Origin of the sequence: Bradyrhizobium sp. R2.2-H, from assembly GCF_004346455.1 — a bacterium.
Classification (GTDB): Bacteria; Pseudomonadota; Alphaproteobacteria; order Rhizobiales; family Xanthobacteraceae; genus Bradyrhizobium; species Bradyrhizobium diversitatis.
Genome location: NZ_SMBR01000012.1, coordinates 171,607 through 275,469, shown reverse-complemented (window position 1 = coordinate 275,469; position 103,863 = coordinate 171,607). Strand labels below are relative to the sequence as shown.

The window sequence follows — 103,863 nt, the reverse complement described above, 5'->3', positions numbered from 1 at the left end:
GGCGCTGCGCTAGCGCAGCGCCGCAGCGGACCGAACCATGAACGACTGTTACCTATCCATCCGGTCTGGTTTGTTACCCATCCATCCGCTGGACAGCGAAGCGCCGGATGAGGGGTATCCATCCGCGAGTTCGCTGTCATTGAATGCGCGGAGAGAGACCCCTCACCCGTCTCGCCGCTTTGCGGCGAGCCACCCTCTCCCACAAGACCCACAAGGGGAGAGGGTGAAAGAGCACCGCTTGTAAAATTCTAGAACGGATCGCTGCCCAGCCCCGGCACATCGGCCGGCCGCGGGCCCGGCGCCGGCCAGTGAAAGCGGCGATCCTTCTCAGCGATCGCGACGTCGTTGATCGAGGCCTCGCGCCGCTTCATCAGCCCGTGCTCATCGAACTCCCACTGCTCGTTGCCGTAGGAGCGATACCACTGGCCGCCGGCATCGTGCCACTCATACTGGAAGCGCACCGCGATGCGATTGCCATCGAAGGCCCAGAGGTCCTTGATCAGCCGGTAGTCCAGTTCCTTCTCCCACTTGCGGGTGAGGAACGCGACGATGGCCTCGCGGCCCTGAAACACTTCGGAACGATTGCGCCAGCGGCTGTCCTCGGTATAGGCGAGCGACACGCGGACCGGATCGCGTGAATTCCAGGCGTCCTCGGCCATGCGGGCCTTTTGCGCAGCGGTCTCGCGGGTGAAAGGTGGAAGCGGCGGGCGCGACATGATGGCCTCATCGGTTGATCGGGCCGTGAATTTATCGCCCCGATTGGCGGAGTCGATAGGCCACCACAAATCAGGCGATCACTTATCGGGCGATCACGAAATCAGATCGGCCTTCATCAGCGTGCGTATCGACTTCGGAATCGGCTGGGCGCGACCGCCGCTGATGAAGGCAACGCGGACCTCGGCCTTCACCAGCACGTCGTGGCCGCGCCGCACCTCCTGCGCCAGCATGATGGACGCACCCTTCACCGCGACCGGCCAGGTCACGACGTCGAGCACGTCGTCCATTCGTGCGGGCTTGAGGAAATCCAGATGCATCGAGCGGACGACGAAGGCAAAGCCTGCGCCCTCCGTCTCGACCTGCTCGAACAGCGCCTGCTGCTCGGCGCCCATCAGCCTGAGATGATTGGTGCGTCCGCGCTCCATGTAGCGCAGATAGTTGGCGTGATAGACGATCCCCGAGAAATCCGTGTCCTCGTAATAGACGCGGACCTGCATGTGGTGGCGGCCGTCGCGGATCTCGCCGTCCAGATGGGCAGTCACGTCGTGAGCCTCTTCGCTTGTCGCTGTCGGCCCGTTTTGCGCAAAAACCGCGGTCCGCGCAAGCGTGTTAGGACACAACCGGCGCGGCCCGCCCCAGCCTCACCTCGACGATCTCCGGCGGCACCCCGACGCGCAGCGGCATGATGCTGCACCCGAGGCCACCGGAGATGATGACGTCGCATTTCAGCCTGACATGACCATAGGCGAGGCGGACGCCATGCTGCGGCGGCACAGCGGGGGACCAGCCGAGCAGGCGGACCTGGCCGCCATGGGTGTGGCCGGACAGTTGCAGCGCGACACGCGCCGGCACGCGCGGCGCGATGTTGGGCTCATGCGCGAGCAGGATGACGGGCGCATCGTCCGTGACCTTGGCGAGCGTCGCATTGAGATCGTCGGCACCGAAGCGCACTATGCTCCGGAAGCGGCGCGCCGGCAGAAAGGCCAATTGATCGCCGAGACCGGCGAGCCAGAACGGTCGGCCGTCCTTGGTGAGGCGCACGACGTCGTTCTCGTAGACGGGGATGCCGGCCGCTTCCAGCGCGCGATGCGCGACGGTCACTCCCTGCCCGGCCCGCTGCACCGTCCTGTCATCCCAATAGTCGTGGTTGCCCATGACGGCGTGGACGCCGAGCGGCGCCTTGAGGCCGGCCAGCACGCGCGCCCATTCGCTGCACGGAATGATGCGCGTGACCTGATGCAGGCCGGCGACATAGTCACCGAGCAGAACGATAAGGTCGGCGTTCAGCGCGTTGGTGCGGTCGACGATGGCCGCGACCCGGTCGAGCGGCATCCAGGGATCGCAGGCATGGAGGTCGGCGATGACGGCGATCTTCAACGGAAGATCCGCCGGCCACTGCCGCGGCGTGGGATGATAGCGGGTGACGCGGAGCCGCAGCATCGGCTCGACGCCGACGCCGTAGGCGGCCGTCGAGACGCCGAGGGCGGACAGACCGCCGATGGAACGGATGAGATGACGGCGCGTGATCATGGAAGCCCGTTTCCGATGCAGCTTCTCGATGCGATGCGATTGAAGCAGAATTGGGATGGGCTCGTGCAGATAATCTGCATCCCCGTGCAGACGCCTGCACGGGGATCACCAACGGCTTTCGCCAACCAGCGCATCCAGCCGCGTCTTCAATTCGTCCGACGCCCGGTAGTACCAGACACCGCCGAGCAGATCGCGAAAACGTTCATTGACACGCGCCTCACGCTCGATGCGGTCGATCGTGCCGGCGCTGATCACATCTTCGAGCGGACCTGCGGCCAGCAGCGACAGCAATACCGGATTGGCTTCGATCTTCAGGATCTCCAGGATCAGGTCGATCATCCGGTCGGGATCATCCTCGCGCAGGTCTCGCTCGAAATCCATGATCGCGAACAGATTGTCGTCCTGGTCGCGCTCGGATTTGGAATATTGCTCGACCCAGGCGCGCGCGAGCCTGGCGGTCGACATGTTGGCGAAATCGAGCGGCTCGCGCGGCGTGCGCTGCGCCAGATGATCGGCCTGCCAGGCCTTGCTGTCGGCAAGTCCTGCAATACGCGACATCAAGGGGTCGTCGGGATCGACATGCACGCCACCGAGCAGCCAGCGCAACCGGTCATTGTGCCCGGCCTCGTGCTCGATGCGCGCGATCACCTCCTCGCCGTGTGCGTAGAGCAGCGACAGCAGGAACTTGTCGTTGAGCTGCATCACGGTCGGCTTGTCGGCCTCGGACTTGAGCACTTCCAGCACGAGTTCGAGCGCCTGTTGCGGCCGGCGGTGCGGCAGACGGTCGAAATAGAGTTTCAGGGCCCAGATGCTGCCGACCTGGTCGCGCCGGCTGACGCGTTGAAGCGCGCACCACATCGACGCCAGCTCGCCGAGCGGCATCGGGTCCAGGAACGCCTCCGTCTCATCAGGCGTCTGCAGCTGCGGCGCAGCCGCGATGACCTCGAGCAATCCAGCGTCGCCCGTCAGCCCCATTCTTCCCACTCCAATCCGTATGCGAGAGCGGCGATGCCGTGCGCCGCACATCGGATTAGTAATGGGATTGAACCGGCGGGTTCACCGGTTGCGGCAGTCAGTCGTCCTCGGACTGCTCGGTGCCGAACAGGCCGAATTGGGCTGGATCGCGATTGGGCTCGGCGAGACCGAGATGGCGGAAGGCGTGCGAGGTGAGCAGCCGGCCGCGCGGAGTGCGCTGCAGATAGCCGCACTGGATCAGATAGGGCTCGATGATGTCCTCGATCGCATCGCGCGGCTCGGACAGCGCGGCGGCCATGGTCTCGACACCGACCGGGCCGCCGCCATAGTTGAGCGCGATGGTCGTGAGATAGCGGCGGTCCATGGCGTCGAGCCCGGCGGCGTCGACCTCGAGCGCGCTCAGCGCGTGATCGGCGATCTTGCGGTCGATCGTGGCGGCATCCGCCGCCGAGGCGAAATCGCGGACGCGCCGCAGTAGCCGGCCGGCGATGCGGGGCGTGCCGCGGGCGCGGCGCGCGATCTCGTTGGCGCCGTCCGCGCTCATGCCGACATTGAGCACGCGCGCGCCACGGCTGACGATGCTTTCCAGTTCCTCGATGGTGTAGAAATTGAGCCGCACCGGGATGCCGAAGCGGTCGCGCAGGGGATTGGTGAGAAGGCCCGCGCGCGTCGTGGCCCCGACGAGCGTGAATTTCGACAGCTCGATCTTCACCGAGCGCGCCGCCGGGCCCTCGCCGATGATGAGGTCGAGCTGAAAATCCTCCATCGCGGGATAGAGCACCTCTTCCACCGCCGGGCTGAGGCGATGGATCTCGTCGATGAAGAGCACGTCGCGCTCTTCGAGATTGGTCAGCAGCGCCGCGAGATCGCCGGCCTTGGCGATGACAGGCCCCGATGTGGCGCGAAAGCCGACGCCGAGCTCCTTGGCCACGATCTGCGCCAGCGTGGTCTTGCCGAGGCCGGGCGGCCCGACGAACAGCACGTGATCCAGCGCCTCGCCGCGCTTGCGCGCCGCCTCGATGAAGATCGAGAGATTCTTGCGCGCCTGCTGCTGGCCGACGAAATCGGACAGCGATTGCGGACGGAGCGCGGTGTCGCCGACATCATCGCTGCGGCGCTCGGGCGAGACCATGCGCGGAGGAGTAGTCATGCTCGGGCTCTGTGGGCCATTCTACCCACGAAAAGGGACAGCTGCACAAGAACAAACAAGACAGCGCTTTGTAGCAGGAGTTCAGACCATATGTATTGATCGATCTGTCCGATAAACACCAAAGCGAGAACGAGGTACGAGGCCGGAGCGATCAGCAAGACGTTCCACCATGTTACGTGGCCGCGAAATAGTATGATCGCAGCGACAAGAACACCGGCGATCAGGCCCGGCAAAGACCACATTTTGAAACCAATGAGCGCAACATACGGCGCATCGCGCGAGATCGAAAAACAACGGATGACGCGGGTCAGCAGACACCCCGACGCCGAGAATGCAGCCGTGGCAAGAATGCCGATTAGCACTGTCCCCGCGAACACGACACCAAAGAAATATATCGCACGCTGTATGCTCGGGAGCTTTGGACCCTCCGCGCGATCGAGGCCGTGATCGGAATTCACTTCGCGAGCTCCTTCAGGCCAAGACGAATGAGCTGCGCGGTCTCGGCATTCTCGCCTGCGCTGCGCGAGGCCGAGGCAATCGCAGCAGCCGCCTGCGGCTGGCCGTAGCCGAGATTGACGAGCGCGGAGATCGCATCCGCCACTGGACGCGGGGCCCGCTGGTCGTCGACGGCGCCGGCGAGATGCACGACCGCCGGATCGACATTGGCGAAGGCCGGCGCCTTGTCCTTCAATTCGGTGACGATGCGCTCGGCCACCTTGGGGCCGACACCGGGCGTGCGCGCCACCGCGGCCTTGTCGCGCAGCGCGATCGCATTGGCGAGATCGGCCGGCGCGAGCGTGCCGAGCACGGCGAGCGCGACCTTGGCGCCGACGCCCTGCACGGTCTGGAGCAGGCGAAACCATTCGCGCTCCTGGTCGGTGCGGAAGCCGAACAGCTTGATCTGGTCCTCGCGGACATAGGTCTCGATCGACAGCACGGCGGCCTCACCCGGCGACGGCAGATGCTGCAGCGTGCGCGAGGAGCAATGCACCTGGTAGCCGACGCCGCCGACGTCGAGGATGACGAAATCCTCGCCGTAGGAATCGATCAGGCCCTTGAGCTTGCCGATCATCGCTGCGCACCCATCGCTTGAAGGACGCACGGCATCGTCTGTCCGTTCCCTCCCCCCTTGTGGGGGAGGGACAGGGAGGGGGGTGCCACACGGGGATTGTCTCGAAGGCGTGAGGACTGCGCGCCAGGCTCGTCAATGACGGCGGCACCACCGCTGCGGCTACCCCTCTCCCCAACCCTCCCCCACAAGGGGGGAGGGAGCACACCGTCCATGCGGCTCATCTGTGCCTCACAACGCGCATTAGAGACCCGCCACCTTCAGCCGCAGCGCCGTGCTCTGGCGATGATGAGCGTGGGTGATGGCGATGGCGAGCGCGTCGGCGGCGTCCGCCGACGGCGGCTCGGCCTTGGGCAGCAATATCTTCAGCATTATCGCGATCTGTTGCTTGTCGGCGTGGCCGGCGCCGACCACGGTCTTCTTGACCTGGTTCGGCGCATATTCGGCGACAGAGATGCCGAACATTGCGGGCGCGAGCATGGCGACGCCGCGGGCTTGGCCGAGCTTCAGCGTGGCAACGCCGTCCTTGTTGACGAAGGTCTGCTCGACCGCCGCTTCCATCGGCTGGTGATTGGAGAGAACGGCCGCGAGCCCTTCATGGATCGCGAGCAGGCGGCTCGACAGCGGCAAATCGTCCGGCGGCTCCACCGAACCGCAGGCGACGTAGATCAGCCGGTTGCCCTCGGCCTCGATCACGCCCCAACCCGTGCGGCGCAGGCCGGGGTCGATGCCGATGATGCGAACGGGGCCACGAATCGGGAGCGCAGTCATGGGCCAGTGATAGCGGCTGGCCGCGGGATGCGAAACAGAAACAGAACGGAAGTAACAGGGGAAAGGAGGTCTCGGATGAGCCGCGCTGCGCGGTACAAACCCGGGCGTCATACCCCGCGAAGGCGGAGTATCCATTACGCCGCGGCTTATCCGTATCCCTCTTGCGTCTCTGGAATACTGGATCGCCCGCCTTCGCGGGCGATGACAGCAGAGTGTGGAACTGACGCGCGCGCTCCTACCCGCCCATCTTCGTCATCAGCGCGTCCGATATCTCGAAATTGGCATAGACCTGCTGCACGTCGTCATGCTCGTTGAGCAGGTCCATCAGCTTGAGAAGCTTCTCGCCGGTCTCGTCGTCGACGGCGACCGTGTTTTGCGGCTTCCAGATCAGCGCGGCCTTGCGCGGCTCGCCGAACTTGGCTTCCAGCGCCTTGGCGACGTCGCGGTAACCTTCGGTCGAGGCGTAGATCTCGTGGCCGTTCTCGCCCGAGACCACGTCGTCCGCGCCGGCCTCGATCGCGGCATCCAGCATCGCGTCGTCGGAGGCGACGCTGCGGTCATATTCGATGACGCCCGTGCGGTCGAACATGAACGAGACCGAGCCGGTTTCGCCGAGATTGCCGCCGGACTTGGTGAAGAAGGAACGGATGTCGGAAGCGGCGCGGTTGCGGTTGTCGGTCAGCGCCTCGACGATGACGGCGACGCCGCCGGGACCGTAGCCCTCGTAGCGGATCTCGTCATAGTTCTCGCCATCGCTGCCGAGCGCCTTCTTGATGGCGCGCTCGATGTTGTCCTTCGGCATGTTCTCCTGGCGCGCGGCGATCACGGCGGCGCGCAGGCGCGGGTTCATGGCGGGGTCGGGCGTGCCGAGCTTGGCCGCGACGGTGATTTCCCGCGCCAGCTTGCCGAACAGTTTCGACTTCTGGGCATCCTGCCGCCCCTTGCGGTGCATGATGTTCTTGAATTGGGAATGTCCGGCCATGCGTGGTCTCGTAAAGGAATCGTGCGCCAAGGTGAACGTGGGAAGCGCGGCCTTATAGGCCGCCAACCCACCGGAATGAAAGAGGCTCTACGACTTTAAGGTAACACCGTACTCGCCCGTGCCTAGAGGTCAGGCACCGTTAACCCTGATTTCATTCCGGGCTGCGAAAATAGCGCCCGACCGTTCTCCGACAAGAGAGGCCCGATGGCGTTCGGATTATTTCGGAAGCGTCTGCCGGACCCGGCTGCGCCTGCGACAGCCCTGGAGGCTCGGCAGCCGGCGACCGATTCCGCGACCGCCCCGGCCGCCGAAAGTGATTCGGCCCGGGAAATCCTGGAACTGCTGGAACTCGAGCTGGGCGCCATGATCCGCCAGCTCGAGCGCGCCGCCAATTCGGTGGCCGGCGGCGCCGAGGCGACCGCCACGACGCTTGCCGCCATTCGCGACCGCACGGATGCCCTGACCGGCCGGACCAACGCGGCGCAGTCGACCGCCTCCACCTTCGCCCATGCCGCCGACAAGTTCACCCAGTCCGCGCAGGGAATCGGCGCGCAGGTCCGCAATGCCGGCAAGCTCGCCGACGAGGCCAGTGCCGCGGCGCAGGAAGCCCGCGCCAATGTCGAGCGCCTGCGCGAATCCTCCGCCGCCATCGGCAATGTCGTCAATCTGATCGCGCAGATCGCGCGGCAGACGACGCTGCTCGCGCTCAACTCCACCATCGAGGCCGCACGCGCCGGCGATGCGGGCAGAGGCTTTGCGGTCGTCGCCACCGAGGTCAAGGCGCTCGCGGTGCAGACGCAAGGAGCGACGGAAGAGATCACAAGGAAGATCGACGCGCTCCAGCGCGACGCCGCCGGCTCTGCCGATGCCGTGCACCGCATTTCGCAGGCGATCGAGGCGATCCGCCCGGTGTTCGACACCGTCAACGGCGCGGTCGCCGAGCAGAACACCACGACCAGCGAAGTTTCCGGAAATGCCGCCAGCGCGTCGGAGTTCATCATCTCGGTCGGCGAGAGCGCGGCCGAGATCGATGCCGCGACCAAGGCGGCCGAGACCCATGGCAAGAGCGTCGCCAGCGCCGGCAAGGCCGTCACCACGTTTGCTCAAAAGCTGAAATCGCGCTGCGCCGTGCTGCTCGGCCAGCGCGAGCACGCCGACCGCCGCAAGACCGAGCGGCTGCCCTGCCATCTCAGGTTCGAGACCGCGCGCGGGGTGATGCCGGTCTATGAAATCGCGATGGACGGCGTGCTGATCGGCGGCGCGGACGCAGGCCGGCTTGCGCCGCAAGCGATGATCGAAGGTACCCTCGAAGACATCGGCGCCTGCCGCCTGCGCGTTGTCGAGCAGTCCAAGGCCGGCGCCCGCGCGCAATTCGTTGGTGCCGGCGCCGCGCTCGGCGAGAAGATCGAGGACAAGCTCTGGTCGATCCACGAGGAGAACACGGAACTGGTCACCCGTGCCATGGAGGCGGGCAATGCGCTGACGAAGATATTCGAGCAGGCGGTCGCGCGCGGCGAGGTCAAGCCGGAGGACCTGTTCGACACGGACTATTTCGAAATCGCGGGCACCAATCCGCAGCAATTCCGCACGAAATATCTGGACTGGGCCGACCGCGCCCTGCCGCCGTTCCAGGAAGCCTTCCTGGCGCGGGAGCCGCGGATGGCGTTCTGCGCCATGGTCGACCGCAACGGCTTCCTGCCGGTGCACAACAAGATCTATTCGCATCCGCAGCGGCCGGGCGACGTCGCCTGGAACACGGCCAACAGCCGCAACCGGCGGATGTTCAACGATCCGGCGGGGCTCGCCGCCGCGCGCAACCTGCGCTCGTACCTGGTCCAGAGCTATGCGCGGGACATGGGCAACGGCAACACGGTGATGATGCGCGAGATCGACGTCCCGATCCGCGTGCAGGGCCGTCACTGGGGTGGCTTCCGCACGGCCTACAAGCTGTAGTGCTGTCCCGAGTGCACTCTTGGGCAAGACACCGGCCGCGAATCATCCTCTAAGCCGAAACTGGAATGGGAATGCCGCCGAGAGCCGATCAACGGCCCTGACTGGAGAGAGCCCGTACATGTCCCAGGCACAGCTTGCAGTATTGGACACCGCATCCAACAGGTCGCTCGCCGAGCGGCTGATCGATCAGCTCGCCGACCGCATCGGCGGCCTCGGCGTGGAACTCGCCGACATCGCCGGCAACGTCCAGGAGGTCGCAAACCGCGTCGCGAACCAGTCGGAACGGTTCCACCACCTGCAGGAGACGGCCGAGACGATGGTGTCGGCCAACCACGACATCGCCAACGCTTCGCAGGCCGTGCAGACCACGACGTCCGCGGCAGTCGGCGAGATCGCGCAATCGCGCAGCGCCGTCGACACCGCGGTCAGCCATATCTCCGAGTTGGTCGCAGCCGTGGAGCGGATCGAGGCGCGCCTCAGCGCCGTCGGCTCGGCACTGGCGCAGGTGGCGAAGGTCTCCGGCTCGATCGAGGCGATCGCGAAGCAGACCAATCTGCTGGCGCTGAATGCGACCATCGAAGCGGCGCGCGCCGGCAATGCCGGCCGCGGCTTCGCGGTGGTCGCGAGCGAGGTCAAGAATCTCGCGGAAGCCACCCGCCAGGCCACGCATGAGATCTCCGACACCGTGCGCGATCTCGACGGCCAGATCGAAGGTCTGATCGGCGAGAGCAGCGATGCGTCGCAGCGCGCCAAGACCGCCGGCGAAGGCGCGCAAGCGATCTCCGGCATCATCACACGGGTGCAGCAGGGCTTCGCCTCCGTGGAGGCGGAGATCGGCAGCGTCACGCGCGCGGCGACCTCCAACCTCGGGCATTGCGACACCGTCATCAGCGAGCTCAACGAGCTCGCCAGGGGCGTCGACCTGTCCTCGCGCGATCTCAAGAACGCCGACGAGCGGGTGGCGAAGCTGCTCGACGCCTCCGAAGGCCTGATAGCGCTGATCGCCGACAGCGGCGTGGAGACGTCGGACGCGCCGCTGATCCGCGTCGTCGTCGACACCGCGAAGCGGATTTCGATGGAGTTCGAGGCTGCGATCGACCGCGGCGAGATCACGCTCGACCAGCTGATGGACGAGAACTACCGCGAGATCCCTGGCACCGATCCAAGACAGTACCTCACCGACTACGTCGAGTTCACCGATCGCGTGCTGCCCGCGATCCAGGACCCGATCCAGAAATCCGATCCCCGCATCGTGTTCTGCGTCGCCTGGGCCAGGGGCGGCTATCTGCCGACCCACAATCCGAACTACCGGCTGCCGCAGGGTAAGGACCCGGTCTGGAACAACGCCAATTGCCGCAACCGCCGCCTGTTCGCCGACCGCACGGTGAAGAAGGTCGCAGGCAACACGAAGCCGTTCCTGCTGCAGACCTACCGCCGCGACATGGGCGGCGGGCAGTTCGTGCTGATGAAGGATCTGTCCTCGCCGATCGTGGTCCGCGGCAAACATTGGGGCGCCTTCCGGATGGGCTTTCGTCAGGGCTGACGGGCGCTCCTGCGGCCCTTGAATCAAAAACCTGAAAAACAACCCCATGCACAGTAGCCGGGGTGTGCGAAATCAATGGCTTATGCCGGCATGCCATGGCGCGCGTTGACTCGTCGGGCAAAACAAGGGTATAATGCTATTATTCCGAAATTGCGCATTTGAGCTTGGCGGGCCCTGAGCGCGCGCCTCGTCCTTCGAGACGACCGCTTCGCGGTCTCCTCAGGATGAGGCTAAGCCGTATCGGTGCTCATCAAAACTACGGCCGCACACTCGGTCCTCATCCTGAGGGCCCGCCAACGGCGGGCGTCTCGAAGGATGGCCGCAAGCAAGGACGTGCCGCCGTCCCCGACTTTCTCAATCGCACGAATTTCGTCTTCGCATGATTTTGCGGATTTGCACGATCGTCTGCGGCGGCCGATGTCGCACGCGACGAAAATGGGTCAAAACATGACGATTATCATATCAATTGGCCCAAAACCTTTGCAGCGATCGCCGCACAAATTCGTGAATGTCATGGCCTCACGCCTCGTTCGCGCAAATATGCATTGCCGGAAATTTCGACGCTTCATCGTTTCGCATCGGTATGATTATGGTCGCGCAAAATTCGTCGACGTGATCGCCGCACGCGATCGCCGAGCAGGGGAATGCATATGGCAACTGTTCTTACCATCAACGGCGAAACGAAATCCTTCGACGCGCCACCGGAAATGCCGCTGCTCTGGGTACTGCGCGACATCCTCGGAATGACCGGCACCAAGTTCGGCTGCGGCATCGCGCAGTGCGGCGCCTGCACGGTGCATGTCGACGGCAAGGCGGTGCGCTCCTGCGTGCTGCCGGTCAGCGCGGTCGAGAACCGCGCCGTCACCACCATCGAGCACGTCGGCAGCACGCCTGCGGGCGCGAAGGTGCAGAAGGCCTGGCTCGATGCCGAAGTGATCCAGTGCGGTTACTGCCAGTCCGGCCAGATCATGTCGGCCGCCGCGCTGCTGGCGGCAACGCCGAACCCCGACGATTCCGACATCGACGCCGCCATGGCCGGCAACATCTGCCGCTGCGGCACCTATGTGCGCATCCGCGAGGCCATCAAGCAGGCCGCCAACGGCCGTCAGTCCTGAGGTTCGCCATGAACGCACATCACAGCATCTCCCGCCGCGCAGCTCTGACCGGCGGTCTCGCCACCGGCTTCCTGCTCGCCTTCCATCTGCCGCTGCGCGCCGCCGTCAACGAGCCGGTGCAGCCGCGCGACACGACCGACGGAAAGTTCGCGCCCAATGCCTTCATCCGCGTCGACGAGAGCGGCCATACCGTCCTTATCATGCCGCAAGTCGAGATGGGCCAGGGCACCTATACTTCGATCTCCGCGGTGCTCGCCGAAGAGCTGGATGCCGACTGGAGCAAGGTCGAGGTCCAGCACGCGCCGCCTGACGACAAGCTCTACGGCAATCCGACCTTCGGCCTGCAAGTCACCGGCAATTCCAACTCGATCCGCGCCTGGTGGCTGCCGCTGCGCAAGGCCGGCGCCACCGCGCGCGCGATGCTGGTGCAGGCGGCGGCCGCGGAATGGGGCGTCGATCCGGCAAGCTGCACGACCGCCAAGGGCGAGGTCGCGCATGCAGCGAGCGGCCGCAGGCTCGCCTACGGCACGCTGGCGCTCGCAGCCCAAGGCCAGACGCCGCCGAAGGACGCTGCGCTGAAGGACCCCAAGGACTTCGTCCTCATCGGCCAGCCCTTGAAGCGGCTCGACACGCCGGACAAGGTCAACGGCAAGGCCATCTACGGCATCGACGCCATCCTGCCCGGCATGAAGTTCGCGACCGTCGCCGCCTGCCCGGTGTTCGGCGGCAAGGTCGGCAAGGTCGACGACAGCGCCGCGGTGAAGCTTCCCGGCGTGCGCAAGGTCGTCGTGCTCGAGGACATGGTCGCCGTGATCGGCGATCACATGTGGGCGGCCAAGAAGGGGCTCGAAGCGCTCGAGATCGAGTGGGACGAGGGGCCGAACGCCGAGATCACAACCAAGGACGTCTGGGACGACCTGCGCAAGGCCAGCCGGAAGGACGGCGCCGTCGCCAAATCCGACGGCGACATCGCCAAGGCGCTCGCCAGCGGCGACAAGTTCGAGGCGGTCTACGAGCTGCCGTTCCTGGCGCACGCCTCGATGGAGCCGATCAACGCCACGGTGCATGTGAAGCCCGATTCCTGCGAGATCTGGACCGGCACGCAGATCATGACGCGCGTGCAGTCGGAGGCGGCGAAGGCCGCGGGCCTGCCGATCGACAAGGTGATCGTCAACAATCACCTGCTCGGCGGCGGCTTCGGCCGCAAGCTCGAGCCCGACATGGTGGTCGCGGCGGTGAAGATCGCCAAGCAGGTCGACTATCCCGTGAAGGTGGTGTGGACCCGCGAGGAGGACATCCAGCACGACGTCTACCGCCCGGTCTATCGCGACGAGATCACCGCGTCGCTGGTCGACGGCAAGGTCGCGGGGTGGAAGTACAAGGTCGCCGGCTCCGCCGTGCTGGCGCGCTGGCTGCCGCCGGCGTTCCAGAAGGGTATCGACATCGACGCGATCGACGCCGCGGTGGATGCTCCCTACGACTTCGCCAACTTCCATGTCGAATATGTCCGCGCCGAGCCGCTGTCGGTGCCGACGGGTTTCTGGCGCGGCGTCGGTCCGAATAACAACGTGTTCGCGGTCGAATGCGCGATGGACGAGCTCGCGCGCAAGGCGGGCAAGGACCCGATCGCGTTCCGAAAGTCCATGCTGACGAAGAATCCGCGGATGCTCGCGGTGCTCGACCAGGTCGCGGAGAAATCCGGCTGGGGGCAAAAGCTGCCGCCGCGCGTCGGCCGCGGCGTCTGCGTGCAGCCGTCATTCGCGAGCTTCATCGCGACGGTGGTGGAGGCGGAGATCGACGACATCGGCGCGATCACGCTCCGCCGCATCACCTCGGTGGTCGACACCGGCATTGCCGTCAACCCCGACACCGTAAAGGCGCAGATCGAGGGCGGGCTGATCTTCGGCCTGACCGCGGCGCTCTATGGCGAGATCACCATCGACAAGGGCCGCGTGCAGCAGTCGAACTTCCACGACTACCGCATGATGCGCATCAACGAGACGCCGAAGATCGAGGTCATCGTCGTCAAGAGCGGCGAAGCGCCCGGCGGCATCGGTGAGGCCGGCGTCAATGCCGGACCGCCCGCGCTGCGCAATGCGATCTATGCCGCAACCGGCGTGGCGCTGCGGCGCCTGCCGATCGACCGGAAACTGCTGGCTGCGGGGAAGAAGGCATGAGCGGCAAGATGCGTATCCTCACAAGCGTCGTCGCGATCGCCATCGTCGCGGCAGCGGTCGGCGTCTTCATCATCCGCGGGCCCGGCCCGCTCGACTTCGCGGGCGGCACGAAAGTGGCGCTGGCGGACTACCGCGCGGGCAAGCCGACCGGCGTGCCGGCGAAGCTGGAGAAAGCCGGCATCGTCGAGCGCGGCGAATATCTCACCAAGGCCGCCGACTGCATGGTCTGCCACACCAGGCCGGGCGAGAAGGAGTATTCCGGCGGGCTCGCCTTCAAGCTGCCGTTCGGCACGCTCTATTCCACCAACATCACGCCGGACAAGGACACCGGCATCGGCAATTACAGCGACCAGGATTTCCTGAACGCGGTCCAGCACGGCAAGCGCCGTGACGGCGCGCGGCTGTATCCGGCGATGCCCTACACGTCCTACACCTTCATGACCGACGAGGACGTGCTGGCGGTGAAAGCCTATCTGTTCAGCCTGCCGGCGGTGCGCGCCAAGGCGCCCGACAACACGCTGTCGTTCCCGTTCAACCAGCGCTGGGCGATGATGTTCTGGTCGGCCGTGTTCAATCCGGACACGCGCTTTGCGCCCGACACCTCGAAGAGCCCCGAATGGAACAGGGGCGCGTATCTTGCGGAGGCGCTGGCGCATTGCGGCGAGTGCCACACCCCGCGCAATCTCGGCTTCGCGCTGGACAACCGCAGGAAGTTCGCCGGCGCCATCACGGCGGGCTGGCGCGCCTTCAACATCTCCTCCGACAAGGCGACAGGTCTCGGCAACTGGAGCGACCAGGATCTGATCTCGTATCTGTCGCTCGGCCATGCGCCGGGTCATGGCTCGGCCTCGGGTCCGATGGGTGAGGCGGTCGACCACAGCTTGAGCAAGCTCGTCCCCGAAGACATCAGCAGCATCGTTGCTTACCTGCGCAGCGTGCCGCCGCAGCCCTCGCCCGACCTGCCCGCCACCACGGCGCCGGTCGCCCCCGCCTCGCACCGCGAGGGCGTCACGGCGGACGCCCGCGGCAAGCAGGTGTTCGCCAGCGCCTGCGCCAGCTGCCACGGCTGGAGCGGCGAGAGCCCGGTCTCGCCGATGGCAACGCTCACCGGCACCTGGGCCGTTAACGACCCCGCCGCCACCAACGTCGCGCAGATCGTGCTCTCGGGCACCAAGCGGCATACACCCGACGGCGCGCTGTCGATGCCGGCGTTCGGCCATGCCTATACCGACGACGAGATCGCGGCGGTGGCGAACTACGTCACGGCGCGGTTCGGCACGAAGGGCTCGAAGCTGACGGCGAAGGATGTGGCGGAGTTGAGGGAGCAGACGGCGGAGTAGCGTATGGCGAGATTGATGCGTGATCGCGCGTCAATCTCCGTTGTCGTCCCGGACAAGCGTAGCGAAGCGGAGCGCAGATCCGGGACCCATAACCACAGGATGTGGTTCGGCGAAGACTCGCAGTTACCAGCTTCGCGCAACAACTTCTCCCTTGGGTTATGGGTCCCCGCCTTCGCGGGGACGACACCTAGCGTGGAGCGTGGTTCTTCAGCTCAACCAGAACTTCGGCGTCGCCGGCTCCAGCCGGCCGCCGACACGCACCGGCGCAATCTTCAGGGCGAGCCCCGTCGCATCGTCGGTCTCCACGGCGACGCCGCTGAGCGTCGCGGCACCGGCTGCCGGCTCGAAGCGGCCCGACGGAATCCCCGACGTGAACCGGCGCAGCGGTTCTTCCTTCTGCATGCCGATGATGGAATCGTAATCGCCGGTCATGCCGGCATCGGTCATGTAGGCGGTGCCGCCTGACAGGATCTGGTGGTCGGCGGTCGGCACATGGGTGTGGGTGCCGACGACGAGGCTGGCGCGGCCGTCGCAGAAGAAGCCGATGCCCTGCTTCTCGCTGCTCGCCTCGCAATGGAAATCGACGACAATGGCGTCGGCGGCAACGCCGAGCGGGCAGGCCCCTAACTCGCGCTCGAGCGCCGCGAAGGGATCGTCGAACGGGGTCATGAAGACGCGGCCCAAGGCGTTGACGACGAGGGCATGCTTGCCGTTCTTGGTCTCGACCAGTGCGGCGCCGCGGCCGGGCGTGCCGCGCGGATAGTTTGCGGGGCGCACCAGGCGGTCGGCGCGCTCGATGAACACCAGCGCCTCGCGCTGGTCCCAGGAATGATTGCCGAGCGTCACCGCGTCGGCGCCGGCCTCGAGGAATTCCTGGTAGATCGCTTCCGTGATGCCGAAGCCGCCGGCGGAATTCTCGCCGTTGACGACGACGAAATCGAGCGACCAGTCCTTGACCATGCCGGGCAGATATTCGGCGATGGCCTCGCGCCCGCTACGGCCGACGACATCACCCACGAAGAGAATGCGCAACTTCAGAACTCCGGAAATCGAACACGTCCGATTCCGTTAGCACATAATCCAGCGCGACGTCGTGGGATAGTGCCGGAACCGCCTCGATCTCCTGCGCCGCAAAGGCGAGCCCGATGCCGATGATGTGCTTGGTCTTGCGCAAATGCGCGAAGGTGAAATCGTAATGCCCGGCGCCATAGCCGATGCGATGGCCGAGACGGTCGAAAGCCGCAAGCGGCGTCAGCATGATGTCGGGGATCACTTCGCTTGCCGCCGGCGACGGCTCGGGAATGCCGAGCGGGCCGAGCATCAGGCGGTCGTTCGGATGGAAGATGCGGAAGATCAGCGACTGGCCGCGCGCGGTGACGCAAGGCAGCGCCAGCTTCGCGCCCTGCTCGGCGAGCTTCCGCATCAACGGCATCGGATCGATCTCGTTGCGGATCGGCGAATAGCCGGAGACGATGCTGCCGGGCAGCAGCTCGAACGGCAACCCGCGCTTGGCGAGCTTTGCGGCCGCAGCGATGCGCTTCTTGTCGCTCAGCGCGTCACGCCTGGCGAGGGCTTTGGCACGGAGCTCGGCTTTGGAGTTGGGCATGTGCGCTTGCTCCGAACGCGGAGCCTTGCTCCGCTGTCATCACCCGCGAAGGCGGGTGATCCAGTATCCCAGAGACGCCAGTGATCAAACATCGACGCCGCGGCGTACTGGATGCCCCGCCTACGCGGGGCATGACACCGCCGGTTTGTCGTAGATGGCCATTCGACAAGAACGCATTGTCAGCAAACAAAAGTACGAAGCCGCGAACGCCGTTGAAGCACTCGATCCCGGAGTTCCCTACGAAAGTAGGTGGGCACCATATGTCCGGGCCCACGGGCCCGGCCAGGGACAGTTCCCTAAAGGATCGATAAGGCCCCGGGGATATATGGCTCCTGACGCACGTCGCAGCCTCGCTCGAGCAATGTAACAACGATAGTGAGGAAGTGCCAGTGCGGCGGGTGCGGCTGGTGCCCACCTCTCCCCAGCGGGGAGAGGTCGGATTGCGCCGGGCGATGCGAAGCAGCGTCCGGAGCAATCCGGGTGAGGGGCCGCGGCACACAGAGGGACCTGAAGCCCTCACCCGGATCGCATCTTACGATGCGATCCGACCTCTCCCTTCGGGAGAGGTGGACACCGCCCCCAGTGGCAACGGATCGTTCCGATCACTCTCACCCGATCGCGATCCCGCCTCCGACCGTCCGGTTCAGCACCTGCGTCGACTTCTCGATGCGTTCGGCTGCGGCATTCAGCGCATTCACCACCGCGGTCTGCGTCATCCGGGCGCGTTCGACGGCGGCGTTGCGGAAGTCCCGGAGCTCGACCAGCTCCTGCTCCATGGTGCGAATGCGGTTGCCGGCGTCGATCAACTCGTCGCACACCGTCAGCGCCGCCATCACCGTGAGGCGCGCATCGCCGATCTCGCCGAATTTTCCGCGCAGCGACTGGATGCGTGTCTCCAGGCTCTCGGCGAGCTTGAGCAGCCGCACCTCCTGGCCCTCCTCGCAGGCCATGCGGTATTGCCGGCCGTTGATAGTGACGTTGATGTGGCTCATCCGTCCTCTCCGGTATCGAGCACCGAGCGTATCGTGACGATTGCGGAATCCAGCCGGTCGGAAATCTCGCGATTGGTGCGCTCGAGCTTGCGCGCCTTCACCAGCGCGCCGTCGAGCTCGTCGGCGAGTCGCGAGCGATCAGCGCCGAGCGCCTGGATCCGCGCCGCGAGCTCGTTCTCGTCGCGATCGGCATCGCGTCGCCGCTCGACCGCACTTTCGAGTGCGTCGAGCGCCGCCGTGAGCCTGCGGGTCGCAATCTCGATCTCGACGGCGGATGATTCCGTCATGGCGGAGCTATTGGACACGCGATCGTTCATGCAGTCAGCGGCGGAACCTGGCGGCCTTTGCCCAGTGGCCTTTCCCTGGAGCTTGCCGTCCGGCAAAAGACTCGGTTCGGCAAGCGGTTAGAAGCAGAAATTTACGTGGCAAGCTAGCCCAGCGCAACGCCGCCGCAAAACTATGCACCGATCAATCGGAACGCGGTTGCGATCGATCGATTCCTTCCGGCGCGATCCCGGCGGAAAACTGATCTCGACCGGCAACTTTTACGGCCAAACCGGCGTTTGACCGCCTTGGACTCCCGGAACCGAGGTGCTATCCCAGCGCCAACCTTCAGTGGCCGCCAGGCTTCTCCCCGCGCGGGCAACCATCGCCAAGCGCCTCATTTCAGACGGATTTCAGACATGACGCAGGTCGATCACACCCGTATGGCCAACGCGATCCGCGGCCTTTCGATGGACGCTGTCGAGAAGGCGAAATCGGGCCATCCCGGCCTGCCGATGGGCGCCGCCGACATCGCCACCGTGCTGTTCACGCAGTTCCTGAAATTCGATGCCTCAGCGCCCGCCTGGCCGGACCGCGACCGCTTCGTGCTCTCGGCCGGCCACGGCTCGATGCTGCTCTATTCGCTGCTGTATTTGACCGGCAATGCCGAGATGACGCTGGACCAGATCAAGCAGTTCCGCCAGGTCGACTCGCTCACCCCCGGCCACCCCGAGAATTTCCGCACCAAGGGCATCGAGACCACCACCGGCCCGCTCGGCCAGGGCATCTCGACCGCGGTCGGCATGGCGCTCGCCGAGAAGATGCTGGCCGCCGAGTTCGGCAAGAAGATCGTCGACCACCACACCTATGTGCTCGCCTCCGACGGCGACCTGATGGAAGGCGTGTCGCAGGAAGCGATCGCGATGGCCGGGCACTGGAAGCTCAACAAGCTGATCGTGCTCTACGACGACAACGGCATCTCGATCGACGGCCCGACCTCGATCTCCGATTCCGTCGACCAGGTGAAGCGCTTCAAGTCGGCGGGCTGGGCCGCCGAGAAGATCGACGGCCAGGATCAGGCCGCCATTGCCGCCGCCATCACCCGCGCGCAAAAATCCAACAAGCCGACGCTGATCGCCTGCCGCACCACCATCGGCTTCGGCGCGCCGCACAAGGCCGGCACCTCGAAGGTGCATGGCGAGGCGTTAGGGGCCGACGAGCTCAAGGCCGCCAAGGAAAATCTCGGCATCTCGCTCGAGCCGTTCTCGGTGCCCGACGACGTGCTGAAGGCATGGCGCGCGGCCGGCAGCCGCGGTGCTACGGCACGCCAGGAATGGGAAGCACGGCTCGGTGAGCTCGGCAGCCGCAAGCGCGCCGAGTTCGAACGCCGCCTGCGCCACGAGCGTCCGGCATCGCTGGCCAAGGCGCTGAAGGCGCACAAGAAGGAGCTGCTGGAGAAGCCGCTGACGGCGGCGACGCGCAAATCGTCGGAGGCTGCGATCGAGGTGATCGCTGCCGCGATGCCGATGGAATTCCTGGCCGGCTCGGCCGATCTCACCGGCTCCAACAACAACAAGGCGAAGTCGGCGACCGCGTTCTCGGCCAAGACGCCGAAGGGCCGCTTCATCCATTACGGCATCCGCGAGCACGGCATGTGCGCCGCGATGAACGGCATTTTCCTGCACGGCGGCTTCGCGCCGAACGGCGCGACCTTCCTGGTGTTCACCGACTACGCACGTCCCGCGATGCGCCTCGCCGCGCTGATGGGCACCGGTGTCGTCTATGTGATGACGCACGACTCCATCGGCCTCGGCGAAGACGGGCCGACGCATCAACCGGTCGAGCATCTCGCCGCGCTTCGCGCCATTCCGAACATGCGCGTGTTCCGCCCCTGCGATTCCATCGAGGTCGCCGAATGCTGGGAGCTCGCGCTCAACCGGGTCGACGGTCCGACCGTGCTGGCGCTGACGCGGCAGAACCTGCCGCAGCTGCGGACCACCGCACCGAACGACAATCCCTGCGCAGCCGGCGCCTATGAGCTGGTCGCGGCCCAGGGCGAAGCCAAGGCAACGCTGTTCGCCTCCGGCTCCGAGGTCGAGATCGCGGTCGCGGCCCAGAAGCAGCTCGCGGAACGCGGCGTCGCGTCACGCGTTGTCTCCGTTCCCTCGCTCGAGCTGTTGCTAGCGCAACCAGAGGCCAAGCGTGCCGCAATCATCGGCAATGCGCCGGTCAAGATTGCGATCGAGGCCGCCGTGCGCTGGGGCTGGGACGCCGTGATCGGCCAGGACGGCGAATTCATCGGCATGCATTCCTTCGGCGAAAGCGGTCCCGCCAAGGAGCTTTACAAGCATTTCGGGATTACCGCCGAGGCCGCGGTTAACGCTGTGCTGAAGCGCATTTCCTGAGAGTTGAGCTTGCCCCAAAAAAGGACTACCTAGTCTTCCATATGATCAAGCACCGCCCGGCCGAACCGGGCGCCCGCCCCTAAAAAACCCTCGCAGGCGCACGAAAGCGCGTTGTGCGGGATGACGACGGTCATTGAAGGAGACGAAACATGGCAGTCCGCGTCGGAATCAACGGTTTTGGCCGCATCGGCCGCAACGTCCTGCGGGCTATCGCGGAGTCAGGCCGCAAGGACATCGAGGTCGTGGGCATCAACGATCTCGGCCCGGTCGAGACCAACGCCCATCTGCTCCGTTTCGACAGCGTCCATGGCCGCTTCCCCGGCACCGTCACCGTCGATGGCGACTCGATCAACCTCGGCGGCGGCAAGATCAAGGTGACCGCCGAGCGCGATCCCGCGAAGCTGCCCTGGAAGGATCTCGGCGTCGACATCGCGCTGGAATGCACCGGCATCTTCACCTCGAAGGACAAGGCCTCCGCGCATCTGACCGCCGGCGCCAAGCGCGTGCTGGTGTCCGCGCCGGCCGACGGCGCCGATGCCACCATCGTCTACGGCGTCAACCACGACACCCTGACCAAGGATCACCTGGTCGTCTCCAACGGCTCCTGCACGACGAACTGCCTCGCGCCCGTCGCCAAGGTGCTGAACGATCTCGTCGGCATCGAGACCGGCTTCATGACCACGATCCACGCCTATACCGGCGACCAGCCGACGCTGGACACGCTGCACAAGGATCTCTACCGCGGCCGCGCCGCTGCGATGTCGATGATCCCGACCTCGACCGGCGCCGCGAAAGCGATCGGCCTCGTGCTGCCCGAGCTGAAGGGCAAGCTCGACGGCGTCGCGATCCGCGTGCCGACCCCGAACGTCTCGGTGGTCGACCTCAAGATCGTCGCCAAGCGCGCCACCGACGCCAAGGAGATCAACGCGGCGATGAAGCGCGCCAGCGAGCAGCAGCTCAAGGGCATCCTCGGCTACACCAGTGCGCCGAACGTCTCGATCGACTTCAACCACGATCCGCACTCCTCGACCTTCCACGAGGACCAGACCAAGGTGCAGAACGGCACGCTGGTGCGCGTGATGTCCTGGTACGACAACGAGTGGGGCTTCTCGAACCGCATGGCCGACACCGCCGTCGCGATGGCGAAGGTGATCTAAGAACAGGTCTCGTGTCCCGGACGCGGTGCGGCGCGTAAGCGCTGCTCCGCAGAGCCGGGACCCCATCTAGCCGCGGGACTCGCCGTGATGTGGGTCCCGGTTCTGCAGCGCACCGCTTCGCGCTGCGCAGCGCCCGGGACAAGGAAGCGTCCGATGACCAACAAATTCCGCACCCTCGACGACGTCGACGTGAAGGGCAAGCGCGTGTTGCTGCGCGTCGACCTCAACGTGCCCATGGAGAACGGGCGCGTCACCGACGCGACCCGGCTCGAGCGCGTGGCGCCGACCATCACCGAACTCGCCGACAAGGGCGGCAAGGTCATCCTGCTCGCGCATTTCGGCCGGCCGAAGGGACGCGATGCCAAGGAGTCGCTCAAGCCCGTCGCCGAGGCACTGTCGAAGGTGGTGAAGAAGCCGGTCGGCTTCGCCGATGATTGCATCGGCGAGCCTGCGGCCAAGGCCGTGGCGGCGCTCAAGGACGGCGACATCCTGTGTCTGGAAAACACCCGCTTCCACAAAGAGGAAGAAAAGAACGATCCCGCCTTCGTCGCGGAATTGGCCAAGCTCGGCGACATCTGGGTCAATGACGGCTTCTCGGCGGCGCACCGCGCCCACGCCTCGACCGAAGGACTCGGCCACAAGCTGCCGGCCTATGCCGGCCGCACCATGCAGGCCGAGCTCGATGCGCTGGAGAAGGCGCTGGGGTCGCCGACCAAGCCGGTGATCGCGATCATCGGCGGCGCCAAGGTCTCGACCAAGATCGACCTGCTCGAAAATCTCGTAACCAAGGTCGACGCGCTCGTGATCGGCGGCGGCATGGCCAACACCTTCCTGCACGCTCAGGGCGTCGCGATCGGCAAGTCGCTGGCCGAGAAAGACCTCGCGCCGACCGCGCTGCGCATCATGGAGAAGGCGGACGCCGCCAACTGCGCCATCATCCTCCCCGTGGATGCGACCGTCGCCTATCATTTCGCGGCCAACGCGCCGTCGCATGCCTATGGGCTCGATGCGATCCCGGCCGACGGCATGATCCTCGACGTCGGCCCGCAATCGGTCGCCCGCGTCCACGCCGCGATCGACGATGCGGCAACCCTGGTCTGGAACGGACCGCTGGGCGCCTTCGAGATGCAGCCGTTCGACCGCGGCACGGTCGCGGCCGCCAAGCATGCGGCCGAGCGCACCAAGGCGAAGAAGCTGGTCTCGATCGCGGGCGGCGGCGACACTGTCGCTGCACTCAACCAGGCCCATGTGGCCGGTGACTTCACCTATGTGTCGACTGCCGGTGGCGCGTTCCTCGAATGGATGGAAGGCAAGCCGCTGCCCGGCGTCGAAGTTCTGCGCATCAAGTAAGCAAGCGGCCTTTCAAATCAGCCTTGCAGGCCCCAACGGGAGAAAAGACAGATGGCTCGGATCACGTTACGTCAATTGCTCGACCACGCGGCGGAGAACGATTACGGCGTACCGGCCTTCAACATCAACAACATGGAGCAGGCGCTGGCGATCATGGACGCGGCCAACCAGGTCGACGCGCCCGTCATCATCCAGGCCTCGCGCGGCGCACGCTCCTACGCCAACGACGTCATGCTCAAGCACATGATGGACGCGGTGACCGAGATCTATCCGCACATTCCGGTCTGCGTGCATCTGGACCACGGCAACGAGCCGGCGACCTGCATGACCGCGATCCAGGCCGGCTTCACCTCGGTCATGATGGACGGCTCGCTCAAGGCCGACGGCAAGACCCCCGGCGACTGGGGCTACAATGTCGGCGTCACCAAGACCGTGACCGACATGGCCCATCTCGGCGGCATCTCGGTGGAAGGCGAGCTCGGGGTGCTCGGCTCGCTCGAGACCGGCATGGGCGACAAGGAAGACGGCCACGGCGCCGAAGGCAAGCTCAGCCACGACCAGCTCCTGACCGATCCGGACGAGGCGGTGAAGTTCGTCCAGGAGACCAAGGTCGACGCGCTCGCGATCGCGATGGGGACTTCTCACGGCGCTTACAAATTTACCCGCAAGCCCGATGGCGACATCCTCGCCATGAACGTGATCGAGGAGATCCACCGCAAGCTGCCGAACACCCATCTCGTCATGCACGGCTCCTCGTCGGTGCCTCAGGATCTCCAGGACATCATCAACGCCTATGGCGGCAAGATGAAGCCGACCTGGGGCGTGCCTGTGTCCGAGATCCAGCGCGGCATCAAGAACGGCGTGCGCAAGATCAACATCGACACCGACAACCGCATGGCGATGACCGGCCAGATCCGCAAGGTGCTCAAGGACAATCCGGAAGAGTTCGATCCGCGCAAATATTTGAAGCCGGCGATGGAGGCGATGACCAAGCTGTGCAAGCAGCGGCTTCAGGAGTTCAATACCGCCGGACAGGCCTCCAAGATCAAGAAGGTGCTGACCACCGCCGAGATGGCCAAGCGCTACGCCAAGGGCGAGCTCGATCCCAAGGTGGCGTAAGCGATCGCGAAGGTGGCGTAAGGCAGCCACCGCCCTATCTTCCCCCTCGCCCCGCTTGCGGGGAGAGGGTTGGGGTGAGGGGGAGTCTCCCCGGGCACGGTGGCAGTTGGACTCGCGGAGAGTCCCCCTCACCCGGATTTTACGCTGCGCGCAAAATCCGACCTCTCCCCGCAGGCGGGGAGAGGTGAAGTCCCTCCCCTTTACCCTGCGACGAACGTTAACTCGGCAATTGCCCGAGAACGGTCTATTTTTGCGGGCAAGGGCAGAATCGATTTGGGAGGACCTCTCGATGAATCTGACTGAGCTCAACAGGATCGCCACCGCCATGGTCGTAACAGGCAAGGGCATCCTTGCCGCCGACGAATCCTCCGGCACCATCAAGAAGCGCTTTGACGCCATCGGCGTGGAATCGACGGAAGAGAACCGCCGCGACTATCGCGAGATGCTGTTTCGCGCCAAGGACGCCATGAGCCAGTACATCTCGGGGGTGATCCTCTATGACGAGACGATCTGGCAGGATGCCAAGGACGGCACGCCGCTGGTCAGGCTGATCGAACAGAGCGGCGCCATCCCGGGGATCAAGGTCGACGAGGGCACGCAAGCCCTGCCGATGTGCCCGGGCGAGCTCGTCACGGTCGGGCTCGACAGGCTCGCCGAGCGGCTGAAGAAATATTACGAGCGCGGCGCGCGCTTTGCCAAATGGCGTGCCGTGATCGACATCGGCAGCGGCACTGACGGCCGGGGCATCCCCTCGATGACCGCGATCAGCGTCAACGCCCACGCGCTGGCGCGCTATGCCGCGCTGTGCCAGGCCGCGCAGATCGTGCCGATCGTCGAGCCGGAAGTGCTGATGGACGGCGATCACGACATCGACCGGTGCTATGAGGTGACGAGCCGCGTGCTCAACAAGACGTTCCAGGAGTTGCGCGTGCAGCGCGTTGCGCTCGAAGGCATGGTGCTGAAGCCGAACATGGCAATCTCGGGCAAGAAGTGTCCGAAGCAGGCCTCGGTCGAAGAGGTCGCGGAGAAGACGATCCGGCTGCTCAAGGCCTGCGTGCCCGCAGCGGTGCCCGGCGTCGCTTTCCTCTCCGGCGGCCAGTCCGACGAGGAAGCGACTGCGCATCTCAATGCCATGCACAAGCTCGGCCCGCTGCCCTGGGGCCTGACCTTCTCCTACGGCCGCGCGCTCCAGGCCGCGCCGCAGAAGGCCTGGTCCGGGAGGCCTGAGAACGTCGCGGCCGGACAACGCGCCTTCAGCCATCGCGCGCGGATGAACGGCCTCGCCTCCAAGGGCGAATGGCAAAGCAGCCTGGAACAGAAGGCAGCCTAGATCTTGTCGAACAAACCGCCTCCGCCGCGCCCGGCGCCGCGTCTCTACCTCGCGACGCCTATTGTCGATGACCCTGCGAGGCTCGTCGCCGATTTGCCGGGCCTGCTCGCTTCGGCCGATGTCGCGGCCGTACTGCTGCGGCTGAGGGAGACCGACCAGCGCACCATGATCTCGCGCGTCAAGGCGTTGGCACCGCCGGTGCAGAAGGCTGGCGCAGCCCTCCTCGTCGACGGCCATCCTGACATCGTCGCGCGCGGCGGCGCCGACGGCGCGCACCTCACCGGCCTTGCCGCGCTGGAAGAGGCGGCGCCCTCGCTCAAGCCCGATCGCATCGCCGGCGTCGGCGGGCTCGCCACGCGCCACGATTCCATGAGCGCCGGCGAGATGGGCGCCGACTATGTGCTGTTCGGCGAGCCCGACGAGAAAGGCCAGCGCCCGTCATCCCAGGCCATCGCCGAACGGCTGGACTGGTGGGCCGAGCTGTTCGAGCCGCCCTGCGTCGGTTTTGCCACGTCACTGGAAGAGGCCCACGATTTCGCCGCGAGCGGCGCCGATTTCGTGCTGGTCGGCGACTTCATCTGGGCCGATCCGCGCGGGCCCAAGGCCGCGCTGGTCGAGGCCGACGCTGCGATCAAGAAGGCCCATGCGACGGCGCCGGCGAGCCAGGATCCCGCGGGTCAGGAGCACGGCCAGCGCCCGACATGAAGCTTCCGCACATCACCATGCTGGCCGCGCTGCTGCTCATGGCGCCCGCGGCCGCGCAGCTCCAGATCACGCCGCCGGCCGCAACGCCGAGCGCTCCCGCCGAAAAAAAGAAGCCCAGGCCGCACACGATCACCAAGAAAAAGGAGGCCGCTCCCGCGCCGAAACCTTCGGCCTCGCCCAAGCCGTCCCCCTCGCCCAAGCCGGCCGCGACCGTGATCCCCGCGCCGCCGACCGACGATCCCAACGTCGATCTGGTCTACGGAGCCTACCAGCGCGGCCAGTACAAGACGGCGTTCGAGCTCGCCACAACCCGTGCACAAGCCGGCGATCCCAAGGCGATGACCATGCTCGGCGAGCTCTATTCCAACGCCATGGGCATCCGGCGCGACTACGCCAAGGCGGCCGAATGGTACAAGCGCGCCGCCGATTCCGGCGATCGCGAGGCGATGTTCGCGCTCGCCATGCTGCGCATGTCGGGCCGCGGCGGCCCGGTCGACAAGGGCGAGGCGGTCAAGCTGATGGCCTCCGCCGCCAAGCTCGGCGAGCCCAAGGCCGCCTATAACCTCGCCTTGCTCTATCTGGACGGCCAGACCCTGCCGCAGGACGTCAAGCGCTCGGCGGAGCTGCTGCGCCAGGCTGCCGATGCAGGCCTGCCCGAGGCGCAATACGCGCTCGCGACCTTCTACAAGGAAGGCACCGGTGTGCCGAAGGACCCGGAACGCGCTGTGCGGCTGCTCCAGGCCGCCTCGCTCGCCGACAATGTCGACGCCGAGGTCGAATATGCGATCGCGATGTTCAACGGCACCGGCACGCCGAAGAACCAGCCGGCGGCCGTAGCCCTGCTCCGCAAGGCGTCCCGCCAGGGCAGCGCGATCGCGCAGAACCGGCTGGCATGGGTGCTGATCAACGGCGTGGGCACGCCCATGGACAAGGTCGAGGGCTTCAAATGGCACTTGGTGGCCAAAACGGCCGGCAAGGGCGACCCCGATCTCGACAAGCAATTCTACGATCTGCCGGCCGAGGAGCGGGCCAAGGCTGAGGCCGCCGCCAAGAAATGGCTCGGGGCCAAATGACTTGACGCAATGACTTGACGCAAGCGCCCTCGCAGGGCACCCAATCCCTCAAACAGGCGCGATGTCCCGTCCGTGCCCCTGATCCCTGCCCCCGATCAAGTCCAGAGCTCATGCTGTATTCCGCCACTATCAACGTCATGGTCAAGGCCGCGCGCCGCGCCGGCCGCAGCCTCAAGCGCGATCTCGGCGAGATCGAGCATCTCCAGGTCTCGCTGAAGGGGCCGGCGAATTTCGTCTCGCTCGCCGACAAGCGCGCCGAGGAGATCCTCTATCAGGACCTCGCCAAGGCGAGGCCCGGCTACGGCTTCATCGGCGAAGAGGGCGGCACCCGCGAAGGCACCGACAAGAGCCACACCTGGATCGTCGATCCGCTCGACGGCACCACCAATTTCCTGCACGGCATCCCGCAATTCGCGATCTCGATCGGCCTCGCGCGTGAGGGCACGATCATCGCCGGCGTGATCTACAACCCCGCCAATGACGAGCTCTACATCGCCGAGCGCGGCAAGGGCGCCTTCCTCAACGACCAGCGCCTGCGCGTGGCCGGCCGCCGCCAGCTCAACGAGTGCGTGGTGGCCTGCGGCCTGCCCCATATCGGCCGCGGCGACCACGAGGAATTCCGCCGCGAGATGACCGCGATCCAGAATCGCGTCGCGGGCCTGCGCCGCTTCGGCGCCGCCTCGCTCGACCTCGCCTTCGTCGCCGCCGGCCGCCTCGACGGCTATTGGGAGCGCAATCTGCAATCCTGGGACATCGCCGCCGGCATGCTGATGGTGCGCGAGGCCGGTGGCACGGTGAGCGATATCAACACGCCCGGCGATGCGCTCGTGACCGGGGACGTGGTGTGCGGCAATGAGTACGTGCACGGGGAGTTGGTGAAGATTTTGCGGAGGCCGGCGTAAGGCGAAGGATTGCGCCTCACACTCCGCTGTCATCATCCGCCTCTTGCGCGCTGGGGCGGATGGCCAATATTCCAAAGAAGTCGGAGCGCGGACTCGTAAGCGCGGAGCTACAGCCGCAAGCTGCACGAATGCAAGATCACAGGCGGCCAGCTTGTCGTAGCGGGTCACAACCCGACGGCATTGATAAGATTCGGTTGAAGAAACACTCGATCCGGTTGCGGCCGCGGTGAGACAAGGACCGAGCAGAATTGTCGGCATCGCCCTTCCCGAATTTCTAATGAACGTCGAGGGTCCTGTACCGACGTCTCAGACGAACAAATCGGCCACGATCATGAAAATTCCAACTTGTCCGGCGAGCCAACAGATGGGCCGTACACCCGGAGGGGCGAAGGCATAGGCGGGAACGTAGAGCAGTCGGGCGACGACGAACACCCAAGCCCCGACTGTGGATAGCGAGCCGACAGCGTTAGCTGCGTGCACCAGAAACAAAGCGGCGACAAACTGCGGAAATATCTCAAGCAGATTACGGTGCGCCCGAACAATGCGCCCACTAACACCTGAAACCTCGCGCGGTTCGTCCCGAGGCCCTGCGACCCAAACACCCCCCAGTTGGCGGAGTGTCAGCACACTGGATAGCGTAAGCTGAACAACTGCGAGCAACATTGCCGCGGCCAGTGCCCATAGATCGCCTGTCATCATCATCGCGCCGTCCAGCCCTCAAGCTTCTGCGGCTTGGCACCGCCTCCAACAAGGATTTGAACAGTTCGGCCATGCGGCGGAATCCGTGCCTATGGCGAACTGCGAGGATCAGGTCGAACGTTGGCGATCGAGTACCAACGCCAACACAGTGGCTACGATATTGACGGACGTATGCGGCGGTGAAGGACGTTCGTCCCGATCAAAGGCAAGTCCAATGACGGCACTTTGGCCCTTATCCGTCTGCACAGGCCAAAAATCAAACCGAGAGGCGAGATTCGGATAGACCCCGCTGGGCGCGACGGATCCAGTCTCCAGGCACGAGAGCGCTGCTTCCAGTTCGGCCTCCTTGGGGGCCAAGTTGCCAACGCACTTGATAGAAACGATGCTGCCCTGTCTCACAAGCATCGAGACCGCGGGAACCCGGTAGAGCGCTGCGAGAGTCTGGGAGGTGATTGAAAGGATCGCATCCACGCTATCGGCCGCAACAACGTCCCGGCTGTAGCCTTGCAAGACGGTCGCCTGCTGCCTCAACTGTGCCGCTTCGGCCGCGCGCCGGCCCGAAGTGAACGCAACACCACTCGTTATGAGACCAATCACGAACAGCAGCCCGATTGCCCAGACATTCGCCGGATCGTCGACGGTCAGCGAGTAGCGAGGTTCGGTAAGGAAAAAATTGAAGGCCAGAGCGCCAATTATCGCCGAGCAGAGTGACGGACCCAAGCCAAGGCTAACGCCTGCGACGATCACCGGAATTACAAATATCAGGGAAATGTTGGGAATGGTCACCTTGCTGTCGACAGCGATGGCCACGACGGTCGCGGCCGCGGTCAGCACAATCGAAGCAAGATAGCGCGCCCATCCCGACGCCACGGGATCGGCATTGGTCTCCTGAATAATCTCCGGCTGCAGCTTCGATCCAATATCAGTCATGTCCGACTCCCCACTTGTCGCTTGCAATGCACTGTTGAGCGACACTGACCGTCAGGAGGACGCCTGAGAGCATGGCCAAACACATGGTCTTCCTCGACGACCAGAGCGCCAACGCGAGTTCCGTCCGTGCGAGTTCCGTCCGTGAATGACGACCTAGGCGCGCCTAACTCAATCTCGGAATCCGTTTCAGCCGCGACTTGCGGCTCGGGAAAGATTGATCCATTGGCATATAGAATCGATGATGTGAGATGGCCGGCGATATAGGAATTTCATAAAGGCCGGCAGCCAATGAGCCCTATTCATTCCCTCCGGAACCCATGCGCGGTTGGCGCCCCGAATTCGCCGTCGAATAAGGTTTGCCTCCACATCATACCCGTGTAGAAGAGCTTTACGGGTGTTCGCTGCGCGCAGCAGCGACAGGTCAAGCGATGGTCGGGCCGCCACGCGGAGCGCGTGCGCCTTGAACGATCGACCTTCATTCGAAGGCCTGCCCCGGACTCAACACCTTGCCGAGCAGGCCTTTTCGACGCTGCAACGCTTCCTGTATGTCGAGGCCGTCAGCGGCGGCGCGCTTCTTCTTGCCGCTACGGCTGCGCTGATCTGGGGCAACTCTCCGTTTGCTTACAGCTATCATTCCTTCTGGAACCTGCCGATCACAATCGGGCTCGGTGAGTTCGTCTTATCCAGATCGCTATATTTCTGCAGCGTGCTTTCGGGCTCGATCAGCGCCGCCATATTCGGTCTCGGTTGGGGCGTGTTCTACGTGTGACGCATGCGCTGAAACCACGCCACCAAGCTTAGGGCGACAACGATGAGGCTTGGCATGTTCGACAAGCAGACGTTCGACATCATTTCATCGAGCTTCCACGCAAATCCGCATCCTGTGCTCGACCGCATGCGGGCAGAAGGGCCCGTGGTTTCGATAAAGCTGCCGATCATTGGGCGCATTTGGCTCACTGTGACATTCGACGCCTGCGCGGAATTATTGAAGGGCCATGAGTATTTTGCGCGCGATCCAGCCAATGCAGGAAGCAGAACTCAAGAGCGGATCTTGAGATTCTTGCCAAGAACCATCGGTCTCCTGGCATTGAACATGCTTGGCCATGATGACCCCGAGCACCGCCGACTGCGAGGCCTTGTCGATCGCGCGTTCCAGCGACGCTCGATTGCGGTTCTGAGACCATTGATCACTCAAACTGCGGATCGGTTGCTCGACAGACTGGAAGGACGGCCTGACGCCGATCTTATGGTCGAATATTGCCGTGACCTGCCGCTTTCGGTCATTTGTGCCATGCTCGGGCTTCCGGAGAAGGACCATGATCGCTTCAAGGACTGGCTTGGCGGGCTGAAAGACACGGCCAATATTGCCGCCGTTATCCGCGCCATTCCCGGGGTGATCCGCGTCGTCCGATACCTTCGGCGCGCTTCAAGACCTGGCGGCGGCGCACAGCCCGAGGGCTTAATCGCCGCGCTCCGCGACGTGCAAGTTGACGGGCATACGCTCAGCGAAGACGAACTTGTGTCGATGATATTCCTCCTGTTTGGAGCAGGGCAGGAAACGACGACCCACCTCATTGCAGGCGGCCTTCTGGAGTTACTCTCACGCGAAGATCAGCTGCATCGGCTGCGCAGCGATTCAGGGCTCATGCCTGGCTGCGTCGAAGAATGCCTCCGCCATGTATCGCCGGTTCAAATGACCAAGCCGCGTTTCCTCACGCGCGACCTGGAATGGATGGGCCGAAAGTTCCAGCGGGGAGACATGTTCGCCGCGTTTCTGGCTGCGGCGAACTGCGACCCCGCGAAATTCGAGCGTCCGCACGCATTTGACATCGCGCGCCACCCGAATCCGCATCTCTCGTTCGGCACAGGGGTGCATTTCTGCCTGGGCTTTCAACTCGCCCGAGCGGAGGCCGCCATAGGATTCGAACGTCTGCTGCTGCGCTTTCCCCGCATACGGCTCGATCCCAAGGTGGGCGTTCGATGGCACAAGCGCGTCGGCATTCGCGCTCTGACCGGGCTGCCGGTACGTTTGGGGACATGAAGAGTCGAGGCGTCCGCCTGCAAGCAAATCCGCAGGTTGGTCTGCATTGCATGGGAAAGCTCCGATGCCACCAGGAAATCCGCACGTTGCATTCGTGCCGTATTCGTAGGGGTCAGCGCCACCGGCCTGATTGCCGCCGCTAGAGGGGTACAGCGGACCTCATACGCGCCGTGATCCGCGGGCGCGGGGATTATGAGGACACGCCCTAGCTGGATACGGATAAGCCGCGGCGTACGGGATGCCTTGCCGGAGCAGGACCCCAAGAAAGCAAGCCGACCGATCTGCGTTCAGTGGCCGGCTCTTGCCCGCGCCGGCGGACCGTAGGCCTCATGGTCCTTCGCCGCCGCCGGCTCCCGGTCCCCGCCAAGCACGCGCTGCACCGAGACGAAGAACACCGGCACCATCAGGAGCGCCAGGATCACCACCGCGATCATGCCGCCCATCACGATGCTGCCCAGCGCCTGCTGGCTGGCGCCGCCGGCGCCATGCGCGATCGCCATCGGCAGCACGCCGCAGATGAAGGCGAGGCCGGTCATCAGGATCGGGCGGAAGCGCAGGCGGCAGGCCTCGATGGTGGCTTCCACCAGCGGCTTGCCTTCCTTGCGCAGATCCTTGGCGAACTCGATGATCAGGATCGCGTCCTTCGCGGCGAGGCCGATGATGGTGATCAGGCCGACGGTGAAGTAGACGTCGTTGGGCAGGCCGCGCAGCATGGCGGCGGCGACGGCGCCGACGATGCCGAGCGGCACGGTCAGCAGCACCGCGAGCGGAATGGTCCAGCTCTCGTACAGCGCGGCGAGGCACAGGAACACCACGAATACCGAGAGCGCCAGCAGGAACGGCGCCTGCGAACCCGAGAGCTTTTCCTGGAGCGATTGTCCGGTCCATTCATAGCCGAAGCCGCGCGGCAGTCTGTCGGCAAGCTGCTCCATTTCGGCGATCGCATCGCCCGAGGTGAAGCCGGGCCTGGCTTCGCCGGAGATGCGCACCGCCGGATAATAGTTGAAGCCGGCGATCTGCGTCGGACCGCGTGCCCATTCCACCGTAGCAAAGGACGAGAACGGCACCAGCTGGCCGCGGCTGTTCTTGACGTTGTAGTTGAGGATGTCCTCGGTCCGCATGCGGTCGCGCGCGTCGGCCTGCACGACGACACGCTGCATGCGGCCGCGGTTCGGGAAGTCGTTGATGTAGTTCGAGCCGAGATTGGTGGAGATGGTGTTGTTGATGTCCTCGAAGGTGACGCCGAAGGCGCCGGCCTTCTCGCGGTCGATCATGAGATTGACCACGCCTGCCTCGGGCAGGCCTTCGATGTAGACCTTCTGAAGCACCGGGCTCGCATTGGCCGCCGCGATCAGCTGGTCGGCAGCGCGCATCAAGGCCGAATAGCCCTTCTGGCCGCGGTCCTGAAGGCGGAACGAGAATCCGGAGGAGTTGCCGAGATTGTCGATCGGCGGCGGCTGCAGCGCCGAGATCTTGGCGTCACGGATCGATGAGAGGTCGCGGTTGATGTCGTTGACGATCGCCGCGGCGGAATCGGCGGGTCCGCGCTCCGACCAGTCCTTCAGCGTGATGAAGGCCTGCGCGGTGTTCATGCCCTGGCCGGAGAAGCTGAAGCCCGTAAGGAAGGTGACATCTTTGACTCCCGGCCGCGCGGCAAGATATTTTTCGACCTTCTCGATCACGGCCTCGGTGCGGGCGTAGGATGAATCCGACGGCGTCTGCACGTCGGTGGTGACGAAGCCCTGATCGTCGACGGGCAGGAAGCCGCCGGGCAGGCTGACGAAGGCCCAGGACAGGCCGACCAGCAGCGCGGCATAGACCAGCATCAGGCGCCCGGTGCGCTTCAGCGAGAAGCCGACCGTACCCGCGTAGCGAAACCGCGCGGCCTCCAGCATGTGATTGAACCAGCCGAACACGAAATTGCTGGAATGACCGTGCCCCTTGGCGATTGGCTTGAGCAGGGTCGCACACAGCGCCGGCGTCAGCGACAGCGCGAGGAAGGCGGAGAAGCCGATCGCGGCGACCATGGTGACGGAGAACTGGCGGTAGATGATGCCGACCGAACCCGGGAAGAACGCCATCGGCACGAACACCGCCATCAGCACCAGGGTGATGCCGATGATGGCGCCGGTGATCTGCGACATCGCCTTGCGCGTCGCTTCCTTCGGCGGCAGGCCTTCCTCGGCCATGATGCGTTCGACGTTCTCGACCACGACGATGGCGTCGTCGACGAGGATGCCGACCGCGAGCACCATGCCGAACATCGAGAGCATGTTGATGGAGTAGCCGGCGAGCAGCAGCGTGGAACAGGCACCCAGGAGCGCCACCGGCACCACGATGGTCGGAATGATGGTGTAGCGGATGTTCTGCAGGAACAGGAACATCACCACGAACACCAGCACCACGGCTTCGACCAGCGTCGACAGCACCTTCTTGATCGAGGCCTCGACCACGGGCGTGATGTTGTAGGGGATCTCGTAGGTGATGTTGGCCGGGAAGAAGCGCGACAGCTCCTTCATCTTCGCTTCGACCGCGCTCGCGGTCGCCAGCGCATTGCCGGTCGGCGACATCAGCACCGACAGACCTGCGGTCGGCTTGCCGTTGAGGCGCGTGTTGAACTGGTAGCTGAGCCCGCCGACCTCGACGCGCGCGACATCGCGCAGGCGCACGGTCGAACCGTCGGCATTGGCACGCAGGATGATGGCGCCGAATTCGTCCGGCGAGGAGAGTTGCCCCTTGACCAGCACCAGCGTCGAGGTGCGCTGGCTGGACGTCGAAGGTTCGGCACCGATGCTGCCGGAGGCCACCTGCGCGTTCTGCGCGGCGATGGCCTTGTTGACGTCATCGGCGGTCAGCCCATAGCCGACGAGCTTGGCCGGATCGACCCAGACGCGCAAGCTGCGCTCGGTCGAGTACAGCGTGGCGCGGCCGACGCCGGGAATGCGGCGGACCTCACCCAGCACGTTGCGGATCATGAAGTCGCCGAGGCCGACCTCATCCAGGCTGCCGTCGGTCGAGCTCAGCGTGATGATCTGAAGCACCGCGCTGGAGGCTTCCTCGATCAGGATGCCTTGCTGCATCACCGCGCGCGGCAGGCGCGCCTCGACGCGCTTGATGCGGTTCTGGACTTCCACCGAGGCGTCGTTGGTATCGGTGCCCGGCTGGAAATTGGCGATGATCTCGACTTGGCCGAGCGAATCGCTGGTCGATTCGAAATTGAGGATGCCGGAGGCGCCGTTGAGCTCCTCCTCGATCAGCCGCGTGACGCTGTTGTAGAGGTTTTCCGGCGAAGCACCGGGATAACTGGTCGAGATCGAGATCGAGGGCGGCGCGATGATCGGATATTGCGCGATCGGGAGCAGCGGCACCGCGATCGCGCCGATCAAGCAGATGAACAGCGCGACCACCCAGGCGAAAATCGGCCTGTCGATGAAGAAGCTCGGCATAGCCGGGTTACCGCGTGAGCTGCTGGGCGTGCCGGTTGTCCGCGGTCGCCTCCGCCTCCGACCAGGATTGCGGCTTGACCTTGTCGCCGGCCGCGAACTTCTGGAATCCTTCGACCACGACCTTGTCGCCGGACTTCAGGCCTTCGGTGACGAACCAGAGCCCGTCCTGCACGGATCCGGTGCGCACAGCCTGCACCGCGATGTGGTTATCGTCCTTGACGACGAACACCTCGCTGCCGCCGCCGCCATTGCGCTGGACCGCCTGCTGCGGCACCGCGATGGCGTCGGAATCGAGGCCCTGGTCGATCCGGACCCGGACATACATGCCCGGCAGCAGCTCGCGCCTGGGATTGGGAAACTCACCGCGCAACGTCACCTGCCCGGTGTTGGCGTCGACCTTGGCGTCGGAGAACAGCAGCTTGCCGTCGAGCGAATAGATGGTGTTGTCGTCGAGCACCAGGTGCACCTTGGCGGCATCGGCGGCGATGCGCTCGAGGTCGCCGGTCTCGAAGGCGCGACGGAGCTGGTTGAGCTCGGTCACCGACTGGGTGAAGTCGGCATAGATCGGATCGAGTTGCTGGATGGTGGCGAGATTGGTCTCGTTCTGCACAGCAAGCGCGCCCTCGCTGACCAGCGCCGCACCGACCACGCCGTCGATCGGCGCGCGCACGGTGGCATAGTCGAGATTGAACTTTGCCCGGGCGAGCTCGGCCTTGCGGCCCTCGACCTCGGCATGAGCCTGACGCTCGGCCGCGATCGCCTTCTCGTTCTCGGCCTCCGGGGCAGCGCGATCCTTGGTGAGGGCGGCGATACGATGCGCCTGCTGTTTGGCCTGCATCAATGCCGCTTCGGCCTTGGCGAGCGCGGCCTCGTTGGCCAACACCTCAACCTCGAACGGACGCGGATCGATGCGGTAGAGCGGATCGCCCGCCTTCACCTCGCTGCCCTGGCGGAACAGACGCTGGACCACGATGCCGGAGACGCGAGGCCGCACATCGGAGACGCGCGTCGGTGCGATTCGGCCCGGCAGTTCGCGCACCACGGCGCGTGGCTGCGGCCGGACAGTGACGACGCTGACCTCAGGTTCGGTCGGTTGTGCTTGGACGATCGCAGAGTTTGATTCATCGCAGGCCGCAAGCAGCGGCGCCGCGACCGCGAGCAAAATTACCATGCAGGCGGATCGCACTTGAAGTGCTGGCATAAGGGTAGTTGCCCCGTTTCAATCACTCATGGTTTCGGACTTCCGGAGAAGTTCCGGACAGTGTGATATCGAAATGCAAAGTAATCCTTGCTTGCTGCGACGCAATGAGCGCGTCGGCGGCTCATTGTCACACGACCTAGTAACTTGAAAAAACTGCTCTTTTTTCGATTCACTCGATTGTGAGTCGGGTTCCACCGCCGCGTGCTGCGACCGAACACCGCAATCATTCGGCGGCTTTCATCCGGTAATGGCTGATTCCCCACTCGGTTCCCCCGGCGTAGCCGAACAGGCCGGATGTCGCGAGGAGGAACCAGCGCCAGCGACGCATGCGACGAGCAGTCTCCTCGCCATAGACCCTGCGCAAGCACGCCTCGATGGGGCCGCGATGCGCATCGAAATTGGCGAGCCAGTCGTTCGCGGTGCGCTGGTAATGCGTACCGCTCCAGCACCATTCCTTCTCGATCGCAAAGATATCGTCGAATTGCCTGACGAGGTGATGGCTCGGCATCAGCCCGCCCGTGAAGACATGCTGCGCGATCCAGTCGTTGCGATCGAGCCGATCGAACAGCTGCGAACCCGAGCGATGGGTGGCGACCTGCATGAAGAGCCGCCCCTCCGACGCCAGCCATGATCGCACCCGTGTCATCAGCTTGCGCCAGTTCGTCATCTGCCCGAACATCTCGACCGAGACGATGCGATCGAACTGGCCTTCGGGCGCGAACACGTTCATGTCGGCGGTGACCGCGCGCAGGTTCAGGAGTCGGCGGAGCCGCGCCTCCTCCTCGACATGGGCACGCTGCGCCTGCGAGCCCGACACCACCGTCACCTTTGCATGCGGAAACTGCCGCGCCATCCACAGCGACAGCGAGCCCCAGCCGCAACCGAGCTCGAGGATGGCCTGGCCGTCGGCAAGACCGGCATGCTCGACGGTCTGGCGCAGCGCCTCCTCCTCCGCCTCCCGCAAGGTGCTCGCGTCGGTCTTGTAGAAGCAGGAGGAGAACTTGCGGTTGGGGCCGAGCACTTCGGCAAAGAAGGAAGCAGGCGCCTCGTCATGCCGGGTCCCCGCGCCCTCGGCAATCGGCCGCAGCATCATCCGCCCGGCGAAGGCGGCGTCATCGGCGGCGCCCAGTGCGGACAAGCGGCTCGCCGTGCGGGAGCACAAGCGCTGGATCGCGGCACGGATGACCACGTCCGGCAGCGGCACGTGTTCGGCACTCCCGATGATCGCGGAAACGACGCTCATGCACCTCCCGAATGGCGAGCTTCTGCAGATACCTGTTCATCAAAGCGCCGCTTCCGGCCCCGGTTCCCCCAGCTGTCCCCGAAATTGGCGCATCCGGCGCTTTTTTTGGGCGGGCGCTGTGCCATAGTGCGCACCGCAAGCAAGCTTACGTAACGGATGATACCGGCCATGCCGTCTGGCACTTCCCGCTCCACCTTGGATATCGAGTACACGAAACTGTCCTCGCCCAGCGTCTTCCTGGTGCGGATGCTGGTCTTCCTGGTGCTGTGCACGCTGGTTGGCGTGGTGCTCTACAAGCAGATCATCCAGGCTTTCTTCGCCAATCCCGGGCTCAATGCCCTGATCGGGGCGGTGCTTTTCATCGGCATCGTGCTGGCCTTCCGCCAGGTCATCCGGCTCTATCCCGAAGTCTCCTGGGTCAACAATTTCCGCATCGCAGACCCCGGCCTGGCGCCGGCCCGGCACCCGAAGCTGCTCGCGCCGATGGCGGCGATCCTCGGCGGCGAGCGCTCCGGGCGGATGACCATCACCCAGACCACGATGCGGCATCTGCTCGATTCCATTGCGACGCGCCTCGACGAGGCCCGCGACATCTCGCGCTACATGACCGGCCTCCTGGTCTTCCTCGGCCTGCTCGGCACCTTCTGGGGCCTGATCGAGACGGTCGGCTCGGTCGGCAAGGTGATCGACGGGCTCAAGGTCGGCGGCGATGCCGGCTCGCTGTTCGACACGCTCAAGGAGGGCCTCGCCGCCCCGCTCGGCGGCATGGGGATCTCGTTCTCCAGCTCGCTGTTCGGCCTCGCCGGCTCCCTGATCCTCGGCTTCCTCGACCTGCAATCGAGCCAGGCGCAGAACCGCTTCTACACGGACCTCGAAGACTGGCTCGCCACCACCGTGCGCGAATATGGCAACGGCGAAGCGCCGCCCGTTGCGGCAGGCGGCGGCGTCGCCAGCGGCGAGCTCCAGGCCGCAGTCGAACGGCTGCGCTCCGTGTTCGAGGAAGGCAGCGCCAGCCGCGGCACAACGGCGGCGATGGCGAGCCTTGCCGAGGCGATCCAGGCGCTGGTCTCGCACATGCGCACCGAGCAGCAGATGATCCGCGAATGGGCCGACGGCCAGGGCGAGCAGAACCGCGAGATCCGGCGCCTGCTGGAGCGCATCGCGCGTCAGCCGGAGAAGAGTTGAGAATAGAGTGGAGGGTCTCGTGCCCCGGACGCGGCGCAGCACGCAGTGATGCGCCGCCGAGCCGGGGCACGGAATCCTCCGAACGATAGTGGGTCCCGGCGCTGCGCAGCAGCGTTGCACGCTGCAGCACGTCCGGGACACGAGAGTGGAGATCAACGGACATGGCTCTAGCGCGCGGCCGCCGCAGCGAAGGCGCTTTCAACTACTGGCCCGGCTTCGTCGACGCGCTGTCGACGCTGGTGCTGTCGATCGTGTTTCTGCTGTCGGTGTTTCTGGTCGTGCAGTTCTTCCTGTCGCAGGAGGTCACCGGCAAGGACAAGGCGCTGGAGCAGCTCAACGCCAAGATCGCCCAGCTCAACGAGCTCCTGTCGCTGGAAAAGCTCGGCAAGCTCAGCCTCGACGACCAGGTCTCGCAATTGAAGGCGGGCCTCGCCTCGGCCGAGTCCGAGCGCGACCGCATCAAGGGTCTCTATGACGGCCTTGCCGCCGCCGGCAACGACGCGCAAGGCAAGACCGCCGAGCTCGGCAAGGCGCTGGACTCGGAGAAGGCGGTCTCGGCGCGAGCCCTGGCGCAGATCGAGGTGCTGAACCAGCAGATCAGCGCGCTGCGCCGGCAATTGGCGGCGCTGGAAGAGGCGCTCGATGCATCCGAGAAGCGCGACAAGGAATCGCAAAATCGAATTGCCGATCTGGGCTCTCGCCTGAACGTCGCCCTGGCGCAGCGTGTGCAGGAATTGTCGCGCTACCGCTCCGAATTCTTCGGCCGCCTGCGTGCCATCCTCGGCAACCGCCCCGACATCCGCATCGTCGGCGACCGCTTCGTGTTCCAGTCCGAAGTGTTCTTCGATACCGGCCAGGCGACGCTGCTGCCCGAGGGCCGCGCCGAGCTCGACACGCTGGCGACTGCGCTGATCGAGCTCGACAAGAAGATCCCGAGCGAGATCCCCTGGGTGCTGCGCGTCGACGGCCATACCGATGTGCGTCCGGTCAACGGCCCGAACTTCAAGTCGAACTGGGACCTGTCCGCGGCCCGCTCGATCTCGGTGGTGCAATATCTGATCTCGCTCGGCGTGCCCGCCCAGCGCCTCGTCGCGGCCGGCTTCGGCGAATTCCAGCCGCTCGATCCAGGGAACACCGAGGAGGCCTACAAGCGCAACCGCCGCATCGAGCTGAAGCTGACGGAGCGGTAGTGAGCGCGCTCCACCTTCGCCCCTACCGACCCGAGGACGAGGCCGCTGCGATCGAGCTCTGGCATCGCACCTGGCAGCAGGCCTATCCGCAGATCGACTTCGCGGCACGGCTGGAATGGTGGCGCGAGCGCTGGCGCAAGGACCTGGTGCCGAAGGCCCAGATCGTGGTGGCGGAGCAGGACGGTGCGCTGACCGGGTTCGTCACGATCGATGGCGAAGGCTATCTCGACCAGCTCGTGGTCGATCCGGAGCAGTGGGGCTCGGATGCAGCGCGGCGGCTGGTGGACGAGGCCAAGCGTCTCTCGCCGGGAGGAATCACGCTGCTCGTCAACAAGGACAATGCCCGCGCCATCCGCTTCTATGAGCGCAACGGCTTTGCCCATGCCGGCGACGACGTGAACCCGACCTCGGGCCGGCCGGTGCTGAAGATGGAATGGAAGGCGTGATCGCCAAATGCAAACTGAGCTGTCATCGCCCGCCTAGTGCGCAATTGCGCACTAGGCGGGCGACGACACTGTGGGTGAGGCGGCGATCGCAGCGCTTCACGTCGATCGCGCTGCGCCCTCACGCCCCCTCGAACTGCAACCGCGCCAGCCTCGCATAGAGTCCGTTCGCCGCCACGAGCTCGGCATGCGTGCCCTGCTCGACGATCCGGCCCTGGTCCATCACCAGGATGCGGTCGCAGGACAGCACGGTTGCGAGGCGATGCGCGATCACCAGCGTGGTGCGGTGGCGCATCAGCTCTTCCAGCGCGGTCTGCACCAGCGTCTCGCTTTCGGCGTCGAGCGCGGAGGTGGCCTCGTCCAGCAGCAGCAGCGGCGCATCGCGCAGGATGGCGCGCGCGATCGCGATGCGCTGGCGCTGGCCGCCGGACAGCGTCACGCCGCGCTCGCCGAGCGCCGTCTCGAAACCTTCGGGCAGGCGGCGGATGAACTCGGCGGCGTGCGCGAGCTCGGCGGCACGCTCGACCTCGGCATCCGTCGCATCGGGCCGGCCGAAGCGGATGTTCTCGCGGGCGGTCGCGGCGAACACCACCGAGTCCTGCGGCACCAGCGCGATGCGGGCGCGGAAATCGCGCGGGTCGGCGGATCTGACCGGCACGCCGTCGAGCGAGATCGTTCCGCTGCGCGGATCATAGAAGCGCAGCAGAAGATGAAAGATCGTGCTCTTGCCGGCGCCGGAGGGACCGACGATCGCGACCTTCTCGCCGGGGCGCACGGTGAACGACACGGCGTCGAGCACCTTGACGTCGGACCGCGCCGGATAGGCGAAGCTGACCAGTTCGAAACCGACCTCGCCGCGCGCCGGCACCGGCAGCGCGCGCGGCGCCGCGGGCGCGGTGATCTCGGGCTTCACATGCAGGATCTCGAACAGGCGCTCGGCCGCGCCGGATGCCGCCGAGACCTCGCCCCAGACCTCGCTGAGCTGGCCGAGGCCCGCCGCCGCGAACACGGCGTAAAGCACGAACTGGCCGAGACGGCCCGGCGTGATCGCGCCGCTCAGCACGTCATGCGAGCCGATCCAGAGGATGGCGACCACGCTCGCGAACACGATGAAGATGATGATGGCCGTGAGCACGGAGCGGGCCTGGGTCGAGGTTCGCGCGGCTTCATAGGCCTGTTCGACCTCGCCGCCGAAACGCTTCTCGGCAAATGGCTCGCTGGTATAGGCCTGCACGGTGCGGATCGCGCCGACCAGCTCGCCGGCATAGGCCGAGGCTTCGGCGAGCGTATCCTGCGCATTGCGCGACAGGCGCCGCACCCAGCGCCCGAAGGCCACCAGCGGCAGCACGATCAAGGGGATGGCCAGCAGCACGAAGCCGGACAGCTTCGGGCTCGTGATCACCATCATCGCCGCGGCGCCCAGGAACATCATCAGGTTGCGCAAGGCAATCGAGACCGAGGCGCCGACGGCCGATTTGAGCTGGGTGGTGTCGGCGGTGAGCCGCGAGATCAATTCGCCGCTGCGGGCGGAATCGAAGAAGGCGGGCGAGAGCGAGAGCAGATGGGCGAAGACGTCGCGCCTGAGGTCGGCGACGATGCGTTCGCCGATCGTCATCACGAGGTAGTAGCGCGCCGCGCTCGCGAGCGCGAGCACGCCCACCACCGCGAGCATCACCGAGAAGTAGCTGTTGATCAGCTCGATGCCCTCGGGCGTCAGGCCGAAATCGATCATCCTGCGCACCGCGATCGGCACCAGCAGCGTCGTCAGCGCGGCGACCGTGAGCGCGACGAAGGCCAGCGCCGCCCGGCCGCGATAGCGGCTCACATAGGGCGCGAGCGCAAGCAGCGGCCGCAGCTTGGCGCGCCCCTTGGCGGGCTCTTCGATCAGCTCCGCCTCGATCGACGGGATGTCCGCGGCGTTCATTGCGGGCCGATTGATATGCTGGTCATCAAGCCGTTCCACTGCGCTCATGATATCCGACCTATTGCATTGGTTTGCTCCCAATAGGCCGGTGTAGGGGTAGTGGCAAATCCGGGAAGTCCCTTAGGGGCAGACCCGGTTCGACGGCCCGACATGGCTTGTTTTGCAAGGTTTCGTGCGGTATAGAGCCGCCCAAATCCGTCATTCGCTAGCCACACGAGAAGGCGCCGGAGCGCCGAGGAATTGCCATGAAAGCCGAAATTCATCCGGATTATCATACGATTAAGGTCGTCATGACCGACGGAACCGAGTACCTGACCCGCTCGACCTGGGGCAAGGAAGGCGACACGCTGAACCTCGACATTGACCCGAAGTCGCACCCGGCCTGGACCGGCGGCTCCACACAGATCATGGACCGCGGCGGCCGCGTTTCGCGCTTCCAGAAGAAGTTTTCGGGCTTTCTCAAAAAGGATTGAGCCGGCCGCAAGGCTGGAGACGAAAACGCCCCCGGCAAACCGGGGGCGTTTTTGTTTGCCGTCATTCCGGGGCGCCCGAAGGGCGAGCTACGATGCGCAAATGCGCATCTGAGAATCCATAACCACGATCGGGAGTATGGATTCCGGGCCCGCGCCAAGTGGCGCGTCCCGGAATGACGACCGAGATTGTTGACAATATTACCGCTCGAACGCCGCCTTCAGCGCGTTGAGGTGCGGCACCAGCGGGTTGCCGATCGCCACGTGCTCGGCCGGCGGGGTGTGGATCGTGCTGTCGAGGCGGCGCACGCGGGTCTGCAAGCTCATCGAGCGATGGATCAGCTCCTGGAGCTGCGCGGGCAGCTTCTCGATGGTGTCGGCGGGACCGGGATCGGCGGCGGTGAGCTTCACCTTGGTCTTCTCGCGGTTGGCCTGGCTCAGCGTCATCTCGCCCTCCTTCACCGCGCGGTGCAGCAGCAGCCAGGACGCAAGCTGCATCAGGCGCGTGGTGAGGCGCATGCTCTCGGTCGCATAGGTGAGGCTGACGGCGCGATCGAGTGCCTTGGCCTCGACGCGGCCGGCGCCGTCGAGATAGGCGGCGGTCTCTTCGACGAGGTCCATGCCTTCACGGAACAGAACGCCGAACGCCGCAGAATTGGTGAACCGCTCGCTGAGCTGAACGAGAGCGCCTTCGGCCTGCAAACGTTCCATGGTTAACGCCCCTTACGCAACTGTCTGACTGTCCGGCTTAGGCGCCGGCTTATGATGAACAAATCATTGCGCGGGCGGAGCGCGGAGTCCAGTGACAAGCGCGGATATGGTTTCCGCGGGTCATTCCTCGCAAATGCAACTGAGGGGATATTCCTGTTTCGACACATCTTCTCGACGCGAAGCTGCATCCGCTGTGCTTTGCGCAAAAAAAGAGCCGCCGGAGACCGGCGGCTTTGAAAGTTGATAACAGGGAGGCGTCAAACAGAGTGGACAGGAGCCACTCGGTGTCCAAACGAGGACAGTTCCAGTCATAAACCCGAAAGCTTAATCGACCGTAAACGAGCTAATTTTTTGAGAGTTCGTTAGCCATGTCGGCCAGCGGCCGAGTGCGTGCGGAACAATTTCGAAAGTCGTGCACCGGTCTGATCAGGCGCCAGACATGTTGCGCAGCTGGCGCAACACATTCCGCTGTCGTCCCGGACAAGCGTAAGCGCCGATCCGGGACCCATAGGTCCAGGCGGATGTGGTGATGGGGACTCCGAGTTGCCGGCTTCGCGCGACGACTTCGCCCTGTGGGTATGGGTCCCGGATCGGCGCGCGCTTGGGGCGCGCTTGTCCGGGACGACAGTCGTTGTGTGGCGGCTACTTCTTGAAAAAGTGATCCGCCGCATCGCGCGAGGCGCGCTTCCTGGTGGCGGCTTCCTCCAGTCGTGCGATCTCGGACTTGAGCAGCGCGACGCGCTCGGTCAGTTCCTCGACCGACAACAATGAGAGATCCTGGCCGATCTCGTGCGTGATCTTCCTGCGCGGGCGGTCGTCGTCTTCGATCGGCATCCTCGTTCCCCTCCTGCGTTCGCGCTGGGTCATGGCTGAGACTGTTGCCAGCTTGGATGGCGCTGGCTAAGCAAGGGCCTCGCTTCATCCCGCACCTTTGCTCAAGGACACATCATGGACAAGCTGCCCGCGCAAATGACCGTGATCGCCATCTCCAAGCCCGGCGGACCGGAGGTGCTGGTGCCGGAACAGCGCGCGCTGCCGCAGCCCGGCCCGGACGAGATCCTCGTCAAGGTCGAAGCCGCGGGCGTGAACCGGCCCGACGTCGCGCAGCGCTCCGGCGCCTATCCGCCGCCGCCCGGCGCCAGCGACTTGCCGGGCCTCGAGATTGCGGGCGAAGTGGTCGCGGTCGGCAGCAATGCCAAGCGGCACAAAGTCGGCGACAAGGTGATGTCGCTGGTCGCCGGCGGCGGCTATGCGCAGTACTGCATCGCCCAGGATGCCCAGGCGATGAGCGTGCCGCCGGCCTTGTCGATCAAGGAAGCCGGCGCACTGCCGGAAACCCTGATGACGGTCTGGCACAACGTGTTCGAGCGCGGCGGCCTCAAGGCCGGCGAGACGCTGCTGATCCATGGCGGCTCCTCCGGCATCGGCACCATGGCGATCCAGCTTGCGAAGGCATTCGGCGCCAAGGTGTTCGTCACCGTGGGATCGCAGGACAAGATCGACGCCTGCCTCAAGCTGGGCGCCGACCGCGCCATCAATTACAAGACCGAAGATTTCGTCGCCGTGGTCAAGGCCGAGACCAACAACCTTGGCGTCAACCTGATCCTCGACATGGTCGCCGGCGACTATGTCGATCGCAACTATGATGCCGCGGCGGTCGACGGCCGCATCGTCCAGATCGCCACCCTCAACGGCCCCAAGGTCAGCGTCAACATCGCCAAGGTGATGGTCAAGCGCCTGACCCATACCGGCTCGACGCTGCGCCCCCGTACTAATGCGGACAAGGCGGCGATGGTGGCCGCGATCGAGGCGAAAGTGATGCCGCTTTTGCGCGAAGGCCGCATCAAGCCGGTCATGGACAGCGCTTTCCCGTTGGAAAAGGCGGCGGATGCCCACCGGCGCATGGAAACCAGCGCACATATTGGCAAAATTGTGTTGGAGGCCTAGGCTGTCGGCCCACAGGTCAGGCTGGAAACCCTTTGATTTTCCTCGCTTTCGTGCCATCTATCGCGACGCCCCGAACCACTTCGGTCCGGTTGAATCGCCTTCTAGATTCGCCTTGCACTCAGAGTTTGCGTCAAACGCGGAGAACTGACCTTGCGTCTGATCAGGTGCCTCGCGCCCATCGCGCTGGGCCTCATGATTCTTGTCGCCGCGTATCCCGCGCGCGCGCTGGACGCCGTCAGCGTCCGCAGCGACGCGCCCGCGATCGACCTCACCGGCGTGCTCGAGCATCAGCGCAGCGATGCCGATCGCATCCAGGTCTCCACCGCGCCCGGCACCGACGGCATCGTCCGCCGCATCGAGGTGCGCGCCCGCGAAGGCGGGCAGAACTGGGTGGTGTTCGCGCTCGCCAACAACACCGACGACCAGCTCGACCGCCTGATCGTCGCCCCACATTATCGCATCGTCTCCTCGGGGCTGCTGTGGCCCGACCTCGGCCTGTCGCGCATCGCGACCATCACGCCCTCGATCGGCGATCGGCCCGAGCGCCAGGAAAGCGCCACCGCCGACGTGTTCCGCATCACGCTCGACCCCGGTGCCGTCGTCACCTTCGTTGCGGAGCTGCGCACCGACAAGCTGCCGCAGCTCTATCTGTGGGAACCGGAATCCTACAAGGATAAAGTCAATTCCTTCACGCTCTACCAGGGCATCGTGATCGGCATTTCCGGCCTGCTCGCGCTGGTGCTGACCATCCTGTTCGTCGTCAAGGGCAGCATCATGTTTCCGGCCGCCGCCGCGCTGGCCTGGGCGGTGCTGGTCTATATCGGCGTCGATTTCGGCTTCTGGGGCAAGGTGCTCGACATGTCGAACAACGCCGAGCGCATCTGGCGCGCGGCGGGCGAGGCCATCCTCGCGGCCACGCTGCTGGTGTTCCTGTTCGCGTACCTCAATCTCAGCCGCTGGCACGTGCGCTATTCCCACATCACGATCGGCTGGCTCGCCTTCCTCGGCTCCCTGGTGGCCCTGGCGCTGTTCGATCCGGCCGTGGCTTCCGGCATCGCACGCATCTCGCTGGTGCTGATCGCCTTCGCCGGCTTCGCGCTGATCGTCTATCTCTCCACCCACGGCTTCGACCGCGCGGTGCTCTTGATCCCGACCTGGTTCCTGCTGGTGGTCTGGGTGGTCGCGGCCGGCATGACCGTCGCGGGTTCCGTCACCAACGACATCGTCGGCCCGGCCCTGCTCGGCGGCCTCGTGCTGATCGTGATGCTGATCGGATTCACGGTGATGCAGCACGCCTTCGCCGGCGGCGGAGCCACCACCGGCATCGTCTCCGACATCGAGCGGCGGGCGCTGGCGCTCGCCGGCTCCGGCGATCTGATCTGGGATTGGGACGTGTCCGCCGACAAGGTGTTCACCAGCCCCGAGACCGAAGCCCTGCTCGGACTCAAGCGCGGCACGCTGGAAGGCCCCGCGGCGTCCTGGTTAGAGGTGCTGCATCCGCTCGACCAGGACCGTTTCCGCGCCGCGCTCGACAGCGTGCTCGACCAGCGCCGCGGCCGGCTGGTGCAGGACTTCCGCCTGCGCACGCCGGATGGTCATTTCATGTGGTTCGCGCTGAAGGCCCGCCCGGTGGTCGGCTCCGACGGCGAGGTCTCCCGCGTCGTCGGCACGCTCACCGACGTCACCGAGCTCCGCAACGCCGAGGAACGCCTGCTGCACGATTCCGTGCACGACAACCTCACCGGCCTGCCCAACCGCAAGCTGTTCATGGACCGGTTGGGTGCTGTCGCCAACTTCGCCAAGACCATGCCGACGCTGCGGCCGACGCTGATGGTGATCGATCTCGACCGCTTCAAGCAGGTCAACGATTCCGTCGGCATCGCAGTCGGCGATTCCATCCTGCTCACCCTCGCCCGCCGCCTCACCCGCATCCTGAAGCCGCAGGACACGCTGGCGCGACTGGCCGGCGACCAGTTCGGCCTGATCCTGCTGTCCGAACAGGACCCGGCGCGCATCACCGCCTTCGCCGAGACCATCCGCAAGACCATCCGCGCGCCGATCGCCTTCAACGACCGCGAGATCTTCCTGACGGCCTCGATCGGCCTCGCCTTGTCCGATCCTCAGACGCAGCTCACGGACGAGATCATCAAGGACGCCGAGCTGGCGATGTACCATTCCAAGCGCATCGGCGGCGACCGCATCGACGTCTACAAGCCCGCCATGCGTGCGCGGAAGACCGACCGGCTGACGCTGGAGAGCGAATTGCGCCGCGCCATCGAGCGGCAGGAGATCACCATCCTTTATCAGCCGATCGTGCGGCTGGAGGATCGTTCGATCGCCGGCTTCGAGGCCCTGGCGCGCTGGGATCACCCGAAGCTCGGCCGCATGGCGCCGTCGGAATTCATCACCATCGCGGAAGAGACCGGGCTGATCGTCGACCTCGGCATGTTCGTGCTCGACCAGACCGCAAAGCAGCTCTCGGTGTGGCAGCGCGCGATGCGCTCGCGCGACCCGATCTTCGCCTCCGTCAACGTCTCCTCGCGACAGTTGCTGCGTCACGACCTGATCCACGACATCCGCACCGTGCTGTCGCGCTCCTCGGTGGCGCGCGGCACGCTCAAGCTCGAGCTGACGGAATCGCTGGTGATGGAGAATCCGGAGCACGCGGCGCAGATGCTGACGCGGATCCGCGAGCTCGGCACCGGGCTGTCGCTCGACGATTTCGGCACCGGCCATTCCTCGCTGGCCTATCTCCAGCGTTTCCCGTTCGACACCATCAAGATCGACCAGTCCTTCGTGCGCACCACCAGCCGCGGCACCCGCCCGGTGATCCTGAAGTCGATCATCGCGCTCGCGCACGATCTCGGCATGGACGTGGTGGCGGAGGGCGCCGAGACCGATTCCGACGCGGTCGAGCTCTACCAGATGGGCTGCGAATACGCGCAAGGTTTTGCCTTCGGCGAGCCGATGGATGCGGACGCGGCGATGCGCCTGCTGACGGAAGTGCGGCTGGAAGCGGCGAGCTAGGCTCTCTTCTTCCCTTCTCCCCTTGTGGGAGAAGGTGGCATAGGCGGCCTGTGGCCGCCGTTCTTAGGAACGCCGAAGCCAGCTTCGGCTATGGCGCTGGATGAGGGGTTCGTTCCGCGAATTCAAATGCGCGAGACTAGCGCGCGCAGAGAACCCCTCACCTGTCTCGCCGCTTCGCGGTGAGCCACCCTCTCCCACAAGGCCCACAAGGGGAGAGGGGAAGAGCGCGCCTCGTCGACGTTAACGCCGCCGCTCGTTCCTCTGCTTCCTGAACCGCACGCTCGCACCATCAGGCATCCGTGTCGCCACGAACCCCGCGGCGAGGCAGGCTTCGCGTTGCGGCATCTGGATGTCGGGGCTGCGCAGGCTGTCCCACCAGGAGGCACGATGGGCCGCGCGCGGCAGCGCGGCGCCGATGATCTCCTCGATCTGCTCGAAGCTCAGCACGAACTCCTCCTGCTTCTGCCGCATCAGATAGTCGCGCAACGCGTCGTAGTCGTTCACAAGCGTCCTCTCGTCCGAAGTCCCGTCCGATCTGCCTAAAACCGTTCGATCCATAAACCGATTCTTAACTCATTGCGGTAGCGCCGTCCTGCCTTAAACACTACGCAAGCTTTCGGGCGCATCCACTGGTATCGGGAGCGACCCATGCCCTTTGGATGGCGCGAAATCACGGCCCGGCGGCCATGGCGGATTTCGGCGAAGCTGCTGATCATCTCGTCCGTGGTGACGGTGATCGGCTTCTCGGCCGTCTGCGTCAATGTGATGCTGGACATGCGCCGCGGCGAGGAGGCGCTCGCCCGCCAGACGCTGGAGAACCTCGCAACCTCCATCGAGTCCGACATCGGCCGCAACATCGAGATCTACGACCTGTCGCTGAAGGCGGTCGCCGGCAACATGCTGCTGCCCGAGCTCGCGACGGTCTCCAAGGCGATCCGTCACCTGATCCTGTTCGACCACGCGACGACGGCCCGGCATTTCGGCGCCATCCAGGTGTTCGATGCCGAGGGCCGGCTGATCATCGACGCTTCCACGCTCGATCCCCTCGTCGAGAACCGGAGCCAGGAGGACTATTTCACGGTCCACCGCGACAATCCCGGAGCCGGGCTCTTCATCAGCCGCCCGATGCTGTTCCGCGGCGCCTATTCCATCGTGCTGAGCCGCCGCATCAGCGATACCGACGGCGGCTTCCTCGGCGTCGTCGCCGGCTCGATCCGCTTCAGCTATTTCCACGAATTGTTCGAGCGGCTGAACCTGGACCCTGAAGACACCATCACCGTGCTCAGGCGCGACCGCACCATCATCATGCGGCGGCCGTTCGATCTCGACATCATCGGCACGAACCTGAACGACCGCCGAAGCTGGAAGGCCGACAATCTCCTGGCCGGTGCCTCCTATTCCGGACAGGGCCCGGTCGATCCGACGCCGCGGCTCTACGTCCGCAGCGGCGACAGCGGACCGCTGTTCGTGGTGGCGGGCAAGCCCCTGGCCGCAGTGTTCGCACTCTGGCAGAGGGAGGCGTTCCGCATCGGCGCCGTGGTGCTGGCACTCGCGCTGTTCGTGCTGGGATCGACGCTCGTGCTCGCGCGCGAGATCGGGCGGCGCGCCGAGGCCGAACGCAAGCTCGAGGAGATGGCGACGACGGATGCGCTCACGGGCCTGAGGAACCGCCGCAAGTTCGATACCGTCATCGACGTCGAATGGCGGCGCGCGATGCGCCAGAAGGCGCCGCTCGCGCTCCTGATGATCGATGCCGATCATTTCAAGGCCTACAACGACACGTTCGGCCATCAGGCCGGCGACCAGGTGCTGGTCGGCATCGCCATCTGCATTTCGGATTCCGTGAGCCGCGCCGGCGACTGCGCCGCGCGCTATGGCGGCGAGGAATTCGCCGTATTGCTGCCGAATACCTCGGCCGACGACGCCTTCAAGGTCGCCGAGAAGATCCGCCTCAAGGTGCAGGGCTGGTCCGACGATCAAACGGCCTCGACGGTCTCCTGCGGCATCGCCAGCCTCGTGCCCGCGGCCGGCATGGACTGGCCGGTCCTGGTCGCCGCCGCCGACAAGGCGCTCTATGCCGCAAAGGCTGCCGGGCGCAACCAGTCGGTGGTCGCCAGCATTCCGAAGCTGTCGCGGGTGGCGTGAGGGCCGGCTGTCATTCCGGGGCGGCTCGAAGAGCCGAACCCGGAATCTCGAGATCCCGGGCCTGGTCCTTCGGACCATCCCGGGATGACATCGAAGGCGTTCGCCTTCGATGTCACTGCCCCAGATACTTCTTCATCTCGGCGATCAGCCCGTCGCGCAGTTCCGGGCGCTTCATGCCGTAGGCGATATTGGCGCGCAGGAAACCGGGCTTGGAGCCGCAATCATGGCGCTCGCCCTCGAACTCGACGCCGTAGAATTTCTGCGTCTTGGCAAGCCCGATCATGGCATCGGTGAGCTGGATCTCGCCGCCGGCGCCGCGCTCCTGGGTTTCCAGGATCTTGAATATCTCCGGCTGGAGGATGTAACGGCCGGTGATCGAGAGATTGGAGGGCGCCGTGCCCTTGGCCGGCTTCTCGACCATGCCGTCGACCTCGAACATCTTGCCGTTGCGCTTGCCGACGCCGCAGATGCCGTATTGGTGGGTCAGGTGATCGGGCACCGCCTCGACCGCAATCAGATTGGATTTCTCGCCAAGCGAGGATGCCATCTCGATCATCTGCTTCAGGCAGCCGGGCGTGTTGAGCACGAGCTCGTCGGGCAGCACCACGGCAAACGGCTCGTTGCCGACGATGTCGCGCGCGCACCAGACGGCGTGGCCGAGGCCGAGCGGCGCCTGCTGCCGTGTGAAGCTGACGGCGCCGGCTTCCGGCTGGTTCTGCGCCAGGATGTCCTGCTCGGCCTTCTTGCCGCGCGCGGCCAGCGTCGTGTCGAGCTCGAACATGCGGTCGAAGTGATCCTCGATGACACCTTTATTGCGGCCGGTGACGAAGATGAAGTGCTCGATGCCGGCTTCCTTCGCCTCGTCATAGACGTACTGGATCAGCGGCTTGTCGACGATGGTCAGCATTTCCTTCGGCATCGCCTTGGTGGCAGGCAGGACGCGGGTGCCGAGGCCGGCGACGGGGAATACAGCTTTGCGAATTCTCATGTGATCGATCGAATACCTGAGGGCACATGTGACGGGAGCAATGGCTTCTTGCTAGCCTGTTTGCAGCCGCCAACAAAGGCGGATGTGGGGCCTCGCCCGGTCAGAGTTAAGAAAAACGCCGTCACCAAAATTTCACCTTTGTTAAGCTATTGGCAACGCTAACCGGGCCTCCTGTGACGGAATTTTTCAGGCCGACGGGTGGGACATGATGCAAACGATGGCAGGGCTGGCAAAACGGGCGGGATTTCTGACCGGCGCAGCGATGGTTGCTGCCGCTTCGCTGCTGCCGGCCTGCGCGCACGCCCAGGCGCAGAACGGCCTGTCCAATCTGTTCGGCGGGATCTTTTCGGGCGCCAATCCGGCACCTTCGCAAGCGCCGTCCGGCCCCGGCGGCGCTCAACCCTGGAGCGGCGAGGACGGCGCCTCGGGCCATCCGTTGATGACGGCCGCCGCGATCCGCGAAGCCGCCGGCAATTTCAGCAATTGCGTCGCCGCGATGTGGCCCGATGCCGCACGGCGCGGCATCACGCAGGAGAATTTTCAGCGCTTCACCGCAGGCCTTGGCCCCGACCTGCGCATCATGGACCTCATGGATTCGCAGCCGGAGTTCACCAAGTCGATCTGGGACTATCTCGACATCCTGGTGAACGACAACCGCCTCGCCAAGGGCCGCGAAATTCTCGCCAGGTACAAGGCGCAGTTCGACGCCACCGAAAGGGCCACCGGCGTCGACCGCTACATCATCGCCTCGATCTGGGGCATCGAGTCCAATTACTCGACGCAGATGGGCGACCGCAGCGTGCTGCAATCGACCGCGACTCTCGCCTGCATCGGCCGCCGCCAGGCCTATTTCAAGGACGAGTTCCTCTCCGCGCTGGAGATCCTCAACCGCGGCGATCTCAGGCCTGAGCAGCTGCGCGGCTCCTGGGCCGGCGCCTTCGGCCCGACCCAGTTCATGCCGACCGCCTTCAAGCGCTTCGCAGTCGATGGCGACGGTGACGGCAGGCGCGACGTCGTCGACAATCCCACCGACCTGATCGCCTCCACCGCCAACAACCTGAAGAAGGACGGCTGGCAGTCCGGCCGGACCTGGGGCTACGAGGTCGTGGTGCCCCAAGGCTTCAACTACATGCTGGCCGATCGCGCCAAGGCGATGACGATCGCGCAATGGGAGAAGCTTGGGCTGAAGCGGGCGACGGGGCAGCCCTTCCCGCACCCGGCGGAGAAAGCCTATCTGCTGGCACCGGCCGGCGCGCAGGGACCGGGCTTCCTGATGCTGCAGAACTACCGCGTCATCATGAAGTACAACCCGGCCGAGGCCTATGCACTGGCAATCGGCCATTTCGCCGATCGCCTGCGCGGGGGGCAGCCCTTCGTGCAGCCCTGGCCGCGCCAGGAGCGGGAGCTGGCGCGCACCGAGCGGCTGGAACTGCAGCAGCTGCTGGCCCAGCGCGGCTTCTACAAGGGCACCCCGGACGGCCAGTTCGGCGGCCAGACACGGGAAGCCCTGCGCCACTTCCAGGCCTCGATCGGGGTCCCCGCCGACGGATTTGCCTCATCGGACGTGCTGGACCGGCTGCGCGGGCGGTAAAATCGCGCTAAAAGTAACCCTGAGGCGGGATTTCGACAGGCAGCCTTGACGGCGGCCGCCGTTCCCCGGCCTATGGAGAGGAATCTGCCCGTTTGCGGCCTGATTCCGTTATTATATTAAGCTGCTTCCAATCCCCTCGCGCGCGCCCGAGATCGCATGTCGAAGAAGTCCCTGTTCAAGGTGCTGACCGAGACCGGCCCGTTGATCGCGCTGGGGACGGCGCTTGCGATCCTGGTCTCGGTCGCAGGACCTGCCTCGGCGCAGTTCTTCAACTTCCCCGGTTTCGGCGGCCCGCCGCAGCGCGCGGCCCCGCCACCGCGGGGCGGTGGCGGAGGCGGCGGATGGTTCGGCGGCGACTTCTTCGCACCGTACCCGCCGCCGCAGCAGCAGGCGCCGCGTCAGGATTTTTCGCGCGCGCCGTCGCCGGCGAAACGCGACACCATCCCTGAGAAGAACGTGCTGGTGATCGGCGATGCCATGGCCGACTGGCTCGCTTACGGTCTGGAAGACGCCTACAGCGAGCAGCCCGACATGGGCGTGATCCGCAAGCACAAGACCACGTCGGGCCTCATCAAGTATCAGCCGAGGGGTGAGCCCGCGGACTGGGCGGCGGCGGCCAGGGGCATTCTAGAGACCGAGAAGCCCGACGTGATCGTCGTCATGCTCGGCCTCAACGACCGCGCCGCGATCCGCGAGCCCGTCGCCGACAAGGCGGCCACGGAGAAGGACAAGGACAAGAAGAACGACAAAGGGGCGCGCGCCAAGCCGCCAGCAAAGCCGGGCGAGGCCAAGCCCGGCGACACCGCCGCCGCCAAGTCGGACGACAAGCCTGCCGATGCCGATCTGCCGCAGGACGATGCCGACAATGCCGACACGCCCGCGGCCGCGCCGGAGAAGACCGCGCGCAACCCGAACGGCCTCTACGAATTCCGCGACGATCGCTGGGTCGAGCTCTACGGCAAGAAGATCGAGGAGCTCGCCAACATCCTCAAGGCCAAGGGCGTGCCGGTGCTCTGGGTCGGCCTGCCCGCAGTTCGCGGAACGAAGGGCACCGCGGATACGCTGTTCCTGGATTCGCTGTACCGTGAGGGCGCGGCCAAGGCCGGCATCACTTATGTCGACGTGTGGGACGGCTTCGTCGACGAAGCCGGCCGCTTCCTCCAGAAGGGCCCGGACTTCGAAGGCCAGATCCGTCAGCTCCGCAGCTCCGACGGCGTCTATTTCACCAAGGCCGGCGCGCGCAAGCTCGCGCATTATGTCGAGCGCGAGATCACGCGCCTGCTCGCGGCGCGCTCCGGCCCGATCGCGCTGCCGAGCGAGCCTGCCACCCCCGATACCAGCGCCGAGCCGGGCAAGCCCGCGCCGCGGCCGCTGGCGGGGCCGATCGTGCCGCTGGTTGCAGCCTCGATTTCGACCGATCAATTACTGGGCGGGCCGGGCACGCGTCCCGCCGCCGTCGATGCGCTCGCAGCCAAGACCATGGTGAAGGGTGAGCCGCTCGCGGCACCGGCCGGCCGCGCCGACGATTATGCCTGGCCGCGCCGGGAAGTCGGCCGTGAGCAGGCCAAGGGCGATACGCCGGTGGCCGCAACGACGCCCGAGGGCGGCACGGCTCAGGGGGCGCCAGGAGCGGCCGCGGTGATCGCGCCGCCGAAGCTCGCGCCGAAGAAGCCGCAGGCCCCGCCGCAGCAGCCGGCCCAGGCGACGCCCGCAGGCCGGGATTTCTTCGGCTTCGGCTTCGGCTCTCCGCAGCCGCGCCAATGGACGCCGGCCCCGGGGCCGCGCAATCCGAATTCCAATCCAGGGATTCCGCGCCCGCCTGCCAATGTCGGGCGATCGGCGGAGATGTTCCGGTAATCTGTCTTGCTGATTGAGATGTCGTTCCGGGGCGCACGCGGCATGAGCCCCGGAACGACGTATTGGCTCGGCCCTAATAGCGCCAACGCGGCGGCGGGCGGCGCGCGGGTCGCGACATCAGGAGCGCGAGCGCGAAGCCGATGCCGCCGGCGACCAGCAGCGCGCCGAGCGGGTTGTCCTGCACCTTCTGTGCGATCGCCTTCGAGCCGTCGCGGAAGGTCTCGCCGCTGTTCTCATAGGCGTCCTTGGCATAGCCCGCAGCGGTGTCCGTGGCATCGCGCACCGCATCCTTGGCCTGGCCGTAGAGATTCTGCACCGTGCCTGCGGCTTCCCGCGCCTTGCCCGACGCCTGCGTCTTCGCATCGCCTGCGATGTCTCCGATCGCGCCTTCCGCGCGGCCGGCATATTCCTTGGCCGATCCGACAATCCGATCCGTATCCATGTTGCTCCTCCTCGGGGGTCAACCCAAGTAACCGATCAGGAGCAGTGCAGTTCCACGGGATCAGAGAATGAGACCGCCATCGACGACCAGCGTCTGGCCGATGATGTAGGACGACAGCGGCGAAGCCAGGAACAGCGCCGCGCCCGCCATGTCGGCCGGCGTGCCCAATCGCCGCAGCGGGATGCGCGCAAGCGCGCCTTCGAGCCGCTTCGGATTGTCGGTCGTCACCTTCGTCATCTTGGTGTCGACGAGCCCGGGCCCGATGCCGTTGACGCGGATGCCGTCCTCGGCCCAGGCCTCGCCCAGCGTCCGCGTCAATCCGACCGCGCCGGTCTTCGACGCATTGTAGGCGGGATTGCCCATGGTGGAATGATAGGCCGCGGTCGAGGACACGATGATCAGCGAGCCCTTTGAATCCCGCAACATGGAATGGAAGCGCGTCGCGCAGGCCATCAGGCTCATCAGGTTGACCTCGACCACCTTGCGAAAGCCGGCCATCTCGAACTCGCCGCGGCGATAGAGCACCGCGCCCTGCGCGAGCACGAGTATGTCGAGCCTGTCGAAGGACGGCTTGAACGCCTCGATCGCTCCGGCATTGCCGACGTCGAGCTGGGCATAAGCGAGCCCCGTAAGATCGGAGCCTTCCTCGATGGAATATTCCGCAGGCCGAGCACGCGTGCCGCAAACCGCGACATGCGCGCCTCTCGTGCGAAAAGCCTGCGCGATGCCGTTGCCGATGCCGCTGGAACCGCCGACCACCAGCACCTGCTTGCCCGAGAAATCGAGTTCGTTCGCCATCGCGGCCTCCCCTTTCGTCTTGCTTGTTTGACCTGTCTGCGGATCGATGCCAGCCTTGTCAATCACAACAAAAACAAACACAGCCGCGAGGAAACAGCATGTCCTACTCCAGGGAGCTCAGCCGGTCCGTGAAGGGCCTCACGGTTCTCGTCACTGGCGCGGCCAGCGGCATGGGGCGCGCGACGGCGCGCGTGTTCGCAACCGAGGGGGCGAACGTAGCCGTCACGGATTTCGACGAGCAGGGCGCGCATGCTGTCGCCAGGGAGATTGCGGCGAGCGGCGGTTCAGCAAGGGCGTGGAAGCTCGATGTCGCCGACGGCGGCGAGATCAAGCGCGTGGTCGGCGATGTCGCCGCGCATTTCGGGGCAATCGACATCGTCGTCAATAATGCCGGCATCTCCGTGCGTGTTGCGATCGACGACGAGGCCTATGAGGACGCCTGGGCCCGGGGCATCGCCGTGATGCTGACGGCGCATCCGCGCATCATCCGTGCCGCGCTGCCGCACTTGCGCAAGTCGAAGAGCCCGCGCATCGTCAACATCGCCTCGACCGAGGCGCTCGGGGCCACCGCATTGCACAGCCCGTATTCGGCAGCCAAGGGTGGCGTTGCCAGCCTCACCCGCTCGCTGGCGGTGGAGCTCGGCCGCGAGGGCATCACCGTCAACTGCATCTGCCCCGGGCCGATCCGCACCGCCATCACCGACCGCATCTCCGAGGAGCACAAGACCATCTACGCCAAGCGCCGAACCGCACTCGGCCGCTACGGCGATCCAGAAGAGGTCGCGCATATGACGCTGAGCCTGTGCCTGCCGGCGGCATCGTTCCTCACCGGCGCGGTGATCCCGGTCGATGGCGGGCTGATGGCCCGCAACGCGTGAGAGCCATGCGCTCGAAGCGTTGACAACGACTGATGCGGGAGTAGCTTTTTCGTCAACAGAGCGGGGTAGCCGCTCGCGACCCGCGGGAGAGAACGTCATGACGATCGCCATCCGGCAGCTTCAGAAGCATTTTGTCGGCGAGGTTTCCGGCCTCGACTTGCGAAAGCCTCTCACACCGGATGAAGCGCGCCAGGTCGAGGCGGCCATGGACGAATATGCGGTGCTGGTTTTCCACGACCAGGACATCACCGACGAGCAGCAGATGGCGTTCGCGCTGAACTTTGGTCAGCGCGAGGACGCGCGCGGCGGCACCGTGACCAAGGAGAAGGATTACCGGCTGCAATCCGGCCTGAACGACGTCTCCAATCTCGGCAAGGACGGCAAGCCGCTGGCGAAGGACAGCCGCGCGCATCTGTTCAATCTCGGCAACTGCCTCTGGCACTCCGACAGCTCGTTCCGTCCCATCCCGGCAAAATTCTCGCTTTTGTCGGCGCGCGTGGTGAACCCGAAGGGCGGCAACACCGAATTCGCCGACATGCGCGCCGCCTATGACGCGCTCGACGACGAGACCAAGGCGGAGATCGAGGACCTCGTCTGCGAACATTCGCTGATGTATTCGCGCGGATCGCTCGGCTTCACCGAGTACACCGACGAGGAGAAGGAGATGTTCAAACCGGTGCTGCAACGGCTGGTGCGGACCCATCCCGTCCATCGCCGTAAGTCGCTTTATCTGTCATCGCATGCCGGCAAGGTGGTCGGGATGAGCGTGCCGGAGGGCCGGCTGCTGCTGCGCGACCTGAACGAGCATGCGACGCAGCCGGAATTCGTCTATGTCCACAAATGGAAGCTGCATGACCTCGTGATGTGGGACAACCGCCAGACCATGCACCGCGTCCGCCGCTACGACCAGTCGCAGCCCCGCGACATGCGCAGGGCCACGGTGGCGGGGACCGAGCCGACGGTACAGCAGCAGGCGGCGGAATAGGCCGCGTCGGAGTAGCCACAAATTAGGTCGTCGTCCCGGACAAGCGGAGCGCTGGGCAACGCGTAGCGTTGTCCGGCGCGAAGCGCCGATCCGGGACCCATAACCACAGGGAGTAGTTTCGCGAAGACTCGTGGTGACCGGCCTGCCTCAAACTTCACCCTGGGAGTATGGGTCCCGGATCTACGCGCGCTTGAGCCGCGCTTGTCCGGGACGACAGCGGAGTATGTGGCGGTAGCGACTATGGCTACGCGTGTCCGGCCTCGTTCGAGAGCATGCCGGGATCGATGCCGATCTTCTGCAAAGCGCGGTTGTACTTGTCGTCGACGTCGTCGCCGAAGATCAGATCCGCATCCGCATCGCAATGCAGCCAGCCGTTGCTCTGGATCTCCGTCTCGAGCTGTCCTGGCGCCCAGCCGGCATAGCCGAGCGCGAGGATGGCATGCTTGGGGCCGGAGCCGTTGGCGATCGCGCGCAGGATGTCGACGGTCGCGGTGAGGCAGACGCCATCATCGATCCGCAGCGTCGCATTCTCGATGTAGAAGTCGCTGGAATGCAGCACGAAACCGCGGCCGGTGTCGACCGGCCCGCCCCGCAGCACCTTCATGCTTTCGGCATTCTCCGGCAGCTTGATGTGCTCGCCCTTCCTGATGATGCCGAGCTGCTGCAGCAGCTCGGGGAAGTCAATGCTGCCGGCGGGGTGGTTCACGATGATGCCCATGGCTCCCTCGGCCGAATGGGCGCAGAGGTAGATCACCGACCGCTCGAACCGGGAATCGCCCATCACGGGCATCGCAATCAGGAGCCGGCCGTCGAGATAACCGGCCGAATTGGGCAGTGCGGGGCCCGAGCTGCGGGTGCTTTCGCCCGTCCTCTTGCCTGTGGGAGCCATCGGTGAAGCACTCCGGTTTCAATTCCTATCCTGATGTCGGGCCGGTCCGCTGTCAAATCAAGCCTTGCGGTGACTTGGTTCAAGTGCATCCATCACAAGCAATTCAATGGTTTGCCCTGCGCCGACCCTGTAAAGACGTGCCATGCTCACAAGAGTTCCCCTGCGTGCGGCGATTGGCGTCGCGACAACCCTGCTTGCGTCGTCGTTGGCCATCGTAGCACGTGCCGATGACGCTTCGCCGTGGCAGCGGGACGGACATTCCGCGGTGCGGCTGGTGGCGGGATCGCGCAGCGGCGCGGTCCTGCTAGGCGGTATCGCGTTCCAGCTCCAGCCCGGCTGGAAGACCTACTGGCGCACCCCCGGCGATTCCGGCGTTCCACCGCGGTTCGACTTCTCGAAGTCCGAGAATGTCGAGGCGGTGACGATCATGTGGCCGGCGCCGCTGAAATTCGACGACGGCGCGGGCGGCCATTCGATCGGCTACCACAACCAGATCGTGCTGCCCTTGCGCATCGTCGCCAAGGCGGCCGACAAGCCCGTGACCTTGCGCGCCGAGATCAATTACGCGGTGTGCGAGAAGCTCTGCATTCCGGTCGAGGCCAGCGCCGAGCTCGGCTTCAACAGCGTCGCCTCGACCGAGGATGCGAACTTGCGTGCCGCGCTCGACACCGTGCCCAAGCCCGCCAATATCGGCGACCCCAATCCGCTCACCATCCGCGACGTCAAGCGTGACGGGCCCAAGAACGTGGTGGTCGACGTGGTGACGCCGGACAACCGCAACGTCAATCTGTTCGTGGAAGGGCCGACGCCAGACTGGGCGCTGCCGATTCCCGCACCAATGCCGCACAGCCCGCCTGGGGTGACGCGGTTTTCTTTCGAACTCGACGGACTGCCGCCGGACGCCAAGCCGGATGGCGCCGCGCTGAAGTTCACGCTGGTCGGGCCCGACAAGGCGTACGAGTTCAATACGAATTTGGAGTGAGGCGGAGCTGTCGTTCCGGCAGCCGTCCGGACCGTCAGCGCGACTGAATTGTACTGGTCTCGCCCACGCTCAGCTGTCGTCCCGGACAAGCGCGCCTTAGCGCGCGCCGATCCGGGATCCATAGCCACAGGGTGTGGTTTGGCGAAGATTCGGAGTGACCAGCTCGCGCCGCAACTTCTCCCTGGGGTTATGGGTCCCGGATCCGCGCTTCGCTTGTCCGGGACGACACTGAGTATGGGAACCCCACCCAACCGAATCTTAACGAATGGTTGCTAGTCCCCTGGCATGCCGCAGCATGCGGGACGCCTGGGGACTGTTCGACGTGGCCGTCATGGATGCACAACCCGGAACGACCGGACCGGCCGGGCTGATGGCGCGGCTGCGGGCCAAGCTGACGGGCGGATCGAGCGAGGCGTCGCTGACGCGGCGGCTCGCCGGCACCATCTTCCTCATCCGCGTGATCAGCGCGGGGCTCGCCTATGTCTCGCAGGTTCTGCTGGCGCGCTGGATGGGCACGTCCGACTACGGCGTCTACGTCTATGTCTGGACCTGGGTGCTGCTGCTCGGCAGCATGATGGATTTCGGCATCTCCGCCTCCGCGCAGAAGATCATCCCGGAGTACCGCGCGAGCGGCGATCAGGCGCTGCTGCGCGGCTTCCTCTCCGGCAGCCGCTGGCTGACCTTTGCCGTGTCGACGCTGGTCTCGCTCGCCCTAGCCGGCATCGTCAAGCTGCTGTCGCCGTGGATCGATCCGGCCGAGGAGCTGCCACTCTATATCGGCTGCATGACGCTGCCGGCCTTCGTCGTCGCCAACACCCAGGACGGCATCGCGCGCTCGCATGACTGGATGCAACTCGGCCTGATGCCGCAATTCATCATCCGCCAGGCGCTGATCATCGGCCTCACGGCCGCGGCCTTCCTGCTCGGCTATCATCTCGGCGCGGTCGCCGCGATGGTCGCGAGCGCAGGTGCGGTGTGGATCGCGATGACCGGGCAGATGCTGGTGCTGAACCGCAAGCTCGCCGATCACATCGGGCCGGGACGCAAGGCCTACGACGTCAGGGGCTGGCTCGCCGTCTCACTACCGATCCTGCTGGTCGAGAGCTTCTACCTCCTGCTCTCCTACACCGACGTGCTGGTGCTGCAGCAGTTCCGCCCCTCGGACGAGGTCGGCGTCTATTTCGCCGTGGTGAAGACACTGGCGCTGGTCTCCTTCATCCACTACGCGATGTCGGCCACGACGGCGCATCGCTTCGCGGAATACAATGCGCTCGGCGACAAAGCGCGCCTCTCGGCCTATGTGGCGCATGCCATCAACTGGACGTTCTGGCCGTCGCTGGCCGCGACCATCGTGCTGCTGGCGCTCGGCAAGCCGCTGCTCTGGCTGTTCGGGCCGCAATTCGTGGTCGGCTACGACATCATGTTCGTCGCCGCGATCGGGCTCGTGGTGCGCTCCGCGATCGGGCCGGTGGAGCGGCTGCTCAACATGCTCGGGCAGCAGAAGATCTGCGCGCTGGCCTATGCCCTGGCCTTCGCGATGAACCTCGTGCTCTGCATTGCGCTGGTGCCGCGCTATGGCGGCCATGGTGCCGCGGCCGCAACCTCGATCTCGCTCAGCTTCGAGACGGTGCTGCTGTTCTGGATCGTGCGGCAGCGGCTCGGCCTGCACGTGCTGGCATTCGGCCGCCGCACGGCTTAGCCGTCGCGTCCTCAGCCGCTCTGAAATGCGACGACCGCGGCATCCGCCACCAGCAGCGCGTCGAGCATCTTGCGGCCCGACGTATCCGCCTGCATCAGCGGGTCGGACTTGAACATAGCCTTGAGATAGCTCGATACGGCGCGGACGCGCGGCACGAACTGGAGATCGCTGTGGACGTTGATCCAGACGTCGCGCGTCGTCGACATCTTCTCGTGCAACACCGGAACCAGATCGCTGCGGCCAGCTACCGCAAAGCTCGGCAGCAGCACCAGGCCGATGCCGCCGGCCGCTGCGTTCATCTGCGCGATCATGCTGTTGGAGTGAAAGCTGACCGGCGGATTGCGGATGATGTCGTCGAGCCAGCGCACCGAATCCAGCTGGATCAGATCGTCGATGTAGGTGACGAAGCTGTGGCGCGCGAGGTCTGCGGGCCGTTCCGGCATGCCCTCGCGGGCGAGATAATCTCGGGAGCCGTAGAGGGCGAGCTGAAAGCTGCCGAGCCGCTCGGACGCCATGCCCTGTCCCGGCGGACGGAAGAAGCTCAGGAAGATATCGGCCTCGCGGCGATTGACCGAGACCGCCTGCGGCGAGGTCAGGAGCTCGACGGTGAGATCTGGATAACGTTGCCGCAGCGGCGCGAAGCGAAATGCGAGATAGAGCGAGGCGATGCCTTCCATCGTCGCGAGCCGGACGCGGCCCGCCATCCGGCTGCCGCCGCGCTGCACGTCCTGATGCATCGCAATGACGACGCTCTCGATCCGCTCGGCGTGACAGAGCAGGCGTTCGCCGGCTTCGTTGACACGCAACCCCTGCGGCGATCGCTCGAACAGCGTCGCGCCCAGCGTGCATTCGAGATGCGCGATCCGCCGGCTGATGGTGGATTGGTCGACCCGCAGACGCTTGGCCGCGCTGCCCAGGCTGCCGCCGCGGGCTGCGTGAAGAAATATCTTGAGGTCGTCCCAGTCGAGCGAGTTGAACTCCTGCATGCCCACCAGACAGCAAGCGTTGTGCCAGCGACGTACGGTGGGACGGATTGTCGCCCCCTGCAAGCCGTCTTGCAGGATTGTCTGTATCGAGGCCCCGGGGACGCCACTAGCCTGTCCTGAACCAAGGACAAAGCCATGCTTCCTCGCTTCAAGGCCGCTGCGGTCCATGCTGCGCCAGTGTTTCTAGACCGCTCGGCGACCACAAAGAAGGCAATCTCGCTCATCCGTGAGGCAGCCGCCGCCGGCGCCGAGATCGTGGCATTCTCCGAGACGTTCATTCCTGCATTCCCGGTATGGGCTGCGCTGTGGGCTCCGATCGACAATCACGACCTGTTCGTCCGCATGGCGGACCAGTCCGTGCTGGTCGACGGTCCCGAGATCAAGGCGATCCGCGACGAAGCGCGCGCGCTTGGCGTCGTGGTGTCGATCGGCATCAGCGAGAAGTCGCCGGCGAGCGTCGGCGCGATCTGGAATAGCAACCTCCTGATCGGCGAGGACGGCGAGATCCTCAACCACCACCGCAAGCTGGTGCCGACCTTCTACGAGAAGCTGATCTGGAGCGGCGGCGACGGCGCGGGCCTGCGCGTCGTCGACACCAGGCTCGGCAAGATCGGGCAACTGATCTGCGGCGAGAACACCAACCCGTTGGCACGCTATTCGCTGATGGCGCAGGGTGAGCAGCTTCATATTTCGAGCTGGCCGCCGGTTTGGCCGACCCGCCGGCCGGCCGGTGGCGGCAATTACCACATCGCAGCGGCCACCCGGATCCGGGCGAGCGCGCATTGCTTCGAGGCAAAGGTGTTCGGCCTCGTCACCGCGGGTGTGCTCGACAAGGCGGCGCGCGACATGCTGGTGGCGCGCGACGCCTCCGCCGCCGCCGTGCTCGACGCGACGCCGCGCGCGGAAACCTTCTTCCTCGATCCGACCGGCGAGCAGATCGGCGAGGCGCTGCGCGACGAGGAAGGCATCCTCTACGCCGAGATCGATCTCAACCGCTGCGTCGAGCCCAAGCAGTTTCACGACGTGGTCGGCTACTACAACCGATTCGACATTTTCGATCTCAGCGTCAACCGCCGCCGGCTCAATCCCGTGTCCTTCACCGGAAACGCGGCGTCCCAGCCGGACACGGAGAGCGATCACATCGATGCCGGGGCGTGAGCCCGGCTCGTACCCAACCGCAATGCACCGGCCGATCCGGCGGTGATGAAACATGGAAGGTGAGTCATGAAGCTCGATCGTCGTCAGATTCTGCTCGGAAGCGCCGGCGCCGCTGCCGGTCTCGTGCTTCCAGGTAGCGCCGCCTGGGCGCAGACGCCGGCCAGCATCGGCACCTTCCCGGACGGCGTCACCGCGGACTCGGTCTTCATCGGACTGACCATTCCGCTCACCGGCGTCTTCTCCGGCGACGGCGGAGATCTCAAGCTTGGTTACGAGCTGGCGATCTCGGAGATCAACGCGGGCGGCGATGCCGCGAAGAAATGGGGCCTGCAAGGCAAGGGCGTGCTCGGCCGCCAGATCCGCTACAAGGTATCCGACACCGAGGGCAAACCCAATCTCGACGTGCAGAGCGCCACGCAGTTCATCCAGCGCGACAAGGCGATCATGCTGTCAGGCTCGGTGTCGAGCGCCAGCGCGATCGCGCTGGAGGAATTGGGCTCGCGCGAAAAGGTGCTCTACATGGTGGGCATCGCCGGCTCCAACGACATTACCGGCAAGAACTGCCAGCGCTATGGCTTCCGCTCGCAGCAGAACGCCTACATGGCCGCCAAGGCGCTCGCGCCCGTCGTCGCCAAGGCGCTCGGCAAAAACATGAAGACCGCCTTCCTGGTGCCCGACTATACCTACGGTCACACGGTCTATGACAGCTTCGCGAAGTTCTCGAAGGAACAGGGCTGGCAACAGGTCGCCAAGGAAGTGGTTCCGCTCGGCACCACCGACTATTCCTCGGCGCTTCTCAACATCGCCAACAGCGGTGCGGACGTGTTCGTCAACATCGCCTTCGGCGCCGACGCGGTCGCCTCGACCAAGCAGGCCGAGCAGTTCGGCGTGCTCAAGAAGATGAAACTGGTGGTGCCGAACCTGTCCTCGTTCCAGGACAAGGAGCTCGGCCCCGAAATCATGCAGGGCGTCTATGGCAGCTGCGACTTCTGGTGGACGCTGTCGGATCGCTATCCGCTCGCGAAGGGCTTCGTCGACGCCTTCGTCGCGAAGAACAAATATCACCCGCGCTGGGGCGCCCATATCGGCTACATGCAGACCTATCTCTGGGCGCTGACGGTCGAGCGGGTGAAGAGCTTCAATCCGGTCGACGTCATCAAGGCGATGGAGGCCTCGAAGGAGCAGCCCTACGAGACCACGATCGGCAAGGTCTATTTCCGCGCCGAGGATCACCAGATGGTGCGCCCGATCCCGGTCCTGCGCGGCAAGGCGCCGGCGGCGATGAAGGGACCCGAGGACTATTACGAGATCGTCGACGTGGCCGAAGGCGAGAGCGTGATGAATCCGCCGGACCTGTTCGGCTGCAAGCTCGGCCCCTATACCTGAGCCGCCCGGATGCCAAGCTGGCCCGCCCTCGCCTCGCAGGCCTTCAACGGCCTCGCCCTCGGTTCGCTGCTGGCGCTCGTCAGCAGCGGCCTGACAATCATCCTGGGCACGCTCGGTGTCCTGAACTTCGCCCACGGCGCGTTGTTCGCCGTGGGCGCCTATGCCGCCTTCGTCATGCTGCAATACACCCAGTCGTTCCTGCTCGCGATCGCGGTCGGCTGCGGCTTCATGCTGGTGCTCGGCTTCCTGCTCGAGCGCCTGATCATCCGCTTCTTCTACGGCCGGCCGCATGAAGACCAGATCCTCGTCACCTACGGCATCGGCATCGTGCTCGTGGAGTGCGTGCGCGCCGTCTTCGGCGGCAACGCGCAGCGCGTGCCGACGCCGTCGTGGGGACAGGGCGCAACGCAGCTCGGCTTCCTGATCTATCCGACCTACCGCCTCCAGCTCATCGCCATCATCGCAACGCTGCTGGTCGGCCTCTATCTCGTGCTCTACCGGACTTCGATGGGCCTCGTGGTTCGCGCCGGAATCGAGAACCCCGGCATGGTCGGCATCCTCGGCATCAACCTGCGGCGCACCTTCCTGCTGGTGTTCGCGATCGGCGTCGTCGCAGTCGGTCTCGCCGGAATGCTGTATGCTCCGGTCGTCGCGGTGACGCCGGACATGGGCGCGAATTTCATGGCGCAGTCCTTCGTCGTGATCGTGCTCGGCGGCCTCGGCTCGTTCCCGGGCGCGGTGGTCGGCGGGCTGATCGCAGGCGAGATCGTCAGCCTCACCAGCGCGTTCAACTCCTCCTATTCGGAAGTGATGCTCTACGCGCTGATGGCGCTGCTGCTGGTATTGCGTCCGCAGGGCCTGTTCGGCTCGGAAGGACGGGTATGAACAGGTCGCGATCGGGCGGGCTGCGGAGCCACATTCCGGAGCTCGCGATTCTCGCCACGCTGATTGCGGCACCGGTGATGCTGCCGCATCTCGGCTTCTCCATCGACCTGCTGACGCGGGTGCTGAACTGGGGACTGATCGGGCTCGGCTTCGACATCCTGTTTGGCCTCGCCGGCCTCCTGTCGTTCGGCCAGGCCGCGTTCTACGGCGTCGGCGGCTTCGTCACGGCGTATCTGCTGGTTTCCGGCACGCTGAGCAGCGTGTGGCTGGCGCTCGCCGCCGGCACGATATCGGCCGGCGCATTCGGGCTCGTCGTGGGCTGGCTTGCGGTGCGCCGCATCGGCATCTACTTCACGATGATCACGCTGGCGTTCGGCCAGATGGCCTATTTCATCGAGAACTCGCCGCTGTCGCACTACACGGGTGGCGAAAACGGCATCCCCGGGGTGCCGGTGCCCGTGCTCGGCTTCGGCGAACATGCCATCCGCATCGGCGCAGGCCTGCCGATGTACGTGCTGTTCGCGGTGATCTTCTTCGGCGGCTACGTGCTGGCACGCCGCATCGTCCGCTCTCCCGTGGGCGCGATCCTGCTCGCGATCAAGGAGAACACCGCGCGCGTCGCAATGCTCGGCCACAACGTGCCGGCCTACAAGCTCGCGGCCTTCGTCATCGCCGCGCTCTATGCCGGACTCGCCGGCGGCCTGCTCGGCTCGTTCCAGAGCTACATGCCGCCGGACGCGTTCTCGCTGGAGACGTCCGGCCAGCTCGTGGTCCAGACCATCGTCGGCGGCGCCAACACCCTGATCGGACCGCTGGTCGGCGCCGCGGTCTGGCTCTGGCTGCGCGACAATCTCCAGCTCGTTCCCGGCCTCACCACGCTGTGGAAACTGGTGCTCGGCATCGCCTTCATCGCCCTGGTCGTCGGCCTGCGCCGCGGTATCTGCGGCGAGATCATCCATTGGTTGACCGAGCGCCGGACCCTTTCCGCACGTCGGGCCGCCGAGGCCGCAACCGAGGCGATTGAGGCCGGCGCGGTGAAAGCTGCATCGAGCAGGGGGCGCGACACCGCCCTGCCATTGCCGTCACCCGCCACCGGCGACAGCGACGTTGCCCTGGAAGCCTGCGCGCTGGCGCGGCACTATGGCGGCCTGAAGGCGGTTGACGGCGTCTCGTTCAAGGTCCGCTGCGGATCCATTCATGCCGTGATCGGCCCCAACGGCGCCGGCAAGAGCACGCTGTTCAAGATGCTGCTGGACGAGGTCAGCCCGACCTCGGGTCATGTGCTGTTGTTCGGATCGCAGGTGACCGGCCACGGCGTCAGCCGGTCCGCGCAGTTCGGCATCGCCAAGTCCAACCAGTTGAACCAGCTCTTTCCAAATCTCTCGGTGCGGAAGAATTTGCGCATCGCCGCCCTGGCGCGCTGCCGCGGACCGCTGCGGATCGACCTGCTGCGAACGGCCGACAGCCTGCCGGAGGTGGAGGCACAGATCGAGGCGATCATGGCGCTGCTCGATCTTTCGGCGTGCGCCGACACGCCGGCGCACATCCTCGCCTATGGCGAGAAGCGGCGGCTCGAGATCGGCATGGCGTTTGCGACGAGCCCGAAGGTGCTGTTGCTCGACGAGCCCCTCGCCGGCATGAGCCCGTCCGAACGCGCCGCGACCTGCGCGCTGATCCGCGACATCGCCCGGACCTGCACCATCGTCATCGTCGAGCACGACCTCGACGCGATCTTCGGCCTCGCCGAGCGCATCACCGTGCTCTACGAAGGCCGCCTGCTCGCCGACGGCACGGCCGACGAGATCCGCGGCAACCAGCAGGTTCAGGACGCTTACCTCGGAGGGCTTCACGCGCATGAGCCTGCTTGAAGTCGACCGCATCAACACGCTCTACGGCGATTCCCACGTCCTGTTCGACCTCTCGATCCGGGTCGAGGAGGGAGAGGTCGTGGCGCTGCTCGGTCGCAACGGCGCCGGCAAGACCACGACGCTGCGCTCGATCATGGGGGTGCTCGCCCCGAGGAGTGGCGAGATCCGGCTCGATGGCAAGCCGATCAGCGGCCTCGCTCCATCCGCCATTGCCAACATGGGCGTGCAGCTCGTCCCGGAGGAGCGCGCGATCTTCGGCGGGCTGACGGTCGAGGAGAACCTGCGTATCGCGGCCCTGACCGCGCCGAACGCGTGGTCGTTCGAGCGCATCTACGGTGTGTTTCCGCGCCTGAAGGAACGACGCAAATCCCTCGGACGAACGCTGTCGGGCGGCGAGCAGCAGATGCTCTCGATCGCCCGCGCGCTGATCCGCGACGCCCGCATCATCCTGCTCGACGAGCCGTTCGAGGGACTGGCGCCGCTGATCGTGCGCGACCTCGTCAACGTCGCCGCCAGCCTCGCGCGCGAAGGCCGCACCATGATCGTGGTCGAGCAGAACGTCGCCGCAGCGCTGAGCTTCGCCACCCGCGTCTACGGCCTCAACAACGGCCATGTGGTGTTCGAGGGCACTTCCGCCGAGCTGACCGCAAATCCCGACCTAGCGCGGGATTTCCTCGGCGTCGGCGCGTGAGCACTGCGAACGGCTGTTTCGCGAGAGGGCACCGATTTGGGCGAAACGACTGTCTGTCGCCACTCCGCTGAAAGATTTTTCTTATTTAATCCAATGGCTTGCTCGTCAGGGAAAGTTTATTCTACGTCGTATTGCCCATCCGACGAGATCAACCTAAGATTCCCCGATATGTTCGATCCACTCTACGTCGCCTCCGGATTCGCCGTCGGCCTGCTTGTCGGCATGACGGGCGTCGGCGGCGGCTCGCTGATGACGCCGCTGCTGATCCTGTTGTTCGGCGTCCACCCCTCCACCGCGGTCGGCACCGACCTGCTCTACGCCGCTGCCACCAAGACCGGCGGCAGCGTGGTCCATGGCTGGTCGCGCAGCGTGCACTGGCCGGCGGTGCTGCGGCTCGCCTGCGGCAGCATTCCTGCCAGCGCGGTGACGCTGCTGGTGCTGTGGAAGCTCGACCTCAAGAGCGATGCCGAGCGCAGCCTGGTCAATCTGGTGCTGTGCTTTGCGCTGCTGCTGACTGCGACCTCGTTGATTTTTCGCAAGTCGATCATGGACCGCTATCGAAAGCGCCTCGAGCAGGTCGACGCGCGCACCACTTTGATTGCGACCGTGATCACCGGCGTCGTGCTGGGCGTGCTGGTCTCGATCTCCTCGGTCGGCGCCGGCGCGGTCGGCGTGACCGTGCTGCTGCTGCTCTATCCGCGCCTGCCGATGGCGACCATCGTCGGCTCCGACATCGCCCATGCGGTGCCGCTGACACTCGTCGCCGGCATCGGACATTGGGCGCTCGGTGACGTCGACTGGGCCCTGATGGGAGTGCTGCTGCTGGGCTCTCTGCCCGGCATCATCGTCGGCAGCTATAGCGCGACGCGCGTGCCCGAGACGGTGCTGCGGCTGACGCTTGCCTGCGTGCTGTTCGTGGTCGCTGGCCGGATCGTCTTCGCGGAACTAAACCTGTCCTCGGCCATCGTCACGGCGCTGGCCTGGAGCCATTGAGCGGCAATGCCGCCTCGCTCTCACTCTCGCAGGGTGAGCAAAGCGCAAGCGTGCCCACCACTTCTCTCAATCGCGGAAGAACGGTGGGCACGGCGCTGACGCGCCTTTGCCCACCCTCCGACATCGCGTTCTTACTCCGCGGTCCAGCCGCCGTCGATCGACAGATTGGTGCCGGTGATCTGCGCGGCATCGTCGCTGCACAGGAACAGCGCGAGCGCGGCGACCTGCTCGGAGGTGACGAACTCCTTGGTCGGCTGCGCATCCAGCAGCACGTCGTTGATGACCTGCTCGCGTGTCAGGTTGCGCGCCTTCATCGTATCGGGGATCTGCTTCTCGACCAGCGGCGTCCAGACGTAGCCGGGGCTGATGCAGTTGCAGGTGATCTTGTGGGTCGCGACCTCCAGCGCCACGGTCTTGGTGAGGCCGGCGATGCCGTGCTTGGCCGAGACATAGGCCGACTTGAAGGGCGAGGCCACCAGCGAATGCGCGGACGCCGTGTTGATGATGCGGCCCCACCCCTTCTTCTTCATGCCGGGGACGGCGGCACGGATGGCATGGAAGGCCGAGGAGAGGTTGATCGCGATGATCTGGTCCCACTTCTCCGGCGGAAACTCCTCGATCGGCGACACGAACTGGATGCCGGCGTTGTTGACGAGGATATCGACCGAGCCGAACGTCTTCTCGCCGAGCGCGATCATGCCGGCGATCTCGGCGGGCTTGGTCATGTCGGCCGGCGAGTAGATCGCCTTGACCTTGAAGTCGGACTCGATCTTGGCGCGTTCCTTCTCGATGTCCTCGGCCGAGCCGAAGCCGTTGATGACGACATTGGCACCGGCGGCGGCGAAGGCGCGCGCATAGGCGAGCCCGATGCCGCTGGTCGATCCGGTCACGACGGCGTTCTTGCCTGACAGACTAGCCATTCTATTCGCTCCTTTTTGCCGGGGGCGCGGTGACGTCCCCCGTGAGATCGTAGGTCACCATGGTCTCGCTGGACTGGGGCCGCTCGAGCCAGTCCCTGTGGCGCATCGACAGATGCACGTCGCGCACGCCGGCCTCCCAATGCTCGACCATGGCGACATGCGAGAAGTCGTAATCCTTGGACGAGGATTCGTAGTTCTTGCTGCGATAGATCAGATGCACCACCGTGACGGTGCTTTCGCGCGACACTTTCGCCAGGAATTCGACGGAAGGATCGTTCTTGAGATAGTCCGGCAATTTGCTGATCAGGTCACGCACGGCGCGTCGCGCGTTGTGCAGCTGCTTGTTCTTGTCGGTGTTCATCCGCGTGCGGCTGGAATAGCGGATGTCCTTCTCGCGCTCGGCCGCTTCCAGCAGCGAGTTCGGCAGATCCCCGCGCGCGGAGAACAGATCGACCTGGAAGATCAGCATGTCGCGTTCGACCTCGGCATCGAGCACGTAGTCGAGCGGGGTGTTGGAAGCGATGCCGCCGTCCCAGTAATGTTCGCCGTCGATGTTCACGGAAGGAAAGCCCGGCGGCAGCGCACCGGAGGCCATGATGTGCTCGGGGCCGATGGACTTGCCGAGCTTCTTGAACTCGTAATTGTCGAAATATTTGAAGTTGCCCGAGGTGACGCCGACCGCACCGACCGACAGCCGCGTCTTCAGATCGTTGATGCGGTCGAAATCGACGAGACGCTCCAGCGTCTTCTTCAGCGGCGATGTGTCGTAATAGCTTTCCGCTTCGGGATGTCCCGGCGGCCAGAGCGGCGCCGGCGGAATGCGCGGCGTGAAGAAGCCGGGCACGCCGAAGGTCGCAATCAGCGCAGCGCTGGTCGAATTGAACAGCTCGCGGCTGTGGTCGCTCGTGCCGATCGGCTTCCACGGGACCGGCGCGGAGACCATCTCCCAGAACTCCTTGAGCCGCTTGACGCGCGTCTGGCCCTCATTGCCGGCGATGATGGCAGCGTTGACCGCGCCGATGGAGATGCCAGCCACCCATTCCGGCTCGAAGCCGTAGCCGCACAGCGCCTGATAGGCCCCGGCCTGATAGGAGCCGAGCGCGCCGCCGCCCTGGAGAACCAGGACGCGTTGCGCATTCGTCGGGATCGTTGCGATGTCCGGACTATGATCTGTCATTCGGGAACAATAGCAAAAGGCTGGCCACCGTGGCGACACTCCGCCGCGGCGTCAATGCATCCCGGATCAAGTCTGGCTTATCGGGGCTCCGTCGAGGCCAGGATCATGGTCCAGAACACCTTGTATTTGGTACCGGGAGCATAGCTCGCCGCGATGCCTAATTTTGTGACACCGCCCTTGAGCATGTTGGCGCGGTGAGGAGGCGAGTCGCGCCAGCCGGAAAACGCTTCCGCCAGCGTATGATAGCCGGCCGAGATGTTCTCGACCGCCACGGTCGCGGGATAACCGCCGGCGGCGAGACGCTTGGCCAGCGGCGCGCGGACGTCGTGGTCCATCTTGTTCGCGGCCGCCATCGCGCCCGACTGGGACTCTGCGAGCCGCATCAGGTCCGGATCGATCACGACGGTGCCGAGCCCGTTGTTCTGGCGGTACTGCGAGATCATCACCGCAGCTGCCTGCGCATCGAGCTTGGAGCCCGGAACCGCCATGTCGGTATACATGGATGGCTGCTGGACCGGTGCTTCGTTGCCGGCACAGCCAGCGAGCAACAAAGTGATGAGAATTGCGGCCGCAGCGCGCATGAATCGAGGCCCCCAAATGAGGGGGCGTTGTTGCATACCAACCGTGGCTGAAAGGTGAATATTGAAGAAAATCTGAGCCGTCATTCCCGGGCGCGCGTCAGTACGAACCGGAATCTCTTGCCTCAATCTCGGGATTCCGGGTTCGATGCTCCGCATCGCCCCGGAATGACTGTGCTAGCCCCCAAATATCCGGTAACGGCGAGGCTCAAGGCCGATGGTGTCGCCGGCGCGAAGTTCCTTGTCGCGGGGGGCGTCGATCTCGATGGTCTGGCCGCCCGAGAGCGTGACCTCGGCGCGCTGTACGGGGCCGAAATTGCGGACATGCCGGACCGCGCCCTCGAAGGCGCCGCTGCCGGGCGGACCGACCAGCATGTCATGTCGCCGCACGAACAGCTTTGACGCGCCAGGCGCAAGTCCGTCCGCCGCGAGGGCGAGCGGCCGGCCGTCGAGCCTCACAGCGCCGCCCTCGACCTGAACCGGCAGCTCGATGGACTCACCGATGAAGCCATGAACAAACGCGCTCGCCGGGCTCTCATAGACGTCATCGGGCGAGCCGATCTGCTCGATCCTGCCCTTGTCCATCACCACGACGCGGTTGGCGACTTCCAGCGCCTCCTCCTGGTCATGGGTGACGAAGATCGAGGTGACGTGGATTTCATGATGCAGCGAGCGCAGCCATTTGCGCAGCTCTTTCCTCACCTTGGCATCGAGCGCGCCGAACGGCTCGTCGAGCAGCAGGATGCGCGGCTCGATCGCGAGCGCGCGGGCGAGCGCGATGCGCTGGCGCTGGCCGCCGGAAAGCTGGCTCGGGTAGCGATCGGCGAGCCAATCAAGCTGTACGAGATCGAGCAGCTCCTTGACCCGGACGCGGATCGCCGCCTCGTCCTTGCGGACCGCGCGCGGCTGCACGCGCAGGCCGAAGGCGACGTTCTCGAACACCGTCATGTGGCGGAACAGCGCATAGTGCTGGAACACGAAGCCGACGTGACGCTCTCGCGCGCCTTGCGCCAGCGCGTCCTCGCCATTGATGAAGACCTCGCCGGAATCAGGCCAGTCGAGCCCGGCGACGATCCGCAGTAGCGTGGTCTTGCCGGAGCCGGACGGACCGAGCAGCGCCACCAACTCGCCGCTGTCGACCTTGAGATCGACGCCGTCGAGGGCTTTGAAGCTGCCGAACGACTTGACGAGATTTCTGACTTCAATGGTCACTTGGCTCTTGTCCTTCGTCCAGATGACGTTCGAGAACGGTCTTCACGATCAGCGTGATCAGCGCCAGCATCGCCAGAAGCGAGGCGATCGCGAAGGCTGCGACGAACTGGTACTCGTTGTAGAGAATCTCGACAAGGAGCGGCATGGTGTTGGTCTCGCCGCGAATGTGGCCGGAAACGACCGAGACCGCGCCGAACTCGCCCATGGCGCGGGCGTTGCAGAGCAGGACGCCGTAGAGCACCCCCCATTTGATGTTGGGCAGCGTGACGCGGAAGAAGGTCTGGAGGCCCGAGGCGCCCAGCGAGATCGCGGCCTCCTCCTCCTGAGTGCCCTGCTCCTGCATCAGCGGGATCAGCGCACGGGCCACGAAGGGAAAGGTGACGAAGGTGGTGGCGAGCGCAATCCCGGGCACCGCGAACAGGATCTGGATGTCGTGGTCGCGCAGCCAGCTGCCGAAATAGCCCTGTGCGCCGAACAGCAGCACGAAGACGAGACCCGAGATCACCGGACTGACCGAGAACGGCAGGTCGATCAGCGTGATCAGGAACGTCTTGCCCGGAAAATCGAACTTGGCGATGGCCCAGGCGGCGACGAGGCCGAACACCAGATTGAGGCCTACCGAGATCGCTGCGACCAGCAGTGTCAGCCTGATTGCAGCCAGCGCCTCCGGCTCGGCGAGCGCGGTGAGATAGGCGACGACGCCCCTCGATAACGCCTGCGCAAAGACGACGACGAGCGGGAGCACGACGAAGACGGTGAGAAAGATCATCGCGAGGGCGATGATGGTGATGCGCACCGCGCGCGGTTCGGTACGCAAATTGTCCCGCGCTGCCGCCGCCTGCGCACGCGCCTTCGCGTCGGAGGCCGAGAGCGGTATGGAATCTGCGATCTGCATCGTCATGATCCGCCCTCAGCGCGCCGGAATCCGGCTCTGCGCCCAGCGCTGGAGCCGGTTGACGGCAAAGATGATCACGAACGACACGACCAGCATGACCACCGCGATCGCGGTCGCATCGGCGTACCGGAACTCGGAGAGCCGGATCACGATCAGGAGCGGCGCGATCTCGGAGACGTTGGGCAGATTGCCGGCGATGAAGATCACCGAGCCGTATTCGCCGACGGCCCGGGCGAAAGCGAGCGCGAGGCCGGTGAGCAGCGCCGGTGCGAGCGACGGCAGGATCACGCGGAAGATGGTCTGCCAACGGCTGGCGCCGAGGCTTCCCGCGGCCTCCTCGATCTCAGGGTCGAGATCCTGGAGCACCGGCTGCACCGTGCGCACCACGAAGGGAATACCGATGAAGATCATCGCGACGAAGATGCCGAGCGGGGTGAACGCCACCTTGATGCCGAGCGCGGCGAGCGGCGCGCCCAGCCAACCCTTCTCGGCGAACAGCGCGGTCAGCGCCACGCCGGCGACCGCCGTGGGCAGCGCGAAGGGCACGTCGACGATGGCATCGAACAACCGCCGGCCCGGAAAGCGGTAGCGCACCAGCGCCCAGACGATGATGCTGCCCATGACGAGATTGACGCAGGCCGCCGCAAAGGCGAGGCCGAACGAGACGCGGAGCGCGTTCAGCGTGCGGCGGCTGGAGAGGATGTTCCAGAACTGCTCCGGACTGAGCTCGAGCGATTTCAGGAACAGGCCGGCGAGCGGAATCAGGATGATCACTGACAGCCAGGTCAGCGTCAGTCCCATCGTGAGACCGAAGCCCGGCAATGTCCGGCGTCGTGCTGCAACTGCGCTCACCAGGCCCCCTGCAAAAGCCTCCTAAGACAGCGCCGATCAGTTCTTGTAGATCTGATCAAAGACGCCGCCGTCGGCAAAATGTTCCCTCTGAGCCCTGGTCCAGCCGCCGAAAACGTCGTCGATCGTGAACAGCTCGACCTTGGCGAAGGCATTTTCGTACTTCTTGGCGATTTCGGCATCGCGCGGACGGTAGAAGTTGCGCGCGGCGATCTCCTGCCCCTCCTTGGTGTACCAATATTGCAGATAGGCATCGGCGACGTTGCGATTGCCCTTTCTGTCGGCGATCTTGTCGACGATCGCGACCGGCGGCTCGGCCAGGATCGATTGCGGCGGCGCCACGATCTCGAACTTGTTCGCGCCGAACGCCTTCAAAGCGAGGTGCGCCTCATTCTCCCAGGCGAGCAGCACGTCGCCGACACCGCGCTCGACGAAGGTCACGGTGGCGCCGCGTGCGCCGGTGTCCAGCACCGGGACCTGCTGGTAGAGCTTGCCAATGAAGTCCTTGGCCTTGTCGGCCGAGCCGAACTTCTTCTGCGCAAAGCCCCAGGCTGCAAGATAATTCCAGCGTGCCCCGCCCGATGTCTTCGGGTTCGGCGTGATCACGGCGACGCCCGGCTTGATCAGATCGTCCCAGTCCCTGATGCCCTTGGGATTGCCCTTGCGCACCAGGAACACGATCGTCGAGGTATAGGGGGATGAATTCTGCGGCAGCCGCTTTTGCCAATCCGCCGCCACCAGGCCCTTGGCCGCGATGGCATCGACGTCATAGGCGAGCGCGAGCGTCACCACGTCGGCCTGCAATCCGTCGATCACCGCGCGCGCCTGCGAACCGCTGCCGCCATGCGACTGCTTGATCTCGATGCTCTTGCCGGTCTCCTTCTGATAGGCATTCGCGAACGCCTTGTTGAACTCGCCATAGAGCTCTCGCGTCGGATCGTACGACACATTCAAAAGATTGATATCGGCGGCGAGAGCCGAGCTTGCCCAGAGGAATCCTGCAGCGAGCGGAACGATACGGCGCATCATATCCATCTCCATTCACCTCGACGACATCGGCGTCATCGACGGCAGGCATAACTCGGGGCGAAACGCCGTTGAGTCAACGGAACCGGATTTTCTTGTTCGCAGCGTGGCAGCGCAACCGTGCTACGAAACCTTCATCGTGTGAATGCCGCATTCTGTCTTGGCGCGGCCCCGCCATCGGCCGGCGCGGGAATCCTCGCCCTCGCCCGTTCTGCTGGTGCAAGGCATACAGCCAACCGACAGAAATCCTGACGCAACCAGAGGGTGCCGCGGCAATCTGGCAAGGGTGAAGATCGCCTCGATCTCCTCGCGCGAGACGTTGGCGAAGGGATTGAACTTCAACCGCGCGCCGTCATCCTCGACGACGGGAATGTCGGCGCGCGCACTACCCTGGAAGCGCTTGCGGCCGTTGAGCCAGGCCGAGAACGGCTTCAGCGCCCGGGCCAGCGGCTCGACCTTTCGAATGCGGCAGCAGGCGTCGGGATCGGAGAACCAGAGGTCGCGGTCGGGATCGTCGCGCGAGAGTGCCTCCTCGGCCGGCTTGATCGACCGGACGTCCTTCAGGCCCAGCTTCGCGATCAGCGTATCGCGATAGGCCAGCGTCTCCTCGAACAGCCAGCCGGTGTCGAGAAAGATCACCGGAATCGCGGGATCGACGTCCGCCATGACCTTCAGCAGCGTCGCCGATTCCGTACCGAAGGACGAGACCAGCGCGAGCTTGTCGCGCCCGACCGCCTTCAGCGCCGCAGCGATGATCTCCGCGGGCGAGGCATCGCGCAAGCTTCGATCGAGCTCGTCCGCCGAAGGCGGCGCGGACAGAGGCGAAACCTGAGGCGCGATCGCGTTCACGTGCCGACCCCTTCGGAATGGCGCAGCTGCATGCGCCGGTGCAACGCCGTGATGCGGCCGTCGCCGGTCGGCTGGTAGAACACCGAATAGCGCCTGGCCGTCTGCATGAAGGCTTCCGCGTCCGCCTGCTTCTTGACCTCGAAGGCGTCGAAGCCGGCGCGCAGCATGAACACGAACTGGTCGCGCAGCACCTGGCCGGTGGCGCGCAACTCGCCGCGATAATCGTAGCGTTCGCGCAGCAGCCGTGCCTGGCTGTAGGCACGCCCGTCGCGGAAGGTCGGGAACACCAGCGCGACGGCCGCGATCCTGCCGAGATAAGGCACGAGTTCGGCGATGTCGCGATTGTTCGGCCAGATCACGCCGACCTTGCCGGCGCGCTGGAGCAAGCCCTCGGCCTCGCCGAGGAAACGCTCGGCCGGCACAAGAATGTCGCCGCGCTCGGGCAGCGGCGTATCGACGGCGAGCTTGACGAAGCCGTCGCCCGTGATCTTTCCGCCGTTAACGAGTGGCATAGACGCGCTCCTTGAAGGGTTCGACGCCGAGGCGCTTCACCGTGTCCATGAACAGCTCTTCGGGCCGCTCACGCAGCGCCAGATAGGCTTCCACGATGTCCTCGACGACATCGGCGACCTCGTCGAACTTGACGCCCGGCCCGATCAGGGTCCCGAGCGCCGCGTTCTCGTCGGCGCGGCCGCCGATGGTGATCTGGTAGACTTCCTCGCCGTTCTTCTCGACGCCGAGAATGCCGATATGGCCGACATGGTGATGGCCACAGGCATTGATGCAGCCGGAGATGTTGATGTGGAGCCGGCCGATCAGATTGGCGAGCTCGTGATTGGCGAAGCGCCGGGTCAATTCCTGCGCGATCGGGATCGAGCGCGCATTCGCCAGCGAGCAATAATCGAGGCCCGGGCAGGCGATGATGTCGGTGATCAGGTTGACGTTCGGCGTCGCAAGCCCAAGCTTGTCGAGCGCCTTCCACAGCGCCGGCAGGTCGCGCTTGGCGACGTGCGGCAGCGCCAGGTTTTGCTCATGGCCGACGCGGATCTCGCCGAAGGAATATCTGTCGGCGAGATCGGCCAGCGCGTCCATCTGCTCGGCGGTGGCATCGCCCGGAGGCCCGCCGGTCGGCTTCAGCGAGATCGTCACGATCGAATAGCCCTGCACCTTGTGCGGAGCCACCGAGTTCTTGCGCCACGCCTCGAAATCAGGATCGGCCGCGGCCTGGCGCAGCTCGTCGGGCATGTGCGGCAGCTTCTCGTAAGAAGGATAGGTGAAGCGCGAGCGGATGTCCTCGATCACCTCGTCGTCGATCTCAAGCGAGGAGTTGCGGATGTGCTGCCATTCCTCCTCGACCTCGCGGGAGAACTTCTCGATGCCAAGCTCGTGCACCAGGATCTTGATGCGCGCCTTGTAGATGTTGTCGCGGCGGCCGTACTGATTGTAGACGCGCAGGATGGCCTCGATGTAGCTGAGGATGTCGCGGCCGTGGACGAAGTGCTTGATGGTCTTGGCGATGAACGGCGTGCGGCCGAGCCCGCCGCCGACCAGCACCTCGAAGCCGGTCTCGCCCTTCTCGTTCTTGATCAGCCGCAGGCCGATATCGTGGATCTTGATCGCGGCGCGGTCATGGTCCGACGCGGTGATCGCGATCTTGAACTTGCGCGGCAGGAAGGAGAATTCCGGATGCAGCGTAGTGTGCTGGCGGATCAGCTCCGACCAGATGCGCGGGTCCTCGATCTCGCCGGGCGCGACGCCGGCCCACTGGTCCGAGGTGACGTTGCGCATATTGTTGCCGGAGGTCTGCATCGCGTGGATGCCGACCTTGGCAAGGTCTTCGAGCGCGTCCGGCAGCTCGGCGAGCTTGATCCAGTTGAACTGGATGTTCTGCCGCGTGGTGAAATGGCCGTAGCCGCGGTCGTATTTGCGCGCGACATGGGCGAGCGCCCGCAGCTGGTTGGTCGCCAGCGTGCCGTAGGGGATCGCGACGCGGAACATGTAGGCGTGCAGTTGCAGATAGACGCCGTTCTGAAGCCGCAGGATCTTGAACTCGTCCTCGGTGAGCTCGCCGGAGAGGCGCCGCTTCACCTGGTCGCGGAACTCCGAGACGCGCTCGTTGACGAGCGTGCGGTCGATTTCGTCGTAAGCATACATAAGTGCGTGCCTTAAACCTGGGCCGGCTGTCCGATGGTGACGCCGGTGCGGCGGATCTGTTCGCGCAGATTGCCGGGCAGGATCTTGCCATCCTCGCCGATCTGCACCGGCGCGATATAGGGGCCGATCGCACCGACATCATCGGCGATGGACTCCGCGAGCAACGCCCTAGCCTCGTCGGAGTTGCGCACGATCGCGGCTTCCGACAGCTCCGCGGACCAGCCCTTGGCGGCGGTGCGGTAGACCACGATGCCGTCCCAGGTGCGGTTGGCGGTCACGACCGAGGGGCCGGCGATTTTGATCTTCTTCTGTTCGAGCGGGGAGGTCATTCGGCTGCATCCAGGAGGTCAGAGATGATTTGCTTCGGGGTTTTCTTGGAGGTTTGACGGCCAAGCGAGCCGGCATGCCGGACCACGTCGCCGATGATGAGGATGGCGGGACCACCTTGGATCCGCCGTACGAGCTCGGGCAGGTCGCGCAGCGTGCCGATCGCTCCCTGCGCATCGGGCCGCGTGACACGGGCGAACACGCCGACCGGCGTTTCCGGTGAGCGGCCGGCCGCGAACAGGCCGGCGCGCACGGCCGGCGCCGCCGTCATGCCCATGTAGACCACGACGGTCATCCTGGTGTCGGTCAGCGTCGACCAATCCACGTTCTCGGCATCGCGCGCCTTGTGCGCGGTCAGGAAGGTGATGCGGGTCGCTTCATGGCGGTAGGTGAGCGGCACCTCGAAATCGGCGGCGCCGCCGAGCCCTGCGGTGATGCCGGGGATGATCGAATAGGCGATGCCGGCGGCACGCAGAGCTTCGACCTCTTCACCACCGCGGCCGAACACGAAGGGATCGCCGCCCTTCAGCCGCACCACGCGCTGGCCGGCCTGCGCGGCTTCGATCATGCGTTTGTTGATGGCGTCCTGGCCGATGCCGGGCTTGCCGACACGGCGGCCGACCGGCACGCGCGTGGTGTCGCGTCGGATGCGGTCGAGAATCTCGGACGAGACCAGCTCGTCATGGAAGACGATGTCGGCGTCCTGCAGCGCGCGCAGCGCCTTGATGGTGAGGAGATCGGGATCGCCGGGGCCGGCGCCGACCAGCGCGACGGAGCCTTCCGGCTTGCCAGCGCGCGCGAAGTCGGTGGGATCTGAAATGTCCTTGAGCGCCGCGTCTGCGTCCGCCTTGCGGCCGGCGAGCACGGCGGCGCCGATCGGACCGTCGATGATGCGCTCCCAGAAGCGGCGGCGCAGTGGAAACTCGGCGATGCGCTCGTTGATGGATTTGCGGAAGCCGCCGATGAACTCGGCGAGCTCGCCGATGCGGGCGGGCAGCAGCGCCTCGATCTTCTCGCGCACGCGCCGCGCCACCACCGGCGAGGTGCCGCCAGTGCCGACCGCGACCACGACATCGCCGCGATCGACGATCGCCGGGAAGATGAAGCTGGAGTGCTCGAGATCGTCCATGACGTTGACGGGCAGGCCCAGCGCCTTGGCGCGAGCGGACATCGCAACGCCGACGTTGCCGGCACCCGCGCAGACAACGGCGATGACGCCTGAGAGATCGGCCGTGAGCGGATCGCCGCTCGCGATTTCGACGTGCGCCGCGTCCCCGGAGCTGAGGCCGAGGTCATGATTGCCGTCGATCGCATGCACGCGCATGCGCGCGCCGGCGCCGGCGAGCACGCGCAGCTTGGCGCGCAACAGCTCACCCGCGCCGATGAGGACCACCGGGCCGGCCTTGAGATCGAGAAACACCGGCAAGAACCGCATGCGCTACTCGCTTCCCCACAAACGGGGTTGACTGGAATTATTTTCTATATATGTCTCGTTTCGAGCGCGCAAAGAGAAAATTTTTTCTTCTCTTCCGCAGTGCAACTATAGAATTTTCGCCTCCAAACGCAAAGTGGCAGAGATGCATCTTCTCAAGGACGATTCCGCTGCTGATCGGCTGAGCAATCCGGCGCTAGCTGAGCGCGTGCGCGCGCAAGAATTTTCTGCCGAGCTTGCCCCGAGCATGGACCATCTCGACCAGCTCGAAGCGCAGAGCATCTACATCTTCCGTGAGGCCTTTGCCCGGCTGAAGAAGATCGCCCTGTTGTGGTCGCTCGGCAAGGACTCCAACGTCATGATTTGGCTGGCGCGGAAAGCCTTCTTCGGCAAGATGCCGTTCCCCGCCCTTCATGTCGATACCGGCAAGAAGTTTCCGGAGATGTATCGCTTTCGCGATCATTACGGCAAGGAATGGGATCTCGATCTGCGCGTCGAGCCCTGCCCGCCGATCGATGCCGTCGACCCAACGCTGCCGCCGGCCGCCCGTTCCGCCGCGCGCAAGACCGAGGGCCTCAAGATGGCGCTGGCCAAATACGGCTTCGACGGCCTGATCGCCGGCATCCGCCGCGACGAGGAGGCAACGCGCGCCAAGGAGCGCGTGTTCTCCCCGCGCGGGTTGGAGGGCAATTGGGACGTGCGCGACCAGCCGCCGGAATTCTGGGATCATTTCAACGCGTCGCCGCCGCAAGGCGCGCATTTGCGCATCCATCCGATCCTGCATTGGACCGAGGCCGACATCTGGGCCTACACCAAGCGCGAGAACATTCCGATCATCCCGCTGTATCTCGCCAAGGACGGCAAGCGCTATCGCTCGCTGGGTGATCAGGACATCACCAACCCGGTCGCCTCCACGGCGTCCAGCATCGATGAAATCCTGATCGAGCTCGAACAGACCAAGGTGCCGGAGCGCGCCGGACGCGCGCTCGACCACGAGACCGAGGACGCCTTCGAGCGCCTTCGCGTCGCCGGCTATCTCTGATCAAGGACGCGGCCATGAACATGATTGTCACGTCAGCTTCGTCCGCCACGCCGAACGGCACCACGCGTCCCCAGGTGCGCATCGTCATCGTCGGCCATGTCGACCACGGCAAGTCGACGCTGGTCGGCCGCCTCCTGCACGAGACCGGCAGCCTGCCCGAGGGCAAGCTCGACATGCTGAAGGCCGTCAGCGCGCGGCGTGGCATGCCGTTCGAATGGTCGTTCCTGCTCGATGCGCTGCAGACCGAGCGCGACCAGGGCATCACCATCGACACCACGCAGATCCGCTTCCGCACCAATTCGCGCGACATCGTCCTGATCGACGCACCCGGCCACGCCGAGTTCCTGCGCAACATGATCACCGGCGCCTCGCAGGCCGACGGCGCGGTGCTGATCATCGACGCGCTCGAAGGCGTGCGCGACCAGACGAGGCGGCACGGCTATCTCCTGCATCTGCTCGGCGTGAAGCAGGTCGCCGTCGTCGTCAACAAGATGGACCGGGTCGATTTCTCGGACCTGCGCTTCAAGGACATCAGCGACGAGATCTCCGCGCATCTGAACGGCCTCGGCGTGACGCCCACGGCCGTGATCCCGATTTCCGCGCGTGACGGCGACGGCGTTGCGATGCGCACCGGCCGCATCGGCTGGTACAAGGGGCCGACCGTGGTCGAGGCGCTCGATAGGCTCGAGCCGGCGCGGCCGCTGGAAGCGCTGGCGCTGCGGCTGCCGGTGCAGGCGATCTACAAGTTCGACGACCGCCGCATCGTCGCCGGCCGCATCGAATCCGGCAGCCTGCTTGCCGGCGACGAGATCGTGATCATGCCTGCGGGCAAGATCGCCAGGATCAAGACCGTCGAGAGTTGGCCGGTGACGCCGCTGGCCGGACGACAGGGCGCGGGCCGCTCGGTCGGCATCACGCTCGACCGCGAATTGTTCATCGAGCGCGGCGACATCATCGCGCATGCGGGCAGCGCCCCGCGCGAAACGCGGCGGCTGCGCGCGCGCATCTTCTGGCTGCACGACAAGCCGCTTGCCAAGGGTGACCAGATCCTGGTGCGCAGCGGTCCGAAGGAGAGCCGCGCCACCGTCGTCGCCATCGAGAAGGCGGTCGATCCCGGCGAGCTCTCGAGCACCGAGAACAAGGCGATCGCCCGCAACCATGTCGGCGAGATCGACATTTCGCTTTCGAATCCGATCGCCACCGATCCCTACACCGAGAACCCGCGCACCGGCCGTCTCGTGATCGAGGTCGCGGGGCGCATCGCCGGCGGCGGCCTCGTGCTCTCCGTCGATGCCGGCCAGCGCGCCGTGCCGGTCGATATCGTGCCGGTGGAATCGGCACTGCGCCCTGACGAGCGCGCGGCGCGCTACCGCCACAACGGTGCCGTGGTCTGGCTCACCGGCCTGCCGGCCTCCGGCAAGTCGACGCTGGCAAGAGCGCTGGAGCGGCGGCTGTTCACCAATGGCGGCTCGCCGGTTCTGCTCGACGGCGACACGCTGCGCGCCGGGCTCAACAGCGATCTCGGCTTCTCCGCCCCCGATCGCAGCGAGAACATCCGCCGCCTCGCCGAGGTCGCGACGCACCTGGCTCGCAACGGCCATATCGCGATCGTCGCCGCGGTCTCTCCGGCACGCGAGGACCGTGCCACCGCGCGCCGCATCGCCGACACCGCGTTCCGCGAGATCCATGTCGCGACGCCGGCCGATATCTGCGAGGAGCGCGATCCCAAGGGCCATTACAAGAAGGCTCGCGCCGGCGCGCTCGCCTCGTTCACCGGCATCGGCAACGACTACGAGAAGCCTGAGGCGGCGGAGCTGGTGATCGATACGTCGACGCGGACGGTCGCGGAGGCGGCCGACGAGATCGAGCAAATGCTGAAGACCACCGGCGTACTGTTCGACGAGGTCGTCGACCTCGCTGCGAATATTTGAGGCTGCCCTAGTCCCCGCTGTCGTCGCCCGGCTTGGCCGGGCGACCCAGTATTCCAGAGACAGCGTTGGGATACAGAGAAGCCGCGGCGTACTGGATTCCCCGCTTTCGCGGGGAATGACACCAGTGGTGGGGCCTTTCCTCTCTCTTGACATTTTGACAAGCCCCCGGGGGTCTTCTCACCGCCCCGATTTTGGGGCTAATAGACCCTCGAAAGCCGCCCCGCGTGGGCGCATTTTGCTGCTGTCGGGTCAAAAGCAGCCAAAAACAGCCATTTCCAACAAGAAAGCCCATCATGAAACGCGTCGACGCCCACGGATTGAAGATCGCCCCCGTCCTGTTTGACTTCATCGCCAAGGAAGCGGCCCCGAAAACGGGGATCGCGCCGGATGCGTTCTGGGCCGGGCTTGCCGCCATCATCAAGGAACTGGGCCCGAAGAACCGCGAGCTGCTCGCATTCCGCGACACGCTGCAGGCCAAGATCGACGACTGGCACCGCGCCAACAAGGGCAAGGCGTTCGACCTCGATGCCTACACCGCTTTCCTGAAGGAGATCGGCTATCTCGTCCCGGAGCCGGCGACGCAGAAGGTCGAAACCGCTGATGTCGACGAGGAGATCGGCAAGATCTGCGGCCCGCAGCTGGTCGTGCCTCTCACCAACGCGCGCTACGCGCTGAACGCGGCGAACGCGCGCTGGGGCTCGCTCTATGACGCGTTCTACGGCACCGACGCGATTCCGCACGACGCTGCCGAGAGCGGCAAGGGCTACAACAAGGCGCGCGGCGACAAGGTGATCGCCAAGGCCAAGGCGTTCCTCGACGCCGCCGTCCCGCTCGCGACCGGCAGCCACACCGACGTCACCGCCTACAGCGTCGTCGCGGGCCAACTCGCGGTGAAGCTGAAGAGCGGCAATGCCACCGCGCTGAAGAACGCCGCGCAGTTCGCGGGTTTCCAGGGCGATGCAGCCGCGCCGAGCGCGGTGCTGCTCGTCAACAACGGCCTGCATGTCGAGGTCAAGATCGATCGCAGCAGCGCGATCGGCAAGGACGATCCGGCCGGCGTCGCCGACATGATCATGGAGGCCGCGGTCTCCACCATTCTCGACATGGAAGACTCGGTCGCCGCGGTCGACGCCGAGGACAAGGTGCTGGTCTATCGCAACACGCTCGGCCTGATGAACGGCACGCTCTCGGCCGATTTCGAGAAAGGCGGCAAGACGCTGACGCGCTCGCTCAACGCCGACCGCAGCTACAAGACGCCGGACGGCAAGGGCGAGGTCAAGCTGCACGGCCGCAGCCTGCTGTTGATGCGCAATTGCGGTCACCACATGTTCACCGACGCGGTGCTGGACGAGAAGGGCGAGGAGATTCCGGAAGGCCTGTTAGACGCCGCCGTCTCCGGCCTGCTCGCCATTCACGACCTCAAGGGCAACTCCAAGGTCAGGAACAGCCGCACCGGATCTGCCTATATCGTCAAGCCGAAGATGCACGGCCCCGACGAGGTGTCGCTGACCTGCGAGATCTTCGACCGCGTCGAGAAGATGCTCGGCCTGCCCGAAAACACGCTGAAGGTCGGCATCATGGATGAGGAACGGCGCACCACCGTCAACCTCAAGGCCTGCATCCAGCGCGCCTCCAAGCGCATCATGTTCATCAATACCGGCTTCCTCGACCGCACCGGCGACGAGATCCACACCTCGATGGAAGCGGGTCCGATGATCCGCAAGAACGAGATGAAGGCGCAAGCCTGGATCAAGGCCTATGAGGACTGGAACGTCGACATGGGCCTGACCTGCGGCCTTCCCGGCCACGCCCAGATCGGCAAGGGCATGTGGGCCGCGCCGGACAAGATGGCGGACATGCTGGCGCAGAAGCTCGGCCATCCGCAGGCCGGCGCCACCACCGCCTGGGTGCCATCGCCGACGGCGGCGACGCTGCACGCGCTGCACTACCATCAGGTCAACGTGATCGCGCGCCAGGAGGAGCTCGCCAAAGGCGGACCGCGCGCAAAACTGTCCGACATCCTCACCATCCCGGTGTCGAAGTCGAACTGGGCACCGGATGACGTCAAGCAGGAGATCGACAACAACTGCCAGGGCATCCTCGGCTATGTCGTGCGCTGGATCGACCAGGGCGTCGGCTGCTCCAAGGTGCCAGACATCCACGATGTCGGCCTGATGGAAGACCGCGCCACCTTGCGCATTTCCAGCCAGCATCTCGCCAACTGGCTGCATCAGGGCGTCATCACAGAGACGCAGGTGATGGAATCGCTCAAGCGCATGGCCGTCGTCGTCGACAAGCAGAACGCGGGCGATCCCATCTACAAGCCGATGGCGCCCGCCTTCGGCGGCGTAGCCTTCAAGGCGGCCTGCGACCTCATCTTCAAGGGGCGCGAGCAGCCGAACGGCTACACCGAATACATCCTCACCGCCCGCCGCCGCGAGGCGAAAGCGGCGGGCTGAGCTCCGCCAGAGAACTTCAAAAGCCCCGGCTCACGCCGGGGCTTTTTTGTAGGCGAAACGCCGCGGCGGGCCGCGGAACGGCTGCACCGTGGACTGCGTTGTACGGCCATCAACCAACGGGAGACGGTCATGGACTGGAATCGGATCGAAGGAAACTGGAAGCAATTCAAGGGCTCGGCCAAGGAGAAATGGGCCAAGCTCACCGATGACGACCTCCAATTGATCGAGGGTCGGCGCGAGCAGCTCGAAGGCCGGCTCCAGGAACGCTACGGCAAGGCCAAGGACCAGGTTCGTCAGGACGTCGACGACTGGCTCAAGGGGCTGCACTAAAGCAGCACAAACGAAGCCCCGGCTTGCGCCGGGGCTTTTGTTTTGAGGTGTAGCCCGGATGAGCGAAGCGATATCCGGGAAGACGCAACAAGGTCCCGGATATCGCTTCGCTCATCCGGGCTACGATACCTTCGCTAGAATACCGCCAGATACTTCAGCAACGACACGATGCCGATGATGATGACAACCACGCGCGCGATCTGCTTGGCGCGGCCGTCCAACGGCAGCATGTTGATGAGATAGAGCACGAGAATGACGACGAGAAAGGTAACGAGTACGCCAACCAGCATTGCAGGACCCCCTTCAGGCAAATTGTGCCACGGTTCTTAACGCGCTGCACTCTGGTCGGTTCCACATCTGCAACCCACTGAAATCTCTCGCGAAATTCCAACGACCGGACGAGCCACCCACGATTTCGTTCTTCCAGATGTGGACCCGCGAGCGCTCGCGGCGAGCTTGTCCGGAGACCACTGCCGATGGGGCGATAGTCTGCTTCGTTGCGGCAACCTTACTCCTTCGCCACCACGGGGACCTGGCGGAATTTGGCGCGCACCGAGTCCGGCAGCGGCGAAAAATTCATCGCGACGCCGCGGCGGTCGTTGGCGTTGCGGCTGGCGACCACGAGGCCGCCCGCGCCGGCGACGATGTCGCCCTTGCGCAGGGTGGGATCGTCCTCGATCTTGACCGACGCGAGGCCGGCCGGGTCCTTGCCGTTGCAGGTGCACCCCGCGACGATCTCGTTACGATAGCGGAACGCGTTCGGCAGGTCGGAATAGGACTTCCCGTTCTCCGTCGTGGCGTCGTCGATATTGCTGCCGTAGACCAGCGAGGTTTCCGAGGCCGGGCAGAAGCTCTTGCAGGACTGCGCCTTGCTCGCGGCATCGGTGCCTTGCGCCGGGAAGTAGCGGCCGTCGCAGCCGCGCACGCAATAGGCCGTGCCGGCGCCATAGGAGGACCGCCGCGGCGCGTCGTAGCGCGGCACGTCTTCGTTCGGGAACGGCATCCGGATCTCCGGCGGCGGCCGCATCCGGAAGCCGCCGAACAATGCCGAGAAGAAATCCTCCGCATGCGCCGATGGTGCCGACGCCAGACCGGCGGAGACAACGATCAATATCGCCGTACCGCCAGCCAATTTGCCAAACAGGCGCCTGCTCATACGACCTCGCTCACTCTCAGTTCACGGCCGACGTCGTGATGTTCAACGCCTGGCGGCCGGTGGGCAGCGTGCTCACGGCCGGGCGCTTTCGCACGGGATCTGCGCCTTTGGCCATCAACGGCGCATTCTTCGGCAGCACCACGACCTTGGCGCCGACATTGACCCGGTTGAACAGGTCGATGACGTCCTCGTTGGTCATGCGGATGCAGCCGGACGACACGAACTTGCCGATGGTGGAGGGATCGTTGGTGCCGTGGATGCGGTATTCGCTGGAGCCGAGATACATCGCACGCGCGCCGAGCGGATTGCCGGGGCCGCCGGCGACGAAGCGCGGCAGATAGGGCTGGCGCGCGATCATCGCGGTCGGCGGATGCCAGTCCGGCCATTCCGCCTTGCGGCTCACGCTCTGCACGCCCGACCAGGTGAAGCCCTCGCGGCCGACGCCGACGCCGTAGCGGATCGCGCGGCCGTTGCCGAGCACGTAGTAGAGATAGGTGTTGTTGGTGTCGATGACGATGGTACCGGCCGGCTCGCTCCTGTCGAAGCTGACGATCTGCTTGCGCAGGCGGTCGGGCAACCGGGCGTCCTCGTCGGCGGGTTGCGGCGCCTCGTTGACGTCGGCTTGGGAGTAACCTTGGGAGTAACCCTGGTCCTGCGGATAGGCCTGCGGCTGCATTGGAGCATAGCCGAAGCTTTGCGCGCTCGCGCCACCACAGGTTACCGCGAGAAAGGCAGTAGCGAGCGCGAACGCGGCGACAGCGCGCGGCGCGGAGCTGCGGCGAACTACAGAAAACTTTGTCATGTGCTGCCCCGTTGGATGTCTGCATCAGGGTGACGCAGCTAGTCCAAGCAACGCAGCGGTGCCGATTCGAGTTCCACCGCAGGCTGCGGCAGCTTGGTCACAGTCAAGCGAGCACGTCTTCACGAAGCTGCGATGGAACTCGCGCTTCCTCCGCAACGTTATGGAATGGGCGCGCGGATCGCTAGCCTTCCATGCGGGAGATATGTTGTGCGCGTCCTTCCCGGCGAACGCCTGATGTCCGGAAACAACGAAGGCGAACCGCTCCCTGAGAGCCGTGGCGAGCTGCCGCCGGTGGTCCGCCGCACCGAGTTCGTCGCTTTCGCGCTCGCGGGCCTGCTGCTGATTGCGGTCGTCACCGTTCTCTATGTCGGAAGGGCGTTCTTCCTGCCCGTGGTGATGGCCTTCGTCACCGGCACCATGCTGTCGCCGGCGGCGAACTTCCTGGAGCAGTACAAGGTGCCGCGGGGGCTCGGTGCTGTCCTGATCGTGATCGCGGGGACGACGGTGGTCGCCTTCGTCGTCGCCCTGATCGCCTCACCCGTGATGGAGTGGAGCACGCGCCTGCCGGAGCTCGGCGCTCAATTGAAGGATAAACTGCACGTATTCAACCGGCCGCTGGCGCTGTGGCGAGAGCTGCAGGGCATGATCGGCGGCTCGGAGGGCTTCCCCAGCATTGAGATGCCCAAGGTCGAATGGGTACAACCCACGCTGGAATTCCTCTCGCCGACCTTTACCGAATTCCTGCTGTTCTTCGTCACCCTCATTCTGTTCATCGCGAGCTGGCGCGACCTGCGGCGAGCCATGATCATGACATTCAGCGATCGCGACGCGCGCCTGCGTACCCTTCGCATTCTCAACGAGATCGAGGTTCATCTCGGCAACTACCTCCTGACCGTCACCCTGATCAATGTGGGCGTCGGCATCGGCACCGGCCTTATCTGCGCGCTCACCGGCATGCCCAATCCGGCCGGGCTCGGCGCGCTGGCGGCAACGCTCAATTTCATCCCGATCATCGGGCCGGTCGCGATGTTCGTGGTGCTGGTCGTGGTAGGGCTGGTCGCCTTCCCCACCATCGGCGGCGGCCTCATGGCCGCGCTCGCCTTCGGCGGGCTCACCTTCCTGGAGGGGCACTTCATCACGCCGACCATCATCGGCCGGCGACTGGCGCTCAATGCACTTGCGGTCCTGCTGGCGCTGGCCTTCTGGACCTGGATGTGGGGCCCCATGGGCGCGTTCCTGTCATCACCGCTTCTGATCATGGCCCTGATCCTCAAGGAGCATCTGCTGCCGACGGACGCGCCGCATCTGCCGCAGGCCTGACTGGTTTCCCTGACGGAACTTCCCCGACGACGAAACGTTCTCCGGCTATCCCAGCCGTCAACAGTTTGGAGCTCCCGATGTCCACGCCCAATGCCGAAGCCGGGATGAAAGACTGGACCGACAAAGCCACCCGAGAACGTCTCGAGAAGGATGTAGCAGCCGTGAAAAGCGATATCGCCGCCCTCACCGACCAGATCACCGACGCGCTCAATACTTTCGCCAACTCCACCGGCAAGCAGGCTCGCCGCGGCTATCGCCAGGCGCGCGAAAACGTGGATTCCGCAATGGACGACATGTCCGAGCGCGGCAGCGCGATGATGGAAGCTGCGCAAGATGCCTACGGCTCGATCGAGGAGACGCTGGAAGAGGCGATCACGCAGCGACCGCTCGCGACCGTCGGACTGGCGCTCGGCATCGGCTTCCTGATTGGCGTCGCCTGGCGCCGGTAAGATTGCGGAACGGATGCTGAGACGGCGGCGCTGCCGCGCCGCCGATGTCGGCTTGTGACGTTTCGGCTTGTGGGGGATTTGAGGAGCAAGGCCATGTTTCAGCGCATCATCGACGGGATCAGCGCATCCACCGGCACGACAATTCGGCTGACCTCCCTTGCCGCCGGCGCGGCCTTTGCGCTGTTGGTGACGACAGGCTTCCTATGTGCCGCCGTCTTCATCTCGGTCCTGGAGGCATATGGTCCGGTGCAGGCCTGCCTGGCCGGCGCGGGCATCTTCTTCCTGCTGACCCTGGCGGCGGCAGGCTCCTATTGGGGCTACAAGCGCGAGGTGCAGAAGCGTGCCCAGATCGCGGCCGAGCGCGCCGCGAAGTCGGCAGCGCAGAGCATGCTTGCGGATCCGATGCTCCTCGCCACCGGACTCCAGATCGTTCGCGCCATCGGGATGAAGCGGCTGTTGCCGATCCTGGCGATCGGTGGCGTCGCCCTCGGCATCCTGGCGAGCCGCGCCGGTGTGCCCGACGAGGTGTCGGCTGAACCTGCCGAGTAGCGGCTGGAGCCGGTCAGAAAATTTCGTCGTAAGTCCTGCGATCGCATCTATCGGCATTTGATAGAGACCACGCCGCGCAATTTTGCACCAACCGGTGCAAACCGGCCTCACTCACGCAAACGCTACTCGGACAGGCAGGAGGTTGCCGCTAAAAGCATCATCCTGATTCCCAAAGCTATTTTACTCAATGAAAGCGTCCGTCAAGGCGAACCTCGCCGCATTCCATCACGACGCCCGGCTGTATTTGACGCTCGGCATCGCCAACTGGTCGATCTTCGTCGACCACATTCCGAACAACGTCGTCAACTTGCTGACACTGCGCAACTTCGGCTTCAGCGGTGCGGCGGACCTGTTCGTGTTCGTGGTTGGCTATGGCGTCGCCATCATACACGGCAGGATGTCGCTTGAGCGCGGCTACCTGGTCGCGGCGACGCGAATCTTTCGCCGCGTCTGGCGGCTATACGCCGCCTATGTCGTGCTGTTCGTGATCTATATCGACGCCATCGCCTATGTCGCCTCGCAATCGATGGCGCCGGAGATCATCCACGAATACAACATCTCGGGGATTCTCGAGCACCCGCTGCGGATCCTGATTGGCGGCCTCGTGCTCCAGGAGGAGCCGCTGAACCTCGACCTTCTGCAGCTGATGATTCCTCTGATGGCCCTCTTTCCGTTCGCGCTGTGGGGTCTGTTGCGACAGCCGAACGTGACGCTTGCGGCATCGGTCGCGCTTTATCTTGCCGCACGCTGGTTCGAGTGGAATTTTCGGGTCTCTCCGGACCAGGAGTGGACCTTCAATCCGCTCTGCTGGCAGATGCTGATGGTGCTGGGCGGATGGTTCGCCGTCACCGGCGCACCGGGGCGGGCGCTACGCGACCTTCCCTGGCTGCGGCTACTCGCGGGGAGCTATCTCGTTTTCGCGATGGCGGTCACCCTGTTGCGCCATTCGCCGGAACTGTCCGCCTATCTGCCCGGCCTGCTTCTCGAGAGCATCGCGCCGACCGACAAGGAGAATCTCGCGCCTTATCGCGTGGTTCACTTCCTCGCGCTCGCATTGCTCGCGACCCATCTGGTTCCAGCCGATCACCCCGGCCTGCGATTGAAGCCGCTTCAGGCGGTCATACGATGCGGCGAGGAATGGCTCGCCGTGTTCTGCGTCGGCGTGTTCCTGTCCTTTGCCGGCCATCTCATCCTGATCACCGGCCCCAATCTGGTGGCGATGCAGATCGTAGTGAGCATCATCGGCTTCGCCGCGATGACCGCCGTCGCCTACTACGTCGCCTGGTCGAAGCGGCAGGACATGCCTGCCGCCCTGAGGCAGCAGGCCTAGTCGTAAAATCGTGCGATTCTGCTAGGCCGAAGGCCATGGCTGCGCTATGCCGAAAGTCTGCGTGAGGAGACCGGGCGTGGCGATGGGGAAAGGCGGGGGTGACGAGGCTGACAGCGCGCCCCGGCGCGGCCGGCCGAGGTCAATCGAGACCAGCAACGCCATTCTCGAGAGCGCCTATGCGCTGATGGCCTCCACCGGCCTTGCCGCCACCACCATCGACGCGGTCGCGCGCCATTCCAGCGTCTCCAAGATGACGATCTACAAATGGTGGCCGTCCCGCGAGGCGCTTTTGATCGACGCCTTTCTCCACCACGCCGCGCAGATGCTGCCGCTGCCGCCGGCGAGTTCCGGCAGCCCCGCGGCGCGCGCGCGCCGCCATGCCGCGGCCTATGCCGAAGCGCTCCAGGGCGAGTTCGGCAAGGTCCAGCTCGCCGTCATCTCCGAATGCATCTCGAAGACCGGCTCGGCGGAGCTGTTCTACGCGCGCTACCTGCAATTCCGCCGCGACGCGCTCGTCGCGATGATCGCCGCGGGCCAGCAGGATGGCAGCATTCTGGCTGAGGGGCTTCCCGAGGATCTCTACGATGCGATCTATGGTAGCCTGTTCTATCGCTACGTCTTCGGCATCACGCCGGTCACGCCGGCTTACGCGCGCAGCCTCGTCGATCTCGTGTTGCGGCCGAAGGGTTAGCTGCGCACGGGCCTGACCGGCGCCGAGATCTTGTCCGTGCGGTCGCGCTCGGTCATGTCGACCACCGTCTCCATCGGGGCGGTCAATTCATAGACGTAGGAGACGTCGGTGAAGAAGCGCTTGGCGGTGCCCCCTAGCGCCTCGGGCGCGACGCGGTCGAGCAAGATCAGGCCGAAATCGGAATCCGGCCGGCGCGTCGCCTCGCTGGTGTTGAACTCCTCCCAGCGGAAATGGAAGACCTCGTTGCCCTCCTCTCCCGTCACCGTCCAGTTGGCGGTGATGTGCGGGTGCTTTCCAACCAGCGACAGGCCCTCGTCGGAATGCGAGGCCAGCTCGAAGAACAGTAGCGACAGGCTCTGCGCCGCGCGTGCGCTGACCGCGATATCAGGACCGGTGACAGCGATGCGGTCGGCATGCGGGATGGCGCGCGCCTCGAACAGGCCCTTCAGCTTGACGCCCTGCCACTGGCTCTCGCTGAGCAGCGAGACCACGTTGGACATGGCGTGGATGCGCCCGATCAGCAGCTCGCGCGCGCTGTCGATGTCCGAGCCGTGGCGCAAGGTGCGCGTCACGATCGACTGGATCACCGCCAAGATGTTCTTGACGCGGTGGTTGAGCTCGTCGATGACCGCAGTCAGCCGGCGCTCGAACCCGATCCTAACCTGGATCTCCCGGCTGAGTCGCAGATTGTTGTAGGCGACATAGCCGAACAGGCCGCACACCATTGCCGTGATCGCAAAGCCGATCGCCGCCACGATGATGGCGGTCTGCTCGGCACGACGGACCGAGTTGGTTTTCGCGTAATAGCTGAGCTGCCAGTCACGCCCACCGAAGCTCACGGTGCGCGTCGCCGACGGCGCCGGCCCGTCCGCTGCAACCCTGCGCGTCGAGACCACGCCCTGATCGTTGGCGATCAGCTCGCCGCCTTCCTTGCGCGGATCCCTCAGCGCGACCGCGAACAACGACATATCATCGTTGGTGAGCATCAGCGTGGCGAGCTCGTAGGAGAATGTGACGAAGCCGGCCGGCTCCGTTGCGCCCTCGGGAATGACGGGCGCGGCCACAATGATACCGATCGCGCCGTTCCCGCTGATCAACGGCACCGGGTCCGAGGCAACCGACCTCTTCTCGGCGCGCGCACGCGTCAGCATGGCACTGCGAACCGGATCCTGATCGTAGCTGCGGCCGGGCAGCGTTTTGGTCTCGTTGCTGCGTGGCTCGAGGTCCATCAGCACGTCGATCGGCTGGGTGATTTCGGCCGGATTGATCGGCTTGTCGTCGTAGGACCGAATCTGCGGATTTGGGAAGCCGGCGCCGGCGATGGCGGCCTGCGCCGCCGCGAGCTCGTCCGGCTTCAGCCGGGCGATCCAGCCGGCCACCACGAAATCGGTCTTGAAGGCGTAGATTGCCGAGCGCAGCGGCTCCAGCATGTTCGGCTTGATCACGGATGGCGTGCGGAACAGGCCTGAGGCGACACGCGCGAGCAGCTCCCGCTCGGTGAGGCGGTCCTGAACCAGGCTCGCATGAACGTCGATCGCGCGCGCGAGCGCGATCCGATCCAGCGCCAGCTCCTGGTCATGGACGCGATAGGCTGCAAGCCCGGAGAGCAAGGCCCCGAGCAAAGCGATGAAGCCGATGATGAAACCGAGCCTGACCACGCGATTACTCAGGCGAAAGCAGGAGGTCGGCAATAAACACGGAGCATATGAACGCCGCTCGAACGGCCATCTGCCGAGACAGGGTAGACCCCAGTGGCGGAGATAATGGAGGAGGAGGCATCAGTACGCAACTTGGGTCGCCTGAAAAGCTTAATCCGCCCGGCCGATGGGCTGGCAGGGATGGATCTGCCCCGGGCGCCGGAGGTAGTTAATCGCCGTGTCCGAAATTTGTTCCGCGGTTACGGCGCCGCCCAAACGTTAACGGCGAGGAAATGCCTGCGCCAAGTGGTCGCGTCCCGTCAGCCCGGCCGTTTCAGGCCGCCTTTGGCTTCGATGAAGCCGACGATCCGGTCGAGCCCCTCGCTTTTCTTCAGGTTGGTCATGACGAAAGGACGCTCGCCGCGCATGCGCCTGGCGTCCGTCTCCATCTTCTCCAGGGAGGCGCCCACATGGGGCGCGAGGTCGATCTTGTTGATGATCAGGAGGTCCGACCGGGTGATGCCGGGGCCGCCCTTGGATGGGATCTTGTCGCCGGCGGCAACGTCGATGACGTAAATGGTGAGATCGGCCAGCTCTGGGGAAAAAGTAGCAGCGAGATTGTCACCGCCGGACTCGATCAGCACGAGATCAAGTCCGGGAAACTTGGCGCGCATGTCCGCGACCGCGGCGAGGTTCATCGAGGCGTCCTCGCGGATCGCGGTGTGCGGGCAACCTCCGGTCTCTACGCCGGCGATGCGATCCGGCGTCAGCGATCCCGAACGCACGAGGAACTCCGCATCCCATTTGGTGTAGATGTCGTTGGTGATCGCCGCAATGTCATAGCGCTCGCGCATGGTCTTGCAGAGCAGGTCCATCAGCGCAGTCTTGCCCGACCCGACCGGGCCGCCGACACCGACGCGCAAGGGGCCGTGAGATTTCGACATGTGATTCGCTCTCTCTCGATTGGTTGAAGCCGCGCCGGTCACGAGCGAAACAGCCGCGTGTACTGCGTCTCGTGCCGCAAGCTGGCGAGATCGGCCCGGAACGTCGCGCTGCCGAGATCGTCCAATGCCGCGTTCAGCGCACGATTGGCGGTCGCGGCGACGGCGGCTTCCAGCCTGACCAGCACGCGCTGGCTATCGGTCTGGCCGAGCGGAATGAGCCGGCTGGCCGCCGAGATCCAGTTCGAGACCAGCGCATGCAGAAAGGCGTGCAACGTCGGCGCCAGCGGCACGGCGTGCTGAGCTGCGACGACACCGACGGCGACCGGATAGACCGGTGGCGTGCTGCATGCCGCAATCACGGCATCCAGTCCGTCGGCATTCCACGCGGCGCGGGCGATGTCGATGAAGGCGCGGCCCTGTGAGGCCGTCTCCAGCTGCCGCTCGCGCGACGGCACGAAGGCGGCGGCGAGCTCGGCGATCTCGTTCAAAGCGGCGGTCTCGCCCGCTTCCGCCGCGCGATAGGCGTGGACCAGAAACGTCGCGTCACAAAAGCCGGAGCCGTCGCCGAGCATCGCGTCGAGCCAATCCGCAAGCGAGGCGGTGTCGGTGATGTCGCCCGCCTCGACGGCCCATTCGAGACCGCTGGAATAAGAGAAGCCGCCGACCGGGAACGCCGGCGACAGCCAGGTCATCAGCCGGTACAGCGCCGCCGCCTCGCCTTCGGCAAGGGCGCCGGCGCCGACCGGCTCATTTGTGGTCATGAGCATGCTTGTGGCCGTGGTGATGGTCGGGGTGGTCGCAGTGCTCATCGTGGTGATGGTGGTGACCGTGGCCATGATCATGCGCGGCATGATCATGACCGTGGTGGCCGTAATCATGGTGATGATGGCTGTGATCGTGATGCGCATGGTCATCGTGCCCATGCGCGTGGCCGGCATCGGCATAGGCCCCGCCTTCGGGATCGAACGGCGCCTCGATCTCGATCACGCGCGCGCCGAGGCCCTTCACCATGGCCTCGATGACATGGTCGCGGCGGATGCGCAGGGCCTTGGCCATGATCTGCGTCGGCAGATGGCGATTGCCGAGATGCCAGCCGACCCGGATGAGGTGGTGCGGATCGCGGCCGCGGATCTCCAGCAGCGGCTCGGGCGCCGCGACGACTTCGATCAGCCGGCCGTCCTCCAGCACCAGCGCGTCGCCGCCGCGCAAAGCGACGGCATGCTCCAGGTCGAGCAGGAATTCGAGCCCCCGCGTGCCCGTCATCGCCATGCGCCGACGGTGCCGATCGTCGAAATCGAGCACGACCGTATCGGCTGGCGCTTCCGTGAAGCAGTGCTGTCCCCTGACCTGCGTCGCCCGGATCATCCGTTTACCCCGCTACCGCGTTTCGACCTTCTCGGGCGTGATCACTTCGATCTTCGGCGGCGCCGTGAAGCACTTCACCGCGACGCGGCCGAACGTCTTCATGTGCTCCATGCCCCGATGCGGCACCAGCGCCTCGGCATTCTCCCACTGCTCGACGAACACCATTTTGCTGGGATCGGTGACGCTCTCGTGCAGATCATAGGCGATATTGCCGGGCTCCTTCCGGGTCTCCTTGATGCAGGCGGTGGCGGCTGCAATGAATTCGGCGCGCGTTTCGGGCTTGATGGTCAAGGTGGCAACGACGTAGATCACGAGAAATCCTCCCGGCTTTTCTTCTGGCTTCAGATACCGGGCGGGACATTAGACCAGGCGGGATCGAACGCAAAACCGAAAAACCACCCGAACATGCTCCAGCGGCATGCAAACGCGCTATTTCAGTACATGAAATATCGCTGCGCCATCGGCAACACCTCGGCAGGGGCACAAGTGAGCAACTCGCCGTCGGCGCGCACTTCATAGGTCTCCGGATCGACCTCGATATTGGGCGTGGCGTCGTTGTGGATCATGCTCTTCTTCGAGATCTTGCCGCGGGTATTCTGGACCGCATAGAGCTTCTTCTCGATGCCGAGCTTTCGCGCGAGGCCGCCGGTGACCGCCGCCTTCGAGGTGAATACCACGGACGACGCGGTGCGCGCCTTGCCGAAGGCGCCGAACATCGGCTGGTAGTGCACCGGCTGCGGCGTCGGGATCGAGGCGTTGGGATCGCCCATGGGCGCGGCGACGATCGTGCCTCCCTTGACGATGCAATCCGGCTTGACGCCGAAGAACGCCGGCGACCACAGCACGAGATCGGCGAGCTTGCCCTTCTCGACCGAGCCGATCAACTTCGACACGCCGTGCGCGATCGCGGGATTGATCGTGTACTTGGCGATGTAGCGCTTGACGCGGAAATTGTCGTTGTCCTTGCCCTTGTCCTGCGGCAGCGAGCCGCGTTGCTTCTTCATCTTGTCGGCTGTCTGCCAGGTGCGGATGATGACCTCGCCGAGGCGGCCCATGGCCTGCGAGTCCGAGGACATCATCGAGAGCGCGCCGAGGTCGTGCAGGATGTCTTCGGCCGCAATCGTCTCCTTGCGGATGCGGCTTTCGGCGAACGCCAGATCTTCCGCGATCGAGGGATCGAGGTGGTGGCACACCATCAGCATGTCCAGATGCTCGTCGATGGTGTTGCGGGTGAAGGGCCGCGTCGGGTTGGTCGAGGAGGGCAGCACGTTTTTCAGGCCGGCGATCTTGATGATGTCAGGGGCATGGCCGCCGCCGGCGCCTTCGGTGTGGAAGGCGTGGATGGTGCGGCCCTTGAACGCCTTGATCGTGTCCTCGACGAAGCCGGATTCATTCAGCGTGTCGGTGTGGATCATCACCTGGATGTCGTGATCGTCGGCAACCGACAGGCAATTGTCGATCGCCGCCGGCGTGGTGCCCCAGTCCTCGTGCAGCTTCAGCGCACAGGCGCCGGCCTTGATCATCTCGACCAGCGCGGCGGGACGCGACGCGTTGCCCTTGCCTGAGATGCCGAGATTGACTGGGAAGGCGTCGAACGACTGGATCATCCGCCCCATGTGCCACGGCCCCGGCGTGCAGGTGGTGGCGAAGGTACCGTGCGACGGGCCGGTGCCGCCGCCGAGCATCGAGGTGACGCCAGACATCAGCGCGTGCTCGATCTGCTGCGGACAGATGAAATGGATGTGGCTGTCGAAGCCGCCGGCGGTGAGGATCTTGCCTTCGCCCGCGATCACATCGGTCCCGGGGCCGATGATGATGGTAACGCCCGGCTGGATGTCGGGATTACCGGCCTTGCCGATGCCTGCGATCATGCCCTCCTTGATCGCGACGTCGGCCTTGACGATGCCCCAGTGATCGACGATCAGCGCATTGGTGATGACCGTGTCGGCCGCACCCTGCCTGTTGGTGACTTGCGACTGCCCCATGCCGTCGCGGATGACCTTGCCGCCGCCGAACTTCACCTCCTCGCCGTAGGTGGTGAAATCCTTCTCGACCTCGATGATGAGGTCGGTGTCGGCCAGCCGCACCCTGTCGCCGGTGGTCGGGCCGAACATGTCGGCATAGACGGAACGCTTCATTTTGACGGACATCACAAGCCCCGTTTGCGTTTGAATGTCTGATGGATCACAGCAGCGCCCTCGCTGCTTTCACGGCATCATCGAACTTCTCGTCCAGCCACGCATTTCCGCCGCGGCAGCCCGCAACGACCTGCGTGGCCCACGCGATATAGTCGGCGAGATCCTCGCGCTCCTCGGCACTCGGATCGGTTTGAATGCGCGCGCCCGTATTGCTGATTTTGTCGGCGATCTTGATCAGCTTGGCCCCGGCGGATTTCTTCGGCGCGTCCAGCACCTGAAGCCGCCGCCGTTCGGCCTTCGGCAAGCTCATGTCATCGGTGCATTCGGCGACGAGGGAAGCGACACGCGCGGAAAACCTTTGCGCGAGCTCCTCGCGTGTGGTGTCGGTGTCCTCGATGGTGTCATGCAGCCAGCCGGCCGCGACCAGTTCGGCATCGGCGCCGTCAGTCGCGGTCGCAAGCAGGTTCGCGACCTCGGCGAGGTGATTGATATAGGGCTCATTGCCGCGCCCCTTGCGCGCCATGCCGTTATGGCGGAGCGCGGCGAGCTCGGCAGCTTCCGAGACGAGGCGGATGGCAGGCAGCATGGCTGTCACAGCACTCCTCGACGACAACATCCGCGGTCGACGCAGCCTCGCAAGACTACTCCCGTCGGAGTTCGTGGCTCACCCCTCTCCCCAACCCTCCCCCGCAAGGGGGGAGGGAGCCTGACCGGCGTGCTCACCTCACTGTCGATCACTGCTCGCCTCAACCGTGCCGCGCCGCGCGCGTTCCTCCGGGTGTCACAGCTTGCCCATGACGTCGCCGCGGAAGCCATAAATCGTCTTTTTGCCCGCCATGGCGACGAGCTGGATGTCGCGAGTCTGGCCGGGCTCGAAGCGGACGGCGGTGCCGGCGGCGATGTCGAGGCGCATGCCGCGGGCCTTCTTGCGGTCGAACTTCAGCGCGGGGTTGGTCTCGAAGAAATGGTAGTGCGAGCCGACCTGGATCGGGCGGTCGCCGGTGTTGGCAACCGTCAGCGTCACGGTCTTGCGCCCGGCATTCAGCTCGATCTCGCCGTCCTGGATGAAGAGTTCGCCGGGGATCATGTGCTACCTCGTCTTGCTCCGCTGCGTCATGGCCGGGCTTGTCCCGGCCATCCACGTGGGGCCGCTTGGTTGATGGTCGTGGATGCCCGGGACAAGCCCGGGCATGACGATGTTGATACAGTTTCGCGCTTCAACGGATCGGCTCGTGCACGGTGACGAGCTTGGTGCCGTCAGGAAAGGTCGCCTCGACCTGGATATCGTGGATCATCTCGGGAATCCCCGGCATCACCTGGTCGCGGGTTAGGACCTGCGCGCCGGATTGCATCAGCTCGGCAACGGTACGACCGTCGCGCGCGCCTTCGAGGATGAAATCGGAGATGATCGCGATCGCCTCGGGATGGTTGAGCTTGACGCCGCGGTCCAGCCTGCGGCGCGCCACGATCGCCGCCATCGAGATCAGAAGCTTGTCCTTTTCGCGGGGAGACAGGTTCATGCGACATCTCTTCCGTTCAACACGTCAATTCAACCAGTCTAGTTCAGCCAGAGCCGCGGCAGGGCCGCACCAGTGCGCGCCAGCACCGTCATCATGTCGGCGCGCAAGCGCGCCGCATCTTGGGCACAGAACCGCGCGATTGCAAAGCCATTCCAGGCGGATATCCCGACCTCGCCGGAGAACGACTCCGATGCCGCGCGGATGCGCTCGACCAGCGCCTCATCGCCGGGCACGATCAGGGCCGTGCCGATCGCCGCGCCGCCCCTGGCGACCGCTGATCGCGCGAGCTTTGCGCCGATATCGCCGCCGAGCCTGACCGTCTCGGCGAACACCAGCCTGCCGCCGCGTCGCAGCCGCCAACGGTCGATGAATTCGCCCTGCTCCATCCGCTCGCCCATGGCGATACGGCCGAACACGACGATCTCGCAAAGCAGGAGCGAGGCGCTCTCGTCGAGCGCAATGTCGAAGCGGCGCTGAACCCGAGCGCAATCGAACAGGATCGTCTCCTGAGGCAGCCAGGCAAGACGCGCACCCGCGCCGGCCTTAAGGGCGATGTTGAGCTGTGCCGCCGAGCCCGGCGCGCGATAGACCTTTTCAGCCGCCGCCGTCGTCAGTGTCAACCGCGAGCGATCCGCCGCCGATATCTCGATGTCGAAGCGATCACCGCCGGCAACGCCGCCGGCGGTATTGACGAACACGCCGGAGAGGCCCTCGTCTTCGGGCGAGGGAAAGCGCACGCGGAGCGAACCGGATTCATGCAAAGTCCCGCGCCGCGTCACACCGTCACGAGCATGCACGTCGAACCTGACAGCGCCACGGGCGCGGTTGGCCTCAAACACCGAATTTGTCGCTAGAGCGTCGCTGCGCATCCGTCTCCCCAGCCGGCCGCGGCAGGATTTATTGGCTTACTGGCTCCTAGCTTACAGCGCCATCTGGCGGCTGATCTCGCCGGGATCCAGGTTGGCGCGATCACAGGTGAACTTCACCGCGCCGCGATCCATCACCGCGAAACTGTCGCCGAGTTCGCAGGCAAAGTCGAGATATTGTTCGACCAGCACGATGGCGATGTTGCCGAGGTTGCGCAGGTAGGAGATGGCGCGACCGATGTCCTTGATGATCGAGGGCTGGATGCCCTCGGTCGGCTCATCCAGCAGAAGCAGCTTCGGCCGCATCACGAGTGCGCGGCCGATGGCGAGCTGCTGCTGCTGACCGCCGGAGAGGTCGCCGCCGCGCCGGCCGAGCATGGATTGCAGCACCGGAAACAGCGAGAAGACGTCGTCCGGAATATGCCTGTCCTCGCGCTTGAGCGGCCCGAAGCCGGTCTTGAGGTTTTCCTCGACCGTCAGCAGCGGAAAGATCTCGCGGCCCTGCGGCACGAAACCGATGCCCTTGCGCGCCCGCTCGTACGGCTTCAGGCCCGTGATGTCGCTGCCATCGAACACGATCGCCCCCGAGGAGATCGGATACTGCCCGACCATGGCACGCAAGAGAGACGTCTTGCCGACGCCGTTGCGCCCGAGCACGCAAGTCACCTTGCCCGGCTCGGCCGAGATCGAGACGCCGCGTAGCGCCTGCGCCGCGCCGTAGAACAGGTTGATGTCCTTGACCTCAAGCATGCTCAGCGTCCCAGATAGACTTCGATGACCCGCTCGTTGGACGAGACCTGGTCGATGGTTCCTTCCGCGAGCACGGTGCCTTCGTGCAGGCACGTGACCTTGACGCCGAGTTCGCGCACGAAGGTCATGTCGTGTTCGACCACCATGACCGTGTGGGTCTTGTTGATCTCCTTGAGCAACTCGGCGGTGAGATGCGTCTCGACGTCGGTCATACCGGCGACAGGCTCGTCGACGAGGAGCAGCTTGGGATCCTGCGCCAGCAGCATGCCGATCTCGAGCCACTGCTTCTGGCCGTGGCTGAGGCTGCCGGCAAGGCGGTTGCGGGCCTCGGTGAGGCGGATCGTCTCCAGCACCTTGTCGATGCGCTCGGCTTCCGCCTTGCTGCCGCGCCAGAACAGCGTGGCCTTGACGCTGTGGTCGACATTGAGCGCGAGCAGCAGGTTGTCCTGCACGGTCTGGCTCTCGAACACGGTCGGCTTCTGGAATTTCCGGCCGATGCCGAGCTCGGCGATGCGGGTCTCGTCGAGCCGCGTCAGGTCGGTGACGCCATCGAACAGCACGGTGCCCTCGTCGGGCTTGGTCTTGCCGGTGATGATGTCCATCATCGTGGTCTTGCCGGCGCCGTTCGGGCCGATGATGGCGCGCATCTCGCCGGGCTCGAGCGTCAGCGAAAGATTGTTGATGGCGTGGAAGCCGTCGAACGAGACGTGCACCCCGTCCAGATAGAGCATCGCGGAAGTCGCGCGGGTATCCATGACGTTCATTGCACCTACTCCGCCATCTTGGGTTCGGTGACACCGTCCTCGGCCGCCGCGCTCACGGAGGCCGCGGCGGTGCGTTTTTCCTTCGACGAGTCCCACCAGGCGTTGAAGGTGCCGACGATGCCCTTCGGCAGCAGCAGCGTCACCAGGATGAACAGCGCGCCCAGCATGAACAGCCAGTACGGCGCCAGCACGCCGGAGGTGAAGAACGTTTTTGCATAGTTGACGACGACGGCGCCGAGCGCGGCACCGACCAGCGTGCCGCGCCCGCCGACCGCGACCCAGATCACCGCCTCGATCGAGTTACCCGGAGCGAACTCGCTCGGATTGATGATGCCGACCTGCGGCACGTAGAGCGCGCCGGCGACGCCGGCCATGCAGGCCGAGACCGTGAACACGAACAGCTTGTAGGATTCGACACGGTAGCCCAGGAAGCGCGTCCGCGATTCCGCGTCGCGCACCGCGATCAGCACCTTGCCGAGCTTGGACGAGACGATGGCG

Annotated in this window: 98 protein-coding genes and 1 other RNA gene (1 of these 99 only partly in view); 43 read left to right on the top strand and 56 right to left on the bottom strand. The window is 65.2% G+C overall.

The annotated features are described in order from the left end of the window. Positions 1–248 precede the first annotated feature (248 nt). The 9 genes from EDE08_RS28790 to EDE08_RS28750 all read right to left on the bottom strand — a co-directional run bounded on the left by EDE08_RS28790 (position 249) and on the right by EDE08_RS28750 (position 7,194). Positions 249–716, bottom strand: a complete 468-nt coding sequence (locus tag EDE08_RS28790; protein ID WP_131871886.1) for a nuclear transport factor 2 family protein — start codon at positions 714–716, stop codon at positions 249–251. 93 nt (positions 717–809) lie between these two features. After that, positions 810–1,259, bottom strand: a complete 450-nt coding sequence (ybgC, locus tag EDE08_RS28785; RefSeq protein ID WP_082822106.1) for a tol-pal system-associated acyl-CoA thioesterase — start codon at positions 1,257–1,259, stop codon at positions 810–812. A 67-nt stretch (positions 1,260–1,326) separates the two neighbouring features. Then, on the bottom strand, positions 1,327–2,247 hold the full coding sequence (locus EDE08_RS28780) for a metallophosphoesterase (RefSeq protein ID WP_131871887.1): 921 nt from the start codon (positions 2,245–2,247) through the stop codon (positions 1,327–1,329). Between the two features lie 105 nt (positions 2,248–2,352). Further along, positions 2,353–3,222 carry a DUF6869 domain-containing protein gene (locus EDE08_RS28775; protein WP_131871888.1) on the bottom strand — a complete coding sequence of 290 codons (870 nt, stop codon included), beginning with the start codon at positions 3,220–3,222 and terminating at the stop codon, positions 2,353–2,355. Between the two features lie 97 nt (positions 3,223–3,319). After that, positions 3,320–4,372, bottom strand: coding sequence for a Holliday junction branch migration DNA helicase RuvB (gene ruvB, locus EDE08_RS28770; protein ID WP_131871889.1), 1,053 nt, complete (start codon positions 4,370–4,372; stop codon positions 3,320–3,322). Continuing rightward, entirely contained in the window at positions 4,369–4,830 is a 462-nt protein-coding gene (locus EDE08_RS28765; RefSeq protein WP_131871890.1) for a hypothetical protein, read from the bottom strand. The genes ruvB and EDE08_RS28765 overlap by 4 nt, the downstream gene beginning before the upstream one ends. Continuing rightward, positions 4,827–5,444, bottom strand: coding sequence for a Holliday junction branch migration protein RuvA (ruvA, locus tag EDE08_RS28760; RefSeq protein ID WP_131871891.1), 618 nt, complete (start codon positions 5,442–5,444; stop codon positions 4,827–4,829). Before ruvA ends, EDE08_RS28765 begins: the two co-directional genes overlap by 4 nt. Positions 5,445–5,684: 240 nt before the next feature. After that, positions 5,685–6,212 carry a crossover junction endodeoxyribonuclease RuvC gene (gene ruvC / locus EDE08_RS28755; protein WP_131871892.1) on the bottom strand — a complete coding sequence of 176 codons (528 nt, stop codon included), beginning with the start codon at positions 6,210–6,212 and terminating at the stop codon, positions 5,685–5,687. Between the two features lie 235 nt (positions 6,213–6,447). After that, the gene (locus tag EDE08_RS28750; protein ID WP_131871893.1) at positions 6,448–7,194 is read right to left on the bottom strand and encodes a YebC/PmpR family DNA-binding transcriptional regulator; all 747 of its coding nucleotides are present in this window, start codon (positions 7,192–7,194) and stop codon (positions 6,448–6,450) included. Positions 7,195–7,398: 204 nt separating this feature from the next. Between EDE08_RS28750 and EDE08_RS28745 the strand changes: the two genes are divergently transcribed. From EDE08_RS28745 to EDE08_RS28725, 5 genes are all read left to right on the top strand, one after another. Beyond that, positions 7,399–9,147 (top strand): methyl-accepting chemotaxis protein, encoded by a 1,749-nt coding sequence (locus EDE08_RS28745; RefSeq protein WP_131871894.1) that lies wholly within the window; start codon positions 7,399–7,401, stop codon positions 9,145–9,147. 118 nt (positions 9,148–9,265) lie between these two features. After that, a complete protein-coding gene (locus tag EDE08_RS28740) occupies positions 9,266–10,690 on the top strand; it encodes a methyl-accepting chemotaxis protein (protein WP_131871895.1) in 1,425 nt (474 codons plus the stop codon). A 650-nt stretch (positions 10,691–11,340) separates the two neighbouring features. Next, positions 11,341–11,805, top strand: a complete 465-nt coding sequence (locus tag EDE08_RS28735; RefSeq protein ID WP_207913110.1) for a (2Fe-2S)-binding protein — start codon at positions 11,341–11,343, stop codon at positions 11,803–11,805. Positions 11,806–11,813: 8 nt separating this feature from the next. Continuing rightward, on the top strand, positions 11,814–13,982 hold the full coding sequence (locus EDE08_RS28730) for a xanthine dehydrogenase family protein molybdopterin-binding subunit (RefSeq protein ID WP_165936241.1): 2,169 nt from the start codon (positions 11,814–11,816) through the stop codon (positions 13,980–13,982). Continuing rightward, positions 13,979–15,322, top strand: a complete 1,344-nt coding sequence (locus tag EDE08_RS28725) for a c-type cytochrome (protein ID WP_131871897.1) — start codon at positions 13,979–13,981, stop codon at positions 15,320–15,322. The genes EDE08_RS28730 and EDE08_RS28725 overlap by 4 nt, the downstream gene beginning before the upstream one ends. A gap of 207 nt (positions 15,323–15,529) precedes the next feature. On the opposite strand, the gene EDE08_RS28720 is transcribed toward EDE08_RS28725, so the two are convergent. The 5 genes from EDE08_RS28720 to EDE08_RS28700 all read right to left on the bottom strand — a co-directional run bounded on the left by EDE08_RS28720 (position 15,530) and on the right by EDE08_RS28700 (position 18,237). Further along, the gene (locus EDE08_RS28720) at positions 15,530–16,354 is read right to left on the bottom strand and encodes a TIGR00282 family metallophosphoesterase (RefSeq protein WP_165936240.1); all 825 of its coding nucleotides are present in this window, start codon (positions 16,352–16,354) and stop codon (positions 15,530–15,532) included. Next, the gene (locus EDE08_RS28715; protein WP_131871898.1) at positions 16,332–16,928 is read right to left on the bottom strand and encodes a 5-formyltetrahydrofolate cyclo-ligase; all 597 of its coding nucleotides are present in this window, start codon (positions 16,926–16,928) and stop codon (positions 16,332–16,334) included. The genes EDE08_RS28720 and EDE08_RS28715 overlap by 23 nt, the downstream gene beginning before the upstream one ends. A 193-nt stretch (positions 16,929–17,121) precedes the next feature. Continuing rightward, a non-coding RNA gene (gene ssrS / locus EDE08_RS28710) (6S RNA) lies at positions 17,122–17,282 on the bottom strand. A 254-nt stretch (positions 17,283–17,536) separates the two neighbouring features. Then, positions 17,537–17,920, bottom strand: coding sequence for a cell division protein ZapA (locus EDE08_RS28705; RefSeq protein WP_028182480.1), 384 nt, complete (start codon positions 17,918–17,920; stop codon positions 17,537–17,539). Continuing rightward, positions 17,917–18,237, bottom strand: coding sequence for a DUF4164 domain-containing protein (locus EDE08_RS28700; protein WP_014439722.1), 321 nt, complete (start codon positions 18,235–18,237; stop codon positions 17,917–17,919). The genes EDE08_RS28705 and EDE08_RS28700 overlap by 4 nt, the downstream gene beginning before the upstream one ends. 366 nt (positions 18,238–18,603) lie before the next feature. Between EDE08_RS28700 and tkt the strand changes: the two genes are divergently transcribed. The 8 genes from tkt (at position 18,604) to EDE08_RS28650 (ending at position 28,225) form a co-directional block, all read left to right on the top strand. Beyond that, positions 18,604–20,589, top strand: a complete 1,986-nt coding sequence (gene tkt, locus EDE08_RS28695; RefSeq protein ID WP_131871899.1) for a transketolase — start codon at positions 18,604–18,606, stop codon at positions 20,587–20,589. Positions 20,590–20,738: 149 nt separating this feature from the next. After that, entirely contained in the window at positions 20,739–21,746 is a 1,008-nt protein-coding gene (gene gap / locus EDE08_RS28690; protein WP_061880918.1) for a type I glyceraldehyde-3-phosphate dehydrogenase, read from the top strand. 153 nt (positions 21,747–21,899) lie between these two features. Further along, entirely contained in the window at positions 21,900–23,096 is a 1,197-nt protein-coding gene (locus EDE08_RS28685) for a phosphoglycerate kinase (RefSeq protein ID WP_131871900.1), read from the top strand. Between the two features lie 51 nt (positions 23,097–23,147). Then, positions 23,148–24,215 carry a class II fructose-bisphosphate aldolase gene (fba, locus tag EDE08_RS28680; protein WP_131871901.1) on the top strand — a complete coding sequence of 356 codons (1,068 nt, stop codon included), beginning with the start codon at positions 23,148–23,150 and terminating at the stop codon, positions 24,213–24,215. 289 nt (positions 24,216–24,504) lie between these two features. After that, a complete protein-coding gene (locus EDE08_RS28665; RefSeq protein WP_131871903.1) occupies positions 24,505–25,545 on the top strand; it encodes a class I fructose-bisphosphate aldolase in 1,041 nt (346 codons plus the stop codon). A gap of 3 nt (positions 25,546–25,548) precedes the next feature. Then, the gene (locus EDE08_RS28660) at positions 25,549–26,250 is read left to right on the top strand and encodes a thiamine phosphate synthase (protein ID WP_131871904.1); all 702 of its coding nucleotides are present in this window, start codon (positions 25,549–25,551) and stop codon (positions 26,248–26,250) included. Continuing rightward, on the top strand, positions 26,247–27,323 hold the full coding sequence (locus EDE08_RS28655) for a tetratricopeptide repeat protein (protein ID WP_131871905.1): 1,077 nt from the start codon (positions 26,247–26,249) through the stop codon (positions 27,321–27,323). The genes EDE08_RS28660 and EDE08_RS28655 overlap by 4 nt, the downstream gene beginning before the upstream one ends. Positions 27,324–27,433: 110 nt before the next feature. Continuing rightward, complete coding sequence (locus EDE08_RS28650) at positions 27,434–28,225, top strand: inositol monophosphatase family protein (protein WP_131871906.1); 792 nt, start codon at positions 27,434–27,436, stop codon at positions 28,223–28,225. A 306-nt stretch (positions 28,226–28,531) separates the two neighbouring features. On the opposite strand, the gene EDE08_RS28645 is transcribed toward EDE08_RS28650, so the two are convergent. Together EDE08_RS28645 and EDE08_RS28640 are read right to left on the bottom strand one after the other, a co-directional pair. Then, on the bottom strand, positions 28,532–28,927 hold the full coding sequence (locus tag EDE08_RS28645) for an MAPEG family protein (RefSeq protein ID WP_131871907.1): 396 nt from the start codon (positions 28,925–28,927) through the stop codon (positions 28,532–28,534). Positions 28,928–29,032: 105 nt separating this feature from the next. Beyond that, a complete protein-coding gene (locus EDE08_RS28640) occupies positions 29,033–29,854 on the bottom strand; it encodes a DUF4118 domain-containing protein (RefSeq protein ID WP_131871908.1) in 822 nt (273 codons plus the stop codon). A 460-nt stretch (positions 29,855–30,314) separates the two neighbouring features. Here EDE08_RS28640 and EDE08_RS28635 point away from each other — a divergent pair, with 460 nt between their 5' ends. Both EDE08_RS28635 and EDE08_RS28630 read left to right on the top strand, forming a co-directional pair. Continuing rightward, positions 30,315–30,623, top strand: a complete 309-nt coding sequence (locus tag EDE08_RS28635) for a Na+/H+ antiporter NhaA (protein WP_131871909.1) — start codon at positions 30,315–30,317, stop codon at positions 30,621–30,623. A gap of 54 nt (positions 30,624–30,677) precedes the next feature. Beyond that, positions 30,678–31,895: a cytochrome P450 gene (locus EDE08_RS28630; RefSeq protein ID WP_131871910.1), complete on the top strand. Its 1,218-nt coding sequence runs from the start codon at positions 30,678–30,680 to the stop codon at positions 31,893–31,895. A 287-nt stretch (positions 31,896–32,182) separates the two neighbouring features. Here the strand turns inward: EDE08_RS28630 and EDE08_RS28625 are convergent, their stop codons facing one another. From EDE08_RS28625 to EDE08_RS28615, 3 genes are all read right to left on the bottom strand, one after another. Beyond that, positions 32,183–35,341 carry a multidrug efflux RND transporter permease subunit gene (locus EDE08_RS28625; protein ID WP_131871911.1) on the bottom strand — a complete coding sequence of 1,053 codons (3,159 nt, stop codon included), beginning with the start codon at positions 35,339–35,341 and terminating at the stop codon, positions 32,183–32,185. 7 nt (positions 35,342–35,348) lie between these two features. Beyond that, positions 35,349–36,542 (bottom strand): efflux RND transporter periplasmic adaptor subunit, encoded by a 1,194-nt coding sequence (locus tag EDE08_RS28620; protein ID WP_131871912.1) that lies wholly within the window; start codon positions 36,540–36,542, stop codon positions 35,349–35,351. 223 nt (positions 36,543–36,765) lie between these two features. Next, positions 36,766–37,785, bottom strand: coding sequence for an SAM-dependent methyltransferase (locus tag EDE08_RS28615; protein ID WP_131871913.1), 1,020 nt, complete (start codon positions 37,783–37,785; stop codon positions 36,766–36,768). Positions 37,786–37,953: 168 nt separating this feature from the next. Here EDE08_RS28615 and EDE08_RS28610 point away from each other — a divergent pair, with 168 nt between their 5' ends. The 3 genes from EDE08_RS28610 to EDE08_RS28600 all read left to right on the top strand — a co-directional run bounded on the left by EDE08_RS28610 (position 37,954) and on the right by EDE08_RS28600 (position 40,606). Continuing rightward, a complete protein-coding gene (locus EDE08_RS28610) occupies positions 37,954–38,970 on the top strand; it encodes a hypothetical protein (protein ID WP_061880928.1) in 1,017 nt (338 codons plus the stop codon). Positions 38,971–39,131: 161 nt separating this feature from the next. Further along, on the top strand, positions 39,132–40,160 hold the full coding sequence (locus tag EDE08_RS28605) for a peptidoglycan -binding protein (protein ID WP_131871915.1): 1,029 nt from the start codon (positions 39,132–39,134) through the stop codon (positions 40,158–40,160). Beyond that, entirely contained in the window at positions 40,160–40,606 is a 447-nt protein-coding gene (locus EDE08_RS28600; protein WP_131871916.1) for a GNAT family N-acetyltransferase, read from the top strand. The genes EDE08_RS28605 and EDE08_RS28600 overlap by 1 nt, the downstream gene beginning before the upstream one ends. A gap of 118 nt (positions 40,607–40,724) precedes the next feature. Here EDE08_RS28600 and EDE08_RS28595 read toward each other — a convergent pair whose 3' ends face one another. Next, complete coding sequence (locus EDE08_RS28595; protein WP_131871917.1) at positions 40,725–42,575, bottom strand: ABC transporter ATP-binding protein/permease; 1,851 nt, start codon at positions 42,573–42,575, stop codon at positions 40,725–40,727. 197 nt (positions 42,576–42,772) lie between these two features. On the opposite strand from EDE08_RS28595, the gene rpmE reads away from it, so the two are divergent. Then, a complete protein-coding gene (gene rpmE / locus EDE08_RS28590) occupies positions 42,773–43,000 on the top strand; it encodes a 50S ribosomal protein L31 (RefSeq protein ID WP_028182497.1) in 228 nt (75 codons plus the stop codon). A 198-nt stretch (positions 43,001–43,198) separates the two neighbouring features. Here the strand turns inward: rpmE and rcdA are convergent, their stop codons facing one another. Next, a complete protein-coding gene (rcdA, locus tag EDE08_RS28585; protein ID WP_061880931.1) occupies positions 43,199–43,708 on the bottom strand; it encodes a protease adaptor protein RcdA in 510 nt (169 codons plus the stop codon). A gap of 642 nt (positions 43,709–44,350) precedes the next feature. Then, on the bottom strand, positions 44,351–44,542 hold the full coding sequence (locus EDE08_RS28575) for a DUF1192 domain-containing protein (RefSeq protein ID WP_131871918.1): 192 nt from the start codon (positions 44,540–44,542) through the stop codon (positions 44,351–44,353). 114 nt (positions 44,543–44,656) lie between these two features. Here EDE08_RS28575 and EDE08_RS28570 point away from each other — a divergent pair, with 114 nt between their 5' ends. Both EDE08_RS28570 and EDE08_RS28565 read left to right on the top strand, forming a co-directional pair. Then, positions 44,657–45,655, top strand: a complete 999-nt coding sequence (locus EDE08_RS28570) for an NAD(P)H-quinone oxidoreductase (protein ID WP_131871919.1) — start codon at positions 44,657–44,659, stop codon at positions 45,653–45,655. A gap of 150 nt (positions 45,656–45,805) precedes the next feature. Next, positions 45,806–48,682: an EAL domain-containing protein gene (locus tag EDE08_RS28565; protein ID WP_061880935.1), complete on the top strand. Its 2,877-nt coding sequence runs from the start codon at positions 45,806–45,808 to the stop codon at positions 48,680–48,682. A gap of 240 nt (positions 48,683–48,922) precedes the next feature. On the opposite strand, the gene EDE08_RS28560 is transcribed toward EDE08_RS28565, so the two are convergent. Next, positions 48,923–49,186: a DUF7662 domain-containing protein gene (locus EDE08_RS28560; RefSeq protein ID WP_035708505.1), complete on the bottom strand. Its 264-nt coding sequence runs from the start codon at positions 49,184–49,186 to the stop codon at positions 48,923–48,925. Between the two features lie 144 nt (positions 49,187–49,330). Between EDE08_RS28560 and EDE08_RS28555 the strand changes: the two genes are divergently transcribed. Next, positions 49,331–50,827, top strand: coding sequence for a sensor domain-containing diguanylate cyclase (locus EDE08_RS28555; RefSeq protein WP_131871921.1), 1,497 nt, complete (start codon positions 49,331–49,333; stop codon positions 50,825–50,827). 112 nt (positions 50,828–50,939) lie between these two features. On the opposite strand, the gene EDE08_RS28550 is transcribed toward EDE08_RS28555, so the two are convergent. Continuing rightward, the gene (locus EDE08_RS28550) at positions 50,940–51,815 is read right to left on the bottom strand and encodes a UTP--glucose-1-phosphate uridylyltransferase (RefSeq protein WP_131871922.1); all 876 of its coding nucleotides are present in this window, start codon (positions 51,813–51,815) and stop codon (positions 50,940–50,942) included. A 205-nt stretch (positions 51,816–52,020) separates the two neighbouring features. On the opposite strand from EDE08_RS28550, the gene EDE08_RS28545 reads away from it, so the two are divergent. Next, positions 52,021–53,406 (top strand): lytic murein transglycosylase, encoded by a 1,386-nt coding sequence (locus EDE08_RS28545; protein WP_207913108.1) that lies wholly within the window; start codon positions 52,021–52,023, stop codon positions 53,404–53,406. 156 nt (positions 53,407–53,562) lie between these two features. Continuing rightward, positions 53,563–55,263, top strand: a complete 1,701-nt coding sequence (locus EDE08_RS28540) for an SGNH/GDSL hydrolase family protein (RefSeq protein WP_131871923.1) — start codon at positions 53,563–53,565, stop codon at positions 55,261–55,263. Between the two features lie 73 nt (positions 55,264–55,336). Here EDE08_RS28540 and EDE08_RS28535 read toward each other — a convergent pair whose 3' ends face one another. Both EDE08_RS28535 and EDE08_RS28530 read right to left on the bottom strand, forming a co-directional pair. Continuing rightward, positions 55,337–55,705, bottom strand: coding sequence for a CsbD family protein (locus tag EDE08_RS28535; RefSeq protein WP_131871924.1), 369 nt, complete (start codon positions 55,703–55,705; stop codon positions 55,337–55,339). Positions 55,706–55,765: 60 nt separating this feature from the next. After that, positions 55,766–56,503, bottom strand: coding sequence for an SDR family NAD(P)-dependent oxidoreductase (locus EDE08_RS28530; RefSeq protein WP_131871925.1), 738 nt, complete (start codon positions 56,501–56,503; stop codon positions 55,766–55,768). Between the two features lie 98 nt (positions 56,504–56,601). On the opposite strand from EDE08_RS28530, the gene EDE08_RS28525 reads away from it, so the two are divergent. Together EDE08_RS28525 and EDE08_RS28520 are read left to right on the top strand one after the other, a co-directional pair. Beyond that, a complete protein-coding gene (locus EDE08_RS28525; RefSeq protein ID WP_165936239.1) occupies positions 56,602–57,381 on the top strand; it encodes an SDR family NAD(P)-dependent oxidoreductase in 780 nt (259 codons plus the stop codon). 97 nt (positions 57,382–57,478) lie between these two features. Beyond that, positions 57,479–58,366, top strand: a complete 888-nt coding sequence (locus tag EDE08_RS28520) for a TauD/TfdA dioxygenase family protein (RefSeq protein ID WP_131871926.1) — start codon at positions 57,479–57,481, stop codon at positions 58,364–58,366. 244 nt (positions 58,367–58,610) lie between these two features. Here EDE08_RS28520 and EDE08_RS28515 read toward each other — a convergent pair whose 3' ends face one another. After that, positions 58,611–59,255 (bottom strand): YqgE/AlgH family protein, encoded by a 645-nt coding sequence (locus EDE08_RS28515; protein ID WP_061880942.1) that lies wholly within the window; start codon positions 59,253–59,255, stop codon positions 58,611–58,613. 142 nt (positions 59,256–59,397) lie between these two features. On the opposite strand from EDE08_RS28515, the gene EDE08_RS28510 reads away from it, so the two are divergent. Both EDE08_RS28510 and EDE08_RS28505 read left to right on the top strand, forming a co-directional pair. Further along, positions 59,398–60,237 (top strand): protein-disulfide reductase DsbD domain-containing protein, encoded by an 840-nt coding sequence (locus tag EDE08_RS28510; RefSeq protein ID WP_131871927.1) that lies wholly within the window; start codon positions 59,398–59,400, stop codon positions 60,235–60,237. A gap of 322 nt (positions 60,238–60,559) precedes the next feature. Then, entirely contained in the window at positions 60,560–61,936 is a 1,377-nt protein-coding gene (locus tag EDE08_RS28505; RefSeq protein WP_165936244.1) for a flippase, read from the top strand. 11 nt (positions 61,937–61,947) lie between these two features. Here EDE08_RS28505 and EDE08_RS28500 read toward each other — a convergent pair whose 3' ends face one another. Next, entirely contained in the window at positions 61,948–62,922 is a 975-nt protein-coding gene (locus EDE08_RS28500) for a LysR family transcriptional regulator (protein WP_131871928.1), read from the bottom strand. Positions 62,923–63,057: 135 nt separating this feature from the next. Between EDE08_RS28500 and EDE08_RS28495 the strand changes: the two genes are divergently transcribed. The 6 genes from EDE08_RS28495 to EDE08_RS28470 all read left to right on the top strand — a co-directional run bounded on the left by EDE08_RS28495 (position 63,058) and on the right by EDE08_RS28470 (position 69,903). Continuing rightward, a complete protein-coding gene (locus EDE08_RS28495) occupies positions 63,058–64,080 on the top strand; it encodes a carbon-nitrogen hydrolase family protein (protein ID WP_131871929.1) in 1,023 nt (340 codons plus the stop codon). Positions 64,081–64,146: 66 nt separating this feature from the next. Then, positions 64,147–65,466, top strand: a complete 1,320-nt coding sequence (locus EDE08_RS28490) for a substrate-binding protein (protein ID WP_131871930.1) — start codon at positions 64,147–64,149, stop codon at positions 65,464–65,466. Between the two features lie 9 nt (positions 65,467–65,475). Then, entirely contained in the window at positions 65,476–66,351 is an 876-nt protein-coding gene (locus EDE08_RS28485) for a branched-chain amino acid ABC transporter permease (protein WP_014439677.1), read from the top strand. Beyond that, complete coding sequence (locus EDE08_RS28480) at positions 66,348–68,219, top strand: branched-chain amino acid ABC transporter ATP-binding protein/permease (protein ID WP_131871931.1); 1,872 nt, start codon at positions 66,348–66,350, stop codon at positions 68,217–68,219. The genes EDE08_RS28485 and EDE08_RS28480 overlap by 4 nt, the downstream gene beginning before the upstream one ends. After that, positions 68,206–68,910, top strand: coding sequence for an ABC transporter ATP-binding protein (locus EDE08_RS28475; RefSeq protein ID WP_131871932.1), 705 nt, complete (start codon positions 68,206–68,208; stop codon positions 68,908–68,910). The genes EDE08_RS28480 and EDE08_RS28475 overlap by 14 nt, the downstream gene beginning before the upstream one ends. A gap of 168 nt (positions 68,911–69,078) precedes the next feature. Further along, complete coding sequence (locus tag EDE08_RS28470; RefSeq protein ID WP_131871933.1) at positions 69,079–69,903, top strand: sulfite exporter TauE/SafE family protein; 825 nt, start codon at positions 69,079–69,081, stop codon at positions 69,901–69,903. Between the two features lie 131 nt (positions 69,904–70,034). Here EDE08_RS28470 and EDE08_RS28465 read toward each other — a convergent pair whose 3' ends face one another. The 12 genes from EDE08_RS28465 to cysG form a co-directional block, all read right to left on the bottom strand. Continuing rightward, on the bottom strand, positions 70,035–70,823 hold the full coding sequence (locus tag EDE08_RS28465; RefSeq protein ID WP_131871934.1) for a 3-hydroxybutyrate dehydrogenase: 789 nt from the start codon (positions 70,821–70,823) through the stop codon (positions 70,035–70,037). Position 70,824: 1 nt separating this feature from the next. Further along, positions 70,825–72,000 (bottom strand): DUF3734 domain-containing protein, encoded by a 1,176-nt coding sequence (locus EDE08_RS28460; protein WP_131871935.1) that lies wholly within the window; start codon positions 71,998–72,000, stop codon positions 70,825–70,827. A gap of 77 nt (positions 72,001–72,077) precedes the next feature. Then, positions 72,078–72,581, bottom strand: coding sequence for a CAP domain-containing protein (locus EDE08_RS28455; protein WP_131872080.1), 504 nt, complete (start codon positions 72,579–72,581; stop codon positions 72,078–72,080). 174 nt (positions 72,582–72,755) lie between these two features. After that, entirely contained in the window at positions 72,756–73,790 is a 1,035-nt protein-coding gene (locus EDE08_RS28450) for a sulfate/molybdate ABC transporter ATP-binding protein (protein ID WP_131871936.1), read from the bottom strand. Continuing rightward, entirely contained in the window at positions 73,780–74,691 is a 912-nt protein-coding gene (gene cysW, locus EDE08_RS28445) for a sulfate ABC transporter permease subunit CysW (RefSeq protein ID WP_131871937.1), read from the bottom strand. The genes EDE08_RS28450 and cysW overlap by 11 nt, the downstream gene beginning before the upstream one ends. A 9-nt stretch (positions 74,692–74,700) precedes the next feature. Continuing rightward, entirely contained in the window at positions 74,701–75,537 is an 837-nt protein-coding gene (gene cysT / locus EDE08_RS28440) for a sulfate ABC transporter permease subunit CysT (protein ID WP_165936238.1), read from the bottom strand. Positions 75,538–75,573: 36 nt separating this feature from the next. Continuing rightward, positions 75,574–76,575: a sulfate ABC transporter substrate-binding protein gene (locus EDE08_RS28435; protein ID WP_131871939.1), complete on the bottom strand. Its 1,002-nt coding sequence runs from the start codon at positions 76,573–76,575 to the stop codon at positions 75,574–75,576. A 108-nt stretch (positions 76,576–76,683) separates the two neighbouring features. Continuing rightward, complete coding sequence (locus EDE08_RS28430; protein ID WP_131871940.1) at positions 76,684–77,409, bottom strand: phosphoadenylyl-sulfate reductase; 726 nt, start codon at positions 77,407–77,409, stop codon at positions 76,684–76,686. After that, the gene (locus EDE08_RS28425) at positions 77,406–77,921 is read right to left on the bottom strand and encodes a DUF934 domain-containing protein (protein ID WP_131871941.1); all 516 of its coding nucleotides are present in this window, start codon (positions 77,919–77,921) and stop codon (positions 77,406–77,408) included. The genes EDE08_RS28430 and EDE08_RS28425 overlap by 4 nt, the downstream gene beginning before the upstream one ends. Then, positions 77,908–79,563, bottom strand: a complete 1,656-nt coding sequence (locus EDE08_RS28420; RefSeq protein ID WP_131871942.1) for a nitrite/sulfite reductase — start codon at positions 79,561–79,563, stop codon at positions 77,908–77,910. The genes EDE08_RS28425 and EDE08_RS28420 overlap by 14 nt, the downstream gene beginning before the upstream one ends. Before the next feature lie 11 nt (positions 79,564–79,574). Beyond that, positions 79,575–79,892 carry a DUF2849 domain-containing protein gene (locus EDE08_RS28415; RefSeq protein ID WP_028178414.1) on the bottom strand — a complete coding sequence of 106 codons (318 nt, stop codon included), beginning with the start codon at positions 79,890–79,892 and terminating at the stop codon, positions 79,575–79,577. After that, entirely contained in the window at positions 79,889–81,325 is a 1,437-nt protein-coding gene (gene cysG / locus EDE08_RS28410) for a siroheme synthase CysG (RefSeq protein ID WP_131871943.1), read from the bottom strand. The genes EDE08_RS28415 and cysG overlap by 4 nt, the downstream gene beginning before the upstream one ends. A gap of 244 nt (positions 81,326–81,569) precedes the next feature. Between cysG and cysD the strand changes: the two genes are divergently transcribed. From cysD to EDE08_RS28390, 4 genes are all read left to right on the top strand, one after another. Next, on the top strand, positions 81,570–82,364 hold the full coding sequence (cysD, locus tag EDE08_RS28405; protein ID WP_131872081.1) for a sulfate adenylyltransferase subunit CysD: 795 nt from the start codon (positions 81,570–81,572) through the stop codon (positions 82,362–82,364). 14 nt (positions 82,365–82,378) lie between these two features. Then, entirely contained in the window at positions 82,379–84,295 is a 1,917-nt protein-coding gene (gene cysC, locus EDE08_RS28400) for an adenylyl-sulfate kinase (protein ID WP_131871944.1), read from the top strand. Between the two features lie 293 nt (positions 84,296–84,588). After that, entirely contained in the window at positions 84,589–86,754 is a 2,166-nt protein-coding gene (locus tag EDE08_RS28395; protein ID WP_131871945.1) for a malate synthase G, read from the top strand. A gap of 129 nt (positions 86,755–86,883) precedes the next feature. Continuing rightward, entirely contained in the window at positions 86,884–87,084 is a 201-nt protein-coding gene (locus tag EDE08_RS28390; RefSeq protein WP_061880957.1) for a CsbD family protein, read from the top strand. Between the two features lie 134 nt (positions 87,085–87,218). On the opposite strand, the gene EDE08_RS28385 is transcribed toward EDE08_RS28390, so the two are convergent. The 3 genes from EDE08_RS28385 to EDE08_RS28375 form a co-directional block, all read right to left on the bottom strand. Further along, positions 87,219–87,374 (bottom strand): Thivi_2564 family membrane protein, encoded by a 156-nt coding sequence (locus EDE08_RS28385; protein WP_061880958.1) that lies wholly within the window; start codon positions 87,372–87,374, stop codon positions 87,219–87,221. 218 nt (positions 87,375–87,592) lie between these two features. Continuing rightward, positions 87,593–88,240: a DUF2865 domain-containing protein gene (locus tag EDE08_RS28380; RefSeq protein WP_131871946.1), complete on the bottom strand. Its 648-nt coding sequence runs from the start codon at positions 88,238–88,240 to the stop codon at positions 87,593–87,595. A 16-nt stretch (positions 88,241–88,256) separates the two neighbouring features. Beyond that, the gene (locus tag EDE08_RS28375; RefSeq protein WP_131871947.1) at positions 88,257–89,042 is read right to left on the bottom strand and encodes a L,D-transpeptidase; all 786 of its coding nucleotides are present in this window, start codon (positions 89,040–89,042) and stop codon (positions 88,257–88,259) included. A gap of 207 nt (positions 89,043–89,249) precedes the next feature. On the opposite strand from EDE08_RS28375, the gene EDE08_RS28370 reads away from it, so the two are divergent. From EDE08_RS28370 to EDE08_RS28350, 5 genes are all read left to right on the top strand, one after another. Continuing rightward, positions 89,250–90,362 (top strand): AI-2E family transporter, encoded by a 1,113-nt coding sequence (locus EDE08_RS28370; RefSeq protein ID WP_165936236.1) that lies wholly within the window; start codon positions 89,250–89,252, stop codon positions 90,360–90,362. Positions 90,363–90,439: 77 nt separating this feature from the next. Then, positions 90,440–90,811, top strand: coding sequence for an ElaB/YgaM/YqjD family protein (locus EDE08_RS28365; protein ID WP_131871948.1), 372 nt, complete (start codon positions 90,440–90,442; stop codon positions 90,809–90,811). A gap of 93 nt (positions 90,812–90,904) precedes the next feature. Beyond that, positions 90,905–91,360: a hypothetical protein gene (locus EDE08_RS28360; protein ID WP_165936235.1), complete on the top strand. Its 456-nt coding sequence runs from the start codon at positions 90,905–90,907 to the stop codon at positions 91,358–91,360. A 187-nt stretch (positions 91,361–91,547) separates the two neighbouring features. Then, positions 91,548–92,690 carry an OpgC domain-containing protein gene (locus EDE08_RS28355; protein WP_131871949.1) on the top strand — a complete coding sequence of 381 codons (1,143 nt, stop codon included), beginning with the start codon at positions 91,548–91,550 and terminating at the stop codon, positions 92,688–92,690. An 82-nt stretch (positions 92,691–92,772) separates the two neighbouring features. After that, positions 92,773–93,381 carry a TetR/AcrR family transcriptional regulator gene (locus EDE08_RS28350; protein WP_165936243.1) on the top strand — a complete coding sequence of 203 codons (609 nt, stop codon included), beginning with the start codon at positions 92,773–92,775 and terminating at the stop codon, positions 93,379–93,381. Here the strand turns inward: EDE08_RS28350 and EDE08_RS28345 are convergent. The 13 genes from EDE08_RS28345 to urtC all read right to left on the bottom strand — a co-directional run. Beyond that, the gene (locus EDE08_RS28345; RefSeq protein ID WP_131871951.1) at positions 93,378–95,039 is read right to left on the bottom strand and encodes a CHASE domain-containing protein; all 1,662 of its coding nucleotides are present in this window, start codon (positions 95,037–95,039) and stop codon (positions 93,378–93,380) included. The two genes, EDE08_RS28350 and EDE08_RS28345, sit on opposite strands and share 4 nt — an antisense overlap. Positions 95,040–95,338: 299 nt before the next feature. After that, positions 95,339–95,962, bottom strand: coding sequence for an urease accessory protein UreG (ureG, locus tag EDE08_RS28340; RefSeq protein ID WP_131871952.1), 624 nt, complete (start codon positions 95,960–95,962; stop codon positions 95,339–95,341). A gap of 38 nt (positions 95,963–96,000) precedes the next feature. Continuing rightward, positions 96,001–96,729: an urease accessory protein UreF gene (locus EDE08_RS28335; protein WP_131871953.1), complete on the bottom strand. Its 729-nt coding sequence runs from the start codon at positions 96,727–96,729 to the stop codon at positions 96,001–96,003. Further along, complete coding sequence (gene ureE, locus EDE08_RS28330) at positions 96,710–97,327, bottom strand: urease accessory protein UreE (protein ID WP_131871954.1); 618 nt, start codon at positions 97,325–97,327, stop codon at positions 96,710–96,712. The genes EDE08_RS28335 and ureE overlap by 20 nt, the downstream gene beginning before the upstream one ends. A gap of 12 nt (positions 97,328–97,339) precedes the next feature. Then, positions 97,340–97,639: a putative quinol monooxygenase gene (locus tag EDE08_RS28325; RefSeq protein WP_027573733.1), complete on the bottom strand. Its 300-nt coding sequence runs from the start codon at positions 97,637–97,639 to the stop codon at positions 97,340–97,342. A gap of 122 nt (positions 97,640–97,761) precedes the next feature. Further along, a complete protein-coding gene (gene ureC / locus EDE08_RS28320; protein ID WP_131871955.1) occupies positions 97,762–99,477 on the bottom strand; it encodes an urease subunit alpha in 1,716 nt (571 codons plus the stop codon). A 34-nt stretch (positions 99,478–99,511) separates the two neighbouring features. Further along, positions 99,512–100,051 (bottom strand): HD domain-containing protein, encoded by a 540-nt coding sequence (locus EDE08_RS28315; RefSeq protein ID WP_131871956.1) that lies wholly within the window; start codon positions 100,049–100,051, stop codon positions 99,512–99,514. A gap of 195 nt (positions 100,052–100,246) precedes the next feature. Next, positions 100,247–100,552, bottom strand: a complete 306-nt coding sequence (locus EDE08_RS28305) for an urease subunit beta (protein WP_131871957.1) — start codon at positions 100,550–100,552, stop codon at positions 100,247–100,249. A 130-nt stretch (positions 100,553–100,682) separates the two neighbouring features. Further along, positions 100,683–100,985 carry an urease subunit gamma gene (locus EDE08_RS28300; RefSeq protein ID WP_007605424.1) on the bottom strand — a complete coding sequence of 101 codons (303 nt, stop codon included), beginning with the start codon at positions 100,983–100,985 and terminating at the stop codon, positions 100,683–100,685. Between the two features lie 38 nt (positions 100,986–101,023). After that, positions 101,024–101,854: an urease accessory protein UreD gene (locus EDE08_RS28295; protein WP_131871958.1), complete on the bottom strand. Its 831-nt coding sequence runs from the start codon at positions 101,852–101,854 to the stop codon at positions 101,024–101,026. A gap of 51 nt (positions 101,855–101,905) precedes the next feature. Then, a complete protein-coding gene (urtE, locus tag EDE08_RS28290; protein ID WP_028177269.1) occupies positions 101,906–102,601 on the bottom strand; it encodes an urea ABC transporter ATP-binding subunit UrtE in 696 nt (231 codons plus the stop codon). Between the two features lie 2 nt (positions 102,602–102,603). Further along, positions 102,604–103,365, bottom strand: coding sequence for an urea ABC transporter ATP-binding protein UrtD (urtD, locus tag EDE08_RS28285; protein WP_028177270.1), 762 nt, complete (start codon positions 103,363–103,365; stop codon positions 102,604–102,606). A 5-nt stretch (positions 103,366–103,370) separates the two neighbouring features. Further along, a protein-coding gene (gene urtC, locus EDE08_RS28280) for an urea ABC transporter permease subunit UrtC (RefSeq protein WP_131871959.1) crosses the window boundary here: on the bottom strand, positions 103,371–103,863 show its final stretch. 677 nt of this gene lie beyond the right edge of the window; 493 of the gene's 1,170 nt are visible here — the last part of the coding sequence; its start codon lies off the right edge, out of view; it ends in the stop codon at positions 103,371–103,373.

Bases quoted from the DNA above. Each gene is read 5' to 3' on its own strand.
- EDE08_RS28790 (WP_131871886.1), bottom strand. From the start codon at position 716: ATGTCGCGCCCGCCGCTTCCACCTTTCACCCGCGAGACCGCTGCGCAA.
- EDE08_RS28780 (WP_131871887.1), bottom strand. From the start codon at position 2,247: ATGATCACGCGCCGTCATCTCATCCGTTCCATCGGCGGTCTGTCCGCC.
- EDE08_RS28775 (WP_131871888.1), bottom strand. From the start codon at position 3,222: ATGGGGCTGACGGGCGACGCTGGATTGCTCGAGGTCATCGCGGCTGCG.
- ruvB (WP_131871889.1), bottom strand. From the start codon at position 4,372: ATGACTACTCCTCCGCGCATGGTCTCGCCCGAGCGCCGCAGCGATGAT.
- ruvA (WP_131871891.1), bottom strand. From the start codon at position 5,444: ATGATCGGCAAGCTCAAGGGCCTGATCGATTCCTACGGCGAGGATTTC.
- ruvC (WP_131871892.1), bottom strand. From the start codon at position 6,212: ATGACTGCGCTCCCGATTCGTGGCCCCGTTCGCATCATCGGCATCGAC.
- EDE08_RS28750 (WP_131871893.1), bottom strand. From the start codon at position 7,194: ATGGCCGGACATTCCCAATTCAAGAACATCATGCACCGCAAGGGGCGG.
- EDE08_RS28745 (WP_131871894.1), top strand. From the start codon at position 7,399: ATGGCGTTCGGATTATTTCGGAAGCGTCTGCCGGACCCGGCTGCGCCT.
- EDE08_RS28740 (WP_131871895.1), top strand. From the start codon at position 9,266: ATGTCCCAGGCACAGCTTGCAGTATTGGACACCGCATCCAACAGGTCG.
- EDE08_RS28735 (WP_207913110.1), top strand. From the start codon at position 11,341: ATGGCAACTGTTCTTACCATCAACGGCGAAACGAAATCCTTCGACGCG.
- EDE08_RS28730 (WP_165936241.1), top strand. From the start codon at position 11,814: ATGAACGCACATCACAGCATCTCCCGCCGCGCAGCTCTGACCGGCGGT.
- EDE08_RS28725 (WP_131871897.1), top strand. From the start codon at position 13,979: ATGAGCGGCAAGATGCGTATCCTCACAAGCGTCGTCGCGATCGCCATC.
- EDE08_RS28715 (WP_131871898.1), bottom strand. From the start codon at position 16,928: ATGCCCAACTCCAAAGCCGAGCTCCGTGCCAAAGCCCTCGCCAGGCGT.
- EDE08_RS28705 (WP_028182480.1), bottom strand. From the start codon at position 17,920: ATGAGCCACATCAACGTCACTATCAACGGCCGGCAATACCGCATGGCC.
- EDE08_RS28700 (WP_014439722.1), bottom strand. From the start codon at position 18,237: ATGAACGATCGCGTGTCCAATAGCTCCGCCATGACGGAATCATCCGCC.
- tkt (WP_131871899.1), top strand. From the start codon at position 18,604: ATGACGCAGGTCGATCACACCCGTATGGCCAACGCGATCCGCGGCCTT.
- gap (WP_061880918.1), top strand. From the start codon at position 20,739: ATGGCAGTCCGCGTCGGAATCAACGGTTTTGGCCGCATCGGCCGCAAC.
- EDE08_RS28685 (WP_131871900.1), top strand. From the start codon at position 21,900: ATGACCAACAAATTCCGCACCCTCGACGACGTCGACGTGAAGGGCAAG.
- fba (WP_131871901.1), top strand. From the start codon at position 23,148: ATGGCTCGGATCACGTTACGTCAATTGCTCGACCACGCGGCGGAGAAC.
- EDE08_RS28665 (WP_131871903.1), top strand. From the start codon at position 24,505: ATGAATCTGACTGAGCTCAACAGGATCGCCACCGCCATGGTCGTAACA.
- EDE08_RS28655 (WP_131871905.1), top strand. From the start codon at position 26,247: ATGAAGCTTCCGCACATCACCATGCTGGCCGCGCTGCTGCTCATGGCG.
- EDE08_RS28650 (WP_131871906.1), top strand. From the start codon at position 27,434: ATGCTGTATTCCGCCACTATCAACGTCATGGTCAAGGCCGCGCGCCGC.
- EDE08_RS28645 (WP_131871907.1), bottom strand. From the start codon at position 28,927: ATGATGATGACAGGCGATCTATGGGCACTGGCCGCGGCAATGTTGCTC.
- EDE08_RS28640 (WP_131871908.1), bottom strand. From the start codon at position 29,854: ATGACTGATATTGGATCGAAGCTGCAGCCGGAGATTATTCAGGAGACC.
- EDE08_RS28630 (WP_131871910.1), top strand. From the start codon at position 30,678: ATGTTCGACAAGCAGACGTTCGACATCATTTCATCGAGCTTCCACGCA.
- EDE08_RS28625 (WP_131871911.1), bottom strand. From the start codon at position 35,341: ATGCCGAGCTTCTTCATCGACAGGCCGATTTTCGCCTGGGTGGTCGCG.
- EDE08_RS28620 (WP_131871912.1), bottom strand. From the start codon at position 36,542: ATGCCAGCACTTCAAGTGCGATCCGCCTGCATGGTAATTTTGCTCGCG.
- EDE08_RS28615 (WP_131871913.1), bottom strand. From the start codon at position 37,785: ATGAGCGTCGTTTCCGCGATCATCGGGAGTGCCGAACACGTGCCGCTG.
- EDE08_RS28610 (WP_061880928.1), top strand. From the start codon at position 37,954: ATGCCGTCTGGCACTTCCCGCTCCACCTTGGATATCGAGTACACGAAA.
- EDE08_RS28605 (WP_131871915.1), top strand. From the start codon at position 39,132: ATGGCTCTAGCGCGCGGCCGCCGCAGCGAAGGCGCTTTCAACTACTGG.
- EDE08_RS28595 (WP_131871917.1), bottom strand. From the start codon at position 42,575: ATGAGCGCAGTGGAACGGCTTGATGACCAGCATATCAATCGGCCCGCA.
- rpmE (WP_028182497.1), top strand. From the start codon at position 42,773: ATGAAAGCCGAAATTCATCCGGATTATCATACGATTAAGGTCGTCATG.
- rcdA (WP_061880931.1), bottom strand. From the start codon at position 43,708: ATGGAACGTTTGCAGGCCGAAGGCGCTCTCGTTCAGCTCAGCGAGCGG.
- EDE08_RS28575 (WP_131871918.1), bottom strand. From the start codon at position 44,542: ATGCCGATCGAAGACGACGACCGCCCGCGCAGGAAGATCACGCACGAG.
- EDE08_RS28570 (WP_131871919.1), top strand. From the start codon at position 44,657: ATGGACAAGCTGCCCGCGCAAATGACCGTGATCGCCATCTCCAAGCCC.
- EDE08_RS28555 (WP_131871921.1), top strand. From the start codon at position 49,331: ATGCCCTTTGGATGGCGCGAAATCACGGCCCGGCGGCCATGGCGGATT.
- EDE08_RS28550 (WP_131871922.1), bottom strand. From the start codon at position 51,815: ATGAGAATTCGCAAAGCTGTATTCCCCGTCGCCGGCCTCGGCACCCGC.
- EDE08_RS28545 (WP_207913108.1), top strand. From the start codon at position 52,021: ATGATGCAAACGATGGCAGGGCTGGCAAAACGGGCGGGATTTCTGACC.
- EDE08_RS28540 (WP_131871923.1), top strand. From the start codon at position 53,563: ATGTCGAAGAAGTCCCTGTTCAAGGTGCTGACCGAGACCGGCCCGTTG.
- EDE08_RS28535 (WP_131871924.1), bottom strand. From the start codon at position 55,705: ATGGATACGGATCGGATTGTCGGATCGGCCAAGGAATATGCCGGCCGC.
- EDE08_RS28530 (WP_131871925.1), bottom strand. From the start codon at position 56,503: ATGGCGAACGAACTCGATTTCTCGGGCAAGCAGGTGCTGGTGGTCGGC.
- EDE08_RS28525 (WP_165936239.1), top strand. From the start codon at position 56,602: ATGTCCTACTCCAGGGAGCTCAGCCGGTCCGTGAAGGGCCTCACGGTT.
- EDE08_RS28520 (WP_131871926.1), top strand. From the start codon at position 57,479: ATGACGATCGCCATCCGGCAGCTTCAGAAGCATTTTGTCGGCGAGGTT.
- EDE08_RS28515 (WP_061880942.1), bottom strand. From the start codon at position 59,255: ATGGCTCCCACAGGCAAGAGGACGGGCGAAAGCACCCGCAGCTCGGGC.
- EDE08_RS28510 (WP_131871927.1), top strand. From the start codon at position 59,398: ATGCTCACAAGAGTTCCCCTGCGTGCGGCGATTGGCGTCGCGACAACC.
- EDE08_RS28500 (WP_131871928.1), bottom strand. From the start codon at position 62,922: ATGCAGGAGTTCAACTCGCTCGACTGGGACGACCTCAAGATATTTCTT.
- EDE08_RS28495 (WP_131871929.1), top strand. From the start codon at position 63,058: ATGCTTCCTCGCTTCAAGGCCGCTGCGGTCCATGCTGCGCCAGTGTTT.
- EDE08_RS28490 (WP_131871930.1), top strand. From the start codon at position 64,147: ATGAAGCTCGATCGTCGTCAGATTCTGCTCGGAAGCGCCGGCGCCGCT.
- EDE08_RS28485 (WP_014439677.1), top strand. From the start codon at position 65,476: ATGCCAAGCTGGCCCGCCCTCGCCTCGCAGGCCTTCAACGGCCTCGCC.
- EDE08_RS28480 (WP_131871931.1), top strand. From the start codon at position 66,348: ATGAACAGGTCGCGATCGGGCGGGCTGCGGAGCCACATTCCGGAGCTC.
- EDE08_RS28475 (WP_131871932.1), top strand. From the start codon at position 68,206: ATGAGCCTGCTTGAAGTCGACCGCATCAACACGCTCTACGGCGATTCC.
- EDE08_RS28470 (WP_131871933.1), top strand. From the start codon at position 69,079: ATGTTCGATCCACTCTACGTCGCCTCCGGATTCGCCGTCGGCCTGCTT.
- EDE08_RS28465 (WP_131871934.1), bottom strand. From the start codon at position 70,823: ATGGCTAGTCTGTCAGGCAAGAACGCCGTCGTGACCGGATCGACCAGC.
- EDE08_RS28460 (WP_131871935.1), bottom strand. From the start codon at position 72,000: ATGACAGATCATAGTCCGGACATCGCAACGATCCCGACGAATGCGCAA.
- EDE08_RS28455 (WP_131872080.1), bottom strand. From the start codon at position 72,581: ATGCGCGCTGCGGCCGCAATTCTCATCACTTTGTTGCTCGCTGGCTGT.
- cysW (WP_131871937.1), bottom strand. From the start codon at position 74,691: ATGACGATGCAGATCGCAGATTCCATACCGCTCTCGGCCTCCGACGCG.
- EDE08_RS28435 (WP_131871939.1), bottom strand. From the start codon at position 76,575: ATGGAGATGGATATGATGCGCCGTATCGTTCCGCTCGCTGCAGGATTC.
- EDE08_RS28425 (WP_131871941.1), bottom strand. From the start codon at position 77,921: ATGCCACTCGTTAACGGCGGAAAGATCACGGGCGACGGCTTCGTCAAG.
- EDE08_RS28420 (WP_131871942.1), bottom strand. From the start codon at position 79,563: ATGTATGCTTACGACGAAATCGACCGCACGCTCGTCAACGAGCGCGTC.
- EDE08_RS28415 (WP_028178414.1), bottom strand. From the start codon at position 79,892: ATGACCTCCCCGCTCGAACAGAAGAAGATCAAAATCGCCGGCCCCTCG.
- cysG (WP_131871943.1), bottom strand. From the start codon at position 81,325: ATGCGGTTCTTGCCGGTGTTTCTCGATCTCAAGGCCGGCCCGGTGGTC.
- cysD (WP_131872081.1), top strand. From the start codon at position 81,570: ATGGACCATCTCGACCAGCTCGAAGCGCAGAGCATCTACATCTTCCGT.
- cysC (WP_131871944.1), top strand. From the start codon at position 82,379: ATGAACATGATTGTCACGTCAGCTTCGTCCGCCACGCCGAACGGCACC.
- EDE08_RS28395 (WP_131871945.1), top strand. From the start codon at position 84,589: ATGAAACGCGTCGACGCCCACGGATTGAAGATCGCCCCCGTCCTGTTT.
- EDE08_RS28390 (WP_061880957.1), top strand. From the start codon at position 86,884: ATGGACTGGAATCGGATCGAAGGAAACTGGAAGCAATTCAAGGGCTCG.
- EDE08_RS28385 (WP_061880958.1), bottom strand. From the start codon at position 87,374: ATGCTGGTTGGCGTACTCGTTACCTTTCTCGTCGTCATTCTCGTGCTC.
- EDE08_RS28380 (WP_131871946.1), bottom strand. From the start codon at position 88,240: ATGAGCAGGCGCCTGTTTGGCAAATTGGCTGGCGGTACGGCGATATTG.
- EDE08_RS28375 (WP_131871947.1), bottom strand. From the start codon at position 89,042: ATGACAAAGTTTTCTGTAGTTCGCCGCAGCTCCGCGCCGCGCGCTGTC.
- EDE08_RS28365 (WP_131871948.1), top strand. From the start codon at position 90,440: ATGTCCACGCCCAATGCCGAAGCCGGGATGAAAGACTGGACCGACAAA.
- EDE08_RS28360 (WP_165936235.1), top strand. From the start codon at position 90,905: ATGTTTCAGCGCATCATCGACGGGATCAGCGCATCCACCGGCACGACA.
- EDE08_RS28355 (WP_131871949.1), top strand. From the start codon at position 91,548: ATGAAAGCGTCCGTCAAGGCGAACCTCGCCGCATTCCATCACGACGCC.
- EDE08_RS28350 (WP_165936243.1), top strand. From the start codon at position 92,773: ATGGGGAAAGGCGGGGGTGACGAGGCTGACAGCGCGCCCCGGCGCGGC.
- ureG (WP_131871952.1), bottom strand. From the start codon at position 95,962: ATGTCGAAATCTCACGGCCCCTTGCGCGTCGGTGTCGGCGGCCCGGTC.
- EDE08_RS28335 (WP_131871953.1), bottom strand. From the start codon at position 96,729: ATGCTCATGACCACAAATGAGCCGGTCGGCGCCGGCGCCCTTGCCGAA.
- ureE (WP_131871954.1), bottom strand. From the start codon at position 97,327: ATGATCCGGGCGACGCAGGTCAGGGGACAGCACTGCTTCACGGAAGCG.
- ureC (WP_131871955.1), bottom strand. From the start codon at position 99,477: ATGTCCGTCAAAATGAAGCGTTCCGTCTATGCCGACATGTTCGGCCCG.
- EDE08_RS28315 (WP_131871956.1), bottom strand. From the start codon at position 100,051: ATGCTGCCTGCCATCCGCCTCGTCTCGGAAGCTGCCGAGCTCGCCGCG.
- EDE08_RS28305 (WP_131871957.1), bottom strand. From the start codon at position 100,552: ATGATCCCCGGCGAACTCTTCATCCAGGACGGCGAGATCGAGCTGAAT.
- EDE08_RS28300 (WP_007605424.1), bottom strand. From the start codon at position 100,985: ATGAACCTGTCTCCCCGCGAAAAGGACAAGCTTCTGATCTCGATGGCG.
- EDE08_RS28295 (WP_131871958.1), bottom strand. From the start codon at position 101,854: ATGCGCAGCGACGCTCTAGCGACAAATTCGGTGTTTGAGGCCAACCGC.
- urtE (WP_028177269.1), bottom strand. From the start codon at position 102,601: ATGCTTGAGGTCAAGGACATCAACCTGTTCTACGGCGCGGCGCAGGCG.
- urtD (WP_028177270.1), bottom strand. From the start codon at position 103,365: ATGAACGTCATGGATACCCGCGCGACTTCCGCGATGCTCTATCTGGAC.